This window comes from Mangrovibacter sp. MFB070, from assembly GCF_000705335.1.
GTDB lineage: Bacteria > Pseudomonadota > Gammaproteobacteria > Enterobacterales > Enterobacteriaceae > Mangrovibacter > Mangrovibacter plantisponsor.
In genome coordinates, this window is the sequence record NZ_JJMI01000005.1 from 1 (window position 1) to 115,343 (window position 115,343).

General features: G+C 51.8%; 110 protein-coding genes and 4 tRNA genes (1 of these 114 running past the window's edge). 48 read left to right on the forward strand and 66 right to left on the reverse strand.

Annotated features, from left to right (window positions below; genetic code table 11):
* The first annotated feature begins 549 nt into the window (after window positions 1–549).
* Window positions 550–717 (forward strand): hypothetical protein, encoded by a 168-nt coding sequence (locus tag DT73_RS26380; protein ID WP_160173948.1) that lies wholly within the window; start codon window positions 550–552, stop codon window positions 715–717.
* A gap of 65 nt (window positions 718–782) precedes the next feature.
* Here the strand turns inward: DT73_RS26380 and DT73_RS01820 are convergent, their stop codons facing one another.
* Genes DT73_RS01820 through tamA form a run of 3 tightly spaced genes read right to left on the reverse strand, consistent with a single transcriptional unit; the run spans window position 783 to window position 6,672 of the window.
* Entirely contained in the window at window positions 783–1,130 is a 348-nt protein-coding gene (locus tag DT73_RS01820; protein WP_036103069.1) for a gamma-glutamylcyclotransferase, read from the reverse strand.
* A 2-nt stretch (window positions 1,131–1,132) separates the two neighbouring features.
* A complete protein-coding gene (locus tag DT73_RS01825; protein ID WP_036103072.1) occupies window positions 1,133–4,942 on the reverse strand; it encodes a translocation/assembly module TamB domain-containing protein in 3,810 nt (1,269 codons plus the stop codon).
* Window positions 4,939–6,672, reverse strand: coding sequence for an autotransporter assembly complex protein TamA (gene tamA / locus DT73_RS01830; protein WP_036103073.1), 1,734 nt, complete (start codon window positions 6,670–6,672; stop codon window positions 4,939–4,941). Before tamA ends, DT73_RS01825 begins: the two co-directional genes overlap by 4 nt.
* 364 nt (window positions 6,673–7,036) lie before the next feature.
* On the opposite strand from tamA, the gene msrA reads away from it, so the two are divergent.
* Both msrA and DT73_RS01840 read left to right on the forward strand, forming a co-directional pair.
* Window positions 7,037–7,678, forward strand: coding sequence for a peptide-methionine (S)-S-oxide reductase MsrA (gene msrA, locus DT73_RS01835; RefSeq protein WP_036103076.1), 642 nt, complete (start codon window positions 7,037–7,039; stop codon window positions 7,676–7,678).
* 167 nt (window positions 7,679–7,845) lie between these two features.
* Window positions 7,846–9,183: a hemolysin family protein gene (locus DT73_RS01840; RefSeq protein ID WP_036103079.1), complete on the forward strand. Its 1,338-nt coding sequence runs from the start codon at window positions 7,846–7,848 to the stop codon at window positions 9,181–9,183.
* A gap of 107 nt (window positions 9,184–9,290) precedes the next feature.
* Here DT73_RS01840 and DT73_RS01845 read toward each other — a convergent pair whose 3' ends face one another.
* Window positions 9,291–9,497, reverse strand: a complete 207-nt coding sequence (locus DT73_RS01845; protein WP_036103080.1) for a DUF1107 domain-containing protein — start codon at window positions 9,495–9,497, stop codon at window positions 9,291–9,293.
* Between the two features lie 331 nt (window positions 9,498–9,828).
* On the opposite strand from DT73_RS01845, the gene DT73_RS01850 reads away from it, so the two are divergent.
* Window positions 9,829–10,386 (forward strand): YtfJ family protein, encoded by a 558-nt coding sequence (locus DT73_RS01850; protein ID WP_036103083.1) that lies wholly within the window; start codon window positions 9,829–9,831, stop codon window positions 10,384–10,386.
* On the opposite strand, the gene cysQ is transcribed toward DT73_RS01850, so the two are convergent.
* A complete protein-coding gene (cysQ, locus tag DT73_RS01855) occupies window positions 10,376–11,116 on the reverse strand; it encodes a 3'(2'),5'-bisphosphate nucleotidase CysQ (RefSeq protein ID WP_036103085.1) in 741 nt (246 codons plus the stop codon). The two genes, DT73_RS01850 and cysQ, sit on opposite strands and share 11 nt — an antisense overlap.
* 193 nt (window positions 11,117–11,309) lie before the next feature.
* On the reverse strand, window positions 11,310–11,702 hold the full coding sequence (locus DT73_RS01860; protein ID WP_036103088.1) for a helix-turn-helix domain-containing protein: 393 nt from the start codon (window positions 11,700–11,702) through the stop codon (window positions 11,310–11,312).
* A 98-nt stretch (window positions 11,703–11,800) separates the two neighbouring features.
* Here DT73_RS01860 and DT73_RS01865 point away from each other — a divergent pair, with 98 nt between their 5' ends.
* From DT73_RS01865 to DT73_RS01875, 3 genes are all read left to right on the forward strand, one after another.
* A complete protein-coding gene (locus DT73_RS01865; RefSeq protein ID WP_036103090.1) occupies window positions 11,801–12,649 on the forward strand; it encodes an SDR family oxidoreductase in 849 nt (282 codons plus the stop codon).
* 114 nt (window positions 12,650–12,763) lie between these two features.
* Complete coding sequence (locus tag DT73_RS01870; protein ID WP_036103092.1) at window positions 12,764–13,591, forward strand: AraC family transcriptional regulator; 828 nt, start codon at window positions 12,764–12,766, stop codon at window positions 13,589–13,591.
* A 73-nt stretch (window positions 13,592–13,664) separates the two neighbouring features.
* Complete coding sequence (locus DT73_RS01875; RefSeq protein WP_036103094.1) at window positions 13,665–14,645, forward strand: DMT family transporter; 981 nt, start codon at window positions 13,665–13,667, stop codon at window positions 14,643–14,645.
* Window positions 14,646–14,690: 45 nt separating this feature from the next.
* Here the strand turns inward: DT73_RS01875 and DT73_RS01880 are convergent, their stop codons facing one another.
* Entirely contained in the window at window positions 14,691–16,355 is a 1,665-nt protein-coding gene (locus tag DT73_RS01880; protein WP_036103096.1) for a methyl-accepting chemotaxis protein, read from the reverse strand.
* A 208-nt stretch (window positions 16,356–16,563) separates the two neighbouring features.
* Here DT73_RS01880 and ytfE point away from each other — a divergent pair, with 208 nt between their 5' ends.
* Window positions 16,564–17,226, forward strand: a complete 663-nt coding sequence (gene ytfE / locus DT73_RS01885; RefSeq protein WP_036103098.1) for an iron-sulfur cluster repair protein YtfE — start codon at window positions 16,564–16,566, stop codon at window positions 17,224–17,226.
* A 64-nt stretch (window positions 17,227–17,290) separates the two neighbouring features.
* On the opposite strand, the gene cycA is transcribed toward ytfE, so the two are convergent.
* Both cycA and fklB read right to left on the reverse strand, forming a co-directional pair.
* Window positions 17,291–18,697 carry a D-serine/D-alanine/glycine transporter gene (gene cycA, locus DT73_RS01890; RefSeq protein WP_036103100.1) on the reverse strand — a complete coding sequence of 469 codons (1,407 nt, stop codon included), beginning with the start codon at window positions 18,695–18,697 and terminating at the stop codon, window positions 17,291–17,293.
* A 269-nt stretch (window positions 18,698–18,966) separates the two neighbouring features.
* Window positions 18,967–19,587, reverse strand: a complete 621-nt coding sequence (fklB, locus tag DT73_RS01895; RefSeq protein WP_036103501.1) for an FKBP-type peptidyl-prolyl cis-trans isomerase — start codon at window positions 19,585–19,587, stop codon at window positions 18,967–18,969.
* A gap of 347 nt (window positions 19,588–19,934) precedes the next feature.
* On the opposite strand from fklB, the gene DT73_RS01900 reads away from it, so the two are divergent.
* Window positions 19,935–20,672, forward strand: coding sequence for a LysM-like peptidoglycan-binding domain-containing protein (locus DT73_RS01900; protein ID WP_036103101.1), 738 nt, complete (start codon window positions 19,935–19,937; stop codon window positions 20,670–20,672).
* Between the two features lie 130 nt (window positions 20,673–20,802).
* Here the strand turns inward: DT73_RS01900 and rplI are convergent, their stop codons facing one another.
* From rplI to rpsF, 4 genes are read right to left on the reverse strand one after another with little or no spacing between them, the layout of a single operon-like run.
* Window positions 20,803–21,255: a 50S ribosomal protein L9 gene (rplI, locus tag DT73_RS01905; RefSeq protein WP_036103104.1), complete on the reverse strand. Its 453-nt coding sequence runs from the start codon at window positions 21,253–21,255 to the stop codon at window positions 20,803–20,805.
* Between the two features lie 41 nt (window positions 21,256–21,296).
* On the reverse strand, window positions 21,297–21,524 hold the full coding sequence (rpsR, locus tag DT73_RS01910; protein ID WP_000135199.1) for a 30S ribosomal protein S18: 228 nt from the start codon (window positions 21,522–21,524) through the stop codon (window positions 21,297–21,299).
* 4 nt (window positions 21,525–21,528) lie between these two features.
* Window positions 21,529–21,843: a primosomal replication protein N gene (gene priB, locus DT73_RS25300; protein WP_072006889.1), complete on the reverse strand. Its 315-nt coding sequence runs from the start codon at window positions 21,841–21,843 to the stop codon at window positions 21,529–21,531.
* A 6-nt stretch (window positions 21,844–21,849) separates the two neighbouring features.
* The gene (gene rpsF, locus DT73_RS01915) at window positions 21,850–22,242 is read right to left on the reverse strand and encodes a 30S ribosomal protein S6 (protein WP_036103112.1); all 393 of its coding nucleotides are present in this window, start codon (window positions 22,240–22,242) and stop codon (window positions 21,850–21,852) included.
* A 348-nt stretch (window positions 22,243–22,590) separates the two neighbouring features.
* Between rpsF and DT73_RS01920 the strand changes: the two genes are divergently transcribed.
* Window positions 22,591–22,812, forward strand: coding sequence for a hypothetical protein (locus DT73_RS01920; RefSeq protein WP_036103115.1), 222 nt, complete (start codon window positions 22,591–22,593; stop codon window positions 22,810–22,812).
* Between the two features lie 6 nt (window positions 22,813–22,818).
* Here DT73_RS01920 and yjfP read toward each other — a convergent pair whose 3' ends face one another.
* On the reverse strand, window positions 22,819–23,544 hold the full coding sequence (gene yjfP / locus DT73_RS01925; RefSeq protein WP_036103116.1) for an esterase: 726 nt from the start codon (window positions 23,542–23,544) through the stop codon (window positions 22,819–22,821).
* A gap of 225 nt (window positions 23,545–23,769) precedes the next feature.
* Between yjfP and bsmA the strand changes: the two genes are divergently transcribed.
* The 3 genes from bsmA to DT73_RS01940 all read left to right on the forward strand — a co-directional run bounded on the left by bsmA (window position 23,770) and on the right by DT73_RS01940 (window position 26,846).
* A complete protein-coding gene (bsmA, locus tag DT73_RS01930) occupies window positions 23,770–24,081 on the forward strand; it encodes a biofilm peroxide resistance protein BsmA (RefSeq protein WP_036103118.1) in 312 nt (103 codons plus the stop codon).
* Window positions 24,082–24,233: 152 nt separating this feature from the next.
* Window positions 24,234–24,509: a DUF1471 domain-containing protein gene (locus DT73_RS01935; RefSeq protein ID WP_110028099.1), complete on the forward strand. Its 276-nt coding sequence runs from the start codon at window positions 24,234–24,236 to the stop codon at window positions 24,507–24,509.
* Window positions 24,510–24,851: 342 nt separating this feature from the next.
* Window positions 24,852–26,846 (forward strand): methyl-accepting chemotaxis protein, encoded by a 1,995-nt coding sequence (locus DT73_RS01940; protein ID WP_084172219.1) that lies wholly within the window; start codon window positions 24,852–24,854, stop codon window positions 26,844–26,846.
* Here DT73_RS01940 and DT73_RS01945 read toward each other — a convergent pair.
* The 15 genes from DT73_RS01945 to nnr all read right to left on the reverse strand — a co-directional run bounded on the left by DT73_RS01945 (window position 26,783) and on the right by nnr (window position 44,489).
* The gene (locus DT73_RS01945) at window positions 26,783–28,417 is read right to left on the reverse strand and encodes an isovaleryl-CoA dehydrogenase (protein WP_036103122.1); all 1,635 of its coding nucleotides are present in this window, start codon (window positions 28,415–28,417) and stop codon (window positions 26,783–26,785) included. The two genes, DT73_RS01940 and DT73_RS01945, sit on opposite strands and share 64 nt — an antisense overlap.
* Window positions 28,418–28,513: 96 nt before the next feature.
* A complete protein-coding gene (gene rlmB, locus DT73_RS01950) occupies window positions 28,514–29,248 on the reverse strand; it encodes a 23S rRNA (guanosine(2251)-2'-O)-methyltransferase RlmB (RefSeq protein ID WP_036103123.1) in 735 nt (244 codons plus the stop codon).
* Window positions 29,249–29,350: 102 nt separating this feature from the next.
* Window positions 29,351–31,783 carry a ribonuclease R gene (rnr, locus tag DT73_RS01955; protein WP_036103508.1) on the reverse strand — a complete coding sequence of 811 codons (2,433 nt, stop codon included), beginning with the start codon at window positions 31,781–31,783 and terminating at the stop codon, window positions 29,351–29,353.
* 39 nt (window positions 31,784–31,822) lie between these two features.
* Complete coding sequence (gene nsrR, locus DT73_RS01960; RefSeq protein ID WP_036103511.1) at window positions 31,823–32,248, reverse strand: nitric oxide-sensing transcriptional repressor NsrR; 426 nt, start codon at window positions 32,246–32,248, stop codon at window positions 31,823–31,825.
* A 205-nt stretch (window positions 32,249–32,453) separates the two neighbouring features.
* Window positions 32,454–33,752, reverse strand: coding sequence for an adenylosuccinate synthase (purA, locus tag DT73_RS01965; protein WP_036103125.1), 1,299 nt, complete (start codon window positions 33,750–33,752; stop codon window positions 32,454–32,456).
* Window positions 33,753–33,854: 102 nt separating this feature from the next.
* The gene (locus DT73_RS01970) at window positions 33,855–34,052 is read right to left on the reverse strand and encodes a DUF2065 domain-containing protein (RefSeq protein WP_036103127.1); all 198 of its coding nucleotides are present in this window, start codon (window positions 34,050–34,052) and stop codon (window positions 33,855–33,857) included.
* 68 nt (window positions 34,053–34,120) lie between these two features.
* Window positions 34,121–35,122: a protease modulator HflC gene (gene hflC / locus DT73_RS01975; RefSeq protein ID WP_036103129.1), complete on the reverse strand. Its 1,002-nt coding sequence runs from the start codon at window positions 35,120–35,122 to the stop codon at window positions 34,121–34,123.
* Between the two features lie 2 nt (window positions 35,123–35,124).
* On the reverse strand, window positions 35,125–36,378 hold the full coding sequence (hflK, locus tag DT73_RS01980) for an FtsH protease activity modulator HflK (protein ID WP_036103131.1): 1,254 nt from the start codon (window positions 36,376–36,378) through the stop codon (window positions 35,125–35,127).
* Window positions 36,379–36,446: 68 nt separating this feature from the next.
* Complete coding sequence (hflX, locus tag DT73_RS01985; RefSeq protein WP_036103133.1) at window positions 36,447–37,727, reverse strand: ribosome rescue GTPase HflX; 1,281 nt, start codon at window positions 37,725–37,727, stop codon at window positions 36,447–36,449.
* 74 nt (window positions 37,728–37,801) lie between these two features.
* Complete coding sequence (gene hfq, locus DT73_RS01990) at window positions 37,802–38,110, reverse strand: RNA chaperone Hfq (protein WP_036103134.1); 309 nt, start codon at window positions 38,108–38,110, stop codon at window positions 37,802–37,804.
* Between the two features lie 99 nt (window positions 38,111–38,209).
* On the reverse strand, window positions 38,210–39,160 hold the full coding sequence (gene miaA, locus DT73_RS01995; RefSeq protein ID WP_036103136.1) for a tRNA (adenosine(37)-N6)-dimethylallyltransferase MiaA: 951 nt from the start codon (window positions 39,158–39,160) through the stop codon (window positions 38,210–38,212).
* On the reverse strand, window positions 39,153–41,162 hold the full coding sequence (gene mutL, locus DT73_RS02000) for a DNA mismatch repair endonuclease MutL (protein WP_036103139.1): 2,010 nt from the start codon (window positions 41,160–41,162) through the stop codon (window positions 39,153–39,155). Before mutL ends, miaA begins: the two co-directional genes overlap by 8 nt.
* Window positions 41,163–41,171: 9 nt before the next feature.
* The gene (gene amiB / locus DT73_RS02005) at window positions 41,172–42,497 is read right to left on the reverse strand and encodes an N-acetylmuramoyl-L-alanine amidase AmiB (protein ID WP_036103141.1); all 1,326 of its coding nucleotides are present in this window, start codon (window positions 42,495–42,497) and stop codon (window positions 41,172–41,174) included.
* A gap of 13 nt (window positions 42,498–42,510) precedes the next feature.
* Window positions 42,511–42,972 carry a tRNA (adenosine(37)-N6)-threonylcarbamoyltransferase complex ATPase subunit type 1 TsaE gene (tsaE, locus tag DT73_RS02010; protein ID WP_036103142.1) on the reverse strand — a complete coding sequence of 154 codons (462 nt, stop codon included), beginning with the start codon at window positions 42,970–42,972 and terminating at the stop codon, window positions 42,511–42,513.
* Window positions 42,969–44,489, reverse strand: coding sequence for a bifunctional ADP-dependent NAD(P)H-hydrate dehydratase/NAD(P)H-hydrate epimerase (nnr, locus tag DT73_RS02015; protein WP_036103143.1), 1,521 nt, complete (start codon window positions 44,487–44,489; stop codon window positions 42,969–42,971). The genes tsaE and nnr overlap by 4 nt, the downstream gene beginning before the upstream one ends.
* Here nnr and queG point away from each other — a divergent pair.
* The gene (gene queG / locus DT73_RS02020; protein WP_036103145.1) at window positions 44,488–45,627 is read left to right on the forward strand and encodes a tRNA epoxyqueuosine(34) reductase QueG; all 1,140 of its coding nucleotides are present in this window, start codon (window positions 44,488–44,490) and stop codon (window positions 45,625–45,627) included. The two genes, nnr and queG, sit on opposite strands and share 2 nt — an antisense overlap.
* A gap of 267 nt (window positions 45,628–45,894) precedes the next feature.
* On the opposite strand, the gene DT73_RS02025 is transcribed toward queG, so the two are convergent.
* From DT73_RS02025 to orn, 4 genes are all read right to left on the reverse strand, one after another.
* Window positions 45,895–45,970 (reverse strand) — tRNA-Gly (locus tag DT73_RS02025).
* A 34-nt stretch (window positions 45,971–46,004) separates the two neighbouring features.
* Window positions 46,005–46,080, reverse strand: a tRNA-Gly gene (locus DT73_RS02030).
* Window positions 46,081–46,114: 34 nt separating this feature from the next.
* A tRNA-Gly gene (locus DT73_RS02035) sits at window positions 46,115–46,190 on the reverse strand.
* 169 nt (window positions 46,191–46,359) lie between these two features.
* Entirely contained in the window at window positions 46,360–46,905 is a 546-nt protein-coding gene (gene orn / locus DT73_RS02040; protein WP_036103147.1) for an oligoribonuclease, read from the reverse strand.
* 110 nt (window positions 46,906–47,015) lie between these two features.
* Here orn and rsgA point away from each other — a divergent pair, with 110 nt between their 5' ends.
* The 3 genes from rsgA (at window position 47,016) to mscM (ending at window position 52,467) form a co-directional block, all read left to right on the forward strand.
* Window positions 47,016–48,071 carry a small ribosomal subunit biogenesis GTPase RsgA gene (rsgA, locus tag DT73_RS02045; RefSeq protein WP_036103148.1) on the forward strand — a complete coding sequence of 352 codons (1,056 nt, stop codon included), beginning with the start codon at window positions 47,016–47,018 and terminating at the stop codon, window positions 48,069–48,071.
* Window positions 48,072–48,172: 101 nt separating this feature from the next.
* The gene (gene asd / locus DT73_RS02050) at window positions 48,173–49,102 is read left to right on the forward strand and encodes an archaetidylserine decarboxylase (protein ID WP_036103514.1); all 930 of its coding nucleotides are present in this window, start codon (window positions 48,173–48,175) and stop codon (window positions 49,100–49,102) included.
* Window positions 49,103–49,125: 23 nt separating this feature from the next.
* Window positions 49,126–52,467 (forward strand): miniconductance mechanosensitive channel MscM, encoded by a 3,342-nt coding sequence (gene mscM / locus DT73_RS02055; RefSeq protein WP_036103149.1) that lies wholly within the window; start codon window positions 49,126–49,128, stop codon window positions 52,465–52,467.
* 62 nt (window positions 52,468–52,529) lie between these two features.
* Here mscM and epmA read toward each other — a convergent pair whose 3' ends face one another.
* Together epmA and DT73_RS26385 are read right to left on the reverse strand one after the other, a co-directional pair.
* Window positions 52,530–53,507, reverse strand: a complete 978-nt coding sequence (gene epmA / locus DT73_RS02060; RefSeq protein WP_036103151.1) for an elongation factor P--(R)-beta-lysine ligase — start codon at window positions 53,505–53,507, stop codon at window positions 52,530–52,532.
* 94 nt (window positions 53,508–53,601) lie between these two features.
* Entirely contained in the window at window positions 53,602–53,769 is a 168-nt protein-coding gene (locus tag DT73_RS26385; RefSeq protein ID WP_160173949.1) for a hypothetical protein, read from the reverse strand.
* Between the two features lie 59 nt (window positions 53,770–53,828).
* Between DT73_RS26385 and frdA the strand changes: the two genes are divergently transcribed.
* The 5 genes from frdA to blc all read left to right on the forward strand — a co-directional run bounded on the left by frdA (window position 53,829) and on the right by blc (window position 57,779).
* Window positions 53,829–55,619 carry a fumarate reductase (quinol) flavoprotein subunit gene (gene frdA / locus DT73_RS02065; RefSeq protein ID WP_036103153.1) on the forward strand — a complete coding sequence of 597 codons (1,791 nt, stop codon included), beginning with the start codon at window positions 53,829–53,831 and terminating at the stop codon, window positions 55,617–55,619.
* Window positions 55,612–56,346, forward strand: a complete 735-nt coding sequence (locus tag DT73_RS02070) for a succinate dehydrogenase/fumarate reductase iron-sulfur subunit (RefSeq protein ID WP_036103155.1) — start codon at window positions 55,612–55,614, stop codon at window positions 56,344–56,346. The genes frdA and DT73_RS02070 overlap by 8 nt, the downstream gene beginning before the upstream one ends.
* Window positions 56,347–56,356: 10 nt before the next feature.
* A complete protein-coding gene (gene frdC / locus DT73_RS02075; protein ID WP_036103157.1) occupies window positions 56,357–56,752 on the forward strand; it encodes a fumarate reductase subunit FrdC in 396 nt (131 codons plus the stop codon).
* 10 nt (window positions 56,753–56,762) lie between these two features.
* Window positions 56,763–57,122: a fumarate reductase subunit FrdD gene (frdD, locus tag DT73_RS02080; RefSeq protein ID WP_036103159.1), complete on the forward strand. Its 360-nt coding sequence runs from the start codon at window positions 56,763–56,765 to the stop codon at window positions 57,120–57,122.
* 114 nt (window positions 57,123–57,236) lie between these two features.
* Window positions 57,237–57,779 carry an outer membrane lipoprotein Blc gene (blc, locus tag DT73_RS02085; RefSeq protein ID WP_036103161.1) on the forward strand — a complete coding sequence of 181 codons (543 nt, stop codon included), beginning with the start codon at window positions 57,237–57,239 and terminating at the stop codon, window positions 57,777–57,779.
* On the opposite strand, the gene sugE is transcribed toward blc, so the two are convergent.
* Entirely contained in the window at window positions 57,765–58,082 is a 318-nt protein-coding gene (gene sugE, locus DT73_RS02090; RefSeq protein WP_036103163.1) for a quaternary ammonium compound efflux SMR transporter SugE, read from the reverse strand. The genes blc and sugE overlap by 15 nt on opposite strands.
* A 273-nt stretch (window positions 58,083–58,355) precedes the next feature.
* Between sugE and DT73_RS02095 the strand changes: the two genes are divergently transcribed.
* Entirely contained in the window at window positions 58,356–58,982 is a 627-nt protein-coding gene (locus DT73_RS02095) for a LuxR C-terminal-related transcriptional regulator (RefSeq protein ID WP_235234368.1), read from the forward strand.
* Window positions 58,983–59,045: 63 nt separating this feature from the next.
* On the opposite strand, the gene DT73_RS02100 is transcribed toward DT73_RS02095, so the two are convergent.
* From DT73_RS02100 to efp, 3 genes are all read right to left on the reverse strand, one after another.
* Window positions 59,046–59,192 (reverse strand): entericidin A/B family lipoprotein, encoded by a 147-nt coding sequence (locus DT73_RS02100; protein ID WP_036103168.1) that lies wholly within the window; start codon window positions 59,190–59,192, stop codon window positions 59,046–59,048.
* A 99-nt stretch (window positions 59,193–59,291) separates the two neighbouring features.
* Window positions 59,292–59,420, reverse strand: a complete 129-nt coding sequence (locus DT73_RS25305; RefSeq protein WP_072006892.1) for an entericidin A/B family lipoprotein — start codon at window positions 59,418–59,420, stop codon at window positions 59,292–59,294.
* Window positions 59,421–59,496: 76 nt separating this feature from the next.
* Window positions 59,497–60,063, reverse strand: coding sequence for an elongation factor P (efp, locus tag DT73_RS02105; protein WP_036103171.1), 567 nt, complete (start codon window positions 60,061–60,063; stop codon window positions 59,497–59,499).
* A 41-nt stretch (window positions 60,064–60,104) separates the two neighbouring features.
* Between efp and epmB the strand changes: the two genes are divergently transcribed.
* A complete protein-coding gene (gene epmB, locus DT73_RS02110) occupies window positions 60,105–61,133 on the forward strand; it encodes an EF-P beta-lysylation protein EpmB (RefSeq protein ID WP_036103174.1) in 1,029 nt (342 codons plus the stop codon).
* A gap of 135 nt (window positions 61,134–61,268) precedes the next feature.
* Here epmB and DT73_RS02115 read toward each other — a convergent pair whose 3' ends face one another.
* The 5 genes from DT73_RS02115 to DT73_RS02140 form a co-directional block, all read right to left on the reverse strand.
* Complete coding sequence (locus tag DT73_RS02115) at window positions 61,269–62,909, reverse strand: methyl-accepting chemotaxis protein (protein WP_036103177.1); 1,641 nt, start codon at window positions 62,907–62,909, stop codon at window positions 61,269–61,271.
* Window positions 62,910–63,435: 526 nt separating this feature from the next.
* Window positions 63,436–63,789 carry a DUF4156 domain-containing protein gene (locus tag DT73_RS02125; RefSeq protein WP_036103184.1) on the reverse strand — a complete coding sequence of 118 codons (354 nt, stop codon included), beginning with the start codon at window positions 63,787–63,789 and terminating at the stop codon, window positions 63,436–63,438.
* 127 nt (window positions 63,790–63,916) lie between these two features.
* On the reverse strand, window positions 63,917–65,563 hold the full coding sequence (gene groL / locus DT73_RS02130) for a chaperonin GroEL (protein WP_036103186.1): 1,647 nt from the start codon (window positions 65,561–65,563) through the stop codon (window positions 63,917–63,919).
* A gap of 46 nt (window positions 65,564–65,609) precedes the next feature.
* Window positions 65,610–65,903 (reverse strand): co-chaperone GroES, encoded by a 294-nt coding sequence (locus tag DT73_RS02135; protein ID WP_036103188.1) that lies wholly within the window; start codon window positions 65,901–65,903, stop codon window positions 65,610–65,612.
* 134 nt (window positions 65,904–66,037) lie between these two features.
* Window positions 66,038–66,511, reverse strand: coding sequence for an FxsA family protein (locus tag DT73_RS02140; RefSeq protein WP_036103191.1), 474 nt, complete (start codon window positions 66,509–66,511; stop codon window positions 66,038–66,040).
* A gap of 345 nt (window positions 66,512–66,856) precedes the next feature.
* Here DT73_RS02140 and aspA point away from each other — a divergent pair, with 345 nt between their 5' ends.
* The 10 genes from aspA to DT73_RS02190 all read left to right on the forward strand — a co-directional run bounded on the left by aspA (window position 66,857) and on the right by DT73_RS02190 (window position 77,197).
* Complete coding sequence (gene aspA, locus DT73_RS02145) at window positions 66,857–68,293, forward strand: aspartate ammonia-lyase (RefSeq protein ID WP_036103194.1); 1,437 nt, start codon at window positions 66,857–66,859, stop codon at window positions 68,291–68,293.
* A gap of 112 nt (window positions 68,294–68,405) precedes the next feature.
* Window positions 68,406–69,707: an anaerobic C4-dicarboxylate transporter gene (locus DT73_RS02150; protein WP_036103196.1), complete on the forward strand. Its 1,302-nt coding sequence runs from the start codon at window positions 68,406–68,408 to the stop codon at window positions 69,705–69,707.
* Window positions 69,708–69,801: 94 nt separating this feature from the next.
* Entirely contained in the window at window positions 69,802–70,125 is a 324-nt protein-coding gene (gene cutA, locus DT73_RS02155; protein WP_036103201.1) for a divalent cation tolerance protein CutA, read from the forward strand.
* Window positions 70,101–71,858: a protein-disulfide reductase DsbD gene (locus DT73_RS02160; protein ID WP_036103204.1), complete on the forward strand. Its 1,758-nt coding sequence runs from the start codon at window positions 70,101–70,103 to the stop codon at window positions 71,856–71,858. Before cutA ends, DT73_RS02160 begins: the two co-directional genes overlap by 25 nt.
* Before the next feature lie 14 nt (window positions 71,859–71,872).
* Complete coding sequence (locus DT73_RS02165; RefSeq protein ID WP_036103516.1) at window positions 71,873–72,448, forward strand: transcriptional regulator; 576 nt, start codon at window positions 71,873–71,875, stop codon at window positions 72,446–72,448.
* Window positions 72,449–72,563: 115 nt separating this feature from the next.
* Window positions 72,564–72,639: transfer RNA gene (locus DT73_RS02170), tRNA-Phe, on the forward strand.
* A 239-nt stretch (window positions 72,640–72,878) separates the two neighbouring features.
* Window positions 72,879–73,733 (forward strand): hypothetical protein, encoded by an 855-nt coding sequence (locus DT73_RS02175; protein WP_036103207.1) that lies wholly within the window; start codon window positions 72,879–72,881, stop codon window positions 73,731–73,733.
* Window positions 73,734–74,137: 404 nt separating this feature from the next.
* A complete protein-coding gene (hisN, locus tag DT73_RS02180; RefSeq protein ID WP_036103208.1) occupies window positions 74,138–74,929 on the forward strand; it encodes a histidinol-phosphatase in 792 nt (263 codons plus the stop codon).
* Between the two features lie 23 nt (window positions 74,930–74,952).
* Window positions 74,953–76,089: an MFS transporter gene (locus DT73_RS02185; RefSeq protein ID WP_036103211.1), complete on the forward strand. Its 1,137-nt coding sequence runs from the start codon at window positions 74,953–74,955 to the stop codon at window positions 76,087–76,089.
* Between the two features lie 307 nt (window positions 76,090–76,396).
* Window positions 76,397–77,197: an HAD-IIB family hydrolase gene (locus DT73_RS02190; protein WP_036103214.1), complete on the forward strand. Its 801-nt coding sequence runs from the start codon at window positions 76,397–76,399 to the stop codon at window positions 77,195–77,197.
* Window positions 77,198–77,247: 50 nt separating this feature from the next.
* Here the strand turns inward: DT73_RS02190 and DT73_RS02195 are convergent, their stop codons facing one another.
* The 4 genes from DT73_RS02195 to DT73_RS25040 form a co-directional block, all read right to left on the reverse strand.
* Window positions 77,248–78,012, reverse strand: a complete 765-nt coding sequence (locus DT73_RS02195) for a DeoR/GlpR family DNA-binding transcription regulator (RefSeq protein WP_036103217.1) — start codon at window positions 78,010–78,012, stop codon at window positions 77,248–77,250.
* Window positions 78,013–78,229: 217 nt separating this feature from the next.
* A complete protein-coding gene (locus DT73_RS02200; RefSeq protein ID WP_036103220.1) occupies window positions 78,230–78,712 on the reverse strand; it encodes a hypothetical protein in 483 nt (160 codons plus the stop codon).
* 545 nt (window positions 78,713–79,257) lie between these two features.
* Window positions 79,258–80,193 carry a LysR family transcriptional regulator gene (locus DT73_RS02205; protein WP_036103225.1) on the reverse strand — a complete coding sequence of 312 codons (936 nt, stop codon included), beginning with the start codon at window positions 80,191–80,193 and terminating at the stop codon, window positions 79,258–79,260.
* Window positions 80,194–80,268: 75 nt separating this feature from the next.
* Window positions 80,269–80,925, reverse strand: coding sequence for a helix-turn-helix transcriptional regulator (locus DT73_RS25040; protein ID WP_051691239.1), 657 nt, complete (start codon window positions 80,923–80,925; stop codon window positions 80,269–80,271).
* A 584-nt stretch (window positions 80,926–81,509) separates the two neighbouring features.
* Between DT73_RS25040 and DT73_RS02215 the strand changes: the two genes are divergently transcribed.
* The gene (locus DT73_RS02215; protein WP_036103228.1) at window positions 81,510–81,902 is read left to right on the forward strand and encodes an ion channel; all 393 of its coding nucleotides are present in this window, start codon (window positions 81,510–81,512) and stop codon (window positions 81,900–81,902) included.
* A gap of 19 nt (window positions 81,903–81,921) precedes the next feature.
* Here the strand turns inward: DT73_RS02215 and DT73_RS02220 are convergent, their stop codons facing one another.
* From DT73_RS02220 to DT73_RS02230, 3 genes are read right to left on the reverse strand one after another with little or no spacing between them, the layout of a single operon-like run.
* On the reverse strand, window positions 81,922–82,338 hold the full coding sequence (locus DT73_RS02220) for a DUF6691 family protein (RefSeq protein WP_036103230.1): 417 nt from the start codon (window positions 82,336–82,338) through the stop codon (window positions 81,922–81,924).
* 5 nt (window positions 82,339–82,343) lie between these two features.
* Window positions 82,344–82,775: a YeeE/YedE family protein gene (locus DT73_RS02225; protein WP_036103233.1), complete on the reverse strand. Its 432-nt coding sequence runs from the start codon at window positions 82,773–82,775 to the stop codon at window positions 82,344–82,346.
* Between the two features lie 10 nt (window positions 82,776–82,785).
* Window positions 82,786–83,118: a metalloregulator ArsR/SmtB family transcription factor gene (locus DT73_RS02230; RefSeq protein WP_036103236.1), complete on the reverse strand. Its 333-nt coding sequence runs from the start codon at window positions 83,116–83,118 to the stop codon at window positions 82,786–82,788.
* Window positions 83,119–83,320: 202 nt separating this feature from the next.
* Here DT73_RS02230 and DT73_RS02235 point away from each other — a divergent pair, with 202 nt between their 5' ends.
* The 12 genes from DT73_RS02235 to DT73_RS02290 all read left to right on the forward strand — a co-directional run bounded on the left by DT73_RS02235 (window position 83,321) and on the right by DT73_RS02290 (window position 97,487).
* The gene (locus DT73_RS02235; RefSeq protein WP_036103523.1) at window positions 83,321–84,979 is read left to right on the forward strand and encodes an FAD-dependent oxidoreductase; all 1,659 of its coding nucleotides are present in this window, start codon (window positions 83,321–83,323) and stop codon (window positions 84,977–84,979) included.
* A gap of 422 nt (window positions 84,980–85,401) precedes the next feature.
* A complete protein-coding gene (locus DT73_RS02240) occupies window positions 85,402–85,623 on the forward strand; it encodes a hypothetical protein (protein ID WP_152552468.1) in 222 nt (73 codons plus the stop codon).
* Window positions 85,624–85,700: 77 nt separating this feature from the next.
* Complete coding sequence (locus tag DT73_RS02245; RefSeq protein WP_036103242.1) at window positions 85,701–86,867, forward strand: efflux RND transporter periplasmic adaptor subunit; 1,167 nt, start codon at window positions 85,701–85,703, stop codon at window positions 86,865–86,867.
* Entirely contained in the window at window positions 86,854–88,803 is a 1,950-nt protein-coding gene (locus tag DT73_RS02250; RefSeq protein ID WP_036103245.1) for a MacB family efflux pump subunit, read from the forward strand. Before DT73_RS02245 ends, DT73_RS02250 begins: the two co-directional genes overlap by 14 nt.
* Window positions 88,803–90,194, forward strand: coding sequence for an efflux transporter outer membrane subunit (locus DT73_RS02255; RefSeq protein ID WP_036103248.1), 1,392 nt, complete (start codon window positions 88,803–88,805; stop codon window positions 90,192–90,194). Before DT73_RS02250 ends, DT73_RS02255 begins: the two co-directional genes overlap by 1 nt.
* Window positions 90,191–91,438 (forward strand): beta-ketoacyl-[acyl-carrier-protein] synthase family protein, encoded by a 1,248-nt coding sequence (locus DT73_RS02260; RefSeq protein WP_152552469.1) that lies wholly within the window; start codon window positions 90,191–90,193, stop codon window positions 91,436–91,438. The genes DT73_RS02255 and DT73_RS02260 overlap by 4 nt, the downstream gene beginning before the upstream one ends.
* Window positions 91,438–92,205: a MaoC/PaaZ C-terminal domain-containing protein gene (locus DT73_RS25045; protein ID WP_051691240.1), complete on the forward strand. Its 768-nt coding sequence runs from the start codon at window positions 91,438–91,440 to the stop codon at window positions 92,203–92,205. The genes DT73_RS02260 and DT73_RS25045 overlap by 1 nt, the downstream gene beginning before the upstream one ends.
* Window positions 92,206–92,218: 13 nt before the next feature.
* A complete protein-coding gene (locus DT73_RS02270) occupies window positions 92,219–92,482 on the forward strand; it encodes an acyl carrier protein (protein WP_036103251.1) in 264 nt (87 codons plus the stop codon).
* Window position 92,483: 1 nt separating this feature from the next.
* Window positions 92,484–93,203 (forward strand): SDR family oxidoreductase, encoded by a 720-nt coding sequence (locus DT73_RS02275; protein ID WP_036103254.1) that lies wholly within the window; start codon window positions 92,484–92,486, stop codon window positions 93,201–93,203.
* A 158-nt stretch (window positions 93,204–93,361) separates the two neighbouring features.
* Complete coding sequence (locus DT73_RS26390) at window positions 93,362–94,303, forward strand: hypothetical protein (protein WP_160173950.1); 942 nt, start codon at window positions 93,362–93,364, stop codon at window positions 94,301–94,303.
* A gap of 16 nt (window positions 94,304–94,319) precedes the next feature.
* Window positions 94,320–96,392, forward strand: coding sequence for a peptidase domain-containing ABC transporter (locus tag DT73_RS02285; protein ID WP_036103261.1), 2,073 nt, complete (start codon window positions 94,320–94,322; stop codon window positions 96,390–96,392).
* 108 nt (window positions 96,393–96,500) lie between these two features.
* Complete coding sequence (locus DT73_RS02290; RefSeq protein ID WP_036103263.1) at window positions 96,501–97,487, forward strand: nickel/cobalt transporter; 987 nt, start codon at window positions 96,501–96,503, stop codon at window positions 97,485–97,487.
* A 32-nt stretch (window positions 97,488–97,519) separates the two neighbouring features.
* Here DT73_RS02290 and DT73_RS02295 read toward each other — a convergent pair whose 3' ends face one another.
* From DT73_RS02295 to DT73_RS02360, 14 genes are all read right to left on the reverse strand, one after another.
* Window positions 97,520–98,971, reverse strand: a complete 1,452-nt coding sequence (locus DT73_RS02295; protein ID WP_036103532.1) for an MFS transporter — start codon at window positions 98,969–98,971, stop codon at window positions 97,520–97,522.
* Window positions 98,972–99,196: 225 nt separating this feature from the next.
* Complete coding sequence (locus DT73_RS02300) at window positions 99,197–99,703, reverse strand: Lrp/AsnC family transcriptional regulator (protein WP_036103266.1); 507 nt, start codon at window positions 99,701–99,703, stop codon at window positions 99,197–99,199.
* A 194-nt stretch (window positions 99,704–99,897) separates the two neighbouring features.
* Window positions 99,898–101,220: a 4-aminobutyrate--2-oxoglutarate transaminase gene (gene gabT / locus DT73_RS02305; RefSeq protein ID WP_036103269.1), complete on the reverse strand. Its 1,323-nt coding sequence runs from the start codon at window positions 101,218–101,220 to the stop codon at window positions 99,898–99,900.
* Between the two features lie 127 nt (window positions 101,221–101,347).
* Window positions 101,348–102,472 carry a M20 aminoacylase family protein gene (locus DT73_RS02310; protein WP_036103272.1) on the reverse strand — a complete coding sequence of 375 codons (1,125 nt, stop codon included), beginning with the start codon at window positions 102,470–102,472 and terminating at the stop codon, window positions 101,348–101,350.
* A 2-nt stretch (window positions 102,473–102,474) separates the two neighbouring features.
* The gene (locus DT73_RS02315; RefSeq protein ID WP_036103274.1) at window positions 102,475–103,401 is read right to left on the reverse strand and encodes a glyoxylate/hydroxypyruvate reductase A; all 927 of its coding nucleotides are present in this window, start codon (window positions 103,399–103,401) and stop codon (window positions 102,475–102,477) included.
* A gap of 1 nt (window position 103,402) precedes the next feature.
* Window positions 103,403–104,251 (reverse strand): GNAT family N-acetyltransferase, encoded by an 849-nt coding sequence (locus DT73_RS02320; RefSeq protein ID WP_036103277.1) that lies wholly within the window; start codon window positions 104,249–104,251, stop codon window positions 103,403–103,405.
* Window positions 104,252–104,286: 35 nt separating this feature from the next.
* Complete coding sequence (locus tag DT73_RS02325; RefSeq protein WP_036103280.1) at window positions 104,287–105,618, reverse strand: FAD-binding oxidoreductase; 1,332 nt, start codon at window positions 105,616–105,618, stop codon at window positions 104,287–104,289.
* A 21-nt stretch (window positions 105,619–105,639) separates the two neighbouring features.
* A complete protein-coding gene (locus DT73_RS02330) occupies window positions 105,640–107,304 on the reverse strand; it encodes an ABC transporter ATP-binding protein (protein ID WP_036103283.1) in 1,665 nt (554 codons plus the stop codon).
* Window positions 107,301–108,152 (reverse strand): ABC transporter permease, encoded by an 852-nt coding sequence (locus tag DT73_RS02335; RefSeq protein ID WP_036103287.1) that lies wholly within the window; start codon window positions 108,150–108,152, stop codon window positions 107,301–107,303. Before DT73_RS02335 ends, DT73_RS02330 begins: the two co-directional genes overlap by 4 nt.
* The gene (locus DT73_RS02340) at window positions 108,152–109,102 is read right to left on the reverse strand and encodes an ABC transporter permease (protein WP_036103289.1); all 951 of its coding nucleotides are present in this window, start codon (window positions 109,100–109,102) and stop codon (window positions 108,152–108,154) included. Before DT73_RS02340 ends, DT73_RS02335 begins: the two co-directional genes overlap by 1 nt.
* Before the next feature lie 21 nt (window positions 109,103–109,123).
* A complete protein-coding gene (locus tag DT73_RS02345) occupies window positions 109,124–110,728 on the reverse strand; it encodes an ABC transporter substrate-binding protein (RefSeq protein ID WP_036103292.1) in 1,605 nt (534 codons plus the stop codon).
* A 32-nt stretch (window positions 110,729–110,760) separates the two neighbouring features.
* The gene (locus DT73_RS02350; protein ID WP_036103294.1) at window positions 110,761–112,038 is read right to left on the reverse strand and encodes an FAD-binding oxidoreductase; all 1,278 of its coding nucleotides are present in this window, start codon (window positions 112,036–112,038) and stop codon (window positions 110,761–110,763) included.
* A 12-nt stretch (window positions 112,039–112,050) separates the two neighbouring features.
* Window positions 112,051–112,719, reverse strand: a complete 669-nt coding sequence (locus tag DT73_RS02355) for a haloacid dehalogenase type II (protein ID WP_036103296.1) — start codon at window positions 112,717–112,719, stop codon at window positions 112,051–112,053.
* A gap of 28 nt (window positions 112,720–112,747) precedes the next feature.
* Entirely contained in the window at window positions 112,748–114,220 is a 1,473-nt protein-coding gene (locus DT73_RS02360) for an aldehyde dehydrogenase (protein ID WP_036103298.1), read from the reverse strand.
* Window positions 114,221–114,327: 107 nt separating this feature from the next.
* Between DT73_RS02360 and DT73_RS26395 the strand changes: the two genes are divergently transcribed.
* Window positions 114,328–114,495, forward strand: coding sequence for a hypothetical protein (locus tag DT73_RS26395; protein ID WP_160173951.1), 168 nt, complete (start codon window positions 114,328–114,330; stop codon window positions 114,493–114,495).
* Between the two features lie 82 nt (window positions 114,496–114,577).
* Here the strand turns inward: DT73_RS26395 and DT73_RS02365 are convergent, their stop codons facing one another.
* Window positions 114,578–115,343: the 3' portion of an NAD-dependent succinate-semialdehyde dehydrogenase gene (locus DT73_RS02365; protein WP_036103301.1), read on the reverse strand. It continues 692 nt past the right edge of the window; 766 of the gene's 1,458 nt are visible here — the last part of the coding sequence; its start codon lies off the right edge, out of view — the gene reads right to left on this strand; it ends in the stop codon at window positions 114,578–114,580.

The following is a 115,343-nucleotide window of genomic DNA, read 5'->3' on the forward strand; positions in this document are numbered from 1 at the left end:
CACTGTTCCGCCAGTGCCGCCTGCTCTTCAGGGGTAAGCAGGCTCAGGTCTGCCGGGCATTCCAGGTTTTCTGTGGGGGCAACCGTTGCCGGAAGCGGGGTTTGTGCAAAAGCCTGGCCGTTCAGTGCCAGGGAAATACACACCGAAAGCGCGCTGAGTGCTGCGGTTTTGTTTTTCATCAAACTGTCCTTATTTGTGGGGCCACCAGCCAGGTGCCATTTCCGGGAAAACGCTCCGGCCTCTGGTCATTAAAGGCGGCCAAAAAACAAAAGAAATTAAGCAACCGGTGAAAAAAAACGCACCGGTTTTGCGGGCGCAGTTATAAGGACTACGGGCGGGAAAAGATAATTGGTTTGTTCAGCACAGAAGCGGGCATTGATAGGCATAACGATCAATATAAGAAAACTGATCGCCGAAGTCGATCAATTTGTTAGGAATGGAAAAACAAAAAACAATAAAATCAATAAATTAAACAGAAATCTTTATTGGATTTAAAATCACATTCAACGGAAATATAAGGGAAATGAGTAGCAAAGGAAGATATTAATAATGGCATTTGTTTATTTGATGTTTAACATAAAAATAGATAAGAATAATCGCTCAGATATTACTGATAACAACCAGCCATCGTTTGCTGGTATACCACTGCCGTTATTAAAAGTACTGTACGGTGAAGTGAAAGTGACTGAGGTCGGGTGGGTAAACGCGAAGCAGTAAAAAAACACCGCCAGAATTCTGGCGGTGTTTTTGTAGTGAACTTACACAACGGTACTACCGGCGGGTTACCTGAATTGATCTCTGTCCAGCCAGTTACCGGTTTCAATGTAAGTGAGCCCTTCAACAGGGCGCTGGTAAACATACATCCAGGCGGAACCAAACGGCGTTTGAATCAACTGCCGGCTGTATTCCCCCGCTTTGGTACGCAACGCATCCAGTTCAGCCAGAGTGGAAGCATCAATACGGTATACTTCACCAAATACGGTTCCTTCTCCCGGCACTGCGCCAGGATAATGCCCCACACTGTATAACTGATAATGTTCTACTGTATGATCGCCCAACCACTGCGCGTTGGTCATCCAGTGACTGTTACCTTGTTTGCGTCGTAAACTGCCGTAAACAAATATTCGCATTGCTAAAACTCAAACTGATAGAGCAAATCGAGCGCCTGATCAACCCCAGACACCGCTTCCAGATACAGTTTAGGCATCAGCCGGTAACGCAATGTGAGCGTTGCCAGTGAGTCAAAGATACCTACCCCGTATTTCACTTGCAGACCCGGCAGTACATAACCGCTGACCACCACCTGAGAGGAATCCCCCGCACCGGTGGTATCCAGCGACAAGTTTTTGACGCCAAATGTCTCTCCGATTTTACCCACAACCTGCCCACTTTGTGCAACCCCCATTCCAATTAACATGGAAGTCATTGCTGCACCATCACCTTGTTCACTACTCAAACCCTGCCCACGCAGCAAATACGACAACGCTTCCTGCTGCGACATAGTTGGGTCAGAGAAGATTTCCGCTTTCGGTTCATCCGCCATCCCGGTGACCCGCACCCCGGCAACCACATCGTCTTCCGTGGCATCCGGGTTACGAATCGCTTCAATATTAAGGGTTGGTTGATCCGGCGGGCCAGAGAACAGCAGGATCCCTTTACGCACGATCAGATCCTGCCCGTAGGCATGGAAGCGCCCTTCCGGAATATTAATCTGGCCATTCAGACCCAGGCCTTGTTTGTCCTGAACCACTTTCAGGTCACCGTCCAGCCGCGCTTTCAGGCCAAAGGCATCCAGACGCACATTGTTGCCAATATGAATCTTCAGGTTGCTGTTAATCGGAATGGATGCAGTTTTTGGCTCAATGGGCTGCAGGTTGTCATTCAGCATGACTTCATCGTCTGATACACCCACTGCGCTTTCAGGTACATCATGCACCACAATACGCGCCCAGGGCACATCCACACTGCCATTGAGCATAAATACCGAAGGCGTGGCATCGAACACGATATCTGGCGAGACATCCATACGCACCATTGGCGGCACAGTAATACGCACCCGGCTGCCTTTGGCGGCGATTTGCGCTTTCCAGTTATCCAGTTGTGCCCAGTCGGCAAAACCACTCAGGCTGATTTGCCCTTTGGATGTCCGCACCGTGCCCTGCAGGGTTGAACGCTGCCCGGTGAAAGCCATAGTGACATCGCTTGGCTGCATATCGAACGGCATAAAGTTGGCCTGCAACCCTAAATCACTCAACCGTACCTGGCCGAATAACTGTGGTTTTTGGGCATCGCCACCCAGTGTCAGGCGGGCATTAACCTTACCATTCGCTTTTTCACCTGCGGTGAATATGGGGTTCAGAAAATCCAGCGCAAAGTTGGTCAGGTTGACATTACCAGACAGTTGCCGCCGCCCCTGGGGGTCTCTTACCTGGAGTTTGCCATCCAGTTGGCCATTGTTGACCAGGCGCACCAGCCAGTCTGCCTGTACCTGGTCGTTATGTACGGCCGCGTTTAATGACAGGGCGTCAAACTCCACTGGCAGGTGCCCGTTGCTCATTTCCTGGTTAACTTTCACCCCTTTACCAGACAAGTGAACGGTCGCCTCCGGTAAACCTGGCTTACTGCTGTCCCAGGAGACATCGGCGTTGCCACTGAATACGCCCGAGGCTTTGGTGCCTTCCGGCAGCAAGTCTTTCAGCATCGCCAGGTCGAAGCGGTTCAGGTTGATACGCGCCCGGCCACTGGGCCCGGCGTCTATCGGTTGAGGTACACAAAGTTCTGCATTAGGGTTGCGCCAGCAATGCACGCCTATCGCAATGCGTTGCTCCTGGTTGCGGTAATCCAGCGATACGGGCTGCGTTAATGACCAGGGGCCAACCGGTGTGTCAAAACGGGTATTGCTCAGTGTGCCCTGCCAGCGTTCCTGCTGGCGGTCAAAGTGCCCACTCAGGCTTAAATGGCCGGAAACCGGCTCCCCGGAAACCTCCAGTTTCATCTGGTGTTGGTTCTCGTTGCCTTCTGCATTTAGCGCGACACGCGTTATCGCCAGGTCTGGCTGGGTAATATTATCCACCAGAACTTTCAGGTGCCCGCCAATTTGTTCACCCGAGCTGACATCGCCATCCACATTCACGGAGCTGACAGAAAGCGCCTGCCAGCGCAGGCGATGGGCCTGAATCGAAGCAAAGAGTTGCGGCGCAGCCATATCGCCACGCACTTTCACCACCCCTTTTGCCGTTCCACCTAAACCGGGTAGCGCGTTATCCAGCGCTGGCGCATCAATGTTGGCGTCGAGCTTCAGTGTTTTGGCATCCACTTCACCCTGTACTGCCACGGTATTGCGGCCTAAGGCGATGTTCAGTTTCGGGATCAGCCACTGCATATAGCTGTTGCCACGCAAATTCCCTTCAATATTGAGCGGGTTTTGTTTCACATTCCCTTTCAGGGCGATTTCCGGCACAGACATTTGCCATGTGCCGCCATACAGGCTGCCGCGGGTTTTTACCACGCCGTCCACCCGGGACGGCCATTCAGGGTATTGTTTCGCGGTGTTAATCCCCGCCAGAGTCAGTTCACTGTGCCAGCTTATTGCTTTGCTCCAGTCGACCACTGCAGTTAAATCAGTATTCCCTTCCAGCGCCGCGATGCGCAGTTTATCCAGCACAAACTGTTGTGTGGTGCCTTTGCCATTTAACGTAACGGTAGCCGGAGGAAGCTGGTCGCCTTTCACATGGGAAGCGAAGCTCAGCTGGTAATCACGCATGCTCCCGGTAAGAGACAGCTTAAGGTCGTTTACCTGGTATTGCGCCGCACCTTCCAGCGGCCAGGCTAACTGTGGCGATGACACCTGGAGGTTTACCGGCAACCCGGCTTGCGCCAGCTGTGTTTCGCCACTGACGTCCAGGTTTACCGGGCCGGAAAGGTTCAGGCCCAGCCCCAGTTTGCTGCGCAGGCCACCGTTAAGGTTGAGTTTAATTTTCTCGCCTTTCAGCGGAGCCGTATTCAACGAAGCGTTCAGGGTAAGATCAACCGGCCAGTCGGCGCTGAGGGTTGCCTGCCCACTCGCATTTACCAGCCCTTCACTGGAATCGACATCCAGGGTATCGAGTTTCAGGTGCCCGTCGGTGCCCGTCACTTTCAGCAGGAGTTTATTGACCGTGACATCGCTGTCACCTGCCAGGCGTAGTTGTGTGCCGATAAATTGCGCAATGGTGAGGTTAACCGGCAGCGTGACATTTGCCATTTCAGGCAGCAGCGGTTTGGAAAACAGTTTTTCCAGCGTTTCACCCAGTGGTGGCTCCTGCACTTGCTGTGTTTCGGCTGTGGGTTGTTTGCTGCTGGTTGCCACCACCTGTTTGGCATCTGCCACCGCTTTTGCCGCGCCTTGCGGCGTTTTCGGCAAGGCTATCAACAGGCCTTCAAGGGTGGTGGGTGTAATAGTAAGGTTGCGGCCTTCCCAGTTGGCGCCACTGTGGAATGCCACCAGCGAGACAGCCGTGTCGTCGATACTGACATTGACGTTTTCAACCGCAATACGCGATAACGTGATGGCATAAGGCATGCTTAAATTAAGCGGCCCGCTCTCTTCCTCCTGAACCGGCGCTGAAGGCGGCATTTTGCTGGAGTCGATTGCCACATTGATGTCTTTCAGCGCCAGGTCATTGACGCAAAATTTGCTGTGCCACAAGCACCGCAGGCTGACAGACAAATGCACGCGACCGGCGTTGACGGCAACACCTGGCTGCTCATAGCGAATCTGGCTGAGCGTGAGATTACGCCAGCCCCCTTCGACATTGCCAATATGCAACCCGGGCACCCAACGGTTTGCCGCACTGAACAGCACATGCAACCCAGGCGTTGTGCCCACCAGGAACCCCACGGCACCAACAATAAAGACCACCACCAGGAGTACGGCGAGGCTGACTTTTTTCCAACGACTCATAATTCAGGCCCCAAACCGATGTAAAACTGCACGCCATGTTCCTCTTTATCGCCCACCGGCATGGCAAGGTCTAACTTAATGGGCCCAACCGGCGACTGCCAGCGCACCCCAAAACCTGCACCAGTTTTGAAATCATTCGCATCCACGGCGCTTACCGCTTCCCCTGAATCGACAAACACTGCGCCCCACCACTTGCCCGTTACGTTGTACTGGTATTCCAGCGAGCCGGTAACCATTTTTGATGCCCCGATTAATTTACCGTCGCTGTCTTTTGGGGAAATGGATTTGTACGAGTAACCACGGATACTGCGATCGCCCCCGGCGAAAAAACGCAAATCAGGAGGAACTTTGTCGAAATCACCGGTTTCAATCCAGCCAACAGAGCCACGCATCACAAAACGGTTGCGCTCTGCCAGGGTACGAATCCAGGTGTTTTGCGCCTGCATCACCAGGAAATCAACATCTGAACCCCATGAGGTGTTAGAGATATCGACAGAATAGCGTTGGGAATCGCCCCAGACTGGCATCAGCCCGCCACGCGAACGGGTACGGCTAAAACTCACACCGGGGTAAATCAACATGGTGGTATTGGTGACACTGGCCTGTGTAAAGTGGTCGAGGCTCCAGCGCAGGTTCAGAGCCCGTTGCCAGCCGGTATCCAGTTCCCAATAGCGTGATACCGCAAGCGTGGTGGAGTCTGCTTTGGTGTCGTTCAGGTCTGTGCGTTTAAACCCGCCCTGCCATAAGTAGTACTGTTCAAGCGGGCTTTTCAACAACGGGACTTTGTAACTGAAGTCCAGCGTTTGCTCTGGCGCAGACAGGCTGGTACTGGTAGTCAGGCTGTGACCATAGCTGTTAACCCAGGGCTTTTTCCACGACGCTTTGATACGTGGCCCCACATCTGTGGAGTAACCGATCCCGGTTTCAACCGTGTTTTCTGTACGCGGTGTAACCACACCCTGAAGCGGCAATACTTTAGTTTTGCGGGATTTATCAAACTCTGGTGCCACAACCACAGAATTAAACCAGCCCGTGGCAGAGAGCCTGCGGTTCAGTTCAGCAAGGTCATTACTGGTGTAGTAATCCCCTTCTTTGAAAGGCACCAAATTTTGCAGGTATTCATCGCGAATTTGTGAGCCTTCAAAGGTTACTGCGCCGAAACGGTAACGCTGGCCACTGTCATAATCGATGTCCCAAAAGGCTTCATGTCTGCCCAGCGAGACACCTAACTGGCTCTTTTTAAAATCGCTGTCGAAGTAACCTTTACGTAAAGCTTCTGTTGTCAGTGATTTTTTAAAGTTTTCGTAGGTTTCATGGTTCAGGATGGTGCCCTTTGCCGGGCGGTCTTTGAGTAGTGCGATGTAATCCGGGTCTTTGCTCGCCCCGCCGCGCAAAATCACTTCAGTGCCACCAATTTTGACCGGTTCACCTGGCGTGACTTTAGCAATGAGCACCTGACGGCCAACTTTCGGTGGCGGCTGTAAATCAAAATCAATAACCGGTTCATAGTACCCCAGCGCCCGCAGCCCTTTGCGAATGGCATCATCCACGCGAGCCTCAAAGCGGCGGTCTGGCGTAACTTCATCACTTTCAATGGTTGAAAGCTGCGCGCGCACGTTTTTTTGCAATTCTCCCGATAACCCTTCAACTTGCAAACGTACGCTGGCCGCACTGGCCAGGCTGCTGGTAAGTAACAAACTTACGCAACAAATGATTCGGATATGAGGCACTTTTTCTCCTGATCTTCCCTTGTTCCCACCCCTGGGATGAAACATGTACCGCTCCGCGGCATAACAAAACCTCAACATTTGAGGTTGAAAAACAGATACCGGCCCTGATATTTCTACTAGTTAGCGTAGCCGTATTTACTGCAATCCGCCTGATGGCTGTCTCACGACGAGAGCCGGTAACTGGCTGGCAGACAGCCAGCCCGAAACACAGGCACCCGATAATTTTTGCTATGACAGTACGTTATGTTGACGCACTGTAACAAAAATGAACGCGTCAGGATGCAAAGCGTATATTGTGTGCAAATACGATGCCCATGACAACCGCCCAAGGGCAGTCCAGTTTCTGAAAAGTGGAGAGAAAACCATGGTAAATCTGTTTACCAAGTCGACGCCTGTGGCACAGTCGCAAGCATTACCCGGGCGCAAAACTCCGATGCCCGTCGCCAGGTTACACGCGGTTAATGAACACTCAATGACCCACGTTCCGGATGGTATGGAAGTGGCATTATTCGCTATGGGGTGCTTCTGGGGTGTGGAGCGCCTGTTCTGGCAACAGCCCGGGGTATACAGCACAGCGGCAGGTTACACTGGTGGTTTTACCCCCAATCCAACTTACCGCGAAGTGTGCACCGGGCAAACCGGCCACGCAGAAGCTGTGCGTGTCGTGTATGACCCGGCAGTTATCAGCTATGAGCAGCTACTGCAGATATTCTGGGAAAACCACGACCCGGCTCAGGGGATGCGCCAGGGTAACGATATTGGAACCCAGTATCGTTCGGCCATTTACCCGGTGACAGAACAGCAGTCTGCCGCAGCGAAAGCCAGCCTGGTGCGTTTCCAGTCTGCTATGAAGGCGCAAAATGACAACCGGGCAGTAACAACAGAAATTGCCACAGCGTTACCGTTTTACTATGCGGAAGACGAACATCAGCAATACTTATATAAAAACCCGGAAGGTTACTGTGGGCTCGGTGGAATTGGCGTTTGCCTGCCACCGCAACGGTAATTTTACGTGAAAACTGGTTAAATCATCGCCTGCTGGCAGGCCATGCTGCCCTTAGGTTATACTGAATACGAAATTGCCGGCCCAGCGCTTACGGGCCGGTTTTTAGTGTCTGACACATGGATAATCAACTTTCCCTTCCGAGGATCTGGCGTTACGCCGGATAAGATATGTTAAACAGTATATTAGTCATACTCTGTCTAATCGCCATCAGTTCGTTTTTCTCGTTGTCTGAGATTTCACTGGCGGCATCCCGCAAAATAAAACTCAAGTTGCTGGCGGATGAAGGCAACGTGAACGCGCAACGTGTTTTGAAAATGCAGGAAAACCCGGGCATGTTCTTTACCGTGGTGCAAATTGGCCTGAACGCGGTGGCTATTTTGGGCGGTATTGTTGGTGACGCAGCATTCTCACCTGCCTTCAAGAGCCTGCTCAGCCGTTTTATGGAGCCGGAGTGGTCAGAGCAACTTAGTTTTATTCTTTCTTTCTCACTGGTTACCGGCATGTTCATTCTGCTGGCAGATCTGACCCCGAAACGCATAGGTATGATAGCGCCGGAAGCGGTCGCCTTACGGATAATCAACCCCATGCGCTTCTGCCTGCTGGTGTTCCGCCCGTTGGTGTGGTTCTTCAACGGCATGGCTAACGTAATTTTTCGCCTGTTCAAACTGCCAATGGTGCGCAAAGACGATATCACGCCAGACGATATTTATGCCGTGGTGGAAGCCGGCGCACTGGCTGGTGTGCTGCGTAAACAAGAACATGAGCTGATTGAGAACGTGTTCGAACTGGAATCCCGCACCGTGCCTTCTTCCATGACATCTCGCGAGAACATTATCTGGTTCGATTTGCATGAAGATGAGCACAGCCTCAAAACCAAAGTAGCAGAACACCCCCACTCCAAGTTTTTGGTGTGCAACGAAGATATCGACCACATTATTGGCTATGTCGATTCCAAAGAACTGCTGAACCGTGTGCTGGTTAACCAAAGCCTGATGCTGACCAGCGGTGTGCATATCCGCAATGTGTTGATTGTTCCGGATACTCTGACGCTGTCTGAAGCGCTGGAAAGCTTCAAAAGCGCCGGTGAAGACTTCGCGGTGATTATGAATGAGTACGCGCTGGTAGTTGGGATTATCACGCTGAACGACGTAATGACCACGCTGATGGGTGACCTGGTAGGCCAGGGCATGGAAGAGCAAATTGTTGCCCGTGATGAAAACTCCTGGCTGGTTGAAGGTGGGACGCCGATTGATGACGTAATGCGCGTACTGGATATCGATGAATTTCCCCAGTCAGATAATTATGAAACCATTGGCGGGTTCATGATGTTTATGCTGCGCAAGATCCCCAAACGAACCGATGCGGTGAAGTATTCCGGCTACAAGTTTGAAGTGGTGGATATTGATAACTTCCGCATTGACCAGTTACTGGTTACCCGGCTGGACAGCAAGCCCGTCGCCCTGGTACCAAAACTGCCTGACTCCTCAGACAAGAGCGTTGCCTGATAACGCTCTGCTCATTCCCCGGCCTGGCTGGGGGAATGTGCCAGGCCAGCGAAGCACAAAAACAGAAACGGCCCACAAGGGCCGTTTTTTTGTCTGCGCTACCGGAACTAAGCCATTTCAGCCTGTAAACGTGTTACCTGGCGGTTGACCTCAGACATGATAGCTAAATGTTGCTTATCTTTTACCCTGGGTAGAAGAATGCGACCTTTATCAAATTCAAATGCACCTATGTCCTTGATGTACAACCGTCCACGAAACAGGATTTTTACGTACTTAGCCACCTGAAGTGGGTTGTAACGCTGAAAGATTTTCATTTTTTACTTTCTCCTGCAATACCGCCTCCTCCGACAGTCAAATCTGACTCAGTCGTATTAAGGAGCGGAATAAACAACGTTGTTAAATATAGCCTAAGGGTAAGGAAAGCCCTAGCGCCTATAATTATTTTTACCTTTCTATGACAGTATTTCAGAGGATTCTTTGCAAACCCCTACACTGCCCAGTATAAGTATTCAAAATCATGTCAAATTGTGCGCACGCCCACAAACTGGCACTGTCTTTGCCAATGCGGATCACAAAAAACCGATATGCTTAAAGCTCAGGGCCATCTGGTCCGATCACCTGCAATAAAACAAAAGGATAACGATGATGAGACTGAGCAACCTGCTGGCATTCGCCCTGCTGCTGCTTCCCCTGGTAACATCGGCTCATAACCTGACGTTAAACCAACGCGTACCACCAACGGGGGTCAACGATAAAGGGGAATTGTTACTGAAAAATGATCAGTTCAGTTATCAGCCGTGGAATAGTGCGCAACTGGCCGGCAAAGTACGGGTTGTCCAGCATCTTGCCGGGCGGACATCCGCAAAAGAGATGAATGACCCGCTTATTGAAGCTATCAAGCACGCCGGGCTGCCGAAAGACCGCTACCAGACCACCAGCATAGTGAATACTGATGACGCAATCATTGGGACCAGTCTGTTTGTGCGTAACAGCATTGAAGACAGTAAGAAACAGTTCCCCTGGTCGCAGTTTATTGTCGACAGCGATGGCGTGGTTCGCAAAGCCTGGGGCTTACAACCAAAAAGCTCTGCCATTGTTGTGCTGGATAAGGCCGGGAATGTAGCGTGGGTAAAAGATGGCGCGCTGACACCTCAGGAAGTGCAGCAAGTGATTAGCCTGCTGCACCAGTTGCTCAATAAATAGAGACCCTGAAGCCGGGGTTCAGGAATGATTCACGTGGTGTGTAATCAAGGGTTTTTCCCTGCCAGTCATGCACTTGAGCCCCGGCAGCAACAGCAACTGCGTGGCCTGCGCCCGTATCCCAGACATTGGTTGGCCCAAAACGTGGGTACAGTTGTGCGGCCCCTTCAGCCACCAGGCAAAACTTAAGCGAAGAACCAATCGATGTTGTTTGGTGTTCGCCAAGTTGTTCCAGATATTCGGTTAATTCGGCATCGGCATGGGAACGGCTGATGACCACTAATGGCGGGTGTGCTTCACGTACCTGAATTTGCTTGCGCACACCGCACTCTTCTTTCCAGGCTTTCCCATTAGCTGCGCTGTACATGACGTTGAGCACCGGAGCATACACCACACCCAGAACCGGTTTACCTTGCTCAATCAGTGCAATGTTCACCGTAAATTCCCCATTGCGCTTGAGAAATTCTTTGGTGCCATCCAGCGGGTCCACCAGCCAGTAACGTTGCCAGTGCTGGCGCTCACTCCAGGCAGCAGGCGCTTCTTCGGACAACACGGGGATATCGGGGGTCAGTGACTGAAGGCCTGCCAGAATCACTTTGTGTGCAGCAATATCTGCCGCGGTCACTGGGGAATTGTCAGCTTTATGGGTTTCCTCTACAGGTTTATCACCCTGGTAAACCGCCATAATGGCCACACCGGCATCGCGCGCCAACTGGCATATCTGTTCTAACATTATCCACCTCTTACGCTAAGCGCTAAACGGTTTTAGCGCTGTAATACCTTGTTTTTACATGGTGTTGTTTATACCGCATTGTGCGCCCACAGGCTACGGCCACATTGGTGGCAGTCAAAAACAACAGCCATATAAAGCATAAGCCTGGCACAGCCCGCTACGAGATGCCTGCGTGCTTCACGGCACCCAGGCGCTACTGGCGCCCCTGCCGGGAAGACAGTACATCAGGCAGGTTTTGTTCTATCCAGTCGGCCAGCGCAGACACTTTGTCGCTCACTTCCTCTCCCATCGGAGTCAGGCTGTATTCAACATGTGGAGGAATAACCGGCAATGCACGGCGATGGATAAAGCCGTCGCCCTCCAGCCATTGCAGTGTTTGCGCCAGCATTTTTTCGCTCACACCGCCAATCCTGCGCCGTAAATCACTGAAACGGTGGGTACCATCTCGCAAGGCGACCAGAATCAACACGCCCCACCGGCTGGTGACATGCTTAAGCACTTCCCGCGAAGGGCATTTTTCTGCAAACAAATTACCTTCACGCAACTGCTCACTGAGCGTGCCTGTTTTAAGTTTCACATCCGCCATTTCATACTTACCTTTTTGTACGTACTTACTAAAAGTTAGCATAGTTGTTATGCTCTGGCAACAGACACACACTCAGTATGAAAACCAGGAGACTTATCATGATTGCAATTACCGGTGCGACAGGGCAGTTAGGCCACGAAGTGATAACCGCGCTGCTGAAAAAACATAACCCCGAATCACTGGTTGCCATTGTGCGTAACCAGAGCAAAGCACAAAGCCTGGCGGAAAAAGGGATTCAGGTACGGGTTGCTGATTACAGTGACAAAAACGCACTGAGCGCTGCGTTAGCGGGTGTCGAAAAATTACTGCTGATTTCCTCCAGCGAGGTGGGACAGCGTGCCGCACAACATCGCAATGTGATTGAAGCTGCAGTGCAAGCCGGAGTGGCGCTGCTTGCGTACACCAGCCTGCTGCATGCAGACAGCTCACCACTACAACTGGCGCAGGAACACCGGGAAACTGAGCAAATGCTGGCAGATTCTGGCCTGCCTCATGTTCTGCTGCGCAATGGCTGGTACACCGAAAACTATATGGCGAGTGTACCTGCGGCACTGGCTCACGGGGTCTTCCCGGGGTGTGCCGGAGAAGGCAAAATTGCCTCTGCCAGCCGTAAAGATTATGCCGAAGCGGCAGCCCAGGTTCTGAGCCTGGAAAACCAGGCAGGGAAAGTATACGAACTGGCTGGTGATGAAGCCTGGACACTGTCTGAACTGGCGAAACTGATTAGTGATACCACTGGCAAACAGGTGGTTTACCAGAACCTGAGCGAAGCGGATTATGCGGCATTGCTGGAAGGTGCTGGTTTACCAGGGCCATTTGCAGCAATTCTGGCAGATTCCGATACCGGTGCGTCGAAAGGCGGTCTGTTTGATGACACCCACCAAATCAGCAAGTTAACGGGTCACCCGACGACATCATTACTGACCAGCTTAAAAAATGCGCTGTAAATGTTAAATTACAGTTATATACTGTGAAAATCACTGTTGCCGCAGGCATCCCCTGCGGCGCAAACTTATTGTTACTTAGTGATTGTTTCTCAGCGATATATAACGAGGTTAACTGTGCAGGGCGTACCAGACCATTTTACGGATGAGCGGGACACCGCCCGTTTCCGCCAGTTTCCTGCCCTTCCCGGTGTCGAGTTATATCACGCACACATTTCCCGTTACGCCTTCGAACCTCATACTCACGAAGCCTTTGGAATTGGCACCATTGAAACCGGAGCTGAACGCTTTCGTTACCGGGGAACACATTATGTTGCCGCAGTAAATTCACTGGTCACGATGAATCCGGACGAGCTGCATACCGGCCAGGCCGCAACCCCCGATGGCTGGCGTTACCGAATGATCTACCTTGAACCGGTACAACTGGCAGAAATTACGGGTATTGAGCAATGGTGGTTTAACGATGTAGAGCGCTGTGACGCACAACGTGCTGCACAAACTGGCAGGCTGATAGGGGCATTATGGTCTGCCGAAACGCCACTCGCACAGCAAGGCCTGTTGCTGGACCTGATTGACACTATCCGGCCATATGCCAGCCACAGTCGTTCGCCGGGTTCTGTGAATGCACCGCGTTTTGACCAGGTACGCCACTACCTGCATGATAACTATATGCAGCCCGTCACACTGGGGGAGCTTGCCCAGGTGGCGGCACTCAGCCCTTACCACTTTCTGCGCCAGTTCAAAGCGCAATACCATGTCACACCACACCAGATGTTGATGGCTATTCGCCTGTGGCGCGCCAAGCTGTTCTTGGCTCAAGGCATGCCCGCGGCAGAAGTCGCCTGTGCGACAGGGCTTACTGATCAGTCTCATCTTACCCGGGCGTTTAGCCAGCGTTATGGCCTGACTCCCGTGCGTTACCAACGCCAGGTGATGGCTCGTTAAAAACGCAATTTAATACAATATTTCATTGGGTGCTGTCGGGCAGAGTAACCGCAGACAGAACAAAGGAGAAAGCATGTTTGCGGGCGTACTTTACGCATTGGTTGCCGGGCTGATGTGGGGGCTGATTTTTGTTGGCCCGTTAATTGTGCCGGAATACCCGGCTGCATTGCAGTCGATGGGCCGTTACCTGGCGTTAGGGGTAATTGCACTCCCTATAGCCTGGGCCGGGCGTAAGCAGTTACGTAAGCTCACACCACGCGACTGGTGGGCTGCTTTGCGGCTTACTATGATGGGAAACCTGATTTACTACGTGTGCCTTGCCAGTGCCATTCAGCGCACCGGGGCACCGGTATCGACCATGATCATCGGCACATTACCGGTTGTTATCCCTGTGTTTGCCAACCTGCTGTACAGCAAACGCGATGGCAAGTTGCCCTGGAGACGAATGGCCCCGGCGCTGGTATGCACGCTGGCGGGGTTAATCTGCGTCAATATTGCCGAGCTTTCACAAGGGCTCCCTCACTTTACGCTGTGGCATTATCTGAGCGGAATTGTTCTGGCGCTAATTTCGGTTGGTTGCTGGACCTGGTACGCACTGCGTAATGCGCGCTGGCTGAAAGAGAACCCGGCACACCACCCACTGATGTGGGCAACGGCACAGGCGCTGGTGACACTGCCCGTGTCGCTGGCGGGTTATCTATTCGTGTGTTGGTGGTTATCAACAACGGCGGTGTCTTTTCCACTCCCTTTTGGCCCGCGCCCGGATGTGTTTATCGTGCTGATGATGGCAATTGCGGTGCTGTGTTCCTGGGTTGGCGCCCTGTGCTGGAACCAGGCAAGCCAGCGGTTACCCACCGTAGTGCTCGGGCCATTGATTGTGTTTGAAACACTCTCTGGTCTGCTGTACACATTTTTAATGCGCCACAGCATTCCGCCCCTGGTCACTCTGAGCGGCATTGCATTTCTGGTGCTGGGTGTGGTGATGGCGGTACGCAGCAAACCTGCGCCTCCAGTGCCAGAAAATGTTGCAACCCCGGTCATACTGGAGAAATAGCCCGGTGACACCGCCTGGCGGCACCGGGGTAGTGATAGTTACGGGTTAAAAGGCTTCCCAATTATTTTCGGCAACCGGAGCGGGTTGAGCACTCAGTTTCGGTGCAGCCACCGCGGCAATCTGAGGTTTGGCCTTTACAGTCACTGGCTGGCTGTTATGCAGTTTGAATACGGCAACCACCTGGTTGAGCTGTGCTGCCTGTTGTTCAAGCGCATTCACAGCCGCAGCTGATTCTTCCACCAGTGATGCGTTCTGTTGCGTTACGTTATCCATCTCGGAAACAGCCAGGCTCACCTGATCGATACCGTGGCTTTGCTCGTCTGAAGCCGAAGAAATTTCACCCATGATATCCGTTACCCGGGTTACCGCTCCGACGATTTCACGCATGGTATCCCCCGCTTCACGCACCAGGCCACTGCCGGTCTGCACCCGTTCACCAGAGCTTTCAATCAGGGTTTTGATTTCTTTTGCCGCCTGAGCACTGCGCTGGGCCAGGGTGCGTACTTCACCTGCCACCACAGCAAACCCCCGCCCTTGCTCACCCGCGCGGGCGGCTTCAACGGCGGCATTCAGCGCCAGAATATTGGTCTGGAAAGCAATACCATCAATCACATTGGTTATCTGTGCAATCTGGCTGGAACTGCTGGCGATTTCGTCCATGGTTTTCACCACATTGTTCACCACATCACCGCCTTTGCGTGCGGTATCGGAAGCATTGCGCGCCAACTGTGTTGCCTGGCGAGCATTATCCGCATTCTGTTTTACAGTTGCGGTAAGCTGTTCCATGCTCGATGCGGTTTCTTCCAGTGCGGCGGCCTGTTGCTCTGTCCGGGCTGAAAGATCATTGCTGCCTGCGGCAATTTCGCTGGCGCCAATAAAAATTGTATCGGTACTGCTGCGCACGGAACTGACTGTTTGAATCAACGCCTGCTGCATTTGGTGCAAACTGCCGGAAAGGCGGCTCATCTCACTACGCCCTTCGCTCAGGATACGCCGGGTCAGATCCCCGCTGGCAATAGCCATAATGTGTTCCATTGCGGCATGAAGAGGCTGAAGCAATACACGTTTGAGGGAAAACCAACTGGCAATAATCACAGCAATCACAATCACTATGACGCTCCCCAGAATCCACATCATCCGTGCATAATCGGCATTATTTTCACTAGCCCCTTCACTGCTGAGTGTAGCCTGAGCCTGGCGCCAGTCTTTGTAGACTTCCTGCATGGCTACCTGCTTTTGCTCAACTTTTTGCGCATACATGCCTTCCAGGTCACCTTTACCCAGCATTGTGGTCATGGTTTGCAGTGTTGTGGAATAACGGGCATATTCCGCTTCCAGTGAAGCAGTCAGTTGCTGATCAAGGCCCGGGGTATTGGGCAGCTTCTTGTAATGCTGGAAATGGGTATCTGCTTCTTTCAGCAAACTGTTGCTTTTATTTATCAGGCTGCTGAGGTCTGTTGCATTAATCGTGTTTGCCATACTGCTCTGCAACCGCAACATACCGCGGTTCAGCGTAACCCGGGCCTGGTTCAGGCTAATCCAGGCATCGGTCATTGCATAAACGTTTTGGTTAGAGATTTGCGCGAGCGAGAAATTTTCCTTGTCGTTGTTTAGTGCCTTCATAAAAAAAGCAGCAGAAACTAATTGCATAGCCCCCAGTACAGCCAGCACTGCAATAAGCAATGTTACCACCTTGATTCTTTTAAACATTTTTTGCCTTCGCTTCTTCATAAATGAGTAGTCTGCAAACAATATCGGCAACATGGCTCACAAATTTAACGCTTTATTTCCCACGAAAAATTGCATTATGAGATATTCAAAGGTTTACCTTTTCCCTTGCAGACAAACCAGGCACTGGACACGCTCAATAAGATGCATTTAAAATACATCTTATAAAATAACTGTGCGAGGTGATGTTATGGATTTTCGGGAACAGGCATTAGGCGAACTGGCATTAACCATTCCACGCGCTTCTGCGTTATTCCGCCGCTATGACCTTGATTTTTGTTGTGGGGGCAAGCAAACCCTGCAGCGGGCAGCTGAACGCAAGGGGCTGGATTTACCGGTAATAGAGGCAGAGTTGGCTGTGCTTTCTACGCAGCAGCATACACAGACATGGGTGGATGAGCCCCTTAGCGACATCATCGACCATATTCTGGTGCGCTACCATGACCGCCACCGGGAACAGTTACCCGAACTGATTTTACAGGCCGAAAAAGTCGAGCGTGTGCATGCCAGCAAGCCATCGGTTCCTAAGGGCCTGGCAAAATACCTGGCAATGCTTAATGACGAACTCGGCCAGCATATGCTCAAAGAAGAGCGCGTGTTGTTTCCATTAATCAAACAAGGCCGTGGGCCGGAATGTGCCGGGCCAGTTAACGTGATGGAGCATGAGCATAGCGAGGCGGGAGAACTGCTGGAAGTTATCAAACATGTCACAAACAATGTGGTTGCACCACCGGAAGCCTGTACTACCTGGAAGGCGCTGTATAACGGAATCAATGAGCTGATTGACGACCTGATGAATCACATTAGCCTGGAAAATAACAACCTGTTCCCGCGTGCACTGGCGGGCGAGTAATACTCAATGTAGGAAAAGGCACCCGCGGGTGCCTTAATTTACTGTGGTGAAATGCCCAACCCTGTTAAACCCGGGCCAGGCGTTTCTTCCCGGTAACCTGCCAGCCAATCGCCAGTACCACAAACCATAGAGGTGTCACCATCAGTGCCTGCCGCGTATCTGCCTGCAGTGTCAAAAGCCCCAACACAAACACAAAAAACGCCAGGCAGACCCAGCACATCACAATACCCAGTGGCATCTTATACTGCGACTTCGCATGCAGTTCCGGCCGTTGTTTGCGATACACCAGGTAGGAACACAGAATGATGCTCCAGACAAACATAAACAGAATGGCAGACACTGTCGTCACCATAGTGAATACCGTCATCACATCCGGGATCAGGTAAATCAGAACAACACCGCCCAATAAACACAGGCAGGAAAACAGTAGCCCGGAAGCCGGAACCGCACGGCGTGACAAACGTGCAAAGCGGGCAGGCGCGACACCATCCTGCGCCAGGCCATATAACATGCGGCTGGTCGAAAATACGCCGCTGTTGGCGGAAGATGCCGCCGATGTCAGCACCACAAAGTTAATCAGGCTGGCAGCTGCGGGTAACCCAACCAGCATAAACAGCTCAACAAACGGGCTTTTTGATGGCACAACGGAGCGCCAGGGTGTAACAGACATAATCATGATCAGAGCAAAGACATAGAACATGATTATCCGCAGAGGGATGGAGTTGATAGCCCGGGGCAGGGATTTTTCCGGGTTGTGAGTTTCTGCCGCAGTGGTGCCCACCAGTTCAATCCCTACAAAAGCGAACACGGCTATCTGGAACCCGGCGAAGAAACCACTCACGCCTTTAGGGAACCAGCCACCATCAGCCCACAGGTGGCTGAATGATGCAGTTACGCCCGAAGGTGAAGTAAAGCCAGTAAACACCATGACTGCACCGACAATAATCAGGGCAACAATCGCAACGATTTTTATCATGGCGAACCAGAACTCCATTTCGCCAAACATTTTTACCGTTGCCAGGTTCAGGGACAAGAGCACAATCACCACCGCCAGCGACGCCACCCATTCCGATAACCCGGGGAACCAGAATTGCGCATACGCAGAAATGGCAACCACATCGGCAATACCGGTTACCACCCAGCAAAACCAGTAGGTCCAGCCGGTAAAATAACCCGCCCAGGGGCCCAATAGATCTGCGGCAAAATCACTGAACGACTTGTATTCGAGATTCGACAACAGCAATTCGCCCATTGCCCGCATCACGAAGAACAACATAAAGCCGATAACCATATACACAAATATAATGGATGGCCCGGCGAGGCTTATCGTTTTGCCCGACCCCATAAATAAGCCGGTGCCAATGGCGCCACCAATGGCAATTAACTGAATATGTCGGTTTGAGAGATGTCGCTGAAGGGTTTGTTCCTGCGGTGTTTCCACCGTTTCGGCCACCTTGACCTGGTCTACCATAGTATTTTCCTGTCTGTCATTTCAGGCTCTGCGGCCTGTCGGTAATTACTTAATCAATAACAACACGTGTACCCCGGTTGACTCACTGCCGGGGGATAACCTGAGAAGTTAGCGGATAGGTTAAATATTTGTTATTAGAGTGTGGTTTGTATTTATTGATACGCGGAGCGCCTCACAAAAATACGCGCAATAGCGTTTTTTGCAAGATAAAATCGTGGGGAAAGAAGGGAAGATGAAACAACCCCGCCGTAGCGGGGCCGTGAGAAGGATTACAGGATTTCCAGTAATTCGACTTCAAAAACCAGGGTGCTGAACGGAGGAATAGATGCACCTGCGCCACGCTCACCATACGCCAGGTTATGCGGAATGGTCAGTTCCCATTTGGAACCAACAGGCATCAGCGTCAGCGCTTCAATCCAGCCAGCAATTACGCCGCTAACCGGGAACTCGGCTGGTTCACCGCGGGCAACGGAGCTGTCGAACACAGTACCGTCGATCAGTTTACCAGTGTAGTGAACACGCACCTGGTCTTTACGGGAAGGAATCGGGCCTTCACCCTGCGTCAGTACACGGAACTGTAAACCGGATTCAGTGCTGCTGACACCTTCACGGTTACGGTTTTCTTCCAGGTATTTTTGCCCTTCCGCCGCCATTTCCTGCTGGCGTTCGCGGCGTACAGCTTCAGCACGCTCGTGGACTTCACGCAACGCACGGTGTACGACATCAACCGGTACAGAAGGTGCGTTGCCTTCCAGCGCATCACGCAGGCCAGCAAGTAACGCTTCAGGCAGTAAACCTTCCAGCCCGGAGTCACGCAGTTGTTGACCAACCTGCAGACCAATACCGTAACTTGCCTGCGCTTCAACACTGTCAAAAGAAGGGGTCGTCATGAATTTTCCTTTACTGATGGTTTGTTCATCTTCATAGATTTCTGGCGAACCCGCCAGACGCTTCGGCAGCATAACAGCCAGAGCCCATGAGGTAAAAGGGAACAGGGAAAATGTCTGCCGTGAACCTCAATAATTACCTGATGCGACAATTATCATGAATGCGTACTATTCCACTCGCATCAAACAGTTAGCAAACTATACTCTTAGGAAGCATTCAGCGATTGTCTGAAAGGAATTTCGGCGGATAATATCAGGCTGACAGTGGATGGGTACTTTCATTCATAAAACAGGATAATGGATATTAAGGCCACCACACCGTATCCATTAACGATGGACCAGGAGGCGACATGCCCGGCCAGTTTGCATTAAAAGCCATGATTCACCGGGTCTGGCATGCACCAGATGATTTCCGGCTAATGGACCCTTTACCAGCCATGCACCGCCGGGGCATCCTTATCGGTATCGCGCTGGTTGTTATTGGGGTGTTATTACCGGCCGACAACACATCTGTTGCTCCGGTATCAAGGGAAACACCGCTGAACCTTCCCGGCAGCACACCCGCCACACCTGGGGCACAAGGCACATCTCCTGCCATCAGCCAGCCAGTGGTCACCACTCCACCGCGTTACAACGAGCCACAACCGGTGCAAACCACACCCGTACTGCGTTCACCAGAAGAGAGTATTCAGCCAGATAACGAATCTGAGGCAGCGGGGAATAGCACCGCCGGGCGTACTTCCGGGGAAAGGCGTACTCCGGCGACCACCAGCACGGCAACGAACAGTACAGTCAACAGTACAGTCAACAGTACAACAGGCCAGGCACAATGGCATACCTGGCGAGTAGAGCCGGGAAAAACGCTGGCGCAACTGTTCCGCGATCATAACCTGCCCCCCACGGATGTATATGCAATGGCGAATGTCGAAGGGCCGGACAAGCCCCTGAGTTCACTACAAAGCGGCCAGCAAGTACAGGTCAGAGTGAATGCTAATGGTGTTGTCACGGGGTTGATTGTCAATGACAGTGATAACCGTCAGGTACTCTTTACGCGCGAAAGTAACGGTAATTTTATTCGGGCGCGTTAACCCAGGCGGGGAAACCATACTGGCAGGTGTGCAATAACAGTGTGGTTAATAATGTAATGGCAGGAAACAGGCAAGAATCACAAAGCAAAACGCCGGCATAAGCCGGCGTTTTAGCGTACATCAGCGTAAATTACGCTTCAGCAACGATGTTTACATTCAGTTGTGCAAACACTTCGCTGTGTACCTGGAAGTGAACTTCATGGTCACCAGTGGTACGCAGAACGCCGTTCGGCAGGCGAACTTCGCTTTTCGCAACGTCAACGCCAGCTGCAGTTACAGCGTCAGCGATGTCACGAGTACCGATGGAACCAAACAGTTTACCTTCGTCACCAGCTTTAGAAGCGATGGTAACTACGCCCAGTGCATTGATTTTCTCTGCACGAGCTTCAGCGGCAGCCAGCGTTTCAGCCAGTTTAGCTTCCAGTTCAGCACGACGAGTTTCGAAAAACTCGATGTTTTTCTTGGTTGCCGGAACAGCTTTACCAGCCGGAACCAGGAAGTTACGTGCGTAACCAGCTTTAACGTTAACCTGATCACCCAGGCTACCCAGGTTTGCTACTTTATCAAGCAGAATAACTTGCATTACCTTATCCTCTCAAAGTCGTATTGGTTGACCGTGGCCGATTACTGATGACGATCAGTGTACGGCAGCAGAGACAGGTAGCGCGCGCGCTTGATAGCACGGGCCAGCTGACGCTGGTATTTTGCACGAGTACCGGTGATACGGCTCGGGACAATCTTACCGCTTTCGGTGATGTAGTTTTTCAGCGTAGCGATATCTTTATAGTCGATCTCTTGAACGCCTTCCGCGGTGAAACGGCAGAACTTGCGACGACGGAAATAACGTGCCATTTGGCTAGTCTCCAGAATCTATCAATTCAATCTGCTCGGCATGCAAAACCACTTTACTCAGACCATTTCGCGCCTGATGGCAGCTAATAAAGCCCTGTACGGTGAGTTGCGTGCCGACCGTTATACTGTGAGTAATGGCCTGATGAGCCTGCCCGCTAATAATAACTGGCATTCTGCACCACGCCTGCCGGTTAAACCCGGCTTCCTCCTGCACTGAACGGTGCTCAAGCACGAACTGGCAGTGAGGAATTCCTGATGGGCTGACCTTTCTGAGAGGTGCCCTGCACACAGTGCCGGACAACGACAGGCGGTTAGCCATCAGCGATTACTCTTCAGAATCCCCAGCAGCATTCTCTGTGGCTTCGTTAGCGAAATCATCGCGACGTTCACGACGTTCGTCTTTCGCTTTAACCATCGGAGAAGCTTCAGTTACAGCGTGTTTGGTACGCATAACCATGCTACGGATAACGGCATCGTTGAAGCGGAAGTTTGTTTCCAGCTCATCGATAACTTCCTGCGGTGCTTCAACGTTCATCAGAACGTAGTGTGCTTTGTGCAGTTTGTTGATCGGGTAAGCCAGCTGACGGCGGCCCCAGTCTTCCAGACGGTGGATCGTGCCTTCTGCACCAGTGATAGCACCAGTGTAACGCTCGATCATGCCCGGAACCTGTTCGCTCTGGTCAGGATGGACCATAAAAACGATTTCGTAATGACGCATCGAATTGCTCCTTACGGATTATTCAGCCTCCTGTCAGGGTCAGCCGTAGCCCATGGAAGCAAGGAACGTGTGTTAAGACGGCTGAAAAATGACGCGTCATTCTATGGAAGTTGAGCGCTAATAACAAGCGGCATACAGAAATAAATCGCAGAGGAAACGCACACAGCGCCAAAACAGTGTTGCCGCGCGAACTAAAGTTACAGACAGAGGATGACTGAAATTTTTTGAATACGTTTATCAGAAATGTTCGCTTTCTGCACAGAGTGCAGGCAGTACAATATCTTACAGAGAACGCCCCCAGAAGAAAGGAGAGCCACCTTGCTATAAAAAGGCCGTAAGGAGCCCAGAATGAGAACCAAAATGGTAGCCCTGATAACGGGCATGTTGTTATCGCTTCCTGCTGTTGCAGCCATCAACACGCAGCCTGATCCCAGCCATAATATGGATGACGTGATGAGTACTGGTGTCATTTATATTAACCACCACGGCGAAACGATGCCCCAGTTTGCACCAGGGCAGCAAACAACAGCGTCACCCGCTGAGCCAGGCGTTACCCACCCACGGCGTTAATCCACATTAGAGTGACTGGCTGAAAAAATCGCAGGTTGAATCCAGCGCATACGGCGTAATCCGGTGTTTTACTCCAGATTCCCAGTGGCAGACCAGGTTGCTATCCAGATGCTGTTGTTGCAGTAACTGCCACAAGCGTTTTGATTCTGCAGCAGGAACCAGGTCATCATCTTCACCATGCCAGAGCATTAATGGCCGGCTGGCGAGAAGTGCCAGGCATTGTGTGGCTTCATAGCCTGCCAACGGGGCCAGCACCGCATCCGGTTGTGACGGAGGTGGGAACAATGATTGAGAAAGCGCCTGATAAAACCCGGAGCCCATCAGGCTCGCGGTACAGCGTACTTCAGGGTAATGCCCGGCCACAGCTAATGCCGTCATAGCACCCATTGATGCCCCCGCGATACCCAACCGCCCGTCTGCCACCCAACCTTTAGCGTTAATGGCATCACGCAACAGTGGGTATTCCTGGATGTTCCCATAAAGGATTTGCCAGAAATGCTGCAAACGCCCTGCTTCATCACCATGAAAGCGTGCGCCGTGTTCCGGTGCATCTGGCATAATCACCCGAAAACCAGCCTGTGCCAGTGCAACAGCAAAGTAGCTGTACACCAGCTTCGAGGAAGTGTAACCATGCCAGAAAATGATTGTCGGTAAAGGCTGGAGGCGCTTTCCAGCCGGAGTCGCGTGCAAAACTTCAAAACCGGCCAGATTAGTGGTCTCTATCTCTGTCATTTAGCGTTCGCATTTTGTGTGGATGTCGCTCTATTCTATACCTTTATATACACAGGCAGGCCAGCGCAGTGCCATTGTTGCCCAAAACTCCAAATGCCAGTGTGAGACACGGATTACGCTTTTTGGTGATATATCCTGCGAAATCGCGTTACACGTAACAGAAAGTGAATTTTTGACTTACCAGATTTATCTCAAACACTAAAATCAACTTGTCAGGAAAATAAAATGTCTATGCGCCGTTTTCTTCCGCTTTGCTTATGCCTGGTACTGGCGGGTTGCAGTACCAACTGGACAACTCCCCGCCCGGCTCCTGCTGTTGCAGCCTGGCCGCAGGAAATCCAGCGTAACCAGACTGAAGGGCTGGTAAGAATGGGGATGATCAGTGTCACCACTCGTGGTGGGCCGGCAGATGCGGAAGCCGCTATCAAGCAACGCGCAACCAGGGAAAAGGCTGATTATTATCTGATCTTGTTTATCAACGATAATATGATCCCTGGTGTACGCAGGGCTAACGCGATTCTTTACCGTAAAGCCTGATACTTAAACAGGTTTTAACGACTTTACATTGAATTGCACGACTTTATTTTCCGCCTGACACAATACAGCATGTCGCAAGGGATGTTGCATGCTGAATAACAAGGAAATGACCTGTAAATTTTTTTCAGATCATCGATATGGAGCGGGCAATTATGAAGCGATCACTGGCATTAACCTCTCTACTGTTGTCCGCAGGACTGGTCAGTACCAGTGCAAGGTCAGCTGAGGATGTGCATGCTGATCAGGTGACGGCATTTAATGAAATGGGCATTCTGTCGTTTAAAGACGTCACTGGCAGCCCTCAGGATATTGAGCGGCTGGTTGCATTAAGTGCGGATGAACAGGGTGCTTCCATCTACCGTATTGTGAATATGGAAGAAACGCCTCGTAAAGACACCTGGCATGTGGAAGCCATTATCTACTCGTAACGCTATCTGTCTGTATCGCCTTCTTTCCTGTTAAGCCACCTGCGGGTGGCTTATTTCATTCAGCGACCTGGCAACAGGCGCAGAGCCGTGGTTTGCGCCCCACTCACACCCCACCATGAATTAATGGGCTGATTTATCTCAACCCCCCCAATAATGCCCCGCCATATTTATAGCGAAACGATTAATTTATTAAGCCGCTGGCTAAGGTGTAATTGCTTTTGTTTTCAACGATCAATGATCTGAATCAAATTTGAATGAAATACATGCTTACATTTTGTGTATAAATATTATCCTGCCAGCAGCCGTTAATGATGACAAAACACAAAATACGGCAGCGATATTATGACTTCTTTTAAATACTGGGGATTAGGCGCGCGCTTGTCAGTAATGACAGCCGGTAGCGTCGCGGTACTCTTTTTCATTTTTACCGTATTTCTTGGGCGCCAGGCCAGCCAACAGCTGGAAGAACAGGCCCTGCAAGACATGAAAGCGCAGGTCACTGGCATTCACGATACGGCACAAATGTTTAACAGCAGCCTCAACAGTGAAGTGGCCAGCTTTACTCAGCTATTTGCCAGCTTTCTGCCCCAACCTCTCTCGGTTGACCCGCAACAAACTGCAGAAATAAGTGGGCACAAGGTACCACTCCTGAAAGGCGGAGATATTCCGCTACACGAAAATAACCAGTTTTCCGATGACTTCCTGGCACGCAGTGGTGCAATTTCCACATTATTTGTTCGCTCGGGCGATGACTTTGTTCGGGTTGCAACATCTTTACGCAAAGAAGACGGCTCCCGGGCAATGGGCACACTGCTTGACCGTAGCAGCCCTTCCTGGGCCAAAGTCAGTAAAGGTGAAGTCTATCGTGGCCTGGCGCTGTTGTTTGGCAAGCGCTATATCACCGAGTATCAGCCAGTAAAAGATACCAGTGGGCAGACGATTGCCGTGTTGTTTGTTGGCGTCGATATCAGCGATGCCTGGCAGTTGATGCGCGAAAAAGTAATTTCCCGCCACATTGGGCAAAGCGGCCAGTTTTTTGTTCTGAGCAATGCACCAGGGAAAACCTGGGGGCAATATTTATTTGATGCCAAACAGGAAGGGAAAACGCCCAACTGGCCGGAAAATATCAGTAAAGAGGTGTTAAACCAGCCTTCCGGCTCGACTTCATGGCAATCACCTGAGAGTGGCAATACGGCTCTGGTCTGGACCACGTTACCTGACTGGAAATGGGTGATTGTGTCTGAGGTTAATAAAGATCAGTTGCTGAGTGATATTACCCGCATGCGTGATAGCTTCCTGGTCGCTGGCGCAGTACTGGTTGTTCTCTTTGCGCTGTTCTTTATCTGGCTGATACGCCGTTGGGTCAGCCAGCCGTTACAACAGGTTATCGGCCTGGCACACCTGTATGCTGGCGGAGACCTGCGCCAGTCGATTCACACACAACGCCATGATGAGATTGGCCAGTTAATACAAGGGATTAATGGTATTGGCGATGGCCTGAATACCATAGTTCAGCAGGTACGCCAGACGGCCGAAGAAATCAGCCACAGCACAGACACACTGGCGACCGACAGTGATGAAATTGGTGAGCAAATTACCAAACAGGCCAGCAGTGTTGAAGAAACATCGGCCAGTATGGGGCAGCTTGCCACTACTGTTGCGCAGAACGCGGACAATATGGGAACGGCACAAGGGTTAGTTGAAGAGACAACGCAGGCAGTGCACAGCGGCGGTATCACGGTAAAACACGCGGTCACCACCATGGATGCAATTCGTGAAGCATCACAGCGGATTGCGGATATCACCCATGTTATTGAGTCGATTGCTTTTCAAACCAATATTCTGGCACTGAACGCGGCGGTAGAAGCTGCTCGTGCCGGTGAACACGGCAAAGGGTTTGCCGTGGTCGCCCAGGAAGTCCGGGCTCTGGCCGCACGCAGTGCGAATGCCGTGAAAGAAATTGACCAGTTAATTGCAGACACACTGGAAAAGGTTAGCGAAGGCCATGTGTTGTCGCAGCAAACCAGCCAGTCGATGGAGGATATTACCGGGCATATTGAGCACATCAACCAGTTAATTACCACCATCAGCTCGGCTTCGCAGGAGCAGTCTGCCGGTATTGGCCAGGTTAATATAGCGATGACACAAATTGGCGAGTCCACACATATTAATGCCCGGCGCATTGCCCGCACGGAAGAAGTGGCCCACAGCCTGAGAAGCCAGGGCCACCACCTGACGGAATTAGTGAAGCTGTTCCATATAAAAGACAGCCATCACCCTGCGCCACCGGTCGCCCTGAGCAGGATATCAGAGAGTACCGGCTCATCAATTAAGTGATCGCCACGTGAGTCCAGCGCCATCTGGCACCAGGTTTCCGCAATACGTGGGGGCAGGTGGCGCAACATTTCAGCACCAGTGGCAAGGAGTGCTAACTGGCTGGTAATTTGCCGGCTGAATGCTTCGCCAGGCTTACGCAAATGCGCCTGTAATTGCCGCCAGGTGCGGTCGAAGTGGCGGCTCTGCCCTTTGACCTCAGCAAAATTCGCCTGCAATAAACTCACTACGCCCGGCTGTTTTTGTAATACACGCAGCACATCAAGGCACATAATATTCCCGGAGCCTTCCCAAATACTGTTCACTGGCATTTCCCGGTACAAACGGGGTAACTCGCTTTCTTCGCAATAACCAATGCCCCCCAGTACCTCCATGGCTTCTGCCACAAAGGGAATGCCTGACTTGCAGATATGGAACTTCGCTGCCGGGGTGAATAAGCGCGCCCACAATTGTTGATTTACATCCCCCCGTTGCCCCAGTGCGCCCGCCAGGCGGAATAAAAAGGCCGTTTGCCCTTCGAGTTGTAACGCCATACGCCCCAGCACCTGGCGCATTAATGGCTGATCCACCAGATGTTTGCCGAATACCTGGCGTTGATGCGCATGGTATAACGCGACGGCGAATGCCCTGCGCATCAGGCCATGGCTGCCCAGCGCGCAATCAAAACGCGTCATCGCTCCCATACGCAGGATATGGCGAACGCCCTCACCTTCTTCACCAATCAGCCAGCCATGGGCATCGAACAGTTCTGCTTCGCTACTGGCGTTAGAGCGGTTGCCAAGCTTATCTTTAAGGCGCGCCAGGCTTAAGGCATTACGCTCACCATCAGGCAACAGGCGGGGAACAAAGAAACACGACAACCCGCCTCGCGCCTGTGCCAGTACCAGGTGCGCGTCACTCTGGGGAACAGAGAAAAACCATTTATGCCCTACCAGGCGGTAAGGCATGCCACACCCGGGTACTGTCTCTGGATCTGCTCTGGTGGTGTTGCTCATCACATCAGAACCGCCCTGCTTTTCTGTCATGCCCATACCAATCAGCAGGCCTTTTTTCTGTGTCGCGGGTAACTGATGGGCATCGTAACGGTCGCTGAGCAATGATGGCAGCCAGTTGCGAAATTCTGCGGGTAACGCCTGTTGTAATAATGGCGTTGCGGCAAAGGTCATGGTAACCGGGCACAAGGTTCCCGCTTCAACCTGAGCATGAAGAATAAAACGGGCAGCACGCGCAGCAAAAGCGTCAGGCTGAGGGTCTTTCAACCAGGGAAGGTTATGTACCCGGTTAGCAAACAGGCCCTGCATCAATAAATGCCAGGAAGGGTGAAAGCGCACTTCGTCAATGCGTTCTCCGCGCGGGTCATAACGGAGCAGTTCTGGTGGGTTGGCATTTGCCAGCCGCCCAAGTTCTAGTGACTCCGCCGAGCCAAGTTGCTGCCCAATACTGGCGAGTAACTCGCCATCCCAGCCAGCACCTTCGCGAATAACGGCATCGCGCAGTGCACTATCAGAGAGGAATAAATTACTGTTAATCAGTGGAGTGGGTTGATTAAAGACGGTATGAGTTTGCCAGCGCATGGTTTGTCTCCCTTTATGCCATTACATAAAGTATGGACTGTGCTGGCGGTTTATCACCGGGCAGAGTCACAAAGCGTGCGCCCTGACCGGATTCCGTTATTTACTGCGCTGGCGCACCGCTTCAAACAGGCACACACCTGTCGCCACAGACACGTTCAGGGAAGAAACTGTGCCTGCCATCGGGATGCTGATAAGCTCATCACAATGTTCACGGGTGAGACGGCGCATGCCTTCCCCTTCCGCGCCCATGACCAGTGCCATCGGGCCAGTCATTTTGCTTTGATACAGCGTATGGTCCGCCTCACCTGCCGTGCCGACAATCCAGACGTTTTCGTCTTTCAGTAACCGCAGAGTACGGGCAAGGTTAGTGACCCGAATCAGCGGCACATTTTCTGCGGCACCACAGGCCACTTTTTTGGCTGTCGCGTTAAGTTGCGCAGAACGGTCTTTTGGCACAATTACCGCATGGACCCCGGCGGCATCAGCACTACGCAGGCAGGCCCCCAGATTATGGGGATCCGTTACGCCATCCAGCACCAGTATGAACGGCTGTTCGTACTGAGCGATAAGGTCAGGCAGATCATTTTCCTGGTACTGCCTGCCAGGCTTAACACGCGCAATGATCCCCTGGTGGACAGCGCCTTCGGACTTATCATCCAGCCACTGGCGATTCGCCATTTGGATAACTATCCCCAATGATTCAAGGGAATGAATCAGAGGTAACAGACGCTTGTCTTCGCGGCCTTTCAGGATAAACACTTCCTGAAAACGCTCCGGTGCTCTGTCCAGCAAGGCCTGCACGGCATGAATGCCGTAAATCATTTCACTCATGTATGGTACTCACTCTGGGCACAGTGCCCGGGTTACAGTCAAAAAACAAAACTCCGCCCGGTTGGACGGAGCCTGCTATTAGTTTACCAGCCGTAGGCTGCACTATTGCGCTTTTTTCTTCGCCGCACGCTTCGCTTTGGTTGCTTCGGCGATTTTACGTGTTTTTTCCGAAGGTTTTTTCGCTTTTTTATTTTTTGGTGCACGTGCCTTTTTCGGCTTTTCACTGCGGAATTCGCTGTCTGGCTCGAAATTCACACGTTTACCGCCCTGGCGCCGCCGTGGCGGCCGGGTGCTGGCTGCACTTTTTTTACTTTTCTCCCGTGCGGTTTTTCCGGCACCGCGTACTTTGCGCTCGCTGGAGATCAACGCAAAATCGATTTTACGTTCATCCATGTTGACCCCTTCAACCCGGACTTCCACATGGTCCCCCAGGCGGTAAGTCTGCCCGCCGGATTCACCAATCAGCCGCTGGCCTACCTGGTCGAAACGATAGTAGTCATTATCCAGTGACGAGACATGCACCAGGCCGTCGATAAACAAGTCATCAAGGCGCACAAAGAAACCGAAGCCGGTCACACTGGAAATCACGCCGCCAAAGGTTTGGCCCACCTGGTCCTGCATGAAGTCACATTTCAGCCAGTCTGCCACATCGCGAGTGGCTTCGTCGGCACGGCGCTCAGCCATGGAACAATGCAGGCCAAGCTGAATCATCTCTTCCGTGCCGTAGTGCCAGCCACCACCCGGTGTGCTGGTGCCGGTCTCCCCGTTCTGGCGGGCGAGCAAATATTTGATTGCCCGGTGTAAAGACAAGTCCGGATAACGGCGAATTGGCGATGTGAAGTGCGCATAAGATTGCAGCGCCAGGCCAAAGTGCCCACGGTTTTCTGGGTCGTACACGGCTTGTTTCATGGAACGCAGCAACATAGTTTGCAGCATTTCATGATCAGGCCGGTCTGCAATGGATGCCAACAATGCGGAGTAGTCTGCCGGTTCAGGTTTATCACCGCCAGGCAGGCTTAACCCCAGCTCCGCCAGCACTGAACGGAAAGAGGTAATAGCCTCTGTGCTGGGGCGGTCATGAATACGGAACAACGCAGGCTCTTTGTTTTTCTCCACAAAACGGGCGGCCGAAATGTTCGCCAGAATCATGCACTCTTCAATCAGTTTGTGGGCGTCGTTGCGCTGAGTTTGTTCGATACGCTCAATGCGGCGTTCTGCGTTAAAGATAAATTTAGCTTCTTCGCTTTCAAACGAGATCCCACCACGCTCTGCACGTGCGCTGTCCAGAACCTTGTAGAGGTTATGCAGTTCTTCCAGGTGTTTCACTAACGGGCGGTAATGCTCACGCAGCTCTTCATCGCCTTGCAGAATATGCCACACCTTGGTGTAAGTCAGGCGCGCATGGGAGCTCATGACTGCTTCGTAGAACTGGAAGCCGCTCAACTTGCCTTTTGAAGAGATGGTCATTTCACAAACCATGCACAGGCGGTCAACTTGTGGGTTCAGCGAGCACAAGCCATTTGAGAGCACTTCCGGCAGCATTGGCACTACCTGGGAGGGGAAGTAAACCGATGTACCGCGGTTATGGGCTTCTTTATCCAGCGCGGTGTAAGGGCGAACATAGTAACTGACATCCGCAATCGCCACCCACAAACGCCAGCCGCCGCCGCGTTTTTTCTCACAATAAACGGCGTCATCAAAGTCGCGGGCATCTTCACCATCAATGGTGACCAGGGGTAAGTCGCGTAAATCGACACGCCCTGCTTTGGCAGATTCCGGCACTTGTTCTTTCAGCCCGGCAATCTGTTCTTCAACAGCCTGCGGCCAGACATAAGGAATTTCATGAGTACGCAGCGCGATATCCACTGCCATACCTGTGCCCATATTTTCACCGAGCACTTCAACAATTTTACCTATTGCTTTGGTGCGGCGGGTGGGGCGTTGGGTCAGTTCCACCACCACCATGAACCCCATGCGGGCACCCATGATCTCTTCCGGTGGAATAAGAATATCGAAGCTCAGGCGGCTGTCATCCGGAACAACAAACCCAACCCCTGCATCAATAAAATAGCGACCAACAATTTGGCTGGTTTTCGGTACCAGAACCCGCACAATACGGGCTTCCCGGCGGCCACGACGATCTGCGCCGAGCGGCTGGGCCAGCACTACATCACCGTGGATGCAGGCTTTCATTTGTTCAGAAGACAGGTACAGATCATCTGCCCGGCCTTCAACCCGCAAGAAGCCATAACCATCGCGGTGGCCCATCACGGTGCCTTTCACCAGGTCAAGGCGCTCCGGTAAGGCGTAGCACTGGCGACGAGTGAAGACCAGTTGGCCGTCACGCTCCATAGCGCGCAGGCGGCGACGCAATGCTTCCGTTTGCTCTTCGCCTTCAATTCCTAATGCTTTTGCCAGTTCTTCACGGTTAGCAGGTTTTTCCTGCTTTGACAGATGATCAAGAATGAACTCCCTGCTGGGAATAGGATTGGCATATTTTTCTGCTTCGCGTTCCTGGAAAGGATCTTGTGACATATCGGTTCCTCCGTTGTCATCCTCAGGCAGTTCAGGCATTTATTCCACCTGTAGTAATTGATAAAGCGGTGGGTTTGCATCCACCATTTCTGCCAGGGTGTGGTTATCAAGCTCCTGAAGAAAATGCTGCACACCTTGTGCCAGCACTTGCCTGAGCCTGCAAGCCGGGGTGATGTGGCAAAACTCACCGCTGCAATTAACCAGTTGCAACGGTTCAAGCGCCCGGACGACATCGCCAATACGAATGCTTTCAGCCGGTTTACCCAGGCGAATACCGCCATTTTTACCCCGGACAGCATCGACATAACCTGCCCGGCTAAGCTGGTTAATAATTTTGACCATATGATTACGCGACACACCATAAACCTGTGTCACTTCGGAGATACTGGTCATACGATCTTTTGGCAAAGCCGCCATATAAATCAGCGCGCGCAAGCCATAGTCAGTAAAACTTGTTAACTGCACATCAACCTCAGATAGCTGCACAAAGGGCTTACTCCCCTGGCAGGGGATTTGTATTGATGATAAACCAGCCACCAGCCAGGCCGCTAATTTATTTAGGAAAAGGTGCAAAAAAGGCAGGGTTTATCCTGTTTTTGATGTGTTTTTTGGCGTTTTGAACCCAACTGGAAATAACAGGGCAGAAAGGAGCCTTTCTGCCCGGAAGTGATTACGCGTCGTAAGGGTCGCGCAGGATCATGGTTTCAGTACGATCCGGACCGGTGGAGATGATATCTACCGGTACACCTGTCAGTTCTTCAATGCGTTGAATGTAGTTCAGTGCAGCCTGAGGCAACAGGCTGCGGTCTTTCACACCAAAGGTGCTTTGAGACCAGCCAGGCATAGATTCGTAAATAGGTTCAATACCTGCCCAGTCATCTGCAGCCATTGGCGTTACTGTTACTTCACGACCATCTGGCATACGGTAAGCAACACACAGTTTCACTTCATCCAGACCATCCAGCACATCCAGTTTGGTCAGGCAGAAACCAGACAAGGAGTTGATCTGTACCGCACGGCGAACCGCCACGGTGTCCAGCCAGCCAGTACGGCGGCGGCGGCCAGTGGTTGCACCATATTCATTACCTTGTTTGCACAGGTATTCGCCGACATCATCGAACAGCTCTGTCGGGAACGGACCGGCGCCAACACGGGTAGAGTAAGCTTTGATAATACCCAGTACGTAATCAACGTAACGTGGGCCAAGGCCAGAACCCGTTGCCACGCCACCAGCAGTGGTGTTGGAAGAGGTGACATACGGATAAGTACCGTGGTCGATATCCAGCAACGTACCCTGAGCACCTTCAAACATGATGTGTTCACCACGCAGACGGGCTTTATCCAGCAAGTCAGAAACGTCAACCACCATGGCGGTCAGGATGTCGGCGATAGCCATGACATCATCCAGAACTTTCTGGTAATCAACCGCTTCAACTTTGTAGTAGTTCACTAACTGGAAGTTGTGATATTCCATCACTTCTTTCAGTTTTTCAGCGAAGACTGCTTTATCGAACAGGTCGCCCACACGCAGACCACGGCGAGCTACTTTATCTTCATAAGCAGGGCCGATACCACGCCCGGTAGTACCAATAGCTTTCGCGCCACGTGCTTTTTCACGCGCGTTATCCAGCGCCACATGGTAATCCAGGATCAGCGGGCAAGCTTCAGACAACAACAGACGTTCACGTACCGGAACACCACGGTCTTCCAGTTCTTTCATCTCTTTCATCAACGCGGAAGGAGACAACACTACGCCGTTGCCGATAATGCTAACGACATTTTCGCGAAGAATACCTGAAGGAATAAGATGCAGAACGGTTTTTTCACCGTTGATTACGAGAGTATGACCTGCGTTGTGACCGCCCTGATAGCGTACAACATATTTTGCTCGTTCGGTCAGGAGATCGACGATCTTCCCTTTACCTTCGTCACCCCATTGGGTGCCCAGTACGACGACGTTGTTACCCATTTTTCAAAATCACCGTTTGCTTAAAAATGGATTCTACCACCGGATCCCCCGATGTTCAGCCCTTTTTATATACAGATTTTGAGTTTTTTGCCGGTTTTCTGCTCAGTTAATCGTTTTCGTCAACATGTAGTAGACAACGATGCCGGCAACCACAAGACCGCCCCCAAAACGGCGTAACAAATGGTCAGGCAATTGCGACAGGCTCTGTACCATTTTGCGCCAGGCACTGGGATATATCATTGGACCAATCCCTTCCAGCACTAATACCAGTGCAACTGCCATCCAAATTGTTGTGTTCATTTTTTATTTTCCACGGACAAAAAAAGAGCCGGAATAAACCGGCTCTTTAACAAAGAATGTTCGCTATCTTAGCGTGAATTACCTGTTGGTGTCTTCATGTAGCGGAAGAAGTCACTGTCCGGGCTCATCACCATGACATCGTTGCCGCCAAAGCTGCTTTGATACGCTTTGAGGCTACGAATAAAGGCGAAGAAATCCGGGTCTTTGCCGAATGCGTCAGCAAACAGTTTCGCTGCCTGTGCATCCCCTTCCCCGCGTTCAATCAGAGCCTGGCGTTGTGCTTCAGCCAGAGTGCGCGTCACTTCATAGTCAGCAGCGGCACGCAATTTCTCTGCTTCTTCCTGGCCCTGAGAGCGGTGGCGACGGGCAACGGCTTCACGCTCAGCACGCATACGGTTGTAAATCGCTTCAGAGACTTCTGCTGGCAGGTTGATTTGCTTGATGCGGACATCAACCACTTCAATCCCCAGCGCCGCCATACTGTTCGGGTTCACCGCAGCAACTTTACCATTCGTTTCCTGCTCCACACGGGCTGCCGCCGTTGCAATGGCATCGTCAGCTGCTGGCGTGGCCACTTCATCGTCGGAACCGGCAGAACCGGAGTTCAGCGCATCACGCACTTCCAGCGTTAAACGCCCACGGGAATCCGTCACGATGTCTTTTACATCCAGGCGGCCAATTTCAGAACGCAGACGGTCACTGAACTTACGTTTTAACAACACTTCGGCCTGAGAAACATCCCCACCACCTGTTGCCAGGTAGTAGCGGCTGAAATCGCTGATCCGCCATTTAATATAGGAATCAACAATCAGGTCTTTTTTCTCTTTGGTAACGAAGCGGTCTGCCTGGTTATCCATAGTCTGGATACGTGCATCCAGCGTTTTCACGGTAGTGATAAACGGCAGTTTAAAGTGCAGACCCGGTTCGAACACCTCAGGGATGTTGTCGTTGTTACGCAGCACTTTACCAAAGCGCAGGACAATGCCACGCTCGCCTTCTTTCACCGTGAACAGCGAGGTGTACATAACAACCAGCACAACAATAATAATTCCAATCAACGATTTACGCATTGTTACTCCCCTCCACGGCGCTGGTAGTCGTTACGCTGCGCATCCGCACGGCGCTGGTCCATGATATCGCCCTGGCTGGATGACGATTTGCTGGCAGCACTGCCGCCGGAGCCAGAGACAGGCGGAAGATGTAACAATTGACTGGTGCTACTGCTGCTTTCCGGCTTTGCATCAGAAGAGGATGCCCCCTTCATCAATTGGTCAAGCGGCAACACCATCAGTTTATTGCCATTATCGTTTACCAGTACTTTGCGTGTGTGGCTCAGCACTTTTTCCATGGTTTCGATATACAAACGCTCGCGGGTAATTTCCGGGGCGGCTTTGTATTGCGGCAGCAATTCTGCAAAGCGAGCTACTTCACCCTGCGCTTCCAGAACTGTCTGCGCTTTATAAGCACGGGCTTCTTCCAGAATACGCTGTGCCTGACCATTCGCTCGCGGCTGAACTTCATTCGCATAAGCTTCTGCTTCACGAATGTATTGCTGTTCGTTCTCACGCGCGGCAATCGCATCATCAAACGCGGCTTTTACTTCTTCTGGCGGACGCGCCGTCTGGAAGTTCACATCCAGCAACGTAATCCCCATGTTATAAGGCCTGATGGTTTCTTCCAGTTCGCGCTGGGTATCGGCGCGAATCAGCGTACGGCCTTCTGTCAGAATTTTATCCATCGTGTATTTGCCGATAACACCGCGCAGTGCGCTATCTGTCGCCTGGCGCAGGCTGTCATCCGGGCTGGTCACACTGAACAAATATTTTTCAGGGTCGGTTACCCGGTACTGCACGTTCATTTCTACGCGCACGACGTTTTCATCGGCTGTCAGCATGATGCCAGACGCTGCCAGCTCGCGTACTGATTCCACGTTAACCGGCCGGACTTCATCAATGAAAGTCGGCTTCCAGTTCAGGCCCGGCTCCACCAGATGGCTGAATTTCCCGAAGCGGGTAACAACCCCACGTTCCGCTTCTTTGATGGTATAGAAACCGCTGGCGGCCCAAATTATCACGGCAGCTGCGACAACAATACCAACGATGCGCCCGCCCACAGGGCTACGCGAACCTTGCGGTGTATTATTGCCTGAGCCACTACCGCCGCCAAACCCACCGAGCTTTTTACTCAGTTTACGGAAGATATCATCCAGATCAGGTGGCCCCTGATCCCGCCCTCCTTTGCTTCCCCCAGAGTTGCCGCCTTGATTATTGCTGCTGCCCCACGGGTCGCGGTCCTGTCCGTTATTACCGGGCTGATTCCACGCCATGTTTATGCTCCATACTTGTTATGCGGTGATATCCCCCGCAGGGGAAGTGTCTTCAGGGCATACCTGCATCAGGTGATGTAATCCACCAACGCAGGTTCTTGTTTACAAAGGCGACGCCAGTCAACCACAGGCAAACGCACCTGCAGGCCCATGCTGCCATCGTCCTCCATCCACTCTTTTTCTATCGCCTGAAGCTGATAAAACCGGCTTCTCAAACGCCCGGCCTGAGGAGGTAAACGTAACGTATGCAACGCAATCTCCCCGGATAAACGTTCCGTTAAAGCCTGGAAAAGCAGTGGTATACCTTCTCCTGTCTGCGCAGAAAGCCAGACACGAACTGGTACATTATTTTCATCCCTGTCGATACGTGGCGCAAAACCGTCCAGGCAGTCGATTTTGTTCATCACCAGCAGCGTAGGGATTTCCAGTGCATCAATTTCATCAAGTACCGCATTTACGGCATCGATGTTCTCCTGCACCCTGACATCTGATGCATCAATAACATGCAGTAACAGTGTTGCCTGGCGCGTTTCCTGCAATGTGGCTTTAAACGCCGCCACCAGGTCATGCGGTAAATGACGAATAAACCCAACGGTATCCGCCAGCACAGTTTCACCCACATCCGCCACATCAATACGGCGCAAGGTAGGATCGAGTGTTGCGAAGAGCTGATCGGCTGCATAAACTTCCGCAGTCGTCAGGCTGTTGAATAGTGTGGATTTCCCGGCGTTGGTATACCCCACCAGCGAAACGGTGGGAACATCCGCACGGGTTCGTGCCCGCCGGCCTTGTTCACGTTGTTTCTCAACACGTTCAAGGCGCGATAAAATTTGGGATATGCGGTTACGCAACAAACGGCGGTCCGTTTCCAGCTGCGTTTCACCCGGGCCACGCAGGCCTATCCCCCCTTTTTGGCGTTCAAGGTGGGTCCAGCCACGTACCAGACGGGTAGCAAGGTGACGCAACTGCGCCAGTTCCACCTGCAATTTCCCTTCATGTGTACGCGCCCGCTGGGCAAATATATCCAGAATGAGTCCGGTCCTGTCGATAACCCGACATTCGCATAAACGCTCAAGATTACGTTCCTGAGCAGGGCTTAATGCATGGTCGAAAAGAACAACTGATGCCCCAGTGGCTTTCACTGCATCAGCAATCTCTTCGGCCTTACCTTCACCAACAAAGTACTTCGGGTGCGGCGCCTTACGGGTACCAGTAATCACCTGCAAAGCGTCGACACCAGCGGAAGAAACCAGAGATTCAAACTCCTGGAGATCTTCCATGTCTTTGTCTTGCGAAAAATAGATGTGTACCAGTACCGCCTGCTCACCGGCGTCATAACGGTCAAACAAGCGTAAAACCTCTCAAAATACCAGCGGGGAACACAGATAACCTGGTTCCCCGGCGTGGATTAACAGCCAGCAACTTATTCAGCGCTGTCGCTGTCCTGTTGTGATCCTGCGCCTTGCGCATTACCACCGTGATGGAAATTACTATTGCTACCCGTAGCGCCCGGATTGTTGTGATGAGAAACAGGGCGGGACGGAACAACAGTAGAAATCGCGTGCTTATAAACCATTTGGCTGACTGTGTTTTTCAACAGAATCACAAACTGGTCAAAAGACTCAATCTGACCTTGCAGCTTAATACCATTCACCAAATAAATAGAAACTGGAACACGTTCCCGACGCAATGCGTTCAGAAACGGATCTTGCAAAGATTGCCCCTTAGCCATTCTATCTTTTCCTTATATGCTTGTTGTTTGTACTAAAGAACCCTCAGGCTCATAAAAAGACGTAAAATCTCGCGCACGATGCGGTTCAATTGTACACATTCAGTCAGCCTTCGCACCAACTACCTGTAATACTTCATTGCAGGCTTGTTCAGGGTTATCACTGTCAAGCCAGTGAACACCTTCCCACCCCCGCAACCAGGTCATTTGACGCTTGGCCAACTGCCTCGTGGCGCAAATACCGCGATAAACCATTTCGTCCCTGGTGTACTCCCCCGCCAGATAAGACCACATCTGGCGATACCCCACACAACGAATGGAAGGCATGTCCGTATGCAAATCGCCGCGGGCAAAAAGCGCCCGCACTTCTGCTTCAAATCCCGAAGCCAACATCTGATGAAACCGCTGCTCAATACGCTGATGGAGCAGTTCACGGCTCGCCGGGGCGATGGCGAACTGATGCACCTGATAAGGCAGAGCTTCCCCTGACGTTTGCGTCAACTCAGTTAAAGTTTTACCCGAAATAAAAAAAACTTCCAGTGCCCGGGAAAGTCTTTGAGGATCATTCGGATGAATACGCCCGGCAGAAACAGGATCTATTGCCTGTAATTGCCTGTGTAAAGCATCCCATCCTTGTGCCTGTGCTTGCTGCTCAATCTGTGCTCTTATTGCCGCATCAGCGGAAGGCAAAGGTGACAGCCCTTCCAGTAATGCTTTGAAATAAAGCATAGTTCCACCGACCAACAACGGAATTTTCCCGGAAGCGGTGATGGATTCCATTTCAGCCAAAGCATCGCGGCGAAAATCTGCTGCGGAATACGCCTCAGAAGGATCCCGAATATCCAACAACCGGTGAGGTGCCTGTGCCAGTTCTTGTGCATCCGGTTTTGCCGTACCGACATCCATTCCCTTATATATCAGGGCAGAGTCAACACTAATCAACTCTACGGGTAAAAAACGCCGTAATGTGATTGCCAGTGCGGTTTTACCGGAGGCGGTTGGCCCCATCAAAAAAATTGCCTTTGGCAGGTTTTGCTTACTCACTTCAGTCATGTTTCAGAGCGCTTATCGCCGGTTTCAAATCAATAGGTTGCAACAGACCACCTGGCGGGGACATTACCAACTGTGGGCAAAGGCGCTCCAGTTCTGTCAGGAGAGTAATCGCCTGAGAAAGGGACCACTCACGGGGTTCGCTTTCCAGCTTTCCTGCCAGCCAGTGCGCAATTTGCGCTGCATCACATTCTTTTTGTCCGGCCAGGTAGCCTATCAGGTCAGGAATCAAGTTTTGTAAATTTTGTTGCCTCAAGGGTAAAGGCACTGCGCGCACAGTCACAAATTGCGCGTCAATATCTAAGATTATCCCTAAATTTTGTAGTGTTTCTTGCTGCTGTTTCAGGGTTGCCCGTTCCCCGGCATCCAGTTTCAGCCGTACCGGTATCAACAAGGGTTGTGCGCAGGCTTTTTCCTGCCCCGGCATAAGCTGCGCACGCCGTAACCAGCGCTGTGCGACAGGCAATGCCATCAGGCAGATACCTGAGCGCCGCTCAAGCAGCACCATATCCGGGGCGACCACTGCCAGTGCACGCCCCAGGCTTTGCTCGCGAGCAGACAATACGTGGTCCCCGGCCGCTGCCTCAGCGGGTTGTTCAGTTGCCGCAAGCGCCTGTGGCGTCTCCAGCAGTTTTTGGTATAACGCACCTTGTTTTTTCTGGTAGCCCGGCACGGCATTAGGCCAGCTATTGTGCGCGGCCTGCCCGCCAGAACCAGAATGGCCAGTATCCGAAGCAGACCTGCCGCCAGAAGACCCAGCCCCGCCGGAATAGTGCTCAGCACCGGATAAACGCGCGGAAGATGTTCCCCCGGACGGGCGTTCACTGAATTGCGGTGCGGTGTCATGTTTATCAGGGGTTTCGTGCAGCGAAGCTGCCCGGTTTTCTGGGGCCGAAGGGCTGCGGGTAAACTGATTTTCCCCGGCGGCGGTGCGGTTCTCCGGCTGCCATGCACTGGCCGCAGGGGCATCTGCAAGCGCGCCGTTTAACCCTAATGGGTTTTCCTGATATTGCTGGAAGACACTCAATACGCCCTGATAAATAAAATCATGTACCAGGCGCGACTGATGAAAACGCACTTCGTGTTTCGCCGGGTGAACATTCACATCCACCTGATGTGGGTCAACGGTGAGATACAGGACATAAGCCGGTAACTGGTCCTGCCCCAGGCGGTCTTCGCAGGCCTGGCGAATGGCATGATTAATCAATTTATCACGCATCATTCGGCCATTAACGTAGCTGTACTGGATATCAGCATTTGCCGGGTTGTGGCTGTCTGGCGCCACCACCCAGCCTTTCAGCCCTAAATCACCGTGCTGCCATTCAATCGCCAGCGCGTGTTCCATAAATGCAGTGCCACAAATGGCGCCCAGGCGGCGCTCTTCTTGTGACCCCGCTTTCACCGCCCTGTACTGGCGGACCATTTTGCCGTTATGGGACAAATTAATTGTGACATCAAAGCGGGCCAGCGCGATACGGCGAATAATTTCATCGATATGAGCAAATTCGGTTTTTTCTGTGCGCATAAACTTGCGCCGTGCCGGGGTGTTATAAAACAAATCCAGCACTTCCAGCGTGGTGCCCTGAGGGTGAGCTGCGGGTTTGACTGTGACTGCCATCTCGCGCCCTTCCGCATAAGCCTGCCAGGCTTCCTGCTGGTCTGCTGTACGGGAAGTCAGGGTTAACCGGGAAACGGAGCTGATACTGGCAAGCGCTTCACCACGAAAGCCAAGGCTCATGATGGCTTCCAGGTCGTCCAGCGAGGCTATTTTACTGGTTGCATGGCGCGATAAAGCCAGCGCCAGCTCATCTTTGCCAATGCCGCTACCGTTATCACGTATGCGAATCAACTTTGCGCCACCGCGTTCAATATCAATATCAATACGCGTTGCACCCGCATCCAGGCTATTTTCAACCAGCTCTTTCACGACCGATGCCGGGCGCTCAACCACCTCGCCAGCGGCTATCTGGTTTGCCAGTTGTGGTGGTAGTACCTGAATCGGCATGGCCTCTCCTTACTGTGAATTGCGGCTAATCATACCGTTTGTTTGACCACCGGGTGATGCCTGTAACGGATTAGCAATGAAATAGTTTCTCAGCCCCTGGTAAATCGCATTGGCAATTTTTTGCTGGTAGTCATCACTCGCCAGTAACTGCTCTTCGCGGCTGTTACTGATAAACCCGGTTTCCACCAGCAATGAAGGGATATCCGGAGAACGCAGCACGCCAAGGCTGGCATGCTCCGGATGGCGCTTGTGCAAATCACCAATGTTATTTAACTGGCGAATCACATAAGTGGCGACATCATAACCAACTCGCTGTGAGTGACCAAACTGTAAATCCAGCACAGCCTGGCTCAGGTAGGGATCGGCCTGGTTTGCCAGCACATCTCCCGCGCCCCCCAGCAACTCAGACTGCTTTTCATGTTGCTCCAGCCAGCCAGCCATTTCGCTGTCTGCCCGGCGGTTGGACAGTACCCAAACGGAAGCGCCGGTGGCTTCACGGTTTGGCGCGGCATCGGCATGAATGGAAACCAGCAAGTTGGCATTCTGTTTACGGGCTACTTCCGAACGCCCCATCACCGAGATGAAGTAGTCGCCATCGCGAGTCAGCACACCTTTAAACATCGGGTCATTATTCAGTAAGGTACGCAGTTTTCGGGCAACAGATAACGTGACGTTTTTCTCGCGAGTGCCGCCTGCGCCAATCGCCCCCGGATCCTGCCCGCCATGGCCTGCATCAATCGCCACCACCACCTGGCTACCACCAGCAGACGGGCGGCTTCTCACTGGCTGAGGCGGTGTGCGAGTGCTCACCACGCCAGTGACTTTCGGTTCATCACTGTGAAACGGGTTGCGGCCACTGTCTGGTACGCTTGCTGTAACCGGTGTACGGGTTGACGGTGTTGGTTTAACAACTGGCGCTGCAGCTACAGGTGGCGCTGGCGGCGGTTTCACGGCATCGATAGTAAAGACCACAGCAACCTGAGCGCCCCGGGCCTGTTTGCTGGCGCGAACCGTCCCTTTTTCGGTTAAATCCACCGCCAGGCGCAGTGTTTGTGGGTCGCCAGACGAAGTGGAGCGAATTTGATGCACCAGATTGTCGCCACTGAATACCAGAGGCAGGCCCTGAATCACACCACTTTGTTGAATATCAAGTAACACCGTTCGGGGAGAGGACTGGGAGAACCGGTACTGCGGGTCACCCATAAACAAAAACGTAATTCTGGCCTGTTCAGCGCCATTCGATACCTGAATATCCGCAACGGTCGCCGCGCGGACAGGCAAACATAACATCAACACAATGGTGGCTAACAGCCACATGATTCCCCGAACAGACATGCAATCTTCCTTGTTAATTAGCCAGACGGGCCACCAAAGCCGTTCCTGCTTCAGAGACAGGGGTGACTACCGCTTCACGACCTTCTCCCTGCCAGGATAAATGCAGTTCTACATCAGGCTCGGGTAACACACCAGTACCTTGCTGCGGCCATTCAACCAGGCAAATCGCATCACGGGTAAAGTAATCACGAATGCCCATAAATTCGAGTTCTTCCGGGTCTGCCAGGCGGTACAGGTCAAAGTGATACACCATCATATCGCCAAGGTCATAAGGTTCTACCAGGGTGTAAGTTGGGCTTTTCACATTGCCCTTATGCCCCAGGGCCTGCAAGAAGCCCCGGCTGAACGTGGTTTTACCGGCACCCAGATCACCATATAAATAAATTACCGTCGCCCCCTGGCAGGCTTTTGCGAGACGTTCGCCAAGGTGAATCGTTGCCTGTTCATCGGCCAGTGGGATAACACAATTTGTCATGATTTCATCAATTCAATTTCAGGGTTAACAAACGAATACAGTGCAGACAATAGATCCATTGCCAGCATACCGCGTGTGCCATAACGTGCCGCCAAACTATCTGCAGCGGCACCATGCGCCACACAGCCCGCGCAGGCAGCATCAAATAGCGGAAGATGCTGGGCTAATAACGCCCCGATAATACCAGACAACACATCCCCCATACCGCCACTTGCCATGCCTGGATTGCCCACGTCAATAATAGCCTGGCGACCGGCAGTGGCGATAACAGTGCCCGCACCTTTCAGCACCACACACCCGCCATATTGCTCAACCAGACGGCGGGCGGAAAGTAAGCGATCACTTTCGATTTCAGCAACAGAGCACCCCAGCAAACGCGCGGCTTCGCCAGGATGCGGCGTCATCACGCGATTGTCACCTGTTATGGGATTTATTGCCAGAAGGTTCAGTGCATCCGCATCCCATAGCATCGGTTTAGCCGAATGCTTTACGCGTTCAAAGGCATCACGCCCCCAGTCCTGCTGGCCCAGCCCCGGGCCAATCACCACGACATCTGCCCAGCGCAGGCTCTCATCGAGCGATTCAGGCGTCAGAGCCTGAACCATCAATTCCGGGCGCGCAGTCAATAACGCAGTGGCATTTTCCGGGCGTGTCAGTACCCTGACCAAACCAGCTCCGGCACGCAGCGCCGCTTCACCAGCCATGCGAATCGCCCCGGCAGTACCGGTATCGCCGCCAATCACCACCAGGCGGCCATGGTTCCCTTTATGGGATGTCGCTCTGCGCGGATGCAACCAGCATTTCAGGTCACCCTGATCAAAACGCTTCACCGGCGCATCCTGCTCCGCCAGCCAGCCTTCCAGCCCCAGAGCATGGTAATGCAGTTGCCCCACTACATCGCGGGCTTTCCCGGTCAACAAGCCGGTTTTCAGGGCGATAAACGTCACTGTATGGCTGGCTGAGACTACCGCCCCCGGCGTGGTGCCGGTATTGGCATCCAGGCCTGATGGCGCATCCAGAGCCAATACCGGAGCCGGGTGCTGGTTCACCTGCTCGATTACCGCGGCAAGGTTTTCTCTGGGAGCCTGGCGAATACCGGTTCCCAGTAGCCCATCGACAATCAGGTCAACCTGCTGCGGCCAGGCCGAGGTAACCGGGGAAATGAGCCCCCCCGCCGCCAGCCAGGCGCTGCGTGCGGCCTGCGCTTCATCCGGCAAGGGTTTGTCGCTCTCAACTGCCAGTACAGTAACCTGAATACCGGCAGCCTGCGCATAACGGGCAACCACATAGCCGTCACCGCCGTTGTTACCGTGGCCGCATAACACCAGCCAGTGGTGGCTTGCGGGAAAAGTACTGCGGGCGACAGCAAACGCGGCTTCACCCGCCCGCTGCATCAGTTCATACAGTGAGACACCCGTTGCGGCCGCAGCCCGGGCTTCCGCCTTACGCAACCAGTCTGCGGACCAGACTGACTGTGGTATACTTGCAGAGTTTCTGTTCAGGTAATGGTCCGTCATGTCTCAGCCCTTCGTTCTTGGTGAATTAGCGCAAAAAATTAAACAGTGGGGCAAGGAACTGGGGTTCCAGCAGGTCGGTATTTGCGATACAGACCTGAGCGCCAGTGAACCCGCGCTCCAGGCATGGCTCGACAAACAGTATCACGGAGAAATGGAGTGGATGGCACGCCATGGCATGATGCGCGCTCGCCCCCATGAATTATTGCCGGGTACATTGCGGGTTATCAGTGTGCGCATGAATTATCTCCCCACCGGTGCCGCTTTTGCCAGTACGCTGAAGAACCCACGCCTTGGTTATGTCAGCCGTTATGCGCTGGGGCGCGATTACCACAAGCTACTACGCCAGCGCCTGAAGCAACTCGGCGAGCGCATTCGTGAACACTGTACTGAACTGAATTTTAGACCTTTCGTAGATTCAGCGCCTCTTCTTGAACGCCCTCTGGCTGAAAAAGCCGGGTTAGGCTGGACAGGTAAGCACTCACTTATCCTCAACAAAGAAGCCGGCTCATTCTTTTTTCTTGGTGAGTTACTGGTGGATATCCCACTGCCCGTTGACCAGCCGGTTGAAGAAGGCTGTGGGCGCTGTGTTGCCTGCATGACTATGTGCCCAACCCAGGCGATTGTCGCGCCTTATACCGTGGATGCCAGGCGCTGTATTTCCTACCTTACCATTGAATATGAAGGTGTCATTCCTGAGGAATTCCGTCCTTTGCTGGGCAACCGTATTTACGGCTGTGATGATTGCCAGCTAATTTGCCCATGGAACCGCTTTTCCCAACTGACGGATGAAGCCGATTTCTCACCACGTAAAGCGTTACACACCCCAGAACTGCTGGAATTATTTGCCTGGGATGAAACCCGGTTCCTTAAAGTAACCGAAGGTTCGGCGATTCGCCGAATAGGGCACCTGCGCTGGCTAAGAAATATTGCGATAGCGCTGGGGAATGCTCCCTGGGAAAGTGCGGTACTTAATGCATTGGAACAACGCAGAGGTGAGCACCCACTTCTGGATGAGCATATTGAATGGGCGATTGCGCAACAATTAGCGAAGCGGGAAGCATTGAGTGTGACCGTGTCTTCAGCGCAACAACAACGCCTGGTCAGGGCCATTGAAAAAGGATTATCCCGGGATGCGTAAGTATCCACAGCCTGTTCATAAGAAAAAAAACAGGTTGTCATTCAACAGTAAAAAAATCGTCAAGTGATCCAGGTAACATTTATCAATATATTTAAATAACTTAAAAATCATTAAGTTACATGATTACACGCCATAAAAAACCGAAATAAACCGGGGCAGTGACTTTTTTATCAACCTGTGGATAAGTTTGTTCACAACTTTTTTCCAGGCAATAAAAAAACCACCCTGCAGCACTTCAATGCTGTGGATAGTATGATGAGAAAAATTTGGAGCGGGAAACGAGACTCGAACTCGCGACCCCGACCTTGGCAAGGTCGTGCTCTACCAACTGAGCTATTCCCGCTTGGGTGGTACTGGCCTGATGGCCTGTCAAATTTTGGAGCGGGAAACGAGACTCGAACTCGCGACCCCGACCTTGGCAAGGTCGTGCTCTACCAACTGAGCTATTCCCGCTTGGGTGGTGCTGGCCTGACGGCCTGTCAAATTTTGGAGCGGGAAACGAGACTCGAACTCGCGACCCCGACCTTGGCAAGGTCGTGCTCTACCAACTGAGCTATTCCCGCCCTGTGCAACTCTGCAAAACAGCATCGTCACGGGAGGCGCATTATACGAGAATTCGCATTTACCGCAAGCCCTGAATGAGAAAATTTCGTGCTTTTTGTTTGAATGATGATTTATTCAACAAAATGGTGATTTTCCCAGCGGATGAGGGGCTTGCCCTCACCCAGCTTGTTACAACTTGATAAAATTCTCGCGGTAATAAGCCAGTTCCGCCACGGATTCACGAATGTCATCCAGCGCCTGGTGAGCACCTTGTTTCTTAAATCCACTGAGAATTTCTGGTTTCCAGCGGCGAGCCAGCTCTTTCAGTGTGCTGACATCTAGATAGCGGTAGTGAAAATAAGCTTCAAGCTCCGGCATGTATTTGAATAAAAAACGGCGATCCTGGCCGATACTGTTACCGCAAATCGGCGAAGTATTGGCAGGCACCCATTCACGCAAAAATTCCAGTGTCGCCTGCTGTGCTGCGTTGTCATCCATCTGGCTGGATTTCACACGCTCAACCAGGCCACTGGCCGTGTGGGTACGCACATTCCAGTCGTCCATCAGCGCCAACTGCTCATCAGACTGGTGCACGGCAATTACCGGGCCTTCAGCCAGAATATTCAAATCGGCATCAGTTACCAGCGTGGCAATCTCAATAATGCGGTCACGTTCCGGATCCAGCCCTGTCATTTCCAGGTCAATCCAAATCAGGTTATTTTCTTTCGCACTCATGCTTTTTCTGTCCTTTTCGTCTCTTGGCGCACTGACAATCGGTTATTTCGTATAAAATAGCGTGTATCATAGAGGTTTTGCCCATTGTGGGCGACCAGGAGCCACCACGATTGAGTAAAAATAAACTCTCCAAAGGCCAACAACGCCGCGTGAAAGCGAACCACCAGCGCAGGTTGAAAAACCCTACGGAGAAAACAGATTACGACGATACGCTGTTTGGCGAGCCACAAGAGGGTATCGTTATCAGCCGTTTCGGTATGCACGCTGACGTTGAATCCTCCGACGGCGAAGTCCACCGTTGCAACATTCGCCGTACCATCAAATCCCTGGTTACTGGCGACCGCGTGGTCTGGCGCCCGGGCAAACCCGCAGCTGAAGGCGTGATGGTCAACGGCATCGTCGAGGCGGTGCACGAACGAGCCTCCGTACTGACCCGGCCTGATTATTATGACGGGATAAAACCCATCGCTGCCAATATCGATCAAATTGTGATTGTCTCTGCAATTCTGCCGGAACTCTCCCTGAATATTATTGACCGTTATCTGGTTGCCTGCGAAACCCTGGATGTTGAACCATTGCTGGTGCTCAATAAAACCGATTTGCTTGATGAAGACGCACTGAACTTCGTGAACGAGCAAATGGATATTTACCGCAAAATTGGTTACCGCGTACTGATGGTTTCCAGCCATGCTCACCAGGGGCTGGAAGAGCTTGAAACCCTGCTGACAGGCCGTATCAGTATCTTTGCTGGCCAGTCTGGTGTGGGGAAATCCAGTTTGCTGAATGCGTTGTTAGGGCTGGATGAAGAAAAAATCCTGACTAACGACGTTTCCGATGTTTCTGGCCTTGGGCAGCATACCACCACCGCCGCGCGCCTTTATCACTTCCCCCATGGTGGTGATGTCATTGACTCCCCCGGCGTTCGTGAATTTGGTCTGTGGCACCTGGAAGCGGAACAAATCACCCAGGGTTTTGTCGAATTCCATGATTATTTAGGCACCTGTAAATACCGCGACTGCAGCCATAACAATGATCCCGGTTGCGCCCTGCGCGCTGCCGTTGAACGCGGTGAAATAGCTGAAACCCGTTTTGAAAACTATCACCGCATTCTGGAAAGCATGGCGCAAGTCAAAACCCGTAAGAATTTTTCAGAAACCGATAACTGACAACCAGGCAGGCTGCCGTTAAAATTCGTCGCCCTGTATACAGGCCCGGTCAACACGCGATGCCGGGCAAGGAAAAGCAATACAACGGCCTGGAGGCTAACTTGCTAAATAACATTAAACTTTCACTTCAATACATTCTGCCCAAACTGTGGCTGACCCGGCTGGCTGGCTGGGGCGCAAACAAGCGCGCAGGCTGGCTGACCAAACTGGTGATTGATGCGTTCGTTAAATGCTACAAAGTTGACATGAAAGAAGCGCAAAAGCCGGATACTGCCAGTTACCGTACCTTCAACGAATTTTTCGTGCGCCCTTTACGGGAAGATGCGCGCCGTCTGAACACCGACCCAAATGCTCTGGTAATGCCAGCCGATGGCGCGGTGAGCCAGTGCGGGGCGATTGAAGACGATAAACTGCTGCAGGCGAAAGGCCATGATTACACGCTGGAAGCCTTGCTGGCAGGTAACTACAACATGGCGGCACTGTTTCGTAATGGCAGCTTCGTCACTACGTACTTATCCCCGCGGGATTACCACCGGGTGCATATGCCCTGCAACGGCATTCTGCGGGAAATGATTTACGTGCCGGGCGACCTGTTCTCCGTCAACCCGTTAACCGCGCAAAATGTGCCTAATCTGTTTGCCCGTAACGAACGAGTTATTTGCCTGTTTGATACCGAGTTTGGCCCAATGGCACAAATTATGGTGGGCGCGACCATCGTTGGCAGTATTGAAACTGTATGGGCTGGTACCGTCACTCCGCCACGGGAAGGGATAATTAAACGCTGGACCTGGCCTGACGGCAGCCAGGAAGATGCGGTTGCGTTACTGAAAGGCCAGGAAATGGGGCGTTTTAAACTGGGCTCAACCGTGATTAACCTGTTTGCGCCAGGTAAAGTGACGCTGGATGAACAACTCAAGCCATTGCTGACCACCCGCCTTGGCGACACACTGGCCTGGGGAAGTGTGGCTCACGCTGAACAAGGCGACAACCTGGCAACAGAGCAGGTTCAACCCGCCGCTGAAGACAGTTAACTACTAACCGACGAGTACGCAACGTGCGCCTGCTAATCCTGTTTCTGGTGACCCTGAGTCTCAGCCTGGGGGCGCACGCCGCCCCTTCTTCTACGGATAACGACGCTATTGCTCAGGCACTGGAGCAAGCGAAAGCTAACAAGAACCAGCCAGGCCAGGCTGAACTGATTGAAACCCTTCAGGCTGCATTGAGCTCTCTTGAAGAGCGTGAGCACGCCCGGCAACAGGCTGATGAATACCAGCAGGTTATCGATAACTTTCCCAAACTCTCTCAAGCGTTACGCCAGCAACTGGCTAACCAGCCCTCATCAGAGGCGGAAAAAATCCCTGCGGGGTTGTCAGCGGACGTGCTTAACCAGGAGATTCTCCAGGTCAGCAGCAAATTGCTGGATAAAACCCGCGAAGCTCAGCAGGAGCAGGAAAAAAGCCGCGATATTACCGATTCACTGAACCAGTTGCCGCAGCAGCAAACCGATATCCGCCGCCAGCTTGGCGAACTGGAGCGCCGTTCAGGTATCAATGTTTCCAATACACCTCTGGCACAGGCACAGCAGTGGGCACTCCAGGCGGATATTGCTCGCCTGCGCGCCAGGCTTACTGAGCTGGAACTGGCTCAGCTTTCTGCAAATAATCGCCAGGAACTGGCACGCCTGCGGGCAAGCCTTGCGGAGAAACAGAGTGAACAACTGGACGGGCGGTTACAGGCGCTACGTAATCAATTAAATAACCAGCGCCAGCGCGAGGCAGAAAAAGCGCTGGAAAGCACCGAGCTGTTAGCGGAAAACAGCGAAAACCTGCCCCCAGAAATCGAGGCCCAGTTTACTGTTAACCGTGAACTTTCTCAGGCGCTGAATCTTCAGGCGCAACGCATGGATCTGGTCGCTTCTCAGCAGCGCCAGGCTGCCAACCAGATTCTGCAAGTACGCCAGGCGCTCAATACCCTGCGTGAACAGTCACAGTGGTTAGGGGTGTCTAATGTTCTGGGCGAAACACTTCGCGCTCAGGTGGCGCGCCTGCCCGAAATGCCCAAACCACAGCAGGTAGATACCGAAATGGCGCAAATCCGTGTTCAACGGTTGCGTTATGAAGATCAACTGAATAAACAACCGCAGTTGCGCCAGGTTCGCCAGGCCAGTGGCCAGCCACTGACTCCGGAGCAAAGTAAGATTCTTGACGCCCAGTTACGCACCCAGCGTGAATTACTGAGTTCACTCTTACAGGGTGGCGATGCGCTTATCCTTGAATTAACGAAATTGCGCGTCGCCAACAGCCAGTTGGAAGATGCGCTGAAAGAGGTCAACGAAGCCACTCACCGCTACCTGTTCTGGACGGCGGATGTCAGCGCCATATCCCTGAGCTGGCCGCTGGATATCATGCAGGATCTGCGCCGCCTGCTCTCGCTTGATACTCTGGGGCAATTAGGCAACGCCGCAGGTATGATGCTGACCAGCCGGGAAACCCTGATCCCTTTATTTGCTGCTCTGGTTCTGGTGGGGTTCAGTATCAGTTCTCGTCGCCACTTTTCAGCTTTCCTTGAACGTTCCAGCAGTAAAGTTGGCAAAGTCACCCAGGATCACTTTTATCTCACCATTCGCACTGTGTTCTGGTCGATTCTGGTTGCCTCCCCGTTACCCGTGCTATGGGGCATTCTGGGCCATGGTTTACAACAGGCCTGGCCGTGGCCAATCGCAGTCGCAGTTGGCGACGGTGTAACTGCCACGGTACCCTTGCTGTGGGTGGTGATGATTTGCGCCGCCTTTGCACGCAGCAATGGCCTGTTTGTGGCTCATTTCGGCTGGCCGCGCCACCGGGTAGCCCGGGCTATGCGTTATTACCTGATGAGCATTGGTTTAATTGTGCCGCTGATTATGGCGCTTATCATGTTCGATAACCTCAATGACCGGGAGTTTTCCGCTTCACTCGGCCGCCTGTGTTTTGTCTTTATCTGTGGTGCACTGGCTATTGTCACTCTCAGTTTAAAACGTGCCGGGATCCCACTGTGGCTGGATAAGCAGGGCAATGGTGACAATGTCCTCAACCGCCTGTTCTGGAACTTATTGATCTGCGCGCCTGTACTGTCTGCGTTGGCATCACTGGTGGGTTACCTCGCAACGTCGCAGGCGTTGCTGGCGCGCCTGGAAACCTCTGTCGCCATCTGGTTTTTGCTGCTGGTCATCTACCATATTGTGCGCCGCTGGATGTTTATTCAGCGCCGCCGGCTGGCATTCGACCGGGCCAAACACCGCCGGGCGGAGATCCTTGCTCAGCGAGCGAAAGGCGAAGAAGAATCAGTGCAAGGGCACAGTGCGGAAGGCAGCCCGGATCTTCCTGAAGATACCGAGATAGATCTGGATACGATCAGCGCGCAGTCTCTCCGCCTGGTGCGATCCCTGCTGACACTGGTCGCATTGATCTCGGTGATCGCGTTATGGTCGGAGATCCATTCGGCGTTCAGCTTCCTGGAGAACATTTCATTGTGGGATGTCACCACCACTGTACAGGGTGTGGAAAGCATCGAACCCATTACCGTTGGTGCTGTGCTTATCGCCATTCTGGTGTTCATCATCACTATGCAACTGGTGCGTAATCTACCTGCTCTGTTGGAGCTGGCTATACTGCAGCATTTGGATCTGACCCCTGGCACCGGTTATGCCATTACTACCGTCACCAAATATTTGCTGATGCTGCTGGGCGGCCTGGTCGGGTTTTCCATGATTGGTATTGAATGGGCCAAATTACAGTGGCTGGTTGCCGCGTTAGGCGTGGGGCTGGGCTTTGGTTTACAGGAGATTTTCGCCAACTTTATTTCCGGGCTGATTATCTTGTTTGAAAAACCCATTCGTATTGGCGATACCGTAACGATTCGAGACCTGACAGGCAGTATTACCAAAATTAACACCCGGGCAACGACTATCAGCGACTGGGATCGTAAAGAGATAATTGTCCCCAATAAGGCGTTTATTACTGAACAGTTTATTAACTGGTCGCTGTCTGATTCTGTTACTCGTGTGGTGCTCAGTGTCCCGGCCCCTGTGGAAGCCGATACCGAAACCGTTACGGGGATCTTGCTGACAGCCGCGCACCGGTGTTCGCTGGTGATTGATAACCCACCACCTGAAGCTTACCTGGTGGATTTGCAACAGGGCATTCAACTGTTTGAACTGCGAATCTACGCGGCTGAAATGGGGCACCGGATGCCGTTACGCCATGAGCTCCACCAGTTAATCCTGCTGGGCTTCCGGGAGCATAATATTGACCTGCCGTTCCCACCTTTCCAAATGCGGCTTGAATCACTGGATGGCAAACGTAGCGCAACCACCCTGACCTCTGCGGGCAAAAGCGTGCGTTCACCCGGTAGCCTGTAAAAAAAACACCCCCGCCATACTCTGGCAGGGGTGTTTTATTGCGCCTGTTACGCGTGCGTGGATCAGGCCCGGTCGACAGTAAAAGCCATTACCTCAGATAAACTTTCAGCATTCAGCGCCAGCATCACCAGGCGATCAACACCCAGAGCGACACCAGAACAATCCGGCATACCGGCTTTCAGTGCTTCCAGCAGGTTAACGTCCACGGGCTGTTGAGGAAGCCCTTTCGCGGCACGTTTACGGTTATCCTGCTCAAAGCGCTGCTGTTGTTCACCCGCGTCTGTCAGTTCGTGGAAACCATTCGCCAGCTCCACACCCCGGAAATAGACTTCAAAGCGCTCAGCCACACGGTGATCTTCGGTACTGATTTGCGCCAGTGCGGCCTGGCTTGCCGGGAAATGGTACACAAAGGTCGGTTTATCTTTGCCAATATGCGGCTCTACACCCATAGCAAACAACAGTTGCAACAAGGTATCGCGGTCTTCTTCGGTATCAGCGATATTACTTAAATCAAGGCGAGCGGCAACTTCACGTAACTGCTGTTTATCTGCAGACAGTGGGTCGATTTCAAGATGACGCTGAAACGCCTGCTGATAAGAAAGTGACTCTGCCGGGCTACACTCCAGCACTTGCTGTAATAAGTCATCCACCTCGTTCATCAGGCGATACATGTCATAGCAAGGCCGGTACCATTCCAGCATAGTGAATTCAGGGTTATGGTAGCGCCCCATTTCTTCATTACGGAAACTACGGCATAACTGATAGACCGGCCCACAGCCTGCAGCAAGCAAGCGCTTCATGTGGTATTCCGGGCTGGTCATTAAATACAGGTTCATCCCTTGTGAATGACCCGGCCCAACAAAACGTGTTTCGAAAGGCACCAAATGGACGTCAGTAACCGTTGCCTGGCTCATACAGGGGGTTTCGACTTCAAGGACGCCCCGGTCTGAAAAAAAACGCCGTATTCCGGCCATAATTTCAGCACGTTTCAATAAATTGGGGACTGATGCGCCCGGCTGCCAGGTTGCCGTATCGCTCATGTTACTTTCTCCGGTTTGACACAAGGGCACGCAGTCTACTCGCATCTCCATAAAGAGACAAATTTTGCACAGCAAAATTTGCCGAATAAGCCCGTCATGCCTGGCCTGGCCCATTTTTTTGTAAGTCAGTCAGTGACATTAGTTGATTGTTGCGGATATCAACAAAAAAATCGAACACGTCAATTTTCCCTCTTTTTAGCAAGGTTATACTGTCCTCCCCACCAAGGAGCAGGGGAAAACGTTCGCTTTCGCTATCGGCCATTGTGTGAGCTACCTTTGGAACAGATGCGTTGCGAAATAACCATAATCTGGAGGAATGTCGTGCAAACCATTCAAGCTGATATCGCTATAATTGGTGCCGGCGGTGCAGGTCTTCGCACCGCAATTGCGGCAGCGCAGGCGAATCCACAAGCCACCATCGCGCTGATATCCAAAGTCTACCCAATGCGCAGCCACACTGTTGCTGCTGAAGGTGGTTCTGCCGCGGTCGCACAAGATCATGATAGTTTCGAGTATCATTTTCACGATACCGTTGCAGGTGGTGACTGGCTCTGTGAACAGGACGTTGTTGATTATTTCGTTCATCACTGCCCAACAGAGATGACGCAACTGGAGCAATGGGGATGCCCATGGAGCCGCCGCCCTGACGGGTCGGTTAACGTGCGTCGTTTTGGGGGGATGAAAATAGAAAGGACCTGGTTTGCCGCAGATAAAACCGGCTTTCATATGCTCCACACCCTGTTCCAAACTTCTCTGCAATTCCCACAAATTCACCGCTTCGATGAACACTTTGTCCTAGACATTCTGGTTGATGAAGGCCACGTGCGCGGCCTGGTCGCCATGAATATGATGGAAGGGACACTGGTGCAAATCCGTGCCAATGCCGTGGTTATGGCAACCGGCGGCGCTGGCCGTGTTTATCGCTATAACACTAACGGCGGGATTGTCACCGGCGACGGTATGGGCATGGCACTGGCTCATGGCGTACCGCTGCGGGATATGGAATTCGTGCAGTATCACCCCACCGGTTTGCCGGGCTCCGGTATTCTGATGACAGAAGGCTGCCGTGGTGAAGGTGGTATTCTGGTCAACAAAGACGGCTACCGTTACCTGCAGGATTACGGTATGGGGCCAGAAACCCCACTGGGTGAACCGAAGAACAAATATATGGAATTGGGCCCGCGCGACAAAGTTTCGCAGGCCTTCTGGCATGAGTGGCGTGCTGGCCGCACCATTGAAACGCCAAGGGGCGATGTGGTGTATCTGGACTTACGCCACCTTGGTGAGAAAAAACTGCTTGAGCGCCTGCCATTTATTTGTGAACTGGCGAAAGCTTATGTCGGTGTGGATCCCATCAAAGAACCTATTCCAGTTCGCCCAACAGCGCACTACACCATGGGTGGCATTGAAACCAACACCGAATGTGAAACCCGTATTTCTGGTTTGTTCGCTGTCGGCGAGTGCTCTTCTGTGGGGCTGCACGGAGCCAACCGTCTGGGGTCCAACTCTCTGGCGGAACTGGTGGTGTTTGGCCGCATGGCGGGTGAAAAAGCGATGGCGCACGCTGCACAGGCAAGTGCCGGTAATGACAATGCCCTGAATGCTCAGGTCGCTGATATTGAACGCCGCCTGACAACCCTGGTAAACCAGGAAGGGAACGAAAACTGGGCGAAAATTCGCGACGAAATGGGCCTGTCGATGGAAGAAGGCTGCGGGATTTACCGTACGCCGGAACTGATGCAAAAAACCATCGATAAACTGGCTGAATTGCAGGAGCGCTTCAAGCGTGTGCGCATTACCGACACCTCCAGCGTGTTCAACACCGATTTGCTTTACACCATAGAACTGGGCCACGGCCTGAATGTTGCCGAATGTATGGCGCACTCAGCACTGGCACGTAAAGAATCCCGTGGGGCGCATCAACGCCTTGATGAAGGTTGCACAGAGCGTGATGATGTGAACTTCCTCAAACATACCCTGGCGTTCAGGGATGCCGAAGGGCACACCCATCTTGAATACAGCGATGTGAAAATCACCACTCTGCCACCAGCAAAACGCGTTTATGGCGCCGAAGCGGAAGCAGCCGATAAAAAGGAGACGGCGAATGGCTGAGATGAAAACCATGAAACTGGAAGTGGTGCGTTATAACCCGGAAACGGATAACGAGCCACACAGTGTGTTTTACGATGTGCCATGGGATGAACAAACTTCATTGCTGGATGCACTGGGCTATATCAAAGATAACCTGGCGCCAGACCTGAGCTACCGCTGGTCCTGCCGTATGGCGATTTGCGGTTCCTGCGGCATGATGGTCAACAAAATCCCCAAACTGGCCTGTAAAACCTTCCTGCGTGATTACACCCAGGGCATTAAAATTGAAGCACTGGCGAATTTCCCCATTGAGCGCGATCTTGTGGTGGACATGACCCACTTCATTGAAAGCCTTGAGGCGATTAAGCCCTACATCATTGGCAATAATCGCTCGCCAGAACAAGGGCCAAATACCCAAACACCTGCGCAAATGGCGCGTTATCACCAGTTTTCCGGGTGTATTAACTGCGGGTTGTGTTACGCCGCCTGCCCACAATTTGGCCTTAATCCGGAGTTTATTGGCCCGGCAGCCCTGACGCTGGCCCATCGCTACAATCTGGACAGCCGTGATCATGGCAAGAAAATGCGTATGCCAGTGATTAACGGTGAAAACGGTGTGTGGCCCTGCACATTTGTCGGCTTTTGTTCTGAAGTCTGCCCGAAACATGTCGACCCGGCAGCCGCAATTCAGCAAACAAAAGTGGAAAGTGCGAAGGACTTTTTAATCGCCACCCTGAAACCACGCTAAGGAGTGCAGCATGACCACAAAACGTAAACCTTATGTGCGGGCAGTTGCTCCGGACTGGTGGCAAAAACTGCCGTTTTACCGTTTCTATATGCTTCGTGAAGGTACCTCAGTGCCAACCGTCTGGTTCAGCATCATCCTGATTTATGGGTTGTATGCATTAAAAGGCGGGGCTGAATCCTGGGCGGGCTTTGTTGGCTTCCTGCAAAACCCAGTGGTTATCATTTTAAACCTGATTACCCTGGCTGCAGCCCTGCTGCATACCAAAACCTGGTTCGAACTGGCGCCGAAAGCCGCCATTCTGATCGTTAAAGGTGAGAAACTACCCCCACAACCCCTGATTCGCGCACTGTGGGCAGTCACTGCCATTGTCACTGTCGTGATTCTTGGCGTGGCGTTGTTCTGGTAAGGGAGGCATTATGACAAATCAACAACTGAAGCGTTCCGACGAACCGGTATTTTGGGGGCTGTTTGGTGGTGGCGGTATGTGGGGAGCGATTATCGCACCTGTTATCGTCCTGCTGGTCGGGATTTTGCTGCCGCTGGGTTTTTACCCTGGCGAAGCTCTGGGGTATGAACGTGTTCTGGCCTTTGCTCAAAGCTTTATTGGCCGGGTGTTTATTTTCCTGATGATAGTCCTGCCTTTGTGGTGTGGCCTGCACCGTATCCACCACGGTATGCATGACATGAAGATTCATGTTCCTGCCGGCAAATGGGTATTTTACGGGCTGGCTGCAATCCTGACCGTTGTTACACTGATTGGTGTGGCCTTTATTTAATACCACACTCAAACCTGGCGGCAGAGCCTGCCGCCAGGCCATAAAAAAATTCTGCACTTTCCCCTACATTTTTCCCGTGACTTCCTACACTTAAAAGAAAAAAGGAAGCACACCATGCGTAAAAGTTTATGTCTCGCCATCCTGCTTGGCGTCGCCACGTTAACAGGCTGCAGCAATCCCGTTCCCCCACCCGGCGTTACCGTTGTCGAGAATTTCAACATCAACCGCTATCTTGGCACCTGGTATGAAATAGCCCGCCTTGACCACCCCTTTGAAAGTGGGCTGGAGCAAGTCACGGCCACGTACGGTTTACAGGTAAATGGTGGCGTCAGTGTAATTAACCGCGGCTATAACCCGGCGCGTGGCATATGGCAGTCGGCAGAGGGTGAAGCCTGGTTCACAGGTGAGCCCACTAAAGGCGCACTGAAGGTCTCGTTCTTTGGGCCCTTCTATGGTGGTTATAATGTGATGGCTGTTGATAAATATTACCAACATGCCCTGCTGTGTGGGCCGGACAAAAACTATTTGTGGATATTGTCCCGCACCCCAACACTCAGCCAGAAAGTAAAAAATCAGTATATCCACCTGGCCCAGCAGCAAGGCTTTGATACCAGCAAGCTGATTTGGGTAAAACAGGCGCCGTCAGTGGCTAAATAGTTTAACGCCCAGGATACCCGCAACAATCATTGCCAGGCTGAAAAGCCTGGCCGGTGTTGCGGGCTCCCCTTCCCAGACAATCCCAATAATCACTACCCCCACCGCACCAATACCACTCCATACGGCATACGCAGTGCCAGCGGGCAGGCTTTTAATCACATGTGAGAGCAATAACAAACTGAGCGCCATCGCGCCAAGAACAACAACAGAAGGATAAAAGCGGCTGAAGCCGTGGGTGTGTTTTAGCCCGGCAGCCCAAATCACTTCCAGCAAACCGGCAAGAATGAGTAATAACCATGACATCGGGGCTCCTGAGGGGCCGTCCCCAATGTGTAATGAAAAAACCGCTACAGGTCGTCCTGAACGGGGGAATATTTTCGTGCAGAACCTTACCCACACAGGCATGCGTGCATAAAGGTTATACAAAAAGACAACTTTTCATTCTTGCAAACCTGCTATGGCAATGCAACCACCACTTTCTTGCTTGACTAACGTGAGAAATAGCACTGCTTCTGCTGCCAGTTCCATAATTCAGTTAGCGGATTTTCTTTTTATCATGGCACCTTACCCTGGAAAGTGGCTCAGGCTATTTTTGTTACCGGATGCAGAATATGTATGTTTAGCGTATTACTTGTGGATCGTTGTTACTTTAGCCGCTTCGGGTTGAAATCTCTGGTCATGTCATCAGGATATTTATCGGTAAATTTTAATATTGTTGACACAGATAACTTATTATTTGCCCGAGAGTATATATTGCGGCACCAGCCAAATATCGTGATGGCTGACTTTCATGGCTTTCTGAAAGAAATACATCACGTACAACAACTGGCTTCGATTTCTCTTGCCTGCGGTTCATCAACCCGGTTAATTATTCAGCAAAGTGACCACACACCGCCTGAATTGGGGGCGTTGCATGATGCGATGGGGGCATGGAAAATACTCGATAAAAACAATTCACTTGAGAATATTAAGGAAATATTACAGGAGTCGCTTTTTTCTCGCCCCCCCTTTGGGTTACAACGAGACCTCACGCCATTACTGACGCTCAGAGAAGAAAAAATTCTGGCTTTGTGGGAGCATGAGACCAGTAATGAAAATATTGCCAGCCAAATGGGGATATCGGTAAAAACCGTTTATACCTACAAACGCAATATCCGTATGAAACTTGGGGTAAATAACCGCCTGGCGTTATTTTTAACCTGAGAAAACGAAATGATGGTACCCGCAGACACCATCACTTCGCCAATGTCTAAATTCTTACTGTGATTATTTCTGGGCATTGGTTGCTGCATCAGAAATAGCGCTACCGCCTTCCTGAATATCTTGCCCGACACCGCGAGTAGTATTACAGGCAGTCAGAACAGAGGTACAGATCAACGCAGCAATAAGCGCCGCAATCGTTTTCTTGCTCATAATCGCTCCTTATCTGTCGTCATTTATTGGTCAGAGACAATAACAAGGATAGTGCACCAGAAAGTGTGCAGCGAAAAATTAAGACCAGACTGAAAAAGATTAGTCGGAGGCGCGCTGAATCGCTCCGCCGAGGTGCTGGATATCTTCACCAAAGCCCCGGGCCGTATTACAACCAGACAATAACGCAACAACCAGAATGATAACCAGTGATTGAACCGCTCTTACCATCGCATAACCCCGGAAGACAATGCACAGACACTTTACGGCGCAGGCATCACGCCCGCACCGTAAAACAGAATTCAGCTTATTTCACGCGAGATACATATTCGCCAGAGCGGGTATCAACACGGATAACTTCACCAATCTGAACGAACAGCGGCACTTTTACCACTGCGCCAGTAGACAGCGTAGCTGGTTTACCGCCAGTACCGGCAGTATCACCTTTCAGGCCCGGATCGGTTTCAACCACTTCCAGCTCAACGAAGTTCGGCGGAGTCACAGAAATCGGCTGACCATTCCACAGAGTCACGATGCACTCAGCCTGATCCAGCAGCCATTTTTCGTTTTCACCAATAGCTTTCGCGTCTGCAGCCAGCTGTTCGAAGGTTTCGTTGTTCATGAAGTGCCAGAACTCACCATCGTTGTACAGGTAAGTCAGGTTCATATCGACAACATCAGCACCTTCTGCGGAATCAGTAGATTTGAAGGTTTTTTCTACACGGGTACCGGTCAACAGACGGCGCAGCTTAACACGCGCAAAAGCCTGACCTTTCCCTGGTTTAACGAATTCGCTGGCTTCAACCGCGTAAGGTTCGCCATCTAACATGATTTTAAGACCAGAACGAAAATCGTTGCTATAGTAAGTCGCCATAAGGCCCTCTGAAATTATTAACTGGTAGCTTAGCCAAAAAAATGGCACACATTGTAACCCTAAAAACCCCCTCCAGAGAAGATTGGTTAGCGCAACTTGCCGATGTTATAACCGATCCTGATGAACTTCTGAATATTTTAAATGTAGACGCTAATGAAACGCTGCTCGCCGGGCGTGATGCCAGGCGGCTGTTTGCTTTGCGTGTTCCCCGTGCATTTGTGGCTCGAATGGAGCCGGGAAACCCCAATGATCCGTTGCTGGTTCAGGTACTTACCAGCAAACAAGAGTTTACCAACGTGGCCGGGTTTAGCGAGGATCCCCTGGATGAACAACACAGTGTCGTGCCTGGTTTATTACACAAATACCGTAACCGTGCGTTATTGCTGGTAAAAGGTGGTTGTGCAGTCAATTGCCGTTATTGTTTCCGTCGCCACTTCCCGTATGCCGAAAATCAGGGCAATAAACGCAACTGGCAAAGCGCGCTGGACTACATTAAGGCTCACCCGGAACTGGATGAAATTATTTTCTCCGGTGGTGACCCGCTCATGGCGAAAGACCATGAACTGGACTGGCTGATAACCGCCCTGGAGGCGATTCCACACATTAAACGGTTACGTATCCACAGCCGTCTGCCCGTGGTCATACCTGCCCGGGTAACACCCGCATTGTGCGAACGAATCATGGCGTCTCGCCTGAAGGTACTGCTGGTCAACCATATTAACCATGCGCAGGAAATCGACGATACAGTGCGGGCGGCAATGGCCCGGTTACATGCGGCAGGCGTGACACTACTCAACCAGAGCGTGCTACTCAAAGGCGTGAACAATAATGCACAAACCCTGGCGCAGCTCAGTAATACGTTGTTTGATGCCGGGATCCTGCCCTATTACCTGCATATTCTGGATAAAGTGCAGGGTGCTGCCCACTTTCTGGTTTCAGATGACGAAGCGCGGGCCATTATGCGCGAGCTACTCACTCTGGTATCTGGATACCTGGTACCTAAACTGGCAAGGGAAATTGGCGGGGAGCCCAGCAAAACACCACTGGACCTGCAGTTACGTCAGCACTAGTTCCTGGCTGTACTCACACCACGTTCAGGTAAAAATCCAAAAAAAAAGCACTGCCGGGCTCCTGCCTCGGCAGTGAAAGGTGCCTGTCAGCCTACCGGGAAAGAGGGCGTGACAGGCTTTCGGGCTTGTTATGCGTTAAAACGTTTCCCAGCCAGTGTCGTTCCCACCTGCACCCGCTGGTGCTGCCAGTTGTGGCGCACGGGAACGGGATGGTGCGGCTGGTTCATGGTGTCCCCCCGGTAACCGGAACACATTGACCATTTGCTGCAACTTGTCTGCCTGGTCTTCAAGGCTGTTTGCAGCTGCAGACGATTCCTGTACCAGCGCGGCGTTTTGCTGTGTTGTGGTATCCATTTCCGTCATAGCCTGGGCAATCTGGCCAATCCCACGGTTTTGCTCATCCGACGCGGCGGCGATTTCCTGCATCAGGTCTTTCACCTGGGTTACTGAGTTCACAATACCGCTCATGCTTTCACCAGCCAGATCCACCTGACGGGCGCCTTCATCCACATGTTTAACTGACTCCTGAATCAGGGTCTCAATCTCTTTTGCCGCCTGAGCACTGCGTTGTGCCAGTGAGCGAACTTCCCCTGCCACAACCGCAAACCCACGCCCCTGGTCACCTGCACGGGCCGCTTCCACCGCAGCATTCAGTGCCAGAATATTGGTCTGGAAAGCAATCCCGTTAATGACGGATGTAATTTCAGCAATACGGCGTGAACTGTCGCTAATGTCTTTCATTCGGGCTACTGCAGAGCTGACTACCTGCCCGCCATGGGTCGCAGTGTCTGACGCGGCAATTGCCAACTGGCTTGCCTGATGCGCGTTCTGGGCGTTCTGTTTAACAGTAGAGCTGAGTTCTTCCATGCTTGCCGCTGTTTCAACTACCGCCGCAGACTGCTGTTCAGTACGGGCAGACAGTTCGTTATTACCCAGTGAAATTTCATTGGCCGCAGAGCTGACTGAGCGCGAGGCACCACGTACCTGCCCCATGGCTTCAGCCACCCGGGCAACCAGGTTATTAAATGCAGTGATAGCCATACCAATTTCATCCTGGCGGCCAGCAGACATACGGTGGCTTAAATCCAGGTTTTCACTGATGGTGACCATACCGCTTTTCATTTCATTCAGGCGGCGGCGAATACCAAGCACTGTCACCAGACCAAACGCACCAAGAATAATGGTGGCCAGTAATGTGGCAGAAACAGACAGCGTCATTGAGCGGTGAATCAGACTACTACTTTTCTGGTTGGCTTCATTAACCAGTTGGTTGTTGTATTCAACCTGTGTTTTAAAATCCTGTGCCAACAGGCTGACCTTGTCTGCCACCAGCCCGCCGGTACGCATCGCTTTGGTAACTTCTGCACGGTCGTTGGATTCAGAAATTTTAAAGAACTGATCCATCACGCCGCGGAAACTTTCGAGGTCCGCCATCGTTTTTTTCGTCAGCGCGGCATCATGCTCATCAGAGATCAAATCATTCAGGTAATGCTGGTGGGCTTTATACAGTTCATCATAAAGCGCGATCGCATTGGCTTTAATTGCATTCATTCCGGCCAGGTCTTCGGTTAAACCATGCTGGTATAACTGAGAACGGATATCGGTAACCTTCATCATTTCATTATTGATTACAGTAATACTGGGCAACGTATTCGCCTGAAAATAGGTTGCATCATCACTTATCTTAGATAATGAAATCATTGAGATAACATTGGTAACAATCAAACTTAATATCAGCAGAGAAAAAGCAAGCAACAAGCGCTTGGTGATGTTCATACATCCTCCCGGTAACGATGGATTTATTTTTGGTATAAAACTGGTTTTCAACAGAAATAATAAAACGCAAAAATACAGGCACTCACTTTTATCTGTTTTCTGTTATCGGCAGGGTAGCAAAGCACCTTGAGCCTTATTTATTATTAAGCGCAGAAAGTTTTGAATGCTGTGAAAAATATCACAATAAATAAAGCTTAAGGCATCTTAATATATTGATAAATAAAGCCAAGTTTAATATAGCATGCTAAATATAACCTGAGTTCATATTGTTATATATTTAATTAACGCTTAATTATGGCAATTAATAATTTGCGTTTGATGCAAACAAAAACAGAGTAATGAGAAGCTGAAAGACGTAAAAATGGCCGGGGATGAAAAAGAGAATTAACCAGCAGTAAAATGTTAACGCTGCAGCGAAAAGTGACAGCGCCAGGGTATAGCATCAGTTCAGAAAAAAACGACTCAAAAAAGAAACACACACGGGCAGTGTGTACACAGACACATACTGCCCGGTGCCAAAAAACAGTTACTGCGCGCATTTATAAACCTGACCAGTCATTTCACTGGCCGTTGGTACAAAACTGGAAACCAGGCCCTGGGTTGGGCTGCTGACACCGTAAAGCACATTACCGCCCATCGCAGCTGCTTTGTTACGCAGATCATTCGCTGCACCACGCAATGAGCCGCCTTCATTACCGGCCTGGCCAGACAACCAGTTACTTTGCTCACCTGTTGCAGTACCCAGATACTGGCACTCACTGGAAGGCTTATCTTCAACAAAACGAACGGATTGCCCGGCGGAAGTCAGTTGATTACTGGCGCTACACCCTGCCAATAACGCAGCCACGGCAATTAACCCGGCCGATAGTTTTATTTGCATATGATTCCCCATTAGTAAAAAAAATCGCGCCAATTTAACCAGATAAACCTTATACCACACCCAGAAAAAGAAAACCCCCGGTGAAATTCACCAGGGGCTTTTTCTGCTAACTTAAGGTGCAGGGCAATTACATCATGCCGCCCATGCCACCCATGCCGCCCATACCACCAGCAGCGCCTAAATCAGCTTTGTCATCTTTCGGCAGGTCAGTCACCATGCATTCAGTGGTGATCATCAGGCCAGCAACAGAAGATGCATACTGCAGTGCAGAACGGGTTACTTTGGTTGGATCCAGGATACCCATATCGATCATGTTGCCGTATTCTTCAGTTGCAGCGTTGTAACCGTAGTTACCTTCACCCGCTTTCACATTGTTGGCAACCACTGACGGTTCCTCACCGGCGTTAGACACGATCTGACGCAGCGGGGATTCCATTGCGCGCAGCGCAACTTTGATACCGACATTCTGGTCTTCGTTTGCAGCAGTCAGGCCAGCGATTTTCGCAGCAACGCGAACCAGCGCCACACCACCACCAGCAACCACGCCTTCTTCCACAGCAGCACGGGTTGCGTGCAGTGCGTCTTCTACGCGTGCTTTCTTCTCTTTCATTTCAACTTCAGTAGCTGCGCCAACTTTGATAACGGCTACGCCGCCAGCCAGTTTGGCAACACGTTCCTGCAGTTTTTCACGATCGTAATCAGAAGTCGCTTCTTCGATCTGCTGACGGATCTGACCAACACGGCCCTGGATAGCAGCTTCATCGCCCACGCCATCAATGATGATGGTGGTATCTTTATTGATAACCACGCGTTTAGCCTGACCCATGTCTTCCAGAGTTGCTTTTTCCAGTTCCATGCCGATTTCTTCAGAAATCACCGCACCACCAGTCAGTACTGCGATATCCTGCAGCATTGCTTTACGGCGGTCGCCGAAGCCCGGAGCTTTAACAGCAGCAACTTTCACGATACCGCGCATGGTGTTAACAACCAGCGTAGCCAGTGCTTCACCTTCAACGTCTTCAGCGATGATCAGCAGCGGTTTGCCTGCTTTAGCTACCGCTTCCAGAACCGGCAGCAGTTCGCGGATGTTGGAGATTTTTTTGTCAGCCAGCAGGATGAACGGGTTTTCCAGTTCAACAGCGCCAGTTTCTGGTTTGTTGATGAAGTAAGGAGACAGGTAGCCACGGTCGAACTGCATACCTTCTACAACGTCCAGCTCGTCTTGCAGGCCAGTGCCTTCTTCAACGGTGATAACGCCTTCTTTACCCACTTTTTCCATGGCTTCTGCAATCAGTTTACCCACGGTTTCGTCGGAGTTTGCAGAAATGGTACCTACCTGAGCGATTGCTTTGGAATCAGAGCAAGGTACAGACAGAGCTTTCAGTTCTTCAACAGCAGCAGCAACTGCTTTGTCGATACCGCGTTTCAGGTCCATCGGGTTCATGCCAGCAGCAACTGCTTTCAGGCCTTCGTTAACGATAGACTGCGCCAGAACGGTTGCAGTGGTGGTACCGTCGCCTGCAGCGTCGTTCGCTTTAGAGGCAACTTCTTTCACCATTTGCGCGCCCATGTTTTCGAACTTGTCTTCCAGTTCGATTTCACGCGCTACAGATACACCGTCTTTAGTGATGGTCGGTGCACCAAAAGATTTGTCCAGAACTACGTTACGGCCTTTCGGGCCCAGGGTAACTTTTACCGCGTCTGCCAGGACATTCACGCCACGCAACATTTTTACACGGGCGTCATTACCGAATTTTACGTCTTTAGCTGCCATTTTCTTTCCCTTAAATTCGTTCGTTCAGTGTTATCACGCGTGGTAATTACGCTTCAACAATTGCCAGGATGTCGGATTCAGACATGATCAACACTTCTTCATTGTCGATCTTCTCAGCTTTAACGCCGTAACCATCGTTGAAAATTACGATGTCACCCACTTTCACATCCAGAGGTTTCATTTCACCGTTTTCCAGGATGCGGCCATTGCCCACAGCCAAAACTTCACCGCGAGTTGATTTACCCGCAGCAGAGCCAGTCAGAACGATGCCGCCAGCTGATTTAGATTCAACTTCTTTACGCTTGACGATCACACGATCATGCAATGGACGAATTTTCATTGATAGCTCTCCTTTGAGAAAGTCCGTATCAGTTATAGGGGTTATGCCGGTTCATCTTCTCCGGCTGGTGACCAGAGAGATGGGGATGTTCTTTCTCCCCTTCAAGGGGAGAAATGAAAAATTTTCAGATTTTTTTATCGCTCATCACGATCATGGTCTGAAAGGCGGTCTGACGAATTATCTTTGCGTTGAAACTCGCCATCGAATGTCTGCCCGCCCTGACCTGCGCCATTAAAATTGCCGCCCATCCAGCTGAACCGCAGATGTGGCATTAATTTCATCGTCAGGTGTTTCTGAACGGGAGGTAACAGAAGTAACAACCCCAGGAAATCAGTGAAGAACCCAGGCAGGATCAACAGCAGGCCAGAAATAATCAGAGAAACACTTTTGATCATTTCAGCCGCAGGGCTTTCACCTGCAGACATACGCTGCTGCATCAGCATCAGGTTTTTGAACCCCTGGTTACGCACCAGAGACATACCAACCACTGAAGTAAAAATCACCAGAATCAGTGTCAGCAGTACACCCAGCACATGGGCAACCTGAATAAAAATAGAGATCTCTACATACACATAGAGAAAAAAAGCAAGAAACGGTATCCAGCGCACAATGGCTCCTGTTAGACATCAGGCAGCTACGCTACCTGCATAGAATGAAGTGGGACACGTTAACCCTGTAATCAGAAGTGGGGGCCTGGGCGCAAAAATCAATCGCCAACCCATTTTTTTTATGAAAAGGATAGGAGCGGTGAGCTAATTCACATATTAGTAACCGTGATGGAAATTCACAGATAATAAGTGATCGAGATTACGGCAATCGGCTATGATCAGCATATCATGTTAACCACGTAGTCAAAATGGACATAATCGTCGGTTACGCGATGGAATAACCACATATCGTTTGTGTGTATTTTTTATCCATGTTCGCCTGAACACGAAAAAAGGTTGATTCACATGCTAAACAACATTCGTATTGAAGAAGATTTGTTAGGTACCAGGGAAGTGCCGGCAGAGGCCTACTACGGTATACACACGCTCAGAGCGATTGAGAACTTCTACATCAGCAACAGTAAAATCAGCGATATCCCCGAATTTGTTCGCGGTATGGTCATGGTGAAAAAAGCTGCGGCACTGGCAAACAAAGAGCTGCAAACCATTCCGCGCAGTATTGCTAACACCATTATAGCTGCCTGCGATGAAGTGCTGAACAACGGTAAATGCATGGACCAGTTCCCGGTCGATGTATTTCAGGGCGGTGCGGGCACATCCGTTAACATGAATACTAATGAGGTGCTGGCTAACATTGGTCTTGAACTGATGGGCCACCAGAAAGGGGAATACCAGTACCTGAACCCCAATGATCACCTTAACCGCTGCCAGTCCACCAATGATGCCTACCCCACCGGTTTCCGGATTGCGGTTTATGCCTCACTTATCAAGTTAGTTGATGCCATTCACCAACTGGGAGAAGGCTTCCAGAAAAAAGCGGTTGAGTTCGAAACCATCCTGAAAATGGGCCGCACCCAGTTGCAGGATGCTGTGCCTATGACCCTGGGCCAGGAATTCCACGCGTTCAATGTTCTGCTTAATGAAGAAACCAAAAACCTGTTGCGTACCGGCGAATTGCTGCTGGAAGTCAACCTGGGCGCCACCGCTATCGGCACCCGTCTGAACACACCAGATGGCTACCAGCAACTGGCAGTACAAAAACTGGCGGAAGTGAGCAATCTGCCTTGTGTTCCGGCTGAAGACCTGATTGAAGCCACGTCTGACTGTGGTGCTTATGTCATGGTGCACAGCTCCCTGAAACGCCTGGCGGTGAAACTGTCCAAAATCTGTAATGACTTGCGCCTGCTCTCGTCCGGACCACGCGCCGGGCTGAACGAAATCAACCTGCCAGAACTCCAGGCCGGTTCGTCCATCATGCCGGCCAAGGTCAACCCGGTAGTACCAGAAGTGGTCAACCAGGTGTGCTTCAAAGTTATTGGCAACGATACCTGCGTGACCATGGCTTCAGAAGCCGGGCAATTACAGCTGAACGTTATGGAACCCGTTATTGGCCAGGCTATGTTTGAATCCATTCATATTCTGACCAACGCCTGCTACAACCTGCTGGAAAAATGCGTCAATGGCATCACCGCTAACAAAGGAGTGTGTGAAAGCTACGTCTATAACTCTATCGGGATTGTTACCTACCTTAACCCGTTTATCGGCCACCACAACGGCGATATCGTCGGCAAAATCTGTGCAGAAACCGGGAAAAGTGTCCGCGAAGTGGTGCTGGAGCGTGGCCTGCTGACAGAAGCAGAGCTGGATGACATTTTCTCTGTCAACAACCTGATGCACCCGGCGTATAAAGCCAAAAGGTACACCGATGAAAGCGAACAGTAAGTACCGGCTATAACCCAACAAAAAGGCACGTCTCTGGCGTGCCTTTTTATTTTGGAGTGAACAATGTCATAACATTTTCTTATCGTAAACCTAACTAACCAAGGAAGATCATATGTTTGGAGCACAACTTGTTGTTGTCCTGGCGGCAATTTATTTGGGTGCCAGGCTCGGAGGCATCGGTATCGGTTTTGCCGGTGGGCTGGGTGTCCTGGTTTTAACACTGTTTTTCCAGGTCCCTCCTGGTGCCATTCCCTTTGATGTGATTGAAATTATTATGGCGGTAATTGCAGCCATAGCAGCCATGCAGGTAGCCGGAGGGATGGACTACCTCGTCAGTTTGGCTGAAAAATTACTACGCCGTCACCCCAAGTACATTACCTTTATTGCCCCCATGGTAACCTGGCTGATGACCATTCTGGCGGGCACCGGGCATACCGCGTTTTCCACCATGCCAGTCATTACTGAAGTGGCAAAAGAACAAGGTATTCGCCCTTCCCGCCCACTTTCTATTGCCGTTGTCGCATCGCAAATTGCTATTACCGCGTCGCCCATCTCCGCGGCAGTGGTGTTCTTCGCCGGTATTCTGGAACCACTGGGTATCAGCTACCTGCAACTTCTGGCCGTATGTATCCCCGTCACTTTTGTTGCCGTAATGCTGACAGCGGTACTGTGTAACTTCCTGGGGGGTGAACTGAAAGATGACCCGGTATACCAGGAAAAGCTGGCGAAAGGTGAAATTGTCCTGCGTGGTGCCAGCAAAATTGTACTGAAACCCCATGCGAAGCGCGCTGTAATGCTGTTTCTTGCCGGGATTGTTGCGGTTGTACTGTATGCCACCGCCATCAGCCCAACCGTTGGGTTAATAGATAACCCTGTGCTGCCACGTAATGAAGCTATCGTGGTGTTTATGCTGACTGTCGCCACACTTATCTGCCTGACCTGTAAAGCCAACAGCGGCGAGATCCTCAATGCCAGTACGTTTAAATCTGGCATGAGTGCCTGTGTTTGTGTGCTTGGTGTTGCCTGGCTGGGCGACACCTTTGTCAAAGGCCACATCGAAGACATTCAGCACCTGGCTGGGGGGTTATTGCACAACTACCCCTGGTTACTGGCTGTAGTGCTGTTCTTTGCCGCGACTCTGCTCTACTCGCAAGCTGCAACCACCAAAGCACTGATGCCCGCAGCATTAATGCTGGGTGTCAGCCCGCTGGCAGCCGTGGCCTCTTTTGCTGCGGTTTCCGCACTGTTTGTACTGCCCACCTACCCAACGTTGCTGGCCGCAGTAGAAATGGACGACACCGGCTCCACACGTATTGGGAAATATGTGTTTAACCACCCCTTCCTGGTGCCTGGTGTGGTTGCCATTATCCTGTGTGTCATTCTCGGGTTTATTTTTGGCGGGCTTATTCTGTAAAACAACTCAAATTCCGGGCCTGGAGCAGGCCCGGTCACTCGCTTATCTCAGCATCGTGTTATAGTCGTGGTTTTGGTTAACCAGAGGTTCATCCATGGCAACAACAGACGCTGTAGTCGTGCTGTGTACCGCACCCGATGAAGCCACAGCCCAGGAACTGGCTGCGCAAGTTTTAGCTGAAAAGCTGGCCGCCTGTGTCACCATTCTGCCAGGCGCATCATCCATGTATTACTGGGAAGGTAAACTGGAGCAGGAATATGAAGTGCAGTTGATTCTGAAAACCAATTCACAACACCAGCCCGCTTTACTGGCTTGCCTGAAAAACCACCACCCTTACCAAACCCCCGAGTTGCTTGTTTTGCCGGTAACCGATGGCGATAAAGAATACCTTTCATGGCTCAACGCATCCTTGTCCTGATCCTCTGTCTGTTCAGCACCCCGGTATTTGCCGGGTTGTTTGATAACCAGAATAGCAATAATTTTGTCCCTGCCAGCAAGGCATTTCAGTTTGATTTTCAGCAACAGCAACAGCATTTGATGTTGCACTGGCAGATAAAACCAGGATTTTATCTGTATAAAGCACAGATAAAACTGACGCCCACAGCGGCTACTCTGGGCGAAGTGACTTTCCCGCAGAGTGAATCCCACCACGATGAATTTTTTGGCGACAGCGAAGTCTACCGCCAGCAACTCAGGCTGCCTGTGGTATTGCAGCAGGCCAGCCAGACCGCGCATATCACCGTGACCTGGCAAGGGTGTTCTGACCGTGGCGTTTGCTACCCACCCGAAAGCCAGGATATTCCGCTCAGTGAGGTAGTGCCGGCCGCGTCATCTTCCATAACCCTGGGTTCTGAAACAGGCGAAAAAACAGCCACGCCACCAGGCGAGGGGCAGACACTGAGCGCCCCGCCATCGAACAGCCCTTTCTCCCCACTTTGGGCATTGTTGATTGGCGTGGGAATTGCCTTCACGCCTTGTGTACTGCCCATGTACCCCCTGGTTTCCGGCATTATTTTGGGCAACGGGCAATTATCACAGCGCCGCACACTGTGGCTGGCGCTGTTATATGTACAGGGTATGGCTCTTACCTACACACTGTTGGGGCTGGTTGTGGCAGCCGTGGGTCTGCCTTTCCAGGCCGCGCTGCAAAGCCCGTGGGTGTTAAGCATTATTTCAACAGTGTTTATCCTGCTCGCGTTATCCATGTTTGGGGTATTAAGCCTGCAATTACCTGGTTCACTGCAAACCCGCCTGGCTCTGTTAAGTAACCGCCAGCAAGGCGGTTCTGCCCCCGGCGTACTGGCTATGGGAGCCATTGCCGGGCTAATTTGCTCCCCCTGCACTACCGCGCCACTCAGCGCCATTCTGCTGTACATCGCCCAGAGCGGGAACCTGCCCCTCGGCGGGCTGACTCTGTGGTGCTATGCCACAGGGATGGGGTTACCTCTGGTGGCCGTCGCGCTCTTTGGGCGTCGCCTGCTACCGAAAAGCGGCCCATGGATGGAACAGGTAAAAGTTGCATTCGGCTTTGTTATCCTGGCGCTGCCGGTCTTTTTGGTATCCCGCATTTTGCCCGGTGTCTGGGAGCCTCGCCTGTGGGGGTTATTAGGTGTGGCGTTTTTCTCCTGGGGCTTTATTACCCTGCTGGCAGTTAAGCACCCTGCGGTACGGGCAGTGCAAATCCTGTTATTAGCTGCTGCATTAGTGTGTGCCCGGCCATTACAGGATTGGGTATTTGGTGCGCCGCAGTCTGCATCCGCAAGCCATCTGGTATTTCAGCCAATAAAAGATAATAGCGAACTGCAACGCTACCTTGAGCAGCACCCTGGGCAGCCAGTGATGGTTGATCTCTACGCCGACTGGTGCGTTGCCTGTAAAGAGTTTGAAAAATACACCTTCAGTGATCCCGGCGTGCAACAGGCACTGAAACAGGTACATCTGCTGAAGGTGGATGTCACAGACAATTCACCACAAAACCAGGCATTGCTGGCTGCACACCAGGTTCTGGGGCTACCGACCATTCTGTTTTTTGACGGGCAGGGCCAGCCCCTTGATAACTTGCGGGTCACCGGCTTTATGGGTGCTCCGGAGTTCATTCGCCATTTGCAGAAACTGCCTGGGTCAACAACAATTGACACTAATGAACAGTGATGGAGGGTTATTTCGTGCAACGTGAAGCTGTACTGGAATCTGCGCTACTGGTGATGGAGCGTGAAGGGTTAGCAACTGTCACACTGGATCATGTAGCCGGGGAAACAGGTAAAACCGTTGAGTCACTGCAACTTTTTTGGCCCAACCGGGAAGCCCTTATCTACGATGCGCTGCGTTACCACAGCCAGCAAATTGAAACGCACCGCCGCCAGTTGCTGTTGGATGACACGCTGTCTGACGAGCAAAAACTGCTGGCTCGTTATAAAACACTGACCGAGTGTGTGGCGCAACAGCGTTACCCTGGCTGCCTGTTTATTGCGGCCTGTAGTTTCTGGCCAGATGCAGAAGACCCCATCCACCAACTGGCAACGGAACAAAAACGTGCCGCCTGGGAATATACCCATACTCTGCTCAACCGCCTGGACGTTGACGACCCGGCAATGGTGGCAGACCAAATGGAACTGGTTCTGGAAGGCTGCCTGAGCAAGCTGTTAGTTAAACGCCACCAGGAAGATGTGGACACCGCAGCCCGGCTGGCGCAGGATATTTTGCGCTTTGCACAGTGCCGCCAGGCTGGTGCCCTCACCTGACCGGACACTTTTTGTCTGACCATGCACAAAAAGCAGGCAATCAGATGAGATTTGCCGTGTTTTTGCGATAAAGGCGTTGACGCCTTGCGGCCTTTACGGTTTAATGCGCCCCGTTGCCCGGATAGCTCAGTCGGTAGAGCAGGGGATTGAAAATCCCCGTGTCCTTGGTTCGATTCCGAGTCCGGGCACCACTATTTAAAGAAACCAGCCTACGGGCTGGTTTTTTGCTTTTCTGAGGCCGAACTCGTCATCGAACTCCGTTCGATTATTCGCCGTAAACGGCTCACCCCTTCGGGGCCAGCGCGGCAGGCGCGCTGTTCAACGCCCCCTAAATTAAGTAGCTAAATTCCATTTCACTACCCTGTAACTATCATTTAACCTTTAACCGGTGTTATTCAATGAGCCCGTATTTAACGTTTAAGGAAAGAAAGTGTTAAAAAGAATTACTCTTCTGGGTGCCTGTATGGCATTGACCGCCTGTTTTGGTGAAAATAAAGAATTTCTCATTGATAATCCAACCGGGCAAACATTAGCAATTTCGATCGACGATCAAAAAATAACGATTCCGGCAAAGGAATCACAAAGTATTAAACTGGACGCTGGTCAACATACATTGACACTGGCGAATGGTGAAACTGTCAAATTCAGCGTATTTGGCGCCTGGCCTCGCTCCGGTAATAGCGGTATCATCAACCCGACCCACACGCGTTATATTTATGTGGTACAAAAATATCTGGCCAAAGGCGTACAGCCAACCGGCGAAAGCAGTGATGTACACACCCTTTCTATTGACGGGCAAACGGTTACTGGCCCGTTCGACGATCTGGGGAGTGAGCTCTTTATTGACAATGCCTACCATTATTGGGATCTGAACCCGACAGAGCCATTCCCTGCATCGATGTCATCTACATCTGAACAAAATTACAAAACCAAAATTTATCGCATTCAGGACTTTAAGCATTATTATAACAATGAATTCTCTCCTTCAGCCGATTACAGTCAACATATACGTATCACTGAGTCGCGTTATCAGCCTCCTGAAATAACCGCGCATTTTAATTCACCTGAACTTCAGACAAATCTGAATGATGCCACCAAAATTTATACCGCCTTTATCCATGCTAAGTCGGCAGGGGAACAAAAAGAGTTGCTGAAAGAGTTTGAAAAACAGAACAGCGAGAAATGGCGCAACCCTAAAACGAATGGGGGTGAAGTGACTCTCTATTATAAAGTTATGTTTAATCTCAATCAAATAATGATGAGTTCAATTCTCGAGCTTAAGTAGTAACGTTTGATGGCCAGGCAGCTACTGGCCTCATGAATCCCTGAATAACCCCAGCCCGGCACCACTATTCAAAGAACCCAGTCTGCCGCTGAGTTTTTGCTTTTCTGAAACCGTGCTCTCCATCGAACTTAGTTCGATTACTCGCCGTAAACAGCCCACCCAGCAATTGCCAGCGCTGACCACAAACGCCACCTCTCTTTCAGCCTGCCAGCAGGCCAGTATTACTACTGAACAACCAGGTAACCCTGCCCATTCTTGTCGTATCCGAATACGACATAAACATACCTGCCATTGAAAAACCGCCCATACCGAGCACAACAAACACAAAACGAGCACTAAAACATTGCCAAACACAGCAAAAACTAACACAATCGAGCTTTAGAATTACCCAACAGGAGCGAGAAATGCCACTAAAGAAACCTGAATCAGACTTTCTCCATGAACTGGCGAACATAGCTGAACAGCGAATCTTAAGCAGTTATCTTAAGTCTCACTGTATTGATATCAGTACCAAACCTAAAGAAGGTTTCAGGTTCGATCCGGTGACAAACATTGACCGGGAAACTGAAATAATCATCAGGAGAATGATTTCCGAACGTTTTCCGGAACATGCCATTATGGGTGAAGAATTCGGCGATACAGGGAGCAGTACGTACAAGTGGGTCATAGACCCGATTGATGGTACCCGCCCATTCCTGTGTGGCCTGCCTGTATGGGGATGTCTGGTTGGGTTGCTGGAAAATGGTGAAGCAGTAATGGGAATGATGAGCCAGCCTTATACCGGAGACCGCTTCTGGTCTGATGGCAAATGCTCATGGTTTTCAGGACGGTTTGGCACTTCAATAATGAAAACAAGGCAGGACGCAGAGCTTCACCAGGCCATTCTGCATACCACTTCGCCCGAATCGGTCAAACTTTATCATAATAATAAATTCGACTTATTACAGAATCAGGTACTCATGACCCGTTATGGTGGTGAGTGCTACGCAATGGCAATGCTGGCTGCCGGCCATATTGATATCTGCGTAGAATACTCTCTGCAACCATACGACATCGTTGCATTTATACCAATTATAGAAAACGCCGGAGGTGTCATTACAACTATTGATGGCAGACGGGCTGAAAATGGTGGTGCGATTGTAGTGAGTGCAAATGAGCAACTCCATGAGCAGGTATTGAATATTCTTAATTCATGATGACACCATCTGGAATAGAGAAAATGAACGAAAAAATATCTACACGAATTATATTCTTTATTGCTGGTTTGGTTACTGCAACCTGGGCTGTTCTTGTGCCTTATGCAAAAAGTAACACTAATATTAATGATGCTTCACTGGGGACATTATTATTATGCCTCGGGTTAGGTGCGATGATCGCGATGCCTGTTACAGGTGCGCTAACATCCAGATATGGTTGCAGAAAAGTGATTACTGCAGCAGTGCTGGTTATTATTATTTCTGTCCCCTTTTTGTCTTTTCTTTCCTCCCCTTTACTACTGGGAGCAGGGTTACTGATTTTTGGCATCAGCATTGGAATCACTGACTGCGCAATGAATGTCCAGGCCATTCTGGTTGAGAAATCAGCGGATAAATCATTAATGTCCGGGTTTCATGGCATGTACAGTGTTGGTGGTATTGCAGGAGCTGGCGCAATGACAGGCTTGTTACATTTAGGTTTAACTGCCATCGCCTCGACAATTATCATGTGCGTGGTCGTTTTTCTCTTACTGATGATAAGTGTTCACAAGCTACTACCCTATGCCAACCCCGCGGAAGGGCCTGCTTTTGCTGTCCCGAAAGGAATCGTTCTGGTCCTGGGCCTGATTTGCTTTATTATTTTTATGGCCGAAGGCACCGTACTGGACTGGAGTGCAGTTTATCTGGTTGAAAAAATAAATATTTCTGAGTCTCTGGGTGGTCTGGGGTTTGCGGCATTCGCGGCAGCAATGACAGCGGGAAGATTAAGTGGTGATTATGTCATTGAAAAGCTGGGAGCATTCAAAGTGGTACTTTCAGGTACTGCTATTGCAATCCTGGGTTTTATCTTAGTGATCCACAGCATTGAATTTACCCTCATTTTAATTGGTTATTCCTTAATTGGTGCCGGGTGCTCCAATATTGTGCCGGTTATGTTTTCCCAAATTGGCAAACAATCCACCATGCCACAAATGGTTGCAGTCCCTGCCGTAACAACGCTCGGGTATATTGGTGTTCTGGCTGGCCCTGCCATAATTGGCTATATTTCACATCATAGCTCAATTACCTATGGCTTTGTTTTTATCACTACATTAATCCTCTGCGCAGCAATATTGTCATATGCGATAAAAAACATTCTGCGAGCAACTCCCCAGGTATAAACTCGCTTTCATGGCTATTAAATAAATAATCTTATATTCCCTGCATAAGTCATCACTTATGCAGGGAATATTCATGTGCTGCTGTGAGAAATGCTGGCAACCCATGCCCGATGTCAGAGAAGGCAACCACAAAGCACAGACAAAACTAACACAAACAATCACAATATTTCATAAACGAGCATAAGCTGTTAGCGTACAACAGATACCTGGTTGCCAGTAATGGAAGCTTCCAAATGAGAAATCGAGAGGGTAAACCATGTGTGGAGCGATCAGGAGTGGGTGCAAACTTAACGATTCAGGTGGAGAAATGATTAAACTGATCATCACAGATTTGGATGGAACATTCCTGAACAGCCAGGGGGATTATGACAGAGAACGATTTGCCAGTGTCCGGGCTCTGATGGCAGAGAAAAAAGTACACTTTGCTGCCTGTACTGGCAAACAGTGTGAAAGAGTGGAAGAACTGTTTGGCGAGTACAGTAAAGATTTATGGATTGTTGGGGATAGCGCAACACGTATTAAGTTTAACGGTGAATATCTTTATCAGTCCTTAATCCGTAATGAGACAGGACTGAGTATTATCAAAACGCTTGAAGCGGCGAACCCCCACCATGTCATTATTGCCTGCACCAATGAAGGGGCGGTGATCCGGTCTGATACCCCACAGCACCTGAAAGAAAAAGTACGTAAGTCTTATACCACAATGATCCAGACGGATAACTTAAGCTCAGTGACCAGCGATTTTGTTAAAATCACTGTTTACGATGAAGCAGGAACATGTGCGCAAACTCGCCCTTTTTTGACTCCCTTTGAGAAAGATGTCTACATTGTTGTTTCAGAGGCGTCCTGGATTGATATTGCTGATTACGGCGTACATAAAGGCACTACAGTGAAAAGGCTGCAAGAGATCCTTAATGCCACTCGTGCTGAAACTATGGCATTTGGCGATGGTTATAACGACCTGGAGCTTTTAGCTGAAGCTGAATATAGCTTTGCAATGCAAAACGCGTTCGAAGAGACCAAAGCCGCTGCACAATTTGTTACCGGGACAAATGACGAAAATGCCGTTCAGGAAACGATCATACGGATCCTGAGACTGCAATCCTGAACACAATGCAGGGAAATGGAGGTTGCTCCGTTTCCCTGTGATTTTACCCGTTAAGACGCTCGTTCAATGTGCATATTCAGGTTTTCAAAACCACTGACATTCGTATCCTGGCTCACAATGATGATGTCTATATCATCGCACTGTGCAACCTTGTAGCGGGCGACCTTCGACATTTTATCTTGTGTTACCGCAGCGACAACTTCATTACTTTGGCTCAGTATTTCCTTTTTGAAACAAGCATCTTCGTAGTAGACCGCGCTCAGGCCAACTTGATAATCCAGGCCACAAACCCCAATAAACGTTTGGTCGAAGAGCATTTCCCGAACCTGATTTACCGTATCAGAACCCAGTGTACTGCCAGTCAGGTGATTAACCTTCCCCCCGAGTAATATCAATTCACCTTTGGCGCGGCTACTTAATGCTGCAGCTATTTGAGGGGAATTCGTTACGATAGTGATTTCCATATCTTCTGGAATGTATTCCACCATAGCCAGATATGTGGAGCCGGCATCGAGGAAGATGCAGGTATTTTCTCTAATGAGCTGCGCGCATTTACGGGCCAGACACGATTTTTCTTCAACGTTATCAGCCGCCCGAACATCAAAGATAGCAGATTGCTTAAATTCACTTATCGCTCCGCCATAAACCTTTTTGCACAGGCCCTTTCTCGCCATCTGCTGCAAGTCTCTGCGAATAGTATGCTCTGATACCCCCATGTCGCGGGCCAGGTCTGTTCCAATTACCCGGCCTGTTTTTGCCAGTATTTCCTGAATCCGGGCCTGCCTTTGCTCAGGGAAAGCATCATAATCTGTCACGCCAACTCCTCAAAATGGGCTTAGTGCTGCATAACTCAACAAAATATATCACACTATAATTATTGCCATGGTATCGCATTAACCCATTGCAGTCTTTTGAACCTGAGCACTCGCAACCTGCCGCACTCATGCTGATTACAGAACATTTTTAACTCAACTAACTAGCTAAAATGAATAAACCCGCCCTACAACAAAGGCGGGTTGTTATTTTTTGCTGTTACGCCAGCACACCACTCTGCCAGTAAACAGCCGGTTCAATATCCACCACACCTTGTTCAGTACGCAGCCAGCGTGGCGCTTTCATTTCTGCGGCAAAGTAATTAATTAACTCCGACAGCAACCCCGTTAGTTGCTGCTCCGTTTCCGGGGGAAGCCCTTGCTGCATCAGCGTTTGTGCCAGCGCCATGCCGTAGCTGCAGAGCGCAGTACAGTCTGGTGCTAATTGTGGAGAAACCGCCGGGAGAGTGTCCACTGTCAGGCTTTCCACAAGATGTTCCGGCACCGGATCCAGCAGCGCAGGCTGTAACACTGCAAGGCAAGTATTAAGACGCCCACACAGTGCCATTTTTAACGTGGTGTCGTTTGTTTCAGGCAAAGCATCGGCAATATTTTCACAGTAGCTCGCCAGCTCGGTAAAATCAGTTATGGAACTCAGGGGAATGGCAAATAACGGGTGAGGCTGGGTAGTGGTCGTAGCCATAAAGGCATCCTCGATGAGTTGTATTGATACCGCTGCCACTGGAAAGGTCAATTTCACTGGTGGCAGAACCGGGCGGAGTTGACCTTACCGGCCTCATCGACACCGGCGCATCTTGCGATGCCCCCGCCCGGCCCGCCATTGAGGTGTAGCCGTGCGCACGACACACAGGAGACGCAACGCGCGTCATGTGTCGCCGATGAGGAATATCAGGAGGTCAATCCCGGCACCTGATTTTGCAGGTGCCGGGCAAAGATACCGTTGAGCACACAGCACCGCAAGGGATTTTACCCGGCAGGTTAACACACTGTTTTTATTTGGAACCCAGTACGCAAAACCTGGGCGTGTAATAACGCTAACGAAGTGAAAAGTAGGAAGCAGATACTACAAAGCCCGATGAATAGTTGCTGGCAGAAAAACCCTGGCAGAGCCTCAGCACATCACGAAGGGGTAAGTATCATTAAGAAAATGGTGTAAATAACCACGCTGGAAATAATGACAGCTCACTGGCCACACAGCCCCCACACACCGCGCACAGGGGAATTCATTCACTGCACAAACACACTTTCCCGCACATAACGGCGTAACAAACCCTCGCGGATATGGCGGTGAAAACCGTCGTTGTCCACGACTTTGTGCCAGTAAAGGAAAGCTGTGGTTTTCAGGGCAGGTTCCGCCAGGCGCAGTTTCTCCAGCCCGCGGCGTTCAATGACATCACCGGAAAACACGCACACAGAATCGGAATGATTGATCAGAGCCAGCGCGGCACTGGCCGAAGAGGTTTTCAGGGTGCAACGCATATGTTTAATGGTTTCCCCCCAACACTGGCGAATCACCAGGTCCAGTTGCTCGCGGAACATCAGCTCAATCCACGGGTAACGGGCAATATCACGCAAAGTCACGCGCCGCCCGGCCAGCGGGTGCCCGCGGCGCACAGTGAAAAAGTGTTCCAGTTCCACCAGTTCACTCACACAAACATTATTAGATAAGCTATTGCACTGCCCAAAGAAGAAATCAATTTTTCCGTCGTTGAGATCCTGAATACACTGGTCATAACGCGTGAAGACTTCAAAAGTAACCTTGCCTTCCAGGCCTTCTTTATGGGCAAAATCATAAAACAGTAACGAGACTTCATCGATATAGACATCATCCGGCACACAAATCCGGTAAGTCTCTTTCATTGGCTGTGGCTCGGTATTGGGCTGGTTTTTATCAAAAATCCCTTCCAGGTCGGCCACCATGATTTCCAGCGTCGGATACAGGCGTTGAGCGAACGGCGTCATCATCATGCCATGGGCAGAACGCACCAGCAGCGGGTCATCAAATACTTCCCTTAAGCGAGCCAGTTGATGGCTTACGGCAGACTGCCCAATAAATAACTGTGTAGCCGCTTTGCTTACCTGCCGGGTTTTCAGCAAAAAATATAATGTGACTAATAAATTGACGTCATATTTAATGACTTTCGCAAGGTTACTTTGCAACATCCTGGTTCTCCCGCTGGCATCAGTTCGTCACGTATCCAACATCATTTTAGGCCCGATATTCCCTATTACACAGACTTACATCAGAAATACTTCATGCAGCTGAGTATCTTCAGTAACAGGCAGCGTCGTTTTGGCTACATTCCCGGTTAAAATACTTTCCATACAAAAATAAACATGTAATCCGGCCAGCGTATCAACGCCCAGTTTATTCATCAGACTGCGTTTATGGCGGCTGACTGTTTTATTGCAAATACCCAGTACACGGCCAATCAACTGGTGGTCATACCCTTTCAGCATCAGTTTCAGTACGGTATTTTCTGTTGGGCTCAACAACCCCATAGCCGATTCATGCCGCGCACTGCTCTTGCCCTTAATCGCCTGGCTGCCGGCTATTGCCAGAGAAGGTAAGGCGTTAACCACGCCAGATAGCTTGCTGCGAATCAGCTCCACCGACCAGGTACTGTCGATACAAATCAACCGGTTACCCAATAATTCCAGGTATTCTTTGCAACGAAATACCCCCATGTCAGTCGCGCTTACCATAATAACCAGCATGGACGGGTTATCATTAATATAACTGATTGTCTGGTGGGTTTTTTCTGAGTAAGACATCCCCACACTACAAACAAATACCGGAGTAGTGCACAGCTGAATATTCTGGGTAAGTTCCTGTAGCAGCGTTTTCACCCCATGGGCCGCCAGTGAACCATCATCAAATAAATTTAGCAACATAGAATGTATTAAGACCTTTCTCGAAGAATTATCCTAAAATTTATCACGAGCACTTTTTAACCCAAAAACGATAAATATTAATAAGCCTTATTAACCAAATTAATACACCCAAAAATCATATGAATAGGCATCATGATAATTGTTATATTTTTTCATTATTCAATAAATACTGGTGCGATATGCTTAGTAATAATTCATAGCAAAAATCACACATTAAATAACCCAGCTGAGATATGTGTATTTTTGCGCACGGCCATTCATACCAGGCTCGCCTGATTCAGGGAGCACACCAAACAGCAACATCATAAGACACAAATTAACCAATTGATTAAGAACAAAAAATGCAAATAAGCCAGTCACATATATTTTCTAAGGAGTACATTTTTCCAGGCTGGTTACTGCCATCTGCGCCTCCCGGAGCAACGGCCTGTAACCTGTACAATGGCATAAATATAAAGAAGAAAGAAATGCAACACGGTGCTATACCTTGTTATTGAGCAGTGGCGGCAAATAACTGATACGAAAAAAACCGGGTGCTTTTCCCTGGTGGGAAGGGCGTGACTTAACCCTATTCAGGCTCTGGTATGATCAAACAATTCTATTATCTGGTAGTGCTTATCGCGGTTCTAATGCTGATGCATTCTATCTGGACGCTTATGATACTGCGCGTCAAACCCGGTGATAAAAAACATACTCCCCGCGAACTGTTACGGTTGTTTCTGGTACTGGTTTCCGTGTTATTCATCCACAGCCTGGAAGCCGGGATATTTGCTATTTTTTATACTGTTGAACACGCGCTGCCTAATTTTGAAACCGCCATGTACTTTTCCCTGACCAGCTATGCCACCGTCGGGTACGGTGATGTGCTGCTACCAATGGATTTCCGCCTGACAGGTGCCGCTGAAGGCCTGGCCGGAACACTGATGGTCAGTTGGACAGTAGCGGTGCTTATCCGGCTATTTCAGAAAACCGAATAAGCACCCCGGAAAATGAGTGTTAATGCCCTGCAGGCCTCATGATGCCAGCCAGCCACATCCCCACCAGCATCGCCAGGGCAAACAACACCCCTTTGATATAACCGGCTCCAACCAGAACCAGTGCCGGCCCCGGGCAAATCCCGGCAAGCCCCCAGCCCAGGCCAAAAATTGCCGCGCCGAGAAACAGGTCTTTATCCAGCGTGCGGCGGGTGGGTAACGAAACCGGCCCACCGCAAATCGCAGTTTTGCGCCGTTTTGCCATGCTAAAGCCCACAACCCCAACGGCAATGGCCCCGGCCATTACCAGAGCCAGCGAAGGGTCCCATGGGTGAGCCAGGTCGAGAAACCCCAGAACTTTTGCCGGGTTTGCCATACCACTGACCAGCAGCCCCAGGCCAAATACCAGGCCTGCAATAAACGAAACGATAATCCGCATCTCCCTTACCCCCGTAACCAGCCCAGTAATGTTGCCGTGGCAAAACCCACCGCCATAAACGTGAGTGTTGCAGCCAGTGAACGTGGTGAAAAACGCGATAACCCACAAACCCCATGGCCGCTGGTGCAGCCTGAACCTAACCGGGTCCCCACGCCCACCAGTAACCCGGCGATAAGAATAAGCGGTGTGGAGGCTGACAGGCTGATATCCGGACGGGGGAAAAAGCTCAGGTACAGCACCGGCGCGCCAATTAACCCCAGCAGGAATGCAATTCGCCAGCCTTCAACACGCGTTTCTCGCTGCAACATGCCACCAAGAATGCCGCTGATGCCAGCAATACGCCCACAAAACAGGATCAACACAATCGCCGCCAGGCCAATCAGCAACCCACCACTGAAACTGGCAACTGGCGTAAACTGCGCAAAATTAATTGTCATCTCTTGCTCCTCATTCCCCATCTTGCTGGACGGGGCAATACAGGTCATACAGCGTAGTAAGTAGTGTTAAAACACGCTTATCTTCAATACGATAAAAAATTTGTTTCCCTTCTCTGCGGGTTTCTACCAGTTTCAGGCGGCGCATAACCCCCAATTGCTGAGAAAGCGTAGGCTGGTGAATCCCCACGGCCTCTTCCAGTTGCGCCACACTGGCTTCACCCTGGCTTAACTGGCACATCAACAGCAGCCGGTCGCTGTTCGATAAACCGCGCAGAACATCTGCCGCGCCCTGAGCGGCAAGTTTCATTGCGTCATAAAAATCTTGCTGATCATGTTCTGGCATCATTGACATCCAACAATATATGATTTTATATAATATAATTAAGTATAGTGTAGTATTTCAGGCGCTGTCACGCTTTTTTCTGGTCACTCGCACCAGGCTTAACCTCACCGATTACCCTGATTTTCGATGAGTGACAGGCGCATTGCCCGGCAGAACACGGGCAAACACCGGCCTGCCTGAGCAGGCTTTAAGAGAGGATATGATGAAAATTGTAATCGTTGGTGGTGTTGCCGGTGGTGCTTCGGCTGCGGCAAGGGCCAGGCGCCTGAGTGAAGATGCAGAAATTATCGTACTGGAGCGTGGCGAATATGTTTCGTTCGCCAACTGCGGCCTGCCCTACCACATTGGCGGTGTCATTCCCGAGCGCCAGTCGCTTGTCCTGAAAACACCGCAAGATTTCAAAACCAGGTTCAATATTGATGTGCGCGTGCGCCATGAAGTGCTCGCTATTGATCCGGAACAGAAATCCGTCACCGTGAAGAACCTCACAACAGGCGAAAATTACACCGAAACCTGGGATCGCTTATTGCTCAGCACAGGCGCTGCTCCAATTGTGCCGCCGTTACCAGGGCTGAACGAAACCGGTGTTTTTTCCCTGCGCAGTATCAATGATATGGACGCCATTATCGCCTGGATAAAACAACACGATGTTTCACATGCCACACTGGTGGGTGGTGGTTTTATTGGGTTAGAAGTGATGGAAGCACTGACTGAACGTGGCATGAGCTTAACACTACTGGAAATGGGCAACCAGGTGATGGCCCCGGTAGACCCGGAAATGGCCTCAGCACTTCACCAGGAAATACGTAACCACGGTGTTGACCTGCGTCTGAAAACCGCACTGAAGCAGGTTACGCGGGATGTCGCCGGGTTAAGCGTTGAGCTTTCCTCCGGGGAAAAATTACGCACCGGTATGGTGTTGCTGGCGATTGGCGTGAAGCCGGAAAGCCGCCTGGCAGCAGACGCAGGGATTGCCACAGGTGAGCGTGGCGGTATCCGGGTTAATGCGCAAATGCAGACTTCGGTGCCAGGTATCTATGCCGTGGGCGATGCCGTCGAAACCCAGGATCTGGTGCTCCAGTCTCCCACATTAATTCCGCTGGCAGGCCCGGCAAACCGCCAGGGGCGCATCGCTGCAGACAACATGCTAATGAACCGGGGAAGCACTTATCGCGGCAGCCAGGGAACCGCCATCTGCAAAGTCTTCTCGCTAAGTATTGGCAGTTGTGGCGCGAATGAGAAACAACTGGCTGCACGCGGCCGCCGTTATGAAAAGGTGTACGTCCACAGTGCAGATCACGCCAGTTACTACCCAGGTGCTGCAATGATCAGCCTTAAACTACTGTTTGATCCGCAAAATGGTACGATCCTCGGTGCTCAGGCCAGTGGGCAAAACGGGGTAGATAAACGCATTGATGTGCTGGCTGTCGCCCAGCGGGCAGGCATGAAAGTAGCCGACCTTGAACACCTGGAACTGACCTATGCCCCACCCTTTAACAGTGCGCGCGATGTAGTAAACCAGGCCGGTATGGTAGCAACTAACGTGCTGTTCGGTGACACTGCGATTTGCCATGCCAGTGACATTCAACAGCTTGACCCGGCAACCCAGTGCCTGCTGGATATCCGTAACCCCGGCGAACTGACGCAGTTTGGTGAGTACCCTAATGCATTATCGATCCCGCTGGATACATTACGGGAAAATCTGGGCAGGCTGCCGAAAGACAAAGAGATCCTGATTGGCTGCCAAAGCGGGTTGCGCGGCCATGTTGCGTATCGCATTCTCACCGCACAAGGTTTCCGCGCCCGTAATCTGAGTGGCGGTTTTAAAACCTGGCAGGCCGTACTACAGGCAACAGAGTAAATACCAGAGCCAGAGTGTAAAATTACTTCTTCACTCTGGCTATTTTCACTGAAAAAATAATACATCCGTTGACAATAAAATAAAATCCTTCACTCCCCAACCAAAAAATAATCCTATCCTTATTTAAAAAATCCTAATATTCATCATTACTATAAATACTAATTGATCACCATATAAAAAAGATTATAAACTCCGCCGCGAAGTTACCCTTTAATGCTACACAGGTTCATCCATACAATGGAGTCCTTTCATAGCATCATTTAACTATGATGGGTAAGTTCATCTCATTTAGCGTAAGAAACCACGTTACTTAATAATATTATGGAAATCTGTTCGTTACTCCATAAAACTCAGTAACTGGGTTTCAAAAAAAATGAGCTCACACTTTATCGTTAATATTTTCTATTTTAAAAGAGGTATTCATGAGTCACGCAATGGCATTCGCGACTGTCCTGGATATGCAGGCAGCAGAAAAAATCAATGGCGGCAGCAACATCTGGTTTGACAACAATGGAGTACGCTGGAAAGAAGGCCCGTATGGTCTGTGCTACTGGCGCCAAAGTGCGGCAGCGCCTGGCTCGAATGGCTGGTACCGCGAAGCAACCAATAAAGACGGCACCGCGAAACGTTGTGACGAGAAGTAATTAAGTCATTCCCTCCGTTATTTATCGGGATTATTGAAAAATAACGGAGGGTATATAAACATGCCAATAGTTCAGCCATGAAAAAAACATTTTATTTATTTTTTAATAAAAAACACCTGTTTGCTTTGATGGTAATTACACTACTATTTTTTCTGCTACTCTATTTTTCCTCCACCAGCCAGAAAGCCTATATACAGCAAACGGGCATTGTTGATTATGGTGATATTGAAAGTCATGTATTAGCCACCGGGGTACTTAAGCCCTCAGAACAAGTCAGTGTCGGTGCTCAGGTAAATGGTCAGTTACATAAGTTACATGTTAAAGAAGGGGAAAAAGTCACTCGTGGGCAATTACTGGCTGAAATAGACCCAACACTACAACAAAACGAAGTCAACCGTGCCCGTGCTGAGCTGGAAAATGCGCTCATCCAAAGGGGAATAGCTCAATTAAATGTTGACCAGGCATTACGTGAGTTAAACCGCCAGAACAAGATGGCGAAAGATGGCGCAGCCATTCCCAGTGAACAGGAAAACGCACAGCTCCAGTATGACATCAATCAGGCCCAGCTTAAGGCGAACAGTATTCAGATTGACCAGGCTCGTTTATCGGTAGAAACCGCGGAGGCCAATCTCGCTTATACCAAAATTACAGCCCCGATCGATGGTGAAGTACTCGGCATTCTGACTCAGGAAGGGCAAACCATTGTCTCATCTCAGTCTGCGCCCACCATTATGATCCTCGCCAATCTGGACAACATGAGTATCCATACACGTATTTCAGAAGCAGACATTCTGAAAGTACGTCAAGGCCAGCCACTATGGTTCTATATCATTGCCGCACCAGAACACCGTTACGACAGCCAGTTAGGCACCATTCAACAGGCGCCGGATGATTTGCTGAAAGAAACCGGCAATGGGAATAGCTCAGCCTTGAATACCTCTGCGGTTTATTACAACGGTGTTTTCAATATTGCCAACCCCGACAGGCAACTCAAACCCGCCATGACGGCCCAGATTTTTATTATCACAGCGCAGGTAAAACAAGTGTTGCGCTTGCCACTCCAGGCGGTTCTGCGCCCTGGCAGCGAAAATAGCCAGTACTGGGTACAGGTTAAAGACGCCAGCCAGGTTACTGAGCGGTTAGTTACCACCGGTATCAGTAATCATGAATATGTTGAAATTATTTCCGGGTTGAATGCAGGTGAAACCGTCATTCTGGGTGAGAATACACATGCACTACACTAATTCCCCTTACATTTCCCTGAACCGGGTTTCACACCTGTTTGCTAACGGGCAGGAAACGGTGTGCGCACTCAACAACATTACCCTGGAAATCACCCGGGGTGAGTTTGTTGCAATCGTTGGCCCTTCCGGATCAGGGAAATCGACATTAATGAACATCATTGGTTGCCTGGACACACCCAGTGCAGGTGAGCGCATTATTGCCGGAACGCCAACACAACAACTTTCTGCGGAAGCGCTGTCCACTTTTCGGGGTAGCCATATTGGATTTGTCTTTCAGCGTTATCACTTACTGCCTTATTTAAATGCGCTGGAAAATGTTTGTATTCCGGCAAGTTATACTGGAATGGCAACCTCTGAGCGTAGCCTGCGGGCCGCTCAACTGCTCAATGAACTGAACCTTGGCGACCGCCTTGCTTTCCGCCCAAATCAGCTATCTGGTGGGCAGCAACAACGAGTCAGTATCGCGCGGGCGTTGATGAATGGCGCTGATATTATTCTGGCTGACGAGCCTACAGGAGCACTGGACAGTACCACCGGCCAGGATGTTATGGCACTACTCCATACCCTGAATCAGGCGGGTCATACCATTATTGTTGTCACACATGACCCGGAAATTGCCGCGCAGGCACACCGGGTTATCACCCTGCATGATGGTCATATTATTAGTGACATCCCGGCCAGCGATAACCCATGCCCCTCTGCTCCGTTGCCGCCAACCACCATGGCATGCAAACCACCTCATTTTTGGCGCAGTCTCGCCGATACAGTACAAACCGCCTGGCGTGCCCTGACAGGCCATAAAGTCCGGGCGCTGTTGTCCATGCTTGGCATCATCATTGGAATTGCGTCCGTTATTGCTTCTGTGGCTATCGGGGAAGGTGCGCATCAGCGCATTATGGCGGATATCAGCCAGCTCGATCACCAGGCCATTGAAATTCGCCCGGGTCTGGGCTGGGCCACATCAAACCGCGATTTCGATAATGCACTCAGCCGGGCTGATCTTGAGGCACTGAAATCACTGCCATTCATAGAAAGGCTATCTCCGGTCGTCAGTACCAGCGCTACAGCCAGCCGGTTTACTCACTATACTGATGCCACAATAACCGGTGTCAGTCATGATTTTCTGCACAACCAGACTTTTATCGAAGGGCAACCATTTTACGCTCACCAGGTCACCACCAGCGAAGCAATTGCTGTTATCGAATCACGACTGGCTGATGCGCTGTTTACCAACGGAATCAATCCAACCGGGCAAATTATCCATATTTCAGGTGTGCCTTTTCGTATCAGCGGAGTGGTGCGCAACGTCGAATCACGCTTTGGCGGTAACACCTCATTGCGTATCTGGATCCCCTGGACAGCCTTTATGCAGCGCTTAACGGGCGATACCCCTTTCCAGTCGATTCAGGTCAGTGTCACTGCCGGCCTGCCACTTGAACAGGCCCGGGCCACGCTGGAAAACCACCTTGAGCAGGCCCACGGGCAACGGGACTTTTTTACTGTTACCAATGACAGTCTGGAAGAAATGGTAAAAAACGTGTCCCGCTCAATGACCTTACTGACCACTGCAATTTCTGCAATTTCTTTGCTGGTTGGTGGTGTTGGCGTCATGAATATCATGCTGGTTTCTGTCACGGAAAGGATTCATGAAATTGGCCTGCGCTTATCTGTAGGTGCTCGCCCCAGCGACATCAAACGCCAGTTTCTGATTGAAGCGATGGTCATCTGTTTACTGGGAGGGATAGCGGGTATTGCCAGCGCCATGCTACTGGGAGTGTTGTTCTCCCTGCTGACCACTCAGTTCACCCTTGTATTCACCTTCACACCGGTTATCCTGGCCTGCGCCTTTTCCGCACTGGTCGGTCTGGGATTCGGTTATTTCCCGGCCCGGAATGCAGCACGCATGAACCCGGTTACCGCACTGGCGCACCAATAATGTTAAGACTGATTACACTTCTGCTACTGCTGCCGGCCCTGAGTGGATGCGGAGCCTGGCTCAGGCACAACGCGGCTCCGGCAGAGATTTCTCTGCCACCCAACTGGCGTGCCAGTAACACGGGTGTAGGTTACCTTGAAAATAATGAAAACTGGTGGCATGCCTTTGGCGACCCACAACTCTCCGGGCTGATTGCTCAGGTTTTGACACACAACAGTGACCTGGTGATTGCCGGTTTACAACTGCGCCAGTCCCGCCTTGGCACACAACTGGTTAATACCAATCTGACTCCTGATGTCGGCGCATCTGCCAGCGCCAGTAACAGTCGGCAATTGCGGTCAAACACCCCTTCAGTAGAGAGCTACAGTGCTGGTTTTTCTCTGAGTTACGAACTGGATCTCTGGGGCAAACTGGCTCGAACCCGGGAACAAAGCCACTGGAGCAGCGAAGCCAGTGCTGAAGACCTGCAAAACACCATACTGATGCTGATTGGCACCACCGCACAACACTACTGGAATATTGCCCGGCTCAATCAACTTATCACCCTGCACAATACTCGGTTACAGCTCGCAGAACGCACCAGCCAACTGGTCGAAACCAAATATCAGGCAGGTGTGGCAGGTGAACGTGACCGCTTAACCAACCAACAAACGCTATTGGCGCAACGGCATCAGTTACGCACGCTGGGTGAACAGTTGGAAAACGCCCGTAATGCACTGGCACTTATCTACAACCAACCCAACCTGAACCAGGCTCCGGAAATAGACGCGCTGGACACCGGGCAGGACATTGGTGTCCCCCTGGCTCTGCCAGTCGAAGTTATTGCCCGCCGCCCGGACGTGCGCGCTGCCGAGTGGCGCTTACGCGCAACCCTGGCGGGTAACGATGTCGCCCGGCTTAGCTTTTTCCCTTCGCTGACTCTCGGTGCCAGTCTGAATGCCGGGCACACACTATTCAGCCAGTGGTTCAGCAACCAGAGCCTGGCACAAAGCCTCACTACCAGCCTGCCATTCCTCCAGTGGCGTACCGTACAACTGACCATTGCCCAGTCAGAGCTGGAGGTTAAACAGGCAGAAGAAAGCTTCCGTAAGCAGGTTCTCAGTGCCCTGGTCGAGGTTGAAGATGCTCTGGCACAACGTGAAACCAGCCATATTCAGCGCGAAAACCAGCGCACTACGCTCGCTATCAGCCAGCAATTACTGGTACTGACCCAGTCACAGTACGACGCCGGTCAGGTGGCATTGCAGGTATTGCTCGATGCTCAGGACAACGTTTTAAACCAACAAATATCACTGATTGAAAGTCAATACAGCTACCTCACGGCATCCATGAAACTGTGGCAGGCCATTGGGGGTGGAGAAACCCAGTCCACTGGAGAAAAGGAATCATGAGTAAAACGGAATTAAAACGCGTTGTAGTCACCGGTTATGGTGCGGTGACTCCATTGGGGCTATCAGCCAGCACAAGCTGGGAAGCCATCATGAATTACCAAACCGGTTACCGGCTGGTGGATAAAAAAACCGCAGGCATTGAGTCCGCTTTTTTTGGGTTGGTCGACCAGGAACCGGCATTAAAAAACGTCCCTTCCGCCATCCGCCGCCGCTTGCCGCGTTTTGCCCGCCTGGCAGTCAGTGCAGCCCAGGAAGCCATGGCAATGGCTTTTGGTGAACAACCACTGGCACAATCACATGATCCTTTATCTTGTGGGGTGATCATTGGTAGTGGCTGGGCCGGTATTGACGATGCTTACGCTAACTATGCAGGCTACCAGCAAGCGGGCGCGGGTTCAGCATTCAGTTGTTTTCATGCCATGCCCAGTGTGGCAACCAGCGCCTGTAGTATGTTGTGGGGGTTACGTGGCTACCAGAACACGCCTGTCGCCGCCTGCGCCACCGGCACCATCGCCATTGGTGATGCATTCGAACAAATCCGTACTGGCCGTATGTCGATGATGCTGGCGGGTGGCAGTGAATCTCTGCTTTCTGATGCTTCTGTCTGGATGATAGATATTCTGCAGGCACTGACACATGAAACGCAGGATATTACTAAAGCCTGTTGCCCATTCAGCCTGGACAGATCCGGTTTTGTGTTGTCGGAAGGTGCGGCCATATTGTGCCTGGAAGAGCGTGAAACGGCACTGGCGCGCGGGGCGCAGATTCTTGGGGAAATCAAAGGCTATGGTAACTATTCAGATGCTTTCGACTTTACCGCACCCGCTCCGGACAAACGCGCACGCATTGCAGCCATGCAACAGGCAATAGCACAGTCAGGCCTTAGCCCACATGATATCGGCTATATCAATGCCCACGGCACATCCACACCACTCAATGACCTGAACGAAACAGAATCCATTCACCAGGTGTTTGGCGACAAGGCACCTCAGATCCCTGTATCCAGTACCAAATCCTACAGCGGGCATTTAATTGCTGCGGCTGGCAGTTTTGAAACCATTGTCTGCCTGCAGGCGCTGCAACATGAGGTTCTGCCAGCAACACTACACCTGAAACGCGCAGACCCGGCATGCGACCTGGATTACATACCGGAAGGCCACCGGTACTGCCGTGTCGACAACACACTGAATCTGAGCTTTGGCTTCGGTGGTGCAAACGCAGCGCTGATTATCGGGCGGGCATAATGAACACCTGTTGTTTTACCCGCCAGCAAAACCAAAGCTGGGCCCATTTTTCCGGTGATTATAACGCCATCCATTTTGAGCTGGCCGCTGCGCAAAAAGCAGGCCAGCCCGCGCTGTTAGTACATGGTATGCGTGCCATACTGGATTTGCAGCAGCGTATAAGTGTTCCGGCACCAGGCCTGCAGAACGCTTTACTGCAATTTTCGGCCCGGCTGCGGGCACCTGTTTTGTGCGATGCGCTGTATCAGATTGAGGCTGAGCACGGGAAAGCGCTCCTGATTCACCAGGAAAGCGGCGAAAAGTGTCTCCAGAGCCGCCTGGGCATTGCCTGCCAGGTTGCTGCTCCTTCCCCGGTTTTCCGCCAGGAAATACCACAATCGCAACTGGCAGCCTTACAGCATGAATGGCCACAAGATTTATCTTGCCAGCCATGGGCATTTCTTGCCGGTGTGTTGTTTCGCCAGCAATTACACACTCCCTGGCATTTCCCTTTTTTGACTGACACTCCACAGGACCTGCCAGCACCGTTAACCCGCTTATTCAGCACTGCGACGGTCGTGCACACACACCAGGACATCACCTTTCCTGCCCGGCTGTACACGGGAGAATTACCGTTACACTCAGGCCTGCAACTCATATCAGACCACCCGCTGCTCATGGGCTCTGCGCAATCTGGGTGGGTTATCCAGAACACGCTTCACGCCACTCAGCAAGGTGAACTGGCAATGCAAATACGCACCACACTGAAAGCCACCACATCCACATAAGGAATTGATAAACATGGAAATGACAACCCAACTGTATACCGCTATACGCGCCACTATTGCTGATGCCAAAGATATGGAGATTGAGCAAATCCAACCGGAAACCACACTGGGTGCATTGCAACTCGATAGCCTGGATTATGTGGAGTTAATGGTCCTTGCCAAACGCGACTTTAAGAAAAATATCAATATAGACACCATTGCTGCATCACCGGATATGTCACTGGCAACGCTGTGCCAACTGGTCGCAGATGCTCCAAATACCGGAGGTGCTGCGTAATATGTCCAGTTCATGGGTGTTAATTACCGGCGGCAACCGGGGGATTGGGCATGCACTGGTCACAGAAATGTTGTCCTGTGCCCCGGTTATCGCGACATCCCGCCGGGGCAATCCACCGGGTAATCCACCAACCGGAAAACACTGGGTCAAGTATGTTGCCTGTGATGGCAGCCATCAGCCTGCTGTTGATGCTCTGGCTCCGGAATTACTGGCAAAATATGGTGCGCCTGCTGCCATTATTCACAACGCCGGGGTAACCATGGATAACCTGCATATCCGCCAGTCAGGTGAGCAATGGCGCCAGGTAATGGAAACCAACCTGAATGCCATTTTCTACTGGAACCGGCACCTGATCCCCGCAATGATGGCTGAAAGGCAGGGAGCCATCCTGCTGATGTCTTCTGTCAGTGGCCTCAAAGGCAATATAGGGCAAAGTGCCTATGGTGCCAGTAAAGCCGCACTGGTCGGTCTGGCAAAATCTCTGGCGCTGGAAGTCGCTCGTTTTGGGATTAGGGTAAATTGCCTGGCTCCCGGTGTCATTGACAGCGAGATGACCCGCGCCCTTCCCCCACAAGCGATGAAACAACTGCTCGCCGGTATTCCTTTGCGCCGGGCTGGCTCTGCGGAAGAAGTCGCCCGCGTAGCCCGCTTCATGATTAGCGATGACAGTAAGTATATGACTGGGCAAACGCTGGTGCTGGATGGCGGTATGAGCGCCTGAAGTTGCAGAATGATATTCAGCACAATGCGGTTATCCCGGTGGAAGACTACGCGGGAGTACAGGCTGGTTCTGTCCTGGGGTATACGGGGCATTGATGCCACCCTCCGCCAGTGGCATCAGGCCAGCCTGGTCAATGGAATGAAAAAGAGAGAAATAAAGTGACCTTATTTGAGCGCTGGCTCATGTTGGCTGCCAGTACAACCCGGCACACCACCACGCGCCTGTGGGCTTCTGTTAAACGGAAGGCAGACTGGCGAAAGTGGCTGTTTTCCCACCTGGATTACCGTGTAATTATCCGGTTTGCCCGTTTTATGCCAGCCATGTTGGCCGCCAGGGGGCCCTGCCATCGGGGGTTTGAGCAAACGCATCGCCATATTTTGGGGCGGGCGAACCCCACCCGCTACCGCGATTGCATAATTCGCCAGAAAGTACTGCGCAACAGCCTGGTCTATGGCAACCCGGCATTAATGAAGCAACTGACCCAATGTGCCAGCAAAATTCGCCAGTTTATTGATGGACAGGCGTTGCCCTGCCTCCCTATTTTTGCACCGATGCACACAGTGTCAGATGTGCTGGCCGGGGCGCTACCCGGTTTTGTCACCGGGAAACCCATTACGGTGGTGTCAGTCCATGATGATATTGGCTCATCTGTCCACACTCAGCAAAACAACACTTTTGGCCTGGCTCTGGAGCAATTTGACCCAGGCAAATTACAGGGTGATAACGGAACCACGCTGGCCAGTCTGGTCGAGAGGTTGCTCGATCAACAAACCAGCCTGGTCATTTTCCCCGATGCCTTACCAGAATGCACCACTCGCCTGGCAGGGCGCACGATGAACACCCAGACCATGACGTTATTTGGCAAAACAGCCGCCATCCACACAGGCCTTGCGACTTTCAGCCGGGTCGTGAAAAACCCGGTGCTGTTTTATTGCCTGTTTATCAACGGCCAAAATGAGCTGGACGTGGATATTCTGGATTACACGGCATACCGCGAACTTCACGGAAAACTGCCCGCCATTATTGAACATGCCATACAGAAATACAGCCACGAATGGCTGCTCTGGCATTACACCTCATTTTTCTATTTCCATTCTTAATTGCCAGGACAAATCTATGAAGAAAAATAAGCTGCACGCCCCTGAAATGGTATTTCAGGGAGAAATTGCTGAATGCGGCCTGGCCTGCATCACCATGTTATTAAATACTCTGGGAACAACCACTTCACTGGCCGGGTTACGCGAGCGCTGGCCAGTTTCACAGGCAGGAGCCTCACTGGCCACACTGGTGCATATTCTTGGTGATTATGGGCATACTGCGTGGCCGGTCACTTTTAATGTGCAAGATATCAATAAGCTCCCGGTTCCCTGTATTTTGCATTATGGTGGCAACCATTATGTCTACGTCTACAGCCGACACGGGAAATATTTCCAGGTGCTTAACCCGGCAACAGGTTGCTTTATGTTATCCGGAGAAGAGCTCGCAGCCTCTGCCACCGGCTATGCAGTGATTCTGGAAGAATGCGTATACCACAACACGGTAACCACTGGTGCTATCGCTCCCTCACAAAGCTGGCTGGGCACGCTGAAATTTCCTGGCATGGTAAAGCGGTGTGGTGGTGGTGTTGTTCTGGCATTATTTGGTTTTGTACTACCCATATTATTCGCTTCTGTGGCAGGCAACCATACTCTGATAGAACAACAGGGTGGTAACAGCGTATTTCTGGGCATTTTGGCGCTGTTTGGCTTTGTCTCACTGCTACAATACTCTCTTGGCCGTTGGGGGCTTTACGCTGCGTTAAACGCCGCACAAAAATACAGCCCTTATATTTTTGGCAAGCTATTCAAAAAAAACACCGACTACTTTGAAAAACGCCCACTGGGAGATATCAGGCAACGTTTTTCATCAATTAACAGCACGATATTACAGCGTGAACAAACACTGAATGGCAAATACTGTGCATTATTTATTGCTGTTGTCACTCTGGCGATCATGGCTGTGCTCCATATTTGGCTGATGTTGTTCTCCCTGGCCACCATGTTCATTTATGGCATTGCCAGTTATTACTTCGCCCATATAAAAAAGAACCTGACCCAGCAGCTTGAAGAAAGCGGTGCCATTATGGAGTCATTCACGCTGGAGGCAATTAAAGGTGTGCTGGCTATCCGCGCAGGAGACCTGCGGGAAAAAATGGTGGAGCGCTATAACGATATACATCGCTACACATTGGGGTATTTTGAGAAGCTGAGCCTGGTCGATTTACGCCAGACCACCTGTTTCTCTATTCTGGGTAATATTGATACCGTACTGTTCCTGTGGATAGCCTTTTACAGTATCAATAATCTGGGTCTGGCTTACACCACAGTAATTGCATTCTATTTCTTTCGCAAAATAGCGTTAGATAACGTCTCACAATTTTATCAGGCGTGTGTGGCGTTGAAACTGCAAAAAGTAGCGGATGAGCGCATCAAAGACATGCTCAATTATCAGGAGATAAACGATACTGCCATACCAGCCAGCTTCACCACCGGGTTCCAAATACATAACCTTGCTTTTGGCTACGATGCCCGGCAATCGGTTTTAGATAATGTGACACTGGCGGTCAACAAAGGCGATAAGGTAGCACTTACCGGGGTATCCGGTAGCGGTAAAAGCACACTTCTGAAAGTTATGGCCGGTTTGTATCCCACTCAACGCGGTACGTTTTACCTGGATAACATCCCGGTGGACACCGCCGCGTTAAATACGCTGTATGCCAACATGTACTATCTGCCTCAGGAGCCCCTGATTTTCGAAGGCACACTCTATGAGAACCTTGTCTGGTACAGCGGTAACCAGGCCGATGAAAGCACCTGCCGGACACTGCTCGAACAACTGGGGTTACTGGCTGTAATTGATGCCCTGCCCTGCGGTTTAGCCACTCGCATGTCATCAAGTAACACCTTATTTTCCTCGGGGCAGTTACAGCGCCTGATGGTATGCCGTGCACTGTTATCTGCGAAACCCATTCTGCTGCTGGATGAACCCACCGCCAATCTTGATGCTACATCTGCTGAGCTGATGTTCAGCACCTTACTGAATAGTGACAAAACACTGCTGATTGCCACCCATGACAACTCAGCGCTGGCTAACTTTGACCAGGTTTTACAGGTCAGTGATGGACGCCTGTCTGCCGCCCAACAATGTTGATACAACACCAGCCTCAGGCAACGTTATGATTTACTGAGGCTGGCGACAAAAAACTGCCTGCCAACACGTTATTACGCCATACTCTCTGCACTAAACCGGAGAACAGTTATGGTGACACACTCACTTTCCCGCGCCACCCGCTATACCGCGCTCCCCTTACTGGCGTTGGCAGTGCTTACTGCGGCGATTTTACTGCACGCTCACTGGGGCGCATTTTTGCAATGGTGCCTGGCTGTGCAAATCTCGCTTCACCGCTACCTGGTGATGTACTTGCTGCAACTGAATAACCACCAGTATTCAGGCGGGATGTGGCTCCTGGTGGGTTCGTTTATGTACGGAGTGCTGCACGCCATTGGCCCGGGGCATGGCAAATTTATCGTCACCACCTGGATTACCACCCACCAGGAAAACACAGCAATCACGCGGATTGTCCCGTTTGTTGGCAGCCTGCTTCAGGGCGTCAGCGCGATTCTGTTTGTGTTTATTCTGGCGGTAGGGTTTAACCTGGCGTCTGGCTCACTGAGCCAGAGCCGCTGGTATATTGAGAAAATCAGCGCGGTGTTTATTGGCCTGTTTGGTCTGTGGGTAATTTTCCAGGCACTGAAAAGCCTGCAACCCCGCAAACTCACCATTAGGCGTATTCAGCCAGTTCCTGGAGCAGCACATATAATGCACAACCACACGCACCATGAAAGCTGTGGCTGCGCACATCACCATATTTCTGCCGTGCCACTGGCTCAGGCCAGTTGGAAAACCCGGCTGGGCGTGATGTTTACTATCGGTGCCCGCCCTTGTAGCGGAGCCATTATGATCCTGATGTTCGCCAACGCACTGGGCATTGTGACCTGGGGAATTGCCGCGGTCATGACCATGGCGCTGGGTACCGGTTTATCCATTATGGGGCTCTCTCTGGCAGTGCGCTACGCACGGGAGAAAACACTGGCGATGTTTGGTGGCAATACCGCCAACCGCCAGTGGCTGTTGCCCTGTATCCGGGTGCTGGGTGGGATAATACTGGTGCTGTTCGCCACGGTACTGTTTTTAACGGTTATTCCAGTCAGTGCCAATGGCGATTATATTGCTGCCGGGTGTTAATGTTGTGGCGGGCCTGGGCTGCCCGCCACAGGTTATTTTTTCTTTTGTGACACATTAATTCCGGCGTCCGGCGCCAGGCGGGTGATATCCCATAAGCCAATGGCAGTGAGCACGCCAATCACCACAAAGCCCAGGCGAAACGCCATCCCCGGTTGGTGTGCAACATTTTCTGGCAACCAGGATGTCAGCAGGCTTCCCGCTCGAATACTCAGTGCACCCAGCGTAACACCCAGCCCACTCGCCAGTTGCAAAGAGGTACTGAACAGGGTGTTTGCCCCACTCATTTCCTGGGCCGGTACTTCAGCAAATGCCAGCGAACTGATGCCGGTAAATTGCATTGAGCGGCTGAGCCCGCCCCAGAACAGCATCACCAGGGTGAGAATACGCGGCGAATCCGGGGTTAACAGCGCACAAACCAGCAGCGACAGGACACACAACACCCCATTGCCCAGCAACAGTTTCCTGAACCCAAAATAGCGAATCAGTGGCGTGGTGGCGGGTTTCATAGCCAGGTTACCGGCAAACACGGCCAGTACCAGTGAACCGGCGTGAAAGGCATCCATGCCAAACCCAACCTGGAACATCAACGGCAACATAAAGGGCGCGGAACTGATAGTCGCCCGCAGTACAAAACCGCCACGCATGGTGACACGAAACGACGGCACACGTAGCGTGCGCAGTTGTACCAGTGGGGCTGAGCTGCGCAATAAATGGCGTACCGCCCAGGCGAGAAACACCAGCCCCATTACCAGTAACCCGGCCCCATACCAGGGGTTTTCATTTTGCTGGCTGAACACTTCCAGCCCGGCAACCAGGCACAGCATTGACAGGCCCACGGAGAAAAAACCCTGGGTATCGAATGGCTGTTTCTCCACCGGTTTCTGGTTGCTCATCATCTTTAATGAACAGGCAATCGCTGCCAGCCCAAAAGGAACATTGAGAAAGAAAATCCAGTGCCAGCTGGCATAAGTGGTAATAAAGCCACCAATGGGTGGCCCCAAAATAGGCGCAACTAATGCCGGCCAGGTAAGAGTGGCAATGGCGGTAATCAGTTGATCTTTGGGTGTGGTGCGTAATACCACCAACCTGCCAACCGGCACCATCATGGCTCCGCCAATCCCCTGGATAATGCGCATCACCACAAACTCAGTGACGTTTTGCGTTAACCCACAAATCAGAGAAGAGAGGGTAAAAATCAGCAGTGCGGTACTGAACACAGTACGGGCGCCAAACCGCTCTGCCACCCAGCCACTGGCCGGGATCAGTACCGCCAGTGTCAAAAGGTAGGCGCTGATACCAATATTTAAGTCTACTGCGGTCACCCCAAAGGCTTTTGCCATATCGGGCAATGCTGTGGCGATAACCGTGCCGTCGAGAAACTCCATAAAGAATGCGCTGGCCACTAACAATGCGAGGCCAGAAATCGCCCGACGTTTTTTTTCCGGTTGCGTGCTGTTGTCGGTCGAAGAATCAGAAATTGCCATTGTGGCTTCCCCTTTGCCAGGCCCCATCTGGCTATTGGTATGATAAATTAATTACATGTTATACCAGAACAGCGGTTCAAAACGCTGTTCCAAAAGGGATACACAGTATTAAAAAAAAGGAAATAATCAGCTCTGCAAACTTTGGTCCGTAAACCCCAGGACAGCAGCACAAGCAGATTGCCCGGCAAAAGTGACTAACCCGCCATGAAAACGGCGGGTTAACGGTCAGAATTCAATTTGTGTGTGGCGGGAAAGCAGTGTGCGCAGCGGCACACTGCTTTTTAAGATTGGCGATTTAATCACAATGTAACTGAAGTATTTATCGATCCCGATACGCGCATCCAGCATCTTCTCAATAACATCCTGGTAGTGCTCAATGCTGCGGGTAATAAAACGAAGCAGGTAGTCATAGCCGCCGGTAATTAAGTGGCACTCCATCAATTCGTCAACGTCGCGGATAGCGTTTTCGAACTTCACAAAATCTTCCCGCCGGTGCCCTGCCAGCGTGACCTCAGTAAACACCGTTACCGAATCAGTTATTTTGGGGAGATTGATATGTGCTTCATAGCCGGTAATAAACCCGGCTGATTCCAGGCGTTTAACCCTCTGTAAACAGGGGCTGGGTGAGAGCCCTACTGCATCGGCGAGGTTAACATTGCTGATACGGCCATCTTTTTGCAGTTGCACCAGAATATTAATGTCGATGCGATCGAGTTTTAATAAGCCGTTCATAGCACCCTCATTGTTGTTATTCCCTTAATATTTCAGGTTTCAGGCTGCCCTGAAACGCAGATTATTTTGGGTATAGATTGCGCAGGTTTTCTCTTGATATACCACGCTTTCGGGGCGTTGCACCAGCCTCAATATTCAGGATGGCTGCAACGCATTTCCGTAAGAAAACTAACAATATCAATGAGGAATACACATTAGCCTAAGCGGCCTGTTGCTCGCGCCAGAGCGATATCAAAGATATGCAGCGCTTCTTCAAGCTGGGAATCGCTGGTCACCAGCGGGGCCAGGAAGCGAATGGTGTTGCGGTGCAGCCCACATTTAATCAGCAACAGCCCTTCCTGGCAGGCACAATCCAGAATTTTCTGAGTTAATTCAGCATCCGGTTTACCTGTTTCTACATCAATGATTTCCGCTGCCTGCATAAAACCCAAACCGCGTACTTCGCCAATGCAGATATATTTCTCTGCCAGTTGCCGCAGGCGGCTGTGCAACCGTTCACCCAGTTCCACAGCCCGGGCAAGCAAATGCCCCTGCTCCATTAAATCCAGTACCGCCAGTGCTGCCGCGCAGGCCAGCGCGTTACCACCATAAGTTCCGCCCAGGCCACCAGGTAATGGCGCTTCCATCAACTCTGCCTTGCCCACCACACCAGAAATAGGCAGGCCACCGCCTAAGCTTTTCGCCACAGTCACCAGATCCGGCACAATGCCCATTTGCTGGAAAGCGAACAGTGAACCAGTGCGCCCGAACCCGGTCTGCACTTCATCACAAATCAGTAAAATGCCATGCTTTTCGGTTATCTCACGCAGTGCCTGCATAAAACTGGCGCCAGCAGGCAGGAAACCGCCATCGCCCTGCACCGGCTCGATGATAATCGCCGCCACCCGCTCAGGCAGAGTTTGCACGGCAAACAGCGTTTCCAGCGCTTTAAGGCAGTCGGTTTCAGTTACGCCGTGGTACGGGTTGGGAAAGGGTAAGCGGTAAATATCTGACGGGAACGGGCCAAAATTCTGGCGGTAAGGCTGGCTCATGCCGGTAAGTGTACAACCCAGCAATGTCCGGCCATGAAACGCGCCATCAAACGCAATAATGCCGCTGCGCCCTGTCGCCGCCCGGGCGATTTTGACGGCATTTTCTACTGCTTCCGCTCCACTGGTAAAAAAGACGCTCTTAAAGGGGATATCGCCACCCACTAACAGGCTCAGGCGCTTTGCCAGTTCAATATACCCGGGGTAACCCACCACCTGAAAACAGGCATGAGAAACCATTCCCAGCTGTTGCGACACAGCACTCACCACCGCCGGGTGGTTGTGGCCCACATTCAGCACACCAATCCCGCCAACGAAATCCAGATAGCGGTTACCTTCAACATCCCAGACTTCGCTGCCTTTCGCGCGCTCAATAACAGGCTGATGAGCCGTGACCACTCCGCGGGGAACATAAGCCGCGCGGGTATCAAGATAGTTTGCGTTATCCTGCCAGGTGTCCTGCTGTTGTTCAGCCATTACGTTTTGCATTTGGTTACCTCATCCACATGACAATCCCTGCATTCAGTATCGCAACAGGCCCATTCCACAGGCTGCTGTAATTCCCGCCTCGGCAGCATTTGCTGTTAAATTCCACGGCGTAAGTGTCAGGAAATTTTTAGCTCAGGCGTGTGCGCGCCAGTTCGCAGAACCAGCGCACGCCCAACGGAATCACATCGTCGTTAAAATCGTATGCTGAATGGTGCAACGGGCGGCCAGGCCCGGAACCCAGCCAAAGATAAGCTCCCGGGCGGGAACGCAGCATGAAAGCGAAATCTTCGGATGTCAGCGCGGGCGCCGGGGCTTCTTCGGCAACGAGGCCTGCCGCACGGGCCGCGGCAAGTGCTACTTCGGCCTGCTCAGGGGTGTTAATCGTCGCGGGATAATAACGGCGGTAGTCCACTGCCACTTCCAGGCCATGTGCGGCGGTAATATGGTGTGCCAGCAGGCGGAGCTGGCGCTCTATTGCGTCTTGCGCCTTGGGGCTGAAAGTACGCACCGTACCGGTAATCGTGGCCTGTGATGGGATCATGTTGTGCGAACTGCCACCCTGAATTCGTGTCACACTTAACAACCCCGGCTCACACGGGTCTGTCACCCGGGCCACCACAGTATTCAGTTGTACCACCAGCTCACTGGTCGCCAGCAAGGTGTCATGGGTGAGATGGGGCTGGGCTGCATGGCCGCCCGGGCCGGAAACGGTGATATCAAAGCGGTCTGCCGCTGCCATTATTGGGCCAGGGCGAGTACGGGCAGCCCCCACCGGCAATTCCGGCCAGTTATGCAAGGCATACACTTCATCGCAAGGGAAGCGGGTAAACAGGCCATCATCAATCATCGCCTGAGCCCCGGCCAGCCCTTCTTCCGCTGGCTGGAAAATAAAATACAGCGTTCCCTGTAACCGGGTGTCCTGCGCCAGTTGCTCTGCCGCTCCCAGCAGCATCACTGTATGGCCATCATGCCCGCAGGCATGGCACACATTATCTTTACCACTTCGCCAGGCCTGCTCGCCCTGGTCTGCCATTGGCAGAGCGTCCATGTCGGCACGCAACCCAATACTGCGCCCACCGGTTCCCCGGCGTAACACCCCGACAACGCCGGTTTGCCCGACTCCCCGGTGCACCTCAAGGCCCAGTTCCGTTAAATACTGAGCCACACGCTCTGCGGTTTGGTGCTCCTTAAACCCCAGTTCCGGGTTGCTGTGTAACTCTCTACGCAACGCCGTCAGGTGTTTGAAATCCATAATTAATATCCTCGGTTACGTTCAATAACGCCGTGCATTGGCGCACCATGTTGCCAGCGCCGGATATTCTCCAGCAATGCGCTGGCTGCGCTTTCAACCTGGGTCTGGCTGGCGATATGCGGCGTTATCCAGACCCCCGGGTGCTGCCATAATGGGTGGGTAGCCGGTAATGGTTCCGGGTCGGTGACATCCAGGATTGCCGCCTGTAACTGGCCGTTTTCCAGAGCAGCCAGTAAATCGGTGTGATTCAGTTGTGGCCCCCGCCCGGCCTGCACCAGTGCGGCACCGGCAGGTAACTGGCTGAACAGATCAGAATTGAGCAGGCCCCGGGTCGTTTCGGTTAAAGGCAGCAGGCACACCAGAATATCGGTGCGCGCCAAAAAACCCGCCAACTGTGCCTGCCCGTGCCAGCAAGCCACACCGTCAATTTCATGGGGCGTACGGCTCCAGCCTCCGCAGTCAAACCCCAGCGAACGCAGTTGCCGGAGCGCGGCCTGGCCCAGTTCCCCCAGCCCCATCACGCCGATACGGCGGGTGCTGGCGAGCGGGCAGGCATGCGCCAGCCACTCGCGTTGCTGCTGTTGGTGTAAATAACGTGGCATGCCGCGATGCAGTGCCAGCACAGCAAATGTGATGTACTCCACCATGCCCTGCGTCAGGCCAGGCTCTATCATGCGCACCACTGGCAGGTCTGCGGGTAGTGCGGCGTAATCAAACTGGTCTGCTCCGGCGCCAACAGAAAACAGGGCTTTCAGGTGGGGAAAATGGTGGGCGATGTTCTCCGGCGGCTGCCAGGCGACCAGAAAATCAACCGGTTCGTCATCGCCAGTATCTGGCCACAAATGAAACCGGATATCCGGTGCGTGTTGTGCAAGCCATGCAGCCCACTGCTGGCCCCGCGCAACCTCAGATTTATAGACAATTTTCATATCAGCCCATTGCCTGTGTCATTAACCCAAAAGTTTGCGGGCCGCCGGGCTCAGGTTGCCAGGGAGTGCCCCGCACCATTAACACAGGCGCATCGACAACCGCCAGACCACAACCGGTAAGCCACTTACTGAAAGGTAGCGTGGCATCGCAATCCACCCGCACAAACTCTCCTGCCAGCCGGGAAAGGTGATGCGCCACCAGGTCACAAACCCGCTCTTCCTGGTAACCCAGAATCGGGCCAATTGCGTACCCCCGCCCAAAGTGGCGTTTCACTGCCACCGCCTGAATCGTTCCGGTGGCATCAGTCAAAACTTCAGGGCTGCCAGACACCAGTAAATCAGCAAAAAGTTGTGGCCGGTACATGCCGTTTGCAGCCTTGTCCAGCGCCGTAATCGCGGGCAGGTCGTTTTCCGTTGCCGGGCGAATGTGCCAGCCAGGTGGTAATGCCCGCGCCTGTAATACCGGCAGAAAAGGTGTCTGGTGTTGGTGAATCATGCCGATGGCAGTAAACCCATATTTCTCATACAGGCCCTTGCCCATTTCCGTGGCGTGGAGGCGAACATTACACCCCTCAAGCTGTGACAAAATGGCAGACATCAGTGCTTTGCCAATCCCTTTTCCTTGCAGGCGTTCATCCACAATCACCAGCCCGACCATAGCCAGTTGCCCACCCCAGGGCCAGCACAGGACTGTACCAATCACGGTGTCCCCTTCCAGCGCCACCATGCCTTTCCCGTGCTGCCAGGCCTGCAACCAGTCTTCACGCCGGTGAGGCCATTTCAATTGCTGGCTGAGGGCAAACCCCTCAGCGATATCCTGTTCCTGCATTGGGCGTAACGTCACGCTCATGTGTTGTGTCTCCTTGCGGGCAGTCTGCACGTCAATTACATCATTCCGGGGCTGTTCAGGTTGCTGCCGTCCACCAGCCGGGAGTAACGGAATGGAGCCGGGTCGACAACAGGTGTGATATCCGTTGCCAAATCGGCAGCCAGACGCCCGGCACCCGGACCTATTCCAAAACCATGCCCACTGTACCCGGCAGAAACCACCAGGCCTGGCAATTTATCAATTCGTGAAATCACCGGAATGGCATCGGGTGTGCTGTCTATCATACCGCCCCAGGCCTGAGCGACCTGGAGATTCGCCAGCGCCGGGTATTCGCTGCGCATCGCAGCCAGCCCGGACTGCACCATATTGTGGTCAGGTTGTGGGTCCAGAATACGTACTTTTTCAAACGGTGAGACGCTGTCCAGGGACCAGGATCGCAAGGACTCTGGCCCGCGGAAAAACGGGGCTATCCCCGGTGAAATGGTCAGGTTTTTACGGCGCGATTTGAATGTTGGCCAGAACTGGCGCACATAACGGAGGCCCTGCGCACCTGGCTCCAGCCGCCCGCGGCCAGATACCGCAACCGTGTAACTGCCATCCAGTTGTGGCCGGCAGGCAAAACGCCCGGTATAAAAAGGTACTGTAATAGCCTGTTCAATTGGCTTAGTTCGAAAGGCAGTACCTATCACATTCCCCATGGGTAAATCGATACCATGGCGGCGGCAGAACAATGAAGTCCAGGCCCCCGCAGCAACAATCACCCTTGATGTTTTGATAAGCCCGCGTTCAGTCCACACTCCACTGACGGCACCACCACTGATATCCAGGCCCCGCACAGCGCATTGCTGAAATAACATCGCCCCACGCGCAACGGCAGCGCGCGCCAGGCCAGGAGCCGCCCAGGCAGGTTCCGCATAGCCATCCGTCGGTGAAGAAACGCCGCCTAACCAGGCTGTAGAGCTACCAGGCGTCATCGCCTTCGCAGCACTGGCCGTTAAGATATGGCTTTCCACACCGTATTGTTTGGCAATGTGCCCCCACTTTTCCCAGGCGTCAATTTCGCTCTGATCCTGGGTGGCGTACACCAGCCCGGAGCGGCGAAACCCCAGATCCTCACCCGTTTCTCGCTCCAGTTCCGTCCAGCGCTGTAAGGCATAAATAGATAACGGCAACTCGCGCTCATCGCGGTTTTGCTGGCGGCACCAGCCCCAGTTACGGCTGGATTGTTCCGCGCCCACCAACCCTTTTTCCAGCAAGACGACGCGCAACCCCTGTTTAGTCAGCTCCCAGGTGGCGGCACTACCGGCAATACCCGCGCCAATAATCACCACATCTGCAGAGTCGGGAAAATCGGTACTGTCCTGTACATAACGTAACGGTGCAGGCATAAATGTGTATCCCCTTAAGTATTATTCCGCTTTCAGCACGTCTTCATGTTCATCCAGCCACCCCTGCCGCAGCTCTGGAACTGCCCGTTTCAGGCGCTCAAAGTAGAGAACAGAGGAGGGTTTGTCGTAGTCATCGCGGGACAGTTGGGTAACAATCTGCCCTTGTTTCATTACTACAATGTCATCGCACACTGCCCGTACCGCATGCATATCATGGCTGATAAACAGCACGGTCAGCCCCAGCTTGCGGCGCAATTCGCAAATCAAATCCAGCACGGCTGCCGCCACCACGGTATCCAGTGCAGAAGTCACTTCATCGCAAATAATAACTTCCGGCTCCGCAGCCAGTGCCCGCGCCAGGTTGACGCGTTGTTTCTGGCCGCCAGAGAGCCCGCCAGGCTTACGGTGCATAACGGAATGAGGCAGGCGCACCAGGTCGAGCAACGCTTTCACCCGCTGCTGCAGCTCCGCCCCCTGTAATTGGTGAAACAACGCCAGTGGGCGCGCCAGGATTTGCCCCACAGTATGGTTAGGGTTCAGCGCGGTATCCGCCATTTGGAAGACATACTGAATGCGGCGCAACTCATCGGGTGTACGTTGCTGCATCGCGTTATCAATATAATGGTCGCCAAACAGCAGGTGCCCTTGCCAGGCCGGGTTCAGCCCGGCAATCGCATGGGCCAGCGTAGTTTTTCCCGAACCGGATTCGCCAATAATGCCAATGGCCTGGCCGCGCCAGACTTGCAGATTAATATCATCAAGAATTCGGATGGCAGGCACGCCTTCGCTATCACGAACGCCATATCCAACCGCCAGATTACGCACTTCCAGTAGCGGGTGAATGGTTGCTTCAGCCGGGTTCCAGCTACTGGGCCGTTCAGCCTGTCGGGCCGCAGCCATTAACGCGTGGGTATATGGTGACGACGGGGCGCTGAGTAGTTGTTGAGTGGTACCGTATTCGGCGATTTGCCCTTTCAGCAACACCAGAATTTTGTCGGCCATTTGAGCCACCACCGCCAGGTCATGGCTGACATAAATTGCCGTCATGCCACGCTCTGCCACTACCCGGCGAAACGCTTTCAGGACTTCCACCTGAGTTGTCACATCCAGTGCGGTAGTGGGTTCATCGAGGATAACCACCTCCGGGTCGCCTATCAGTGCCATGGCAGTCATCAGGCGCTGCAACTGCCCGCCAGACACCTGGTGCGGGTAGCGTTCACCAATGGTTTCTGGCGAAGGCAATGCCAGTTCACGAAATAACGCCACCGCTTTGGCAATAGCTTCACGCCGGGAGAGGATCCCGTGGATCACTACACTTTCGATAACCTGGTCGATGATTTTCATGCAGGGATTAAAAGACGCCGCCGCACTCTGGGCAATGTAAGCCACTTTTTTGCCACGAAAGCGCTGTAACTCGCGCGCAGACAGGCGCATCACATCTTCATCCACAACGTGAATACGCCCATCAGTTATACGGCAACCGTGGCGGGCATAGCCCATTAAGGCCATGGCAATGGTGGTTTTACCCGAGCCAGATTCCCCAATCAGCGCCAGCACTTCACCGCGTTGTACCGTAAACTGGATATCGCTGACCAGGTCGATATCTTCACCACGGTCGTTTTTGGCTGTTACTCTCAGGTTTTCAACAGCAATTGCTGGCAAATTATCGTGTAACATGATGCTCATGCGCCTTCCTCCACCAGTTGCAGTGGCCCGACATTACGTAAATTGTCGATAAACAAGTTCGCGCCAATGGTCAGGCTGGCAATAGCCAGAGCAGGCATCAGCACCGCAGGTGAGCCATCAAATAACCCCTGCAGGTTTTCCCGCACCAGTGTTCCCCAGTCGGCGTCTGGTGGCTGAACACCCAGCCCCAGGAAACTCAGGCCACTAAGTAGCAGTACGATGTAGACAAAGCGCAGGCCAAAATCCGTCAGCATGGCGTGCACCATGCCGGGCAGAATGTCATGCAAAGCGATATACCAGCGCCCTTCTCCACGCAGCCGTGAAGCACGCACGTAATCCATATTGCGCAGGTTGCCCGCCATAGAAAACGCAATGCGGTAAGCGCCCGGCCAGTAGGTAAAGACAGCGGTTACGACCAGCATGGGTAACGATGAGCCAAAGACAGCAACAATCAGCAGCGACAACACTTTGCCTGGCAGTACTAACAAGGCATCGTTGACGCGGCCAAGGATCTCCTCCAGCCAGCGGCCAGTGACCGCCGCCAGCAGCGCCAGCAATGTACCCACCAGGCTTGCCAGCACTGCCGCGGTCAGCGCCAGCCCAATAGAGAAACGGGCACCAACCAAAATCCGGCTCAAAATATCCCGCCCCAGGTAATCCGTACCCAGCCAGTTTTGCGCGGTGAAACTACCGAGAATTGGCCCCGCACCAATATCCGTACCGCTGTGTGGTGCGATATACCCCCCGAATAACGCCATCACTATCCAGAACAGTGAAATAACCAGCCCCACCCGGCCAGACAACGACAGCGCCATAAAGAAACGCCAGGGTAACAGTAATCGGCTCATCATCCCCTCCATTTCGGGTTAAACGCGATAGTCACCACGTCGGCAATCAGTAACAGCACCAAATAACTCAGTGCGAACAGCATCACGCACAATTGCACCAGTGGCAGGTCACGGTTACTTACCGCATCCACCAGTTGGCTCGCCATGCCAGGGTAACTAAATATGCTTTCAATAATGATCACACCGCCAAACAGGTAAGCGAGACTCAACGAAATAGCATTGGCGATAGGGCCAACTGCATTTGGCAGTGCATGACGCAACACAGCACGTAACGGAGAGACGCCTTTGAGTAATGCCATCTCCAGCCACGGGCTTTCTAACTGTTCAACAATGGCGGCACGGGTCATTCGCGCCATTTGCGCCACCAGCACAAAACAGAGTGTCAGCACTGGCAGAGCATAGGTTTTCAGGTAATTCAACAGCCCTTCGCCTCCGCCTAACGACATGGCGGAAACCCAGTGCAGTTTCACGGCAAAAATCAGTACTGCGACAGTGGCGACCAAAAACTCAGGCACCGCCACACATCCCATCGTGCTGACCACCAGAATACGGTCCAGCCAGCTGTCACGGTACATTGCCGCCACAATGCCAATCACCAGCGCGACCGGTACAGACACCAGGGTTGTGGTGCCCGCCAGTTCGAAGGTGGCGGGAATACGCTGCGCCACCAGTTGTGCAACCGGTAAGTTGTTGGCAAATGAGGTGCCAAAATCGCCTTGCAACATATTCCATAACCACAGGAAGTAACGCACCACCAGTGGCTTATCCAGGCCAAGTTGCGCACGTAACGCCGCAACCGTTTCGGGCGTGGCGTTTTGCCCGAGCATCAGTTGCGCCGCATCGCCTGGTAACAGGCTGGTGATAAAAAACACCACTGCGGAGACAATCAGCAAGGTAAGTAACCCGGCACCTGTGCGCCGGGCAATGAGTTGCAGCATAAAGCGATTCATGGGCAACCTCCTGAACAAGAATTAGGCGGAAAGCCAGGCGAACTCGTGGAAACGGAACCCCATCATCATGCCGGTAGGCCAGGGTTCGATACCTTTCACTTTGGTGTTATAGCCATCCATTGAGCTGACAAAAATAGGAACCAGCGTGCCACAGTGGTCATAAATCAGGTGCTGCATGTCGCCATACATTTGTTTGCGCTTTGCCTGGTCCCGTTCACCACGGGCTGCAACAACTAACTGGTCAAACTGTGGGTTTTGCCAGCCAGATTCGTTATCCGGGGCGGAAGAGAGATAAAACCGGGAAAACAGCATATCCAGAGTCGGGCGCGGGTTGATAGAACCATAGCCAATTGGGTCTTTCATCCAGTGGCTGGCCCAGTAGCCGTCATAAGGCACACGCCGGACATTCACTTTAAGGCCCGCACCGGCTGAAACCTGCTGAATTAACTGCCCACCTTCCACCGCGCCTTCAATATTCGGGGTGGTGATGATTTCAATCCGGCTGCCTTCCATGCCTGCTTTTTTCAGGTGGAACTTCGCTTTATCCAGGTCCACCGGGCGTGGTTTCAGGCTGGCATTAAACATGGGGTGCCACGGGGGAACCGGAGTGTCATTACCAACCGTGCCATAACCTTGCAATACCGTTTTCACCATCAATTCGCGCGGCTGGAGGTACTTCATTGCCAGCACAAAATCCGGGTTGCTGCCAGGTTGCTTATCTGTGCGCACAATCAGGTTGGTGTACATGCCTGACTTGCTTTCAAGCACACCAAACTTCGCATTATTTTTCAGCCGTTTGGCATCGCTGGCGCTTAGTGTGGCTACCATATCCAGGTCACCGGACAACAAAGCGTTCACGCGCGCGGCCTGGTCGGTCACGCCCATCAGTTCGACTTCATCCAGGTGCGGCAAGCCAGGTTTCCAGTAATCCGGGTTACGAACCCCCACGGTACTCACTCCCGGAGTAAAGGATTTGAGACGGAACGGGCCGGTGCCAATCGCTTTGGAGAAATCGCGGGTATTTTGTTGCAGAATCAGGAAAGAACTGGTCGCCAGCATTGCGGGCAGGTCGAAATTTGCGTTGCTCAGTACCAGTTGTACTTCATGGCTGTTCACCGCTTTGATAGTGCTGAATTGCTCGGCCAGTTTAAACACGTTGGAAGCAACCGCCGGGTCTTTGTGACGGCTAAGTGACCACACCACATCATCGGCAGTAAAGGGTTTGCCATCATGGAACGTGACGCCCTGGCGTAATTTCATTTGCCATGTCACACCGTCATCAGAGGTCAGGGATTCAGCCAGCGCCGGGTGAACCGCCATGTTTTTATCCAGCTCAGTCAACCCACTGTAAAACATGAAATGGCGTGAATAGTCACCACTGTTGGTGCCTTTTGCCGGGTCCAGCGTATCTGTGGCGGAGGCATTCGCGACCGCCGCCCGTAACTTCCCGCCCTGCACCGGTTTTTCCGCTGCGAAACCCAGTGACGGAAATCCCATCACGCCGGTGCTCATTACCGCCCCGGCAGAAAGTAGTTTCAACAGGCTACGGCGCGACAGCGAAGCATCGTTAATTGCACGGATCAGGTCGGTATCCGTTCCTTGCCACTTTTTATCAAATTTACCCATCTGCAACCCCTTAAAAAATAAATGTTAATGGATCAGCAAAACCGGTCTTTGGCTTTGTAATACAGGCCGGCCACAGGCAAGAACCAGGGAGTGCCGTAATAACCCGGCAACGGGCGCCATTTGTCACATTGCCAGGGTGAATCAGTACGTTTTTCTGCCAGTAAATCTGCCATCACCCGCCCCATCCAGACCGACATCTGTGAGCCATGGCCGCTGTACCCCAGGGTATAAAACACGCCATCGTGCTCGCCTGAACGGGGAAGGCGGTCGGCTGTCATATCCACCATGCCGCCCCAGCAATAATCGATAGGAGCACGCTCCAGAGCAGGGAAAATCTGTTTCAGGCTGGCTTTCAGAATGTCGCCACTCCGGCTGTCCGAGGTGGGGTTGCTCACGGCAAAACGAGCCCGCCCGCCAAACACCAGACGGTTGTCGGTTGTAGTACGGAAGTAATTCCCAATATTGAGAGAAGTGACGTAAGTGCGGTCCTGGGGCAGTAACGCCCGCAGTTGTGCTTCCGGCAGAGGTGCTGTCACCACAATAAAACTGCCCACCGGCACTATCCGGCGCTGGAACCACGGGAAAGGGCCAATATTTGACGGTCCGGTCGCCATCAACACTTTATCGGCGGTGATTTCGCCCTGGGTGGTCGTAATGCGGTGGCGATAACCGTTAAGCCGGGTAAGCGCGGTAACACCATGCTCCGGGTAAATTTTGGCCCCGGCCCTGGCCGCTGCATTAGCCAGCCCAATGCCGAATTTCCCCATATGCATTTGCCCACCACGTAGCTGCAATAAACCGCCATGGAATGCATCGCTGCCAATTTCCGTGCGCAATTCATCTTTGCTCAGCAGGACAACATCCGGGTCTACGCCCTTACGCAACAGTTCCGCCGTGGCACGTAACCCGGCCAGATGCCCGGGTTTACTCGCCAGTTTCAGCTTCCCGCAACGGCGAAAATCACAGTCAATTTGTTCGTCTTCAATCAGGCGGCCAACATAATTGACCGCATTATCAAAGGCCTGGTAACACCGGCTGGCTTCTTCCAGCCCAACCCGCGCTACCAGTGTGGCAAAGTTTTGCGCCAGGCCGGTATTGCAGTGGCCGCCATTGCGCCCCGAGGCCTGGCTCATCACCTGGTCCCGTTCCAGAAGCACCACATCCACCCCGGATTTCGCCAGGTTGAGTGCGGCCGATACTCCGGTAAATCCACCACCAATTACCACCACATCCGCATGGGCTGGCAACGGGGTACTGGCGGCTCCGGTAAATTCCGGAGCGGTTGCCTGCCAGAACGATTCCAGTTTCATACCAGGCTCCTTTTACAGGCCAATAACCGAAGGAAGCTGGTCGATACCGCTGATTTCGGTGTAGCCATAGAACGGGTTTGGCGCATCGTGGCCGCGGTTAACAAAGACTTTGTTCTTGATGCCCATGTCGTAGCAGGTCATCAGGTCATAACGCAGGCTGGAAGAGACATGAAGGATTTCATCCGGGCCGCATCCCAGTTTGTTGAGCATGTATTCGAAACCACGCATTTGCGGTTTATAGGCACCGGTTTCCTCGGCGGTAATCGTCATATGGATGGGCGCGCCAAGGCGGGGTACGTGGTGGACAATCAGGTCATCCATTGAGTTGGTTAACAGCACCAGCGGTACGTGTTCAGCAACTTTGGCAAGGCCTGCCGGAACATCAGGGTGTGGCCCCCAGGTAGTGCAGTCGGTATAAATGGCGTCGCTGTCTGCATTACTCCAGGCAATGCCATGTTTGCGGCAGGTGCGCTGCAATGCATTGCTCACCACGTCAAAATAGGGTTTCCAGGCTCCCAGCACTTCATCAAACCGGAAACGGGCAAAGTCATGAATAAACGCCGGCATTAATGCCGGGCTGACCCGGTCACTGAAACACCGTTCAGCCGCCCCGGCCATATCAAAGTTGATTAAAGTACCGTAGCAATCGAAGGTGACAAATTTCGGTTTAAAAGCAGCCATAACACTCTCTCCAGGTCAGGTTTCTCTGTTAAAAATCAATCAACACACTCTTTTGCTGCTGGCAGGCCTGAAACGCCTGCCGGCCAAGGTCTTTGCCAATGCCAGACCCCAGAAATCCACCAGTCGGAATAATAAAGTCGCCGGAACGGCCATAGCGGTTGACCCATACAGTGCCTGCCGCCAACTGGCGTACCGCACGCAAAGCCCGAGGCAAACTCAGGGTATGAACACCGGCACACAGGCCATAGGTGTCATGGGCCGCCATCGCCAGCGCTTCATCTTCGTCGTCAAACTGTTGAATGGTGAGCACCGGGCCGAAGATCTCGGTCTGAATTGCCGGGTTATCCGCAGCCATGCCGGATAACAGTGTGGGTTGCCAGAACCAGCCTTCGCCGGTATCTGCAAAACGATCCCCTCCCACCAGCACTTTGGCTCCTGCCGCTTTTGCCGCTGCAACAACTGAGGCCACTTTGTTACCCTGCCGGGCATCAATCATGGGGGCATAACGCGTGTTTTCGTCCCAGGTCAGGCCCGGGCGGAAGGCCTGGCACAAAGAAATGAGTTTTTGCGTCAGTGCCTCAGCAATACCTCGTTGGACAATTAAGCGGGTTCCCGCCACGCAAGCCTGGCCGCCATTACCGGTAAACCCACGCAAAATGCGGGCAGCAACGGTGTCGATATCTCCGGCATCGTCAAACACCACTTGTGGACTTTTGCCGCCCAACTCCAGCGTGACGGGCTTCATGCCAAACTGGGCCGCATCACTCATAATTTGCGCGCCAGTCTGTGTGGAGCCGGTAAACGACACTTTGCGTACTAACGGGTGGCGTACCAGTGCACTGCCGGTCACCGCACCGCGCCCCTGAACAATATTGAGCACACCTGCAGGTAACCCGGCCTGAACCGCAAGTTCAGCCATGCGTACAGTGGAAAATGGCGTCAGTTCAGAAGGCTTCAGCACCACAGCATTACCTGCCGCCAGCGCCGGGCCACACTTCCATGACGCCATGGATAAAGGGAAATTCCACGGGGTGACCGCGCCAATCACACCAAAAGGCTCGGTCAGTAACATTCCCAGGCTGTTGGCCTGAGTGGGGAATAAGTCACTACTGTATTTATCTGCGCACTCGGCATAAAAACGAATGGCTTCTGCTGTGAAGGGGATTTCGTGGTTAATCACATCAGTAATTGGCCGGGTTGAGCCCAACGCTTCCAGTTGACCGAGAAGCGGCGCATCCTGCTCTATCAGTTCTGCCCAACGGCGCAACACGCGCCCCCTCTCCCGGGGAGAACAGCTGGCCCAGCCACTCGCTTTGGCAGCCCGGTGAGCCACCTGAACTGCGGTATCCACATCCGTGGCCTGCGCTTCATTAAGTTCGGCATAAACCCGGCCATCAGATGGCCGTCTGACCGCCAGTGTTTCACCCTGACTTGGGTAAAACTGGCCATCAATATAATTACCTGCGGGCAAAATCACTTTATCAGGGTCGAAACTCAGCATCATTAAATCCTTATTTACTGATTTTATTCAGGCCGGGATTTATAAATTAACTGCCTCTGCATAACTTTATAAATGCATGATGCGTGCCAAATTAAAGAAAAAATTAAATGCCTGATAAAGGCGCCAAAAAAAATTTTATGCCGAATGGGAAGGTAAAATTTCCTGTTGTTTTTTTCGCTACTTTAACCGCCACTTTTATGTTAATTAATTGGTTTAACATAGTGCAAAGCATGTTAAAAATGCACCAAGAAATACCTGGTGAGATTTGGAATTAAAATATTACATATCAGTAAATTACAAAACAAAAAGGCTGCCATCTCTGGCAGCCTCCGGGGAAACTTATATCAAGGGTGGTGGCTATAAGCCGCCGATATGAAAAGCCTTAGTTTCTAAATATTCATCAATACCACAACGGGCACCTTCCCGGCCAATCCCTGAAAGTTTAATTCCCCCAAAGGGAGCGACTTCCATTGAAATAACACCGGTATTATAACCCACCATGCCAAATTCAAGTGACTCCGCCATGCGCCATGCGCGGCGCATATTCTCGGTAAAGAAATAAGCACCCAATCCATAAGGCGTATTATTTGCCATAGCTGTTACTTGTTGCTCATCATCAAACAGAAACAACGGGGCTACCGGGCCAAATGTTTCTTCCCGGGCAATCAACATTTTTTCTGTGACATTGCCAAGAATGGTCGGCTCAACAAACTGGCTGGTTCCTGTCGCTATGCCACCGGCAATTAATGTTGCTCCCTGGCTTAATGCATCATCAATATGGCGGTTAACTTTTTCCACTACCGCCCGGTTAATCAATGGCCCCAGGGTAACGCCCGGATGAGTGCCATCGCCCACTTGAAGTTGTGCAACCGCTTCCTGCAAACGTTGGCTGAAGCGTTCATAAATTCCACGCTGAACAAATATCCGGTTGGCGCACACGCAGGTTTGCCCGGCGTTACGGAATTTGCTGCTCATAATACCGGTAATCGCCAGGTCGAGATCCGCATCATCAAACACAATAAAGGGTGCATTCCCACCCAGTTCAAGGCTCAGGCGTTTTACGCTGCCTGCGCTTTGGGCCATCAGCAACTGCCCGACACGGGTTGAGCCGGTAAAAGAAATT

Coding starts and splice junctions, on each gene's coding strand:
- DT73_RS02245 (WP_036103242.1), top strand. CDS start 85,701: ATGAAAAAAACATTTTATTTATTTTTTAATAAAAAACACCTGTTTGCT.
- DT73_RS01840 (WP_036103079.1), top strand. CDS start 7,846: ATGTTAAACAGTATATTAGTCATACTCTGTCTAATCGCCATCAGTTCG.
- DT73_RS02070 (WP_036103155.1), top strand. CDS start 55,612: ATGGCTGAGATGAAAACCATGAAACTGGAAGTGGTGCGTTATAACCCG.
- DT73_RS02255 (WP_036103248.1), top strand. CDS start 88,803: ATGTTAAGACTGATTACACTTCTGCTACTGCTGCCGGCCCTGAGTGGA.
- epmA (WP_036103151.1), bottom strand. CDS start 53,507: ATGAGCGATACGGCAACCTGGCAGCCGGGCGCATCAGTCCCCAATTTA.
- rpsR (WP_000135199.1), bottom strand. CDS start 21,524: ATGGCACGTTATTTCCGTCGTCGCAAGTTCTGCCGTTTCACCGCGGAA.
- sugE (WP_036103163.1), bottom strand. CDS start 58,082: ATGTCATGGTTATTACTCATTCTTGCCGGTTTGCTGGAAGTGATTTGG.
- DT73_RS25040 (WP_051691239.1), bottom strand. CDS start 80,925: ATGTTGCTAAATTTATTTGATGATGGTTCACTGGCGGCCCATGGGGTG.
- DT73_RS02345 (WP_036103292.1), bottom strand. CDS start 110,728: ATGGGTAAATTTGATAAAAAGTGGCAAGGAACGGATACCGACCTGATC.
- DT73_RS02250 (WP_036103245.1), top strand. CDS start 86,854: ATGCACTACACTAATTCCCCTTACATTTCCCTGAACCGGGTTTCACAC.
- DT73_RS02300 (WP_036103266.1), bottom strand. CDS start 99,703: ATGAACGGCTTATTAAAACTCGATCGCATCGACATTAATATTCTGGTG.
- DT73_RS02290 (WP_036103263.1), top strand. CDS start 96,501: ATGGTGACACACTCACTTTCCCGCGCCACCCGCTATACCGCGCTCCCC.
- DT73_RS01900 (WP_036103101.1), top strand. CDS start 19,935: ATGCCCGGCCAGTTTGCATTAAAAGCCATGATTCACCGGGTCTGGCAT.
- queG (WP_036103145.1), top strand. CDS start 44,488: ATGTCTCAGCCCTTCGTTCTTGGTGAATTAGCGCAAAAAATTAAACAG.
- DT73_RS01820 (WP_036103069.1), bottom strand. CDS start 1,130: ATGCGAATATTTGTTTACGGCAGTTTACGACGCAAACAAGGTAACAGT.
- DT73_RS02220 (WP_036103230.1), bottom strand. CDS start 82,338: ATGCGGATTATCGTTTCGTTTATTGCAGGCCTGGTATTTGGCCTGGGG.
- efp (WP_036103171.1), bottom strand. CDS start 60,063: ATGGCGACTTACTATAGCAACGATTTTCGTTCTGGTCTTAAAATCATG.
- frdD (WP_036103159.1), top strand. CDS start 56,763: ATGACAAATCAACAACTGAAGCGTTCCGACGAACCGGTATTTTGGGGG.
- DT73_RS02295 (WP_036103532.1), bottom strand. CDS start 98,971: ATGGCAATTTCTGATTCTTCGACCGACAACAGCACGCAACCGGAAAAA.
- hisN (WP_036103208.1), top strand. CDS start 74,138: ATGCCACTAAAGAAACCTGAATCAGACTTTCTCCATGAACTGGCGAAC.
- DT73_RS25305 (WP_072006892.1), bottom strand. CDS start 59,420: ATGGTAAGAGCGGTTCAATCACTGGTTATCATTCTGGTTGTTGCGTTA.
- DT73_RS01860 (WP_036103088.1), bottom strand. CDS start 11,702: ATGGCGGATGTGAAACTTAAAACAGGCACGCTCAGTGAGCAGTTGCGT.
- hflK (WP_036103131.1), bottom strand. CDS start 36,378: ATGGCGTGGAATCAGCCCGGTAATAACGGACAGGACCGCGACCCGTGG.
- mutL (WP_036103139.1), bottom strand. CDS start 41,162: ATGCCGATTCAGGTACTACCACCACAACTGGCAAACCAGATAGCCGCT.
- hflC (WP_036103129.1), bottom strand. CDS start 35,122: ATGCGTAAATCGTTGATTGGAATTATTATTGTTGTGCTGGTTGTTATG.
- gabT (WP_036103269.1), bottom strand. CDS start 101,220: ATGCAAAACGTAATGGCTGAACAACAGCAGGACACCTGGCAGGATAAC.
- DT73_RS02125 (WP_036103184.1), bottom strand. CDS start 63,789: ATGCAAATAAAACTATCGGCCGGGTTAATTGCCGTGGCTGCGTTATTG.
- rlmB (WP_036103123.1), bottom strand. CDS start 29,248: ATGAGTGAAATGATTTACGGCATTCATGCCGTGCAGGCCTTGCTGGAC.
- blc (WP_036103161.1), top strand. CDS start 57,237: ATGCGTAAAAGTTTATGTCTCGCCATCCTGCTTGGCGTCGCCACGTTA.
- DT73_RS02350 (WP_036103294.1), bottom strand. CDS start 112,038: ATGAAACTGGAATCGTTCTGGCAGGCAACCGCTCCGGAATTTACCGGA.
- DT73_RS01940 (WP_084172219.1), top strand. CDS start 24,852: ATGACTTCTTTTAAATACTGGGGATTAGGCGCGCGCTTGTCAGTAATG.
- DT73_RS02185 (WP_036103211.1), top strand. CDS start 74,953: ATGAACGAAAAAATATCTACACGAATTATATTCTTTATTGCTGGTTTG.
- msrA (WP_036103076.1), top strand. CDS start 7,037: ATGGTAAATCTGTTTACCAAGTCGACGCCTGTGGCACAGTCGCAAGCA.
- ytfE (WP_036103098.1), top strand. CDS start 16,564: ATGGATTTTCGGGAACAGGCATTAGGCGAACTGGCATTAACCATTCCA.
- rpsF (WP_036103112.1), bottom strand. CDS start 22,242: ATGCGTCATTACGAAATCGTTTTTATGGTCCATCCTGACCAGAGCGAA.
- epmB (WP_036103174.1), top strand. CDS start 60,105: ATGGCACACATTGTAACCCTAAAAACCCCCTCCAGAGAAGATTGGTTA.
- frdC (WP_036103157.1), top strand. CDS start 56,357: ATGACCACAAAACGTAAACCTTATGTGCGGGCAGTTGCTCCGGACTGG.
- orn (WP_036103147.1), bottom strand. CDS start 46,905: ATGAGTGCGAAAGAAAATAACCTGATTTGGATTGACCTGGAAATGACA.
- DT73_RS01970 (WP_036103127.1), bottom strand. CDS start 34,052: ATGAACACAACAATTTGGATGGCAGTTGCACTGGTATTAGTGCTGGAA.
- DT73_RS02320 (WP_036103277.1), bottom strand. CDS start 104,251: ATGAGCGTGACGTTACGCCCAATGCAGGAACAGGATATCGCTGAGGGG.
- aspA (WP_036103194.1), top strand. CDS start 66,857: ATGCTAAACAACATTCGTATTGAAGAAGATTTGTTAGGTACCAGGGAA.
- DT73_RS02215 (WP_036103228.1), top strand. CDS start 81,510: ATGATCAAACAATTCTATTATCTGGTAGTGCTTATCGCGGTTCTAATG.
- DT73_RS02205 (WP_036103225.1), bottom strand. CDS start 80,193: ATGTTGCAAAGTAACCTTGCGAAAGTCATTAAATATGACGTCAATTTA.
- DT73_RS01945 (WP_036103122.1), bottom strand. CDS start 28,417: ATGCGCTGGCAAACTCATACCGTCTTTAATCAACCCACTCCACTGATT.
- fklB (WP_036103501.1), bottom strand. CDS start 19,587: ATGACGACCCCTTCTTTTGACAGTGTTGAAGCGCAGGCAAGTTACGGT.
- DT73_RS01880 (WP_036103096.1), bottom strand. CDS start 16,355: ATGTTTAAAAGAATCAAGGTGGTAACATTGCTTATTGCAGTGCTGGCT.
- DT73_RS01935 (WP_110028099.1), top strand. CDS start 24,234: ATGAAGCGATCACTGGCATTAACCTCTCTACTGTTGTCCGCAGGACTG.
- DT73_RS02135 (WP_036103188.1), bottom strand. CDS start 65,903: ATGAAAATTCGTCCATTGCATGATCGTGTGATCGTCAAGCGTAAAGAA.
- DT73_RS02200 (WP_036103220.1), bottom strand. CDS start 78,712: ATGGCTACGACCACTACCCAGCCTCACCCGTTATTTGCCATTCCCCTG.
- DT73_RS02360 (WP_036103298.1), bottom strand. CDS start 114,220: ATGCTGAGTTTCGACCCTGATAAAGTGATTTTGCCCGCAGGTAATTAT.
- rnr (WP_036103508.1), bottom strand. CDS start 31,783: ATGTCACAAGATCCTTTCCAGGAACGCGAAGCAGAAAAATATGCCAAT.
- amiB (WP_036103141.1), bottom strand. CDS start 42,497: ATGTCTGTTCGGGGAATCATGTGGCTGTTAGCCACCATTGTGTTGATG.
- DT73_RS02315 (WP_036103274.1), bottom strand. CDS start 103,401: ATGAAAATTGTCTATAAATCTGAGGTTGCGCGGGGCCAGCAGTGGGCT.
- purA (WP_036103125.1), bottom strand. CDS start 33,752: ATGGGTAACAACGTCGTCGTACTGGGCACCCAATGGGGTGACGAAGGT.
- DT73_RS01875 (WP_036103094.1), top strand. CDS start 13,665: ATGTTTGCGGGCGTACTTTACGCATTGGTTGCCGGGCTGATGTGGGGG.
- DT73_RS02160 (WP_036103204.1), top strand. CDS start 70,101: ATGGCTCAACGCATCCTTGTCCTGATCCTCTGTCTGTTCAGCACCCCG.
- DT73_RS02270 (WP_036103251.1), top strand. CDS start 92,219: ATGGAAATGACAACCCAACTGTATACCGCTATACGCGCCACTATTGCT.
- DT73_RS02235 (WP_036103523.1), top strand. CDS start 83,321: ATGAAAATTGTAATCGTTGGTGGTGTTGCCGGTGGTGCTTCGGCTGCG.
- DT73_RS02230 (WP_036103236.1), bottom strand. CDS start 83,118: ATGCCAGAACATGATCAGCAAGATTTTTATGACGCAATGAAACTTGCC.
- groL (WP_036103186.1), bottom strand. CDS start 65,563: ATGGCAGCTAAAGACGTAAAATTCGGTAATGACGCCCGTGTAAAAATG.
- DT73_RS02275 (WP_036103254.1), top strand. CDS start 92,484: ATGTCCAGTTCATGGGTGTTAATTACCGGCGGCAACCGGGGGATTGGG.
- DT73_RS02115 (WP_036103177.1), bottom strand. CDS start 62,909: ATGAACATCACCAAGCGCTTGTTGCTTGCTTTTTCTCTGCTGATATTA.
- DT73_RS25045 (WP_051691240.1), top strand. CDS start 91,438: ATGAACACCTGTTGTTTTACCCGCCAGCAAAACCAAAGCTGGGCCCAT.
- DT73_RS02325 (WP_036103280.1), bottom strand. CDS start 105,618: ATGCCTGCACCGTTACGTTATGTACAGGACAGTACCGATTTTCCCGAC.
- tsaE (WP_036103142.1), bottom strand. CDS start 42,972: ATGACAAATTGTGTTATCCCACTGGCCGATGAACAGGCAACGATTCAC.
- DT73_RS02340 (WP_036103289.1), bottom strand. CDS start 109,102: ATGAATCGCTTTATGCTGCAACTCATTGCCCGGCGCACAGGTGCCGGG.
- DT73_RS02190 (WP_036103214.1), top strand. CDS start 76,397: ATGATTAAACTGATCATCACAGATTTGGATGGAACATTCCTGAACAGC.
- yjfP (WP_036103116.1), bottom strand. CDS start 23,544: ATGACAGAGATAGAGACCACTAATCTGGCCGGTTTTGAAGTTTTGCAC.
- DT73_RS02355 (WP_036103296.1), bottom strand. CDS start 112,719: ATGGCTGCTTTTAAACCGAAATTTGTCACCTTCGATTGCTACGGTACT.
- rplI (WP_036103104.1), bottom strand. CDS start 21,255: ATGCAAGTTATTCTGCTTGATAAAGTAGCAAACCTGGGTAGCCTGGGT.
- cycA (WP_036103100.1), bottom strand. CDS start 18,697: ATGGTAGACCAGGTCAAGGTGGCCGAAACGGTGGAAACACCGCAGGAA.
- DT73_RS26395 (WP_160173951.1), top strand. CDS start 114,328: ATGCCTGATAAAGGCGCCAAAAAAAATTTTATGCCGAATGGGAAGGTA.
- DT73_RS01825 (WP_036103072.1), bottom strand. CDS start 4,942: ATGAGTCGTTGGAAAAAAGTCAGCCTCGCCGTACTCCTGGTGGTGGTC.
- cutA (WP_036103201.1), top strand. CDS start 69,802: ATGGCAACAACAGACGCTGTAGTCGTGCTGTGTACCGCACCCGATGAA.
- DT73_RS01865 (WP_036103090.1), top strand. CDS start 11,801: ATGATTGCAATTACCGGTGCGACAGGGCAGTTAGGCCACGAAGTGATA.
- DT73_RS26380 (WP_160173948.1), top strand. CDS start 550: ATGGCATTTGTTTATTTGATGTTTAACATAAAAATAGATAAGAATAAT.
- nnr (WP_036103143.1), bottom strand. CDS start 44,489: ATGACGGACCATTACCTGAACAGAAACTCTGCAAGTATACCACAGTCA.
- miaA (WP_036103136.1), bottom strand. CDS start 39,160: ATGACTGAAGTGAGTAAGCAAAACCTGCCAAAGGCAATTTTTTTGATG.
- hfq (WP_036103134.1), bottom strand. CDS start 38,110: ATGGCTAAGGGGCAATCTTTGCAAGATCCGTTTCTGAACGCATTGCGT.
- DT73_RS02285 (WP_036103261.1), top strand. CDS start 94,320: ATGAAGAAAAATAAGCTGCACGCCCCTGAAATGGTATTTCAGGGAGAA.
- DT73_RS02150 (WP_036103196.1), top strand. CDS start 68,406: ATGTTTGGAGCACAACTTGTTGTTGTCCTGGCGGCAATTTATTTGGGT.
- DT73_RS02335 (WP_036103287.1), bottom strand. CDS start 108,152: ATGAGCCGATTACTGTTACCCTGGCGTTTCTTTATGGCGCTGTCGTTG.
- DT73_RS02260 (WP_152552469.1), top strand. CDS start 90,191: ATGAGTAAAACGGAATTAAAACGCGTTGTAGTCACCGGTTATGGTGCG.
- priB (WP_072006889.1), bottom strand. CDS start 21,843: ATGGCTAACCGCCTGTCGTTGTCCGGCACTGTGTGCAGGGCACCTCTC.
- DT73_RS02310 (WP_036103272.1), bottom strand. CDS start 102,472: ATGGATTTCAAACACCTGACGGCGTTGCGTAGAGAGTTACACAGCAAC.
- DT73_RS01850 (WP_036103083.1), top strand. CDS start 9,829: ATGAGACTGAGCAACCTGCTGGCATTCGCCCTGCTGCTGCTTCCCCTG.
- DT73_RS26385 (WP_160173949.1), bottom strand. CDS start 53,769: ATGGCCGATAGCGAAAGCGAACGTTTTCCCCTGCTCCTTGGTGGGGAG.
- DT73_RS01845 (WP_036103080.1), bottom strand. CDS start 9,497: ATGAAAATCTTTCAGCGTTACAACCCACTTCAGGTGGCTAAGTACGTA.
- DT73_RS02240 (WP_152552468.1), top strand. CDS start 85,402: ATGAGTCACGCAATGGCATTCGCGACTGTCCTGGATATGCAGGCAGCA.
- DT73_RS01920 (WP_036103115.1), top strand. CDS start 22,591: ATGAGAACCAAAATGGTAGCCCTGATAACGGGCATGTTGTTATCGCTT.
- cysQ (WP_036103085.1), bottom strand. CDS start 11,116: ATGTTAGAACAGATATGCCAGTTGGCGCGCGATGCCGGTGTGGCCATT.
- DT73_RS02330 (WP_036103283.1), bottom strand. CDS start 107,304: ATGAGCATCATGTTACACGATAATTTGCCAGCAATTGCTGTTGAAAAC.
- bsmA (WP_036103118.1), top strand. CDS start 23,770: ATGTCTATGCGCCGTTTTCTTCCGCTTTGCTTATGCCTGGTACTGGCG.
- DT73_RS02100 (WP_036103168.1), bottom strand. CDS start 59,192: ATGAGCAAGAAAACGATTGCGGCGCTTATTGCTGCGTTGATCTGTACC.
- DT73_RS02225 (WP_036103233.1), bottom strand. CDS start 82,775: ATGACAATTAATTTTGCGCAGTTTACGCCAGTTGCCAGTTTCAGTGGT.